Here is an 85,383-nt window from a genome sequence, read left to right on the forward strand (position 1 = left end):
GCTCGACCTGCCGACCAGCGACTACGGCGCCTGGGAGGCCGTCCCGGACGTCCCGGACCTGGACACCCCCGGCGCCCGCGCCCAGCTGATCACCGACGACGGTTCCGCCGACCTCTACGGCGACGCCACCGCCGCCAAGGACCTCACCCACCCGGAGTGGAAGAAGTCCCGGAGCACCTGGTTCACCCTGAACTGACCGCACGCCGGGGCCCCTCGACGAACCCGCCGAGGGGCCCCGCCCCGGCTCAGAGCTCGACCAGCACCTTCCCCCGGCTGGCCGCACGGTCCAGGTAGAGGCCGCGGTAGGCCGCCGGGATGCTGTCGAACCCCTGGTGCACGGTCTGCCGGTACGTCAGCTCCCCGCCGCGGACCAGGGCCCCGACGTCCCGCCGCAGCGCGGCCCAGTTCTCCTCGGTGAACCACTCCAGCGAGAAGATGCCGCGGATCGTGGTGCGCGGGAACATGATCAAGGGCAGCAGCCGCGGCCCCACCCAGTCCCCGCCGACCTGGCTCGCCCACTGCCAGCAGACGGCCACCCGGCTCTCCACCGCGAGCATGCCGAAGACCACGTCGGTCAGCACCCCGCCGAGGCTGTCGAAGTAGCGGTCGATGCCCTCCGGCGCCAGCTCGGCCAGCTCCTTCTCCAACCGCTCCGGCGCGTCGCCGTCGCGGTACAGCAGCACCCCGTCGAAGCCCAGCTCCCACAGCCACGCCGCCTTCTCCGGCGCCGCCGTGGTGCCGATCACCCGTGCGCCCCGGTGCTTGGCCAGCTGCCCCACCAGCGAGCCGACAGCCCCGGAGGCTCCGCTGACCAGCACCGTCGAGCCGGGGCGGACGTCCAGGAACTTCTCGACCGTCCCCCAGGCCGTCATCCCGGGCCCGCCCAGGATGCCGAGAGCGGTGGAGAGCGGCAGGGCCTCGTCGTGGTCGGCGGGGTCCAGCCGGCGGAAGGCCGGGAAGACCATCGGGAAGGTCCCGGTCTGCCAGAGCCTGGGCGCACCGTTGCTCACCAGGTGGCTGCGCCAGCCGGCGAAGCCCTGCACCAGGTCACCGACCGCGAAGCGCGCGTCCGGCCCGGCCTCCATCACCTCCATGATCGCGTCCGCGCCCATGTGGTCGCCGATCGGGGTGTCCAGTGCGATGCCCTGGAGGTACGGGTCGACCGAGACGTACCGGGTGCGCAGCAGCATCTCGTCCGCGGCGAGCCGGACGTCCAGCTCCTCCACGACCTTCCGGTACATCCGTTCCACGTCCGGCACGCCGTCCGCGTGCTCCTGGACGACCCACTTCTCGATCCTCACGAGGTGACTCCAAACTGCCGGCCGGCGGGGCCGACCGGTTCGATGAGCAGGGTGGGCAGCGGCGCGCTGTCGTCCACCTCGGCAGTGAAGGGCTTGCCGTCGTCCCGGCAGATGAACTGGACGACGTGTCGGCCGGCCGCCGCCGCCCTGATCAGCCCGCCGGTGGTCGCCCAGACCCCGGAGAGGTAGAAGTTCGCCAGGCCGGGCAGCCCCGGGCCGTTGCGCTTGATCTCCTCCTCCAGGGTCTCGCCGCTCTCCACGAAGGGCTGCCAGCCCAGCACCGTGCCGTCGTAGTTGCCGGTGTAGCGGACCTGGGTGAGCGGAGTGGAGACGTCCTTGACGGCCACCGCCGCCCTGAGCCCAGGGTGGTGGCCGTCCAGGAACTCGACGATGGTGTCGCGCACCCGGCGCTTCGCCCGCTGGTACTCCCGCCCCCGGCCGACCGGCAGGGTGTGCAGTTCCTCGCCGCGCCGCACCCGGGGTTCCTGCTCCGGCCCGGTGCTCAGCTCCCGCCAGGGCTCGATGTCGCAGAAGTAGCTGGCGTACACCACGGTGGTGTCGGCGGGCGACAGCTCCGGGTAGTGGCGGCTGCGGAACTGGACGTTGATGCTCGGGTGCCGGATGCCGGTGAGCCGCTCGGCGACCTCGTCCTCCAGCAGGTAGGTGGTGCACGGATCACCGGCCGGGAAGGGCCGGCGCAGGCCGAGGAAGACGGTCACGTAGCCGGGGAACACCATGCCCGGCTCGGTGATGGTCTGGGTGTACAGCCGGCGGTAGGTGTCGCTCAGGTAGCGGCCCTTGAGCAGGTCCATCATGGTGGTCCGGCCGTCGCAGGCGGCCACCACGATGTCGGCCCGCACCTCCTGGCCGTCGCTCAGCCGCACCCCCACCGCCCGGTCGTTCTCGACCAGGATCTCGGTCACCTTGGTGTTGTACGTGATCTCGCCGCCCAGCCGCAGGTAGCGCTGCTCGATCGAGTGGGCCAGCCCCAGCGAGCCGCCCTCCGGCACCCCGGCCGACTGTCCGGCGTGCGAGGCGAGCTGGAAGTACGTCGGCAGCACCGGGAAGTTGGGGTGTTTCTCGTACAGGACGAAGTTGAACGCCTCGCGCAGCAGCGGGCTCCTGAACCGCGCCGAGTAGTCGCTCATCAGCACCGTGATCGAGCGGCGGATCACGTTGAAGTACGGCAGGAAGGAGGCGAGCATCCGCATCCGCTCCCACCCGCCCATCAGCCCGACCGGCTTGAGGAAGGGGTAACGGGCCAGTGCCAGGCGGAACTTGCGCAGCCCGCCGCAGAACTGCCGGATCTGCCGGGCGTCCTCCGGGGCGAGCTCCAGCAGGTGGGCCTCCAGCCGGTCCGGGTCGGAGTAGAAGTACACCGCCCGGCCGTCCCGGGTGCGCACCACGTTGAAGACGTCGAAGTTGCGCATCCGCTTGCCCTGCAGCGCACCGAGTTCGAGCCAGATCTGGTGCATCTCGTTGCCCGGCCCGCTGCCCAGCAGCCAGCTGATGCAGCAGTCGAAGGTGAACTCGCCCCGGTCCCAACCGGTGCAGCAGCCGCCTGGAATCTCGTGCATCTCCAGGATCCGGGTGCGGTAGCCGTTCATCCGGGCGAAGCAGCCGGTGGACAGGCCGCCGAGCCCTCCGCCGATGATGACCATGCTCTGCCTGCTGCTGGTGGTCGTCCCGCTCACTCCGCCACTCCCACTTCCGGCAGTCCGACGGTGGCCCGGTCGAGTTGCGGCAGGCGGCCCCACTTGCCCGCGTGCCAGGGTTCCCGGTTGTCGCTGGGCCAGGCCCGGAACGGCCGGCCGAGCTCCCGGCAGAGGTACTGCGCGGCGAACCGTCCGCTGGTGGCGGCCCGGATCAGCCCGCCGAGCGCGGTCCACTGCCCCGCCATGGAGAAGCCGCTCAGCCCGGGCAGCCGCATCCGGTCCCGGTTGACCAGCCGGTTGGCGGCGTCCTCGGCCTCGGAGAAGGCCTGCCAGGCGAGGATGCTGCCGTAGGTGTTGCCGGTGAACCGCTCGGTGGTCACCGGCGAGGCCACGTCCACGAGTTCGATCCGCCGGCCGAGGCCGGGGTAGGTCCGTTCCAGGAACTCCCGGACGAACGCGGCGACTTCCTGCTTGCGCGCCCGGTAGGCCCGGCGGTCACCGGTCCGCAGGTCCTTCCAGGAGCGGTAGTCGCTGAAGTAGGTGCAGTGCAGCACCGACTTGCCCGGCGGCGCGAACCCGTCCGCGTAGGACGAGCGCAGCTGTACCACCAGGCTGCGCTGGAGCGAGCCGGGCAGCCGCTCGCCGTCCTCGGGCGACAGCAGGTAGGTGGTGCTGTGCGGCTCGCCCTCGGGCAGCGGGCCGTCGATGCCGACGAAGGCGGAGACCACGGCCGGGTACAGGTTGCCCGGCTTGTCGAGGAGTTCGCCGTACAGGCGCTCGGTGGCGGGGCTGGAGTAGCGGCCCTCCAGGAGCCGGTCGAGCACCGTCGGGCCGTCGCAGGCGGCCACCACGTGGTCGGCGAAGTGCCGTGATCCGTCCCGGAGTTCCACCCCGACCGCGCGCCCGTCCTCGACCAGGATGCGCTCCACCCGGCAGCGGTAGCCGATCACCCCGCCGAGCGAGGTGTAGCGCTCCTCCACCGAGCGGGCCAGCCCGAGCGAACCGCCCTGCGGGAAGCCCGCGTTGCCGTTGTGCGCGGCCGCCAGGGTGTACAGGTACGGCAGCAGGGGGAAGCCCGCGGGCTCCTGGAGGAACATGTTGGGGAAGGCCCGCCGCAGCAGCGGGTCCTGGAAGCGCTCGGCGAAGCCGCTCATCGGGGTGGTCGCGGTGCGCCAGAACAGCCGGAACGCGGGCAGGACGGTGCGCAGGGTGCGCAGCCGTTCCGCCGTGGTGCGCAGCGGCGGCGGGGTGAGGTCCCAGGGAAGTTCGATCGCGGCGAAGCGGCGCAGGTCCCGGCAGAAGTCCCGGATCGGCTTGGCATCGCCGGGTGCGAGGGCCAGCAGGTGGGCCTCCAGACGGTCCGGGTCGCCGAAGAAGGTGACGGCCCGGCCGTGCTCGTCGACCACCCGGTTGAAGGTGTCGAAGCGGGTCACCGACTTGCCGTCCAGCGCGCCGAGCTCGCTCCAGACCTGGTGCGCTCCGGTGCCCTCGGCGGTGCCGATCAGCCAGTCGATGCAGTAGTCGAACAGGTAGCCGTGCCGGGACCACGCGGTGCAGCAGCCGCCGGGCAGCACGTGCTTCTCGAAGATCCGGGTCTCCAGGCCGCTCATCTGCGCGTAGCAGCCGGTGGCGAGCCCGGCCAGGCCCGCGCCGATCACGATGACCCGGGGCGGGCCGCCGGGGGCCCGCTCCCTCGTGGACCAGTCCGGCCCGCGGTCAGCCGCGGCCATCGGCGGCGCCTCCGGCCAGGATGGCGCCCGCCAGTTCGGCGTTGCGGGCGGCGAAGTCCCCGTCGAGCATCTCGGCGTGGGCGCCGTGCCCGACGTACACCGCGGTGCCCGTGGTGGAGGAGCCGTGCCAGGAGCCCGGCTCTCCGCCCACGTGCACGGAGAGCCGGTCGCGCTCGCAGACCACGTCCACCTGGGCCTTCAACGTGCCGCTGTTGGGCGTCCGGCTGCTGAACTCCAGGTAGTCCCGGGCCTGTTCGATGGTCCGCTGGGCGACGATCCGAGAGCCCGTGTGGCGGTGCAGGTGCTCGTGGAGTTCGCGTTCGAAGACGGCCAGGTGCTCCTCGCCGAGGTCGAAGGCATCGGTGACCCGGTAGGCGTCCACCAGCAGCACCGAGCCGACCGTGCGCCCGCGCCGTTCCAGCTCCTTGGCCACCTCGAAGGCGAGGTTGCCGCCGAGCGAGTAGCCGAGCAGGACGTACGGCCCGGCGGCGTGCAGTTCCTCGACCAGGTCCGCGTAGCGGACGGTCTTGTCTTCGCCGGTCAGGTAGTTGAAGGAGGCGATCCGGTGCTCCGGCAGGTGCGCGGCGAGCTGCCGGTAGACCAGCCCGTGGCCGCCGGCCGGCGGGAAGCAGAAGACCGTACGGTCCTCGGGCGCCTCGGCGTTGAACCAGAGGTAGGCCTCGCCGCCGGCCACCTCACCGGTGATGATCTGCTCGACGGTACGGGCCATGCCGTGCAGGGTGGTGACCTTGAACAGCAGGCCGACCGGGATGCTGATGTTGAACTCGCTCTGGAGGTGGTGGATCAGCTCGATGAGCCGGATCGAGCTGCCGCCGAGTTCGAAGAAGTCGTGCTGGAGGCCGACTTCGTCCAGGCCGAGCAGGTTTCGCCAGTGCTCGGCGACCCTCGTCTCGTAGAGCGTGACGGGTGGTTCGTGCTGGGCGCCTTCGGTGTCGGCCTTCGGCTCGGGCAGGGCGGCGAGGTCCACCTTGCCGTTCGGGGTGAGCGGCAGGGCGGGCAGTTCGGCGAGGTAGGAGGGGATCATCACGGTGGGCAGGTGCTCGGCGAGGTGGCGGCGCAGTTCGCGGCGGTCCAGCACGGTGCCCTCGGCGGGCACCACGTAGGCGGCGAGGACGGCCTCGCCCCGGGCGTCCTGGCGGACCGCGACGCAGGCCTGGGCGAGTTCCGGGCGGGCGGTGAGGTGGGCCTCGATCTCCCCCGGCTCGATCCGGTGGCCGCGGACCTTGACCTGGTTGTCGATCCGGCCGAGCAGGTGCACGGTGCCGGCGGTGTCCCAGTGACCGAGGTCGCCGGTGCGGTAGAGCCGCACGGGCGTTCCGTCGAGCTCCAGGGTGACGAAGCGCCGGGCGGTCTGCTCCGGGTCGTTGGGGTAGCCGGCCGCGACGCCCGCGCCGCCGATCCACAGCTCGCCGGGCACGCCCACCGGGACGGGCTCGCCGTAGGGGTCGAGGACGTACACGGCGCTGTTCGGGAACGGCCGGCCGATCGGCACCATCCGGCCGGGTTCCAGCTGGTCGGTCGGGCCCTCGTAGTAGGTGCTGTCGACGCTGGCCTCGGTCAGCCCGTAGGAGTTGACCAGCCGGGTCCGCGGGCCGCACAGGGCGCGCACCCGCTGGTGCTCGGCGGCCTTCCAGGAGTCGGAGCCGACGATCAGCAGCCGCAGGAAGTCCAGCGTGAGGCCCTCGCGCTCGCAGTGGGCCAGCAGCGCGCGGGCCACGGCGGGCACGAACTCGCCGCCGTCCACGGCCTCCTCGCGCATCACCCGGTACAGCCGGGCGGTGTCGAAGAGCAGCTCTCGGTCGACCAGGACGAGGGTGCCTCCGGTGCTGAGCGCCCGGGCGAGGTCGCCGGAGAAGACGTCGAAGGCGGTGCCGGCCATCTGGAGGTGCACCCGCACCTCGGTGTCCAGCCGGTACTCGGCGCACCAGCCGGCGGTGACGGCGGCAAGGTTGCGGTGGTCGACCCGGACCCCCTTCGGGCGGCCGGTGGAGCCCGAGGTGTGGATCAGGTAGGCGGCCCGGTCCGGGTCGGCGGCCGGCAGTGGCACGGCGGCCCCGGCGGGCCGGTCCAGCTCCTCCAGGGTGACCGGCGCGGCGGGCAGTCCGGCCGCGAGCGGGCGCCGCTGGTCGACCACCACCAGCGCCGCTCCGGCGTCCGCCACCTGGTGGGCGAGCCGGTCGGCCGGGTGCCCGGGGTCGAGCGGCAGGTAGGCGGCGCCGGCCCGCCAGATCGCCAGCAGCGTGGTGATCAGCTCGGGTGACTTCTCCAGGCAGACCGCGACCACCGAACCCTCGCCGACGCCGAGTTCACGCAGTCGTCCGGCGGCGCGCTGCGCCTTCCGGTCCAGTTCTCCGTAGGTCAGTCGGCGGACGCCGTCCCGGCCGGGCGCGACCACCGCGACGGCCTCCGGTCGCTCGGCGGCGGCCTTGGCGATCAGCTCCGGCACCGGGGTGTCGTGCTCGATCCGGCGCTCGGCGCCGCTGAAGCCGGTGAGGATCTCCCGCCGCTCGGCCTCGCCCAGCATCCGCAGCCGCCCGACCGGCTCGCCCTCGGCGGCGCGGGTCATGGCGTCCAGCAGGTTGCGGTAGTGCGCGGCCAGCCGCTGGACGGTGGCGGGCTCGAAGAGGTCGGAGTTGTACTTGAAGACGCAGTGGAAGCAGCCGTCCGCACGGTCCTCGTAGGCAGACAGCGTGAGGTCGAACTGGCCTTCCTCCTCCGGGAGTTCGATGTACTCCAGGCGGTATCCGAAGCGCTCCACGGCGACCTTGTGGGTGAGCAGGATGAACATCGCCTGGAACACCGCGGAGCGGCTCGGGTCGTGCTGGAGCCCCAGCTGCTCGACCAGCAGCGGGAAGGGGTACTCCTGGTTGTCCAGGCCGCCGAGCACGCTCTCCCGCACCCGGGCCAGCAGTTCGGCCACGGTCGGCTCCCCGGCCAGGCTCACGTGCAACGGCAGCGGGTTGACGAAGTAGCCGTAGACGGAGGCGAACTCCTCCTGGGTGCGGCCGGTGACCGGGCTGCCGACCACGATGTCCGGCTGCCCGGACCAGCGGTTCAGCAGCAGGTAGTAGGCGCCGAGCAGCACCATGAACGGGGTGGCCCCGTTGGCACGGGCCAACTCGTGGACCCGGGCCGCGAGTTCGGCGTCCAGCCGGAAGAACTCGGAGGCGCCGTTGTGGGTCTGCACGGCCGGGCGCGGCCTGTCGGTGGGCAGTGAGAGCACCGGCACCTCGGCCGGCAGGTGGCCGCGCCAGTAGTCGAGCATCCGCCGGGCCTCGGGCCCGGCCAGGAAGCGGTTCTGGCGGTTGAGGAAGTCCAGGTAGCGGGCGGGCACCGGGGGCAGTTCCGGGGTACGGCCCTGGCGCAGCGCCTCGTAGACCTCGAACAGCTCCTCGATGAAGGTGAAGGTGGAGATCGCGTCCGAGACGATGTGGTGGACGGCCTTCATCAGCACCCAGCGGTCCGGCCCGCGCCGGAACAGCCGCAGCCGTACCAGCGGATCCCCGGCGAGGTCGTACGGCCGCCGGTACTCGCGGACGATCAGGTCGTGGATCTCCTCCCAGGGCCGGCCCTCGACGTCGAACAGCCCGGTGTCGGCCTCGGCCTCCTCCCGGATGCGCTGGACCGGGCGGCCGTCCTCGGCGGTGAAGTTGGCGCGCAGTTCGGGGTGCCGGGCGATCAGGAGGCGGAAGGCCGCGAACATCAGCTCCGGGTCGAGCTCCGCGCGGACCTCGACGGCGCCGCCGATGTTGTACGCGAACCCGTCCGGGTGCAGCAGGCGCAGGAACCAGAGCGCCTGCTGGTTGTGGGTGAGCGGGAAGCGGGACTCGTCGGTGTACAGCTCCACCTCGGCCTCGGCCGGGCCGCCGTCGGCGGCGAGCCGCTCGGCCAGGCCCTCGGTGAGCAGGTCGACCAGGTCACCGACGGTGCCGTTGCTGAGCAGGGCCACCACCGGCAGGGCGACGCCCAGTTCGCCGTGCACCCGGGCACGCAGCTCCATCGCCAGCAGCGAGTCCAGGCCGTGCGCGCCGAGCCTGGTCTCCGCGTCGATCCGCTCGGCGCCGATCCGCAGCACGGCCGCAGCGGCGGCGGTGAACCGCTCGGTGGCCAGGTCCCGGCGGGCCTGCGGGTCGGCTGCGCGGTAGGCGTCCAGGAAGCCGCCGGTCTCGGCCGGGGCCTGCTCGGCGGCGCTCGCCGCCAGGTCGGCGACCAGTGGCGGCGGCGCCGGGTACCAGGAGAGGAAGGTCGGCCAGTCGACCACGGTGGCGACCAGCAGCTGGGCGCGGTCCTGGCCGAGGACGCGCTCCAGGACCGCCGTTCCGGCGTCCGGCGGCAGCGAGCTCATGCCGCGGGCGTCGCGGTAGTGGGCGACCAGGCCCAGCTCCTCGATCATGCCGGTGGCCCAGGGGCCCCAGTCCAGACTGAGCCCGGGCAGCCCCTCGGCCCGGCGGTGGTGGGCGAGGGCGTCCAGGAAGGCGTTGCCGGCCGCGTAGTTGGTCTGCCCGGCGGTGGTGAGCAGCGAGGCGACGGAGGCGAACAGCACGAAGTGGTCGAGCGGTTCGTCGCGCAGCAGCCGGTGCAGCAGGTGGCCGCCGGTCACCTTGGGGGCGTAGCCGGCATCGAAGGCCGGGCGGTCCATCTGGGCCAGCAGGGTGTCCTTGACCTGCCCGGCGAGGTGGAACACGCCCCGGATCGGCGGGCTCTGGCGCTGCCGGTAGTCGGCGAGCCAGTCCGTGAGGGCGGTCTCGTCGGTGACGTCCACCGGGGCGAGCAGCGGTTCGGCGCCGAGCGCCTGGAGTTCGCGCAGGAAGGCGATCCGCTCGCCGACGGGGGTGTCCGGGTCGGTGTGCGCCCACTGGGAGCGCTCGGGCAGGACGGTGCGGCCGACCAGGATCAGGCGCCGGGCGCCGCGCCGGACGAGGGTGCGGCAGAGCAGCCGGCCGAGGGCCCCGAAGGCCCCGGTGACCAGGTAGCTGCCGTCGGGGCGCAGGACCGGGGGCAGCGGGCGGGTGAGGCCCTCGGCCTGCCGCAGCCGGCTGGTGAGCCGGCCGCCGGACCGCAGGGCGATCTCCTGCTCGCCCGGGGCGGCGAGTTCGGCGAGCAGTGCCTCGGCCTGGCCGACGACGTCGACGGCCGGGTCGAGGTCGACCAGGGTGCCGCGCTGGGCGACCAGTTCCTGCTGCCACAGCACCCGGCCGACACCCCAGGCGGGGGCACCGAGCGGTTCGACCCGGTCGCCGGGGGCGGCGGCCTGGGCGCCCCGGGTCACGATGTGCAGCCGGCCGTCCGGGCGGGCGGCGGGCAGGGCCTGGGCGAGGGTGATCAGGGAGTAGGCGCCGAGGGTCGCGAGCGGGCCGAGCAGGTCGGCAGCGGTGGCGGCCAGGGCGGGCTGGTCGAGGTTCCAGAGGTGGACGACGGTGCCGAAGCCTGGGTCGAGGTCGGCGAACAGCCGCTGGACGTCCTCGGCGGAGTCGGGCCGCACGGTCGAGTGTCCTTCGCCGTGCCGGTACTCGGTGCCGGGCCGGACCAGGTGGCAGCGGGCGCCGCGCCCGGCGGCCAGTGCGGCCAGCCGCTCGGCGAGGCCGTTCCGGTCGGCGAACAGCAGCAGGTCGCCGGGGGCCTCGTCGACGGCCGGCTCGGGGGCGGGCACCCAGGCGACCTCGGTGAGCCAGCCGTCGATGGTGGCCAGTCCGACGGAGCCCGGGGCCTGGGCGACGTCGGTGACCCGGAAGCCGGTGACCTTTCCGACCGGGGTTCCGTCCTCGGTGTGGAGCGCGAGGTCGCCGACGAGTTCCTCGCCGCTGTCCCGGGTGACGGTGGCGTGCACCCACAGCGGGCGGTCGCCGATCTCGTCGAGCCGGACCTCCTCGATCGAGACGGGGAGCCGGACGCTGCCGCCCTCCGGCGCGTCCAGCCGGGTGGTGAGCAGGGTCTGGAAGCAGCCGTCCAGCAGCACCGGGTGCAGGTGGTGGTTCGCCGCGTCCGGGCCGAGCCGCCCGGTCGGCCGGATCCGGGCCAGTGCCTCACCGGGCCCCACCCACACCTCGGCGATGGCCTGGAAGGCGGGCCCGTAGTCGTAGCCGCGCTCGGCCAGCTGCCGGTAGCAGTCCGGGCCGTTGAGGTGCCGCCCCCGGGCGCGGAGTGCGTCCGCGTCCAGTGCGGGCCCGTAGGAGCGGCGCTGGCCGGTGCGGACCCGGCCGCTCGCGTGCACGCCCGGCTCGCCGCCGGCCGGGGTCGAGGCGATGGTGAAGCGGGCGTCCTCCGGCGCGTAGCCGAGCTGGACGGGAACGGGCTCGGTCTCGGAGAGGAACAGCGCCCGGTTCAGCTCGACCTCGGCCAGCGTCACCTCGGTGCCGCCGGTCAGGGCGCGGACGGCCTGGGCGGCCATCTCCAGGTACCCGGCGGCCGGGAAGACCACCTGGCCCTCGATCCGGTGGTCGGTCAGGTAGGGCAGCCGCTCCGGGTCGAGCGCGCTGGTCCAGCCGGGCTGGGCACTCGCGGTGCGGCGGCCGAGCAGCGGGTGGTCGAGCCGGCCGAGCCGGACCTGCTCGACCGGCTCGGGCTCGACCCAGTACCGGTCCCGCCGCCACGGGTAGGCCGGCAGCGGCACCGGGCGGCCGCCCGGGTGCAGCGCTTCCCAGCTCAACTCGACGCCGAGGGTGTGCAGTTCGGCGAGGCTTCGGGCGAACCGCTCGGGCTCGTCCTGCTGCCGGCGGATCGACGGCAGGGTGTGCGCCTGCTCGGCGCACTCGCGGATCGCGTGGCCGAGCACCGGGTGCGGGCCGAGCTCCAGGAACAGCCCGTGCCCGTCCTCGGCCATCCGTTCGACGGCGGCCCGGAAGCGCACCGGGTTGCGGACGTTCTGCCACCAGTACTCGCCGTCCAGCTCCGGCCCGCGGGCGAGCCCCTCGCGGCCGGTCAGGTAGAGCGGCAGCCGCGTCTCCTGCGGCTTGATGGCGGTGAGCCCGGCCACCAGCTCGTCCCGGATCGGGTCCATCCGCACGCTGTGGTACGGGACCTCGACGTCCAGCGGGCGGGCGAAGACACCCTGTTGCCGCAGGTCCTCGGCCAGCTCGCGCAGCGCCTCGGCGTCCCCGGCCAGGGTCACCGCGGAGGGGCTGTTGACCGCGCCGAGCGACACCTGCGAGCGGTACGGGCGGATCCGGCGCTCGGCCTCGGCCTCCGGCAGGCCGACCGCGAGCATGGTGCCGGTGCCGGCCAGGCGCTGCTGGAGCGTGCTGCGGGTGAGCACCACCCGCACGGCGTCGGCCAGGTCGTACACCCCGGCCTCGTGGAAGGCTGCGACCTCGCCGGTGCTGTGGCCGACCACCGCGTCGGGGATCAGGCCGTGGCTCCGCCAGAGCGCCGAAAGCCCGACCTGCACGGCGAAGTTGGCAGGCTGGGCCAGCCAGGTCTCGGCCATCCGGGAGTCCGCCTCGTCCCGGCCCAGCTCGGTCAGCAGCGACCAGCCGGCCTGCGCGCGGATCTCCCGGTCGACGGCCTGCACGGCCTCCCGGTAGACCGGCTCGTGCTCGTACAGCCCCCGGCCCATCCCCCACCACTGCGGGCCCATGCCGGTGAACACCCAGGCCAGCCGGCGCTGCCGGCGTTCCCGCGCACGGCCCTGGACCACCCGCGGGTGCTCCTCGCCGCGCTCGCACGCGGCCAGCGCCTCGTCCAGGTCCTCCCGGGTGGAGTAGACCACTCCGAGCCGCTCGGGCAGGTGCTGGCGGCGGTGCGCCAGGGTGTGGCCGAGGTCGGCCAGGGACGTCCCGCCGGCGATCTCCTGCCGTACGGCGGCGGCCAGTTCGGGCAGTCCGGCGGTGTCCTTGGTGCTCAGCGGCAGCACCGTGCGGGCCGGCTCGGCCACCGGTGCGGCGGGCCCGGGCTGCGGCGGTTCCTCCAGCAGGACGTGGGCGTTGGTGCCGCCGAAGCCGAAGGAGTTGACGCCGGCACGGGCCGGGCCCCGGTGCTCGGGCCAGTCCGCCGGTTCGGTCGGGATCTCGAACGGCAGCGCGTCCAGGTCGATGCCGGGGTTGGGCTGCTCCAGGTTGAGGTGCGGCGGGATGCGGCGGTGCTTGATCGCGAGCGCGGTCTTGATCAGCCCGGCGACGCCGGCCGCCGCCTCGGTGTGCCCGATGTTGGTCTTGACCGAGCCGACGTAGCAGCGCTCCCCGGCGCGGCGGCCGATGCCGAGCACCCGGCCGAGGGCGGCGGCCTCGATCGGGTCGCCGACCGGGGTTGAGGTGCCGTGCGCCTCGACGTACTGGAGACTGCCGGGCAGCACCCCGGCCTCGGCACAGACCCGCTCGATCAGGGTGACCTGGGCGTCCGCGCTGGGGACGGTGATGCCGTTGGTGCGGCCGTCCTGGTTGACGCCGGTGCCGAGGATGACGGCGTGCACCGGGTCCCCGTCGCGCAGCGCGTCGGAGAGCCGCTTGAGCACGACCACGCCGACGCCCTCGGCCCGGACGTAGCCGTCGGCAGAGGCGTCGAAGGCGCGCGAGCGGCCGTCCGCGGAGAGGAAGCCGCCCTTGGTCTCGGCGATCGTGTACTGGGGCGCCATGTGCAGCAACGCGCCACCGGCCAGGGCGAGTTCGGTCTCGCCGCGGAGCAGGCTCTGGCAGGCGAGGTGGACCGCGACCAACGACGAGCTGCACGCGGTGTCGATCGAGACGCTGGGCCCGCGGAAGTCGAAGCAGTGCGAGATCCGGTTGGACACCATCGTCATCATGGTGCCGGTGGCGGTGTGCGCCGCGATGGTGCCGAAGTCGAGGTCGGCGAACTGGAGGATCTTCCAGTCGAGGGTGAAGGCGCCCATGTAGACGCCGACCTCCCGGCCGGCCAGCTCGCCGGGGCGCAGGCCGCCGTCCTCCAGCGCCTCCCAGCTGACCTCCAGGAGCTTGCGCTGTTGCGGGTCCATGTGTTCGGCCTCGCGCGGGCTGATCCCGAAGAAGTCCGGGTCGAAGGTGTCGAAGCCGTCGATGTAGCCGCCCCTGCCGCCGATCAGCCGCCCCGGCTTGGCCCGGTCCCTGCTGCCCAGGGTGCCGATGTCGTAGCGGTCGGCGGGCGTCTCGGTGAGACAGTCCCGGCCCTCGATCAGGTTGCGCCAGTAGGTCCGGTGGTCGTTGGCGTGTCCCGGCAGACGGCAGCCGATACCGGTGATCGCGATGCGCTCGCGGGGCACGGCGAAGGGCGAGAAAGTCATGATCCAATCCGAGGGTGATGGCATGGCGCCGCGGTCACGGGGAGAGTGGGGCGGCCTCGCGGGCCGGGGTTCAGACGGACTGCTCGGTCGCTTTCACCCGGCGCCAGGGGTGCAGCAGGGTGGCGCCGAGTTCCCCCGTGGCGGGGAACGCGGCCGGGTCGGTGAGGCCGACGGCCTTCGGCGCTCTGCCGGGCCGCCAGGTGAAGCTCCCGAACACGTGGTCCCAGAGCGAGAGATCGGAGGCGTAGTGGCCGGCTTCGGCGAGGTCGGTGCTGTGGTGCAGGCGGTGGAGTTCCGGTCCGGCCAGGACATGGCCGAGCGGGCCGATTCGGACGTCGATGTTGGCGTGGACGAAATACCCCTGGGCCAGGACGAATATTCCGACCACGAACACTGAATCCGGTGAGAATCCGATGAGAGCCAACGACAGTTGGACAACGGACTGCGCCACGAGCACATCCAGGAAATGATTCACACCGTTGTTCGCGACGTTCACCTTGTCCGGGACGTGGTGCACCCCGTGCAGCCGCCAGAGCCACCGGTTGCGATGGGACCAGCGGTGCACGAGGTAGTCGCCGAGCGAACCGACCAGCAGCGCGAGCGGGATCTCCACCGCGAACGGCAGCGCCGGGTGGGCCGGGCCGAGCAGTTCCACCAGCGTCGACACCAGCCCCTGAGCCAGTCCTCCGCCGACCATGCTCAGCACGAAGTAGACGCTGTACCAGCCGAGTTCACGTCGACTCGGATGCCAGTCGGTCCGGTACGGGATCACCCGTTCCAGGATCGCCAGATATCCGATGGCGGCGACCAGGAAGAGCGGGGAGACCCGATCCGGCGCCCAGTGGAAGTGCAGGGTCGCGACGGCCGTGCACAGCACACCCAGGAGCAGCAGCGGATGGGCGAGCCGGCGGGCAATGGCTGACAGCACGTGCCCCCCGTTCTTCGCGGACTAATGACTGGAAACGTCAGAGACTCTAGCGGCAGACGCGTGCCGCGACAGTCATTCGACGTTTTAACTCCATGAATGACCCGATCGGCGGACTATACGCGCACGAAGTTGACGCCAGAATGGTGTGAAGGGGGCGCATTTTCGAGAAAGCACCGGAGTTGACGGTGCGTGATCGTGGCCGTTCAGGACGGTGGGCTCTGTTGTGCGCCCCTTCTACGCTGCCCCGCGCGGCTACCGATCCGGCCAAACCCGGCGGCAGTCGCCGCCCCTCTCACACCACCGCCGGGTCAGGAGCGGGCCGGCTCCGCCAGTCGGCGTGCGGCACGGGGCGCATGCGCTGTGAGACGGTCGCGCAGACCGCGCAGCTCGTACTCGACCAGCGCGGGCAGGGCGGTGGCGCCGGTCGCCTCCAGAGCGGGGCCGAGCAGTTCGACGGCCGCCGACGGGTCGTGCGCGCAGACGAGGCAGTCGGCCGCGCGGACGATGAAGAGCAGACGACTGGACGGCAGCTGGTCCGGACCGAGCTGGCCGAGGGCGGTCTCGGTGGCGCTCAGCGCCCGGCGGGCCAGCCGGGGATCGTCGGTGGCCGCGGCGAGGTCGCGCAGCGCGGCGGCCGCGGCGGACTCGACCCGCATCCGCATCGAGGCGATGGACAGCCAGGGCACGTCCACCTCGTCCTCCGCGCCGATGTGGTCCAGGTGCGCCCGGGCCAGGCCGACCTGCCGGACGGTCGCCCGCACGTCGCCGGTGAGTGCGTACGCCCGGGCCCGGCTGATCCGGCCCATCGCGCCGGCCCAGTGCCGGTCCGGGGCGACCCGTTCGATCTCGCGGGCGTAACCGAGGGCGGCGACCGGGTCGCCGTCCAGCCGGGCCAGGATGCTCATGTCGCTGAGCGTGCCGACCTGGGTGGCCTGGTCCGCGGCCAGCCCGGCCCAGGTGAGGGCGCGGTCGTAGCAGGCCATCGCGGTGGCGTTGCGGCCGTCCTGCATCCGGAGCGCGCCGGCCGCGTGGGCGTGCTCGGCGGCCAGCCGGGCCAGCGGACCGCGCTGCGTGGCGGGGGCGGCGGCGAGCCGGGCGAGCACGGCGTGCAGGGTGCGCTCGACGGCGCCGGCCAGGCCCGGCCGGTCGCCGGTCTCACCGGAGCGCAGGTGGGCGGCGAGCAGGCCGGTCAGGGCGTGCGCGGTGACGGCGTCCAGCGGGGGCGCGGCAACCGGGTCGGCGAGCGCCGCGGGGGCACAGAACTCGGCGTGCAGGGCGGCGAGTTCCCCGGGTTCGGGGACCACACAGCCCTCGGCGCCGTGCAGCGGGCAGAGCAGGCCGTAGTCGGGCAGCCGCAGCGGAGCGGGGGCCGGGACCGAGGTGGGCGGCGCACCGAACGGCGCCCCACCGGGCAGCGGGGGCCGGAACAGGGCGGGCGAGACGGCGTCCAGGACGCACAGTTCGGCGCTCTCGGCGCGCTGGCAGGCGGCGCTCAACTCGCCGCCCGCACCGAGGAGGTCGTCGATCCGGTCGGCGATCCGGGGGGTGACCCGGCGAGCGCCGTGCTCGATCTTGCTGACCGCGGTGTGGTCGTAGCCGATCCCGGTGCCGAGCTGCGCCTGGGTGAGGCCGGCCCGGCGCCGCCATTGCCGCAGCCGGGCGCCGAACTCCCGCCAGGCGTCCCGTTCCCGGCCGGTCGGCGGTGCCGGCACCGCCGCCGCGGGGGCCACACGGTTCCGCTGCACGGCTGCCTCCCGGGCGCGTCGTCCCCGACCGGCCACAGGGCCTGTCGACGATTCCAGTGATTCCGACGACTCCGATGACGAGGACGGTACTCGATCGCCACCCGCGCCGTACATGATGTGGTCTCAACCACTTGAGGGAAACGCCAGCTTGGCGCGGAGTCGCTCCGGTCGGCTTGACGGAATTTGCCAATCCCTTGCATCCGGCGCACCGGCCATTGACCCGGGCATGACGCCGTGTGAGGGTTCGGGCACCCGAGCGCGGACGGCCCGCACGGCCGTCCCCCCCATACGGCCCTGCGGTGCGCCACCAGCCCCTGCCGTCCGCGGTCGAGGACCCCCACATGCGAGGAGCCTCGATGCAACGCAGAGTTTCCGCAGGCCGGTTGCTGACCACGGCGACCACCCTGACCGTGCTGGCCGGCATGATCGCCGCCACCGCGGGGCCGGCCACCGCCGCACCCGCCCCCTCCCCGGCCCCGCCCAGCGCCCTGGCCGCGGCGGTGAACGCGGCCGACGCCGCCACCGCGGCCGGCCTGGACGCCCTGGCCAAGGGCCCCGACGAGACCTACGAACGCAAGACCGTCACCCCCTGGATCGGCGGACTCTACTCCGTCGCCTACGAACGCAGCTACCACGGCCTGCCGGTGGTCGGCGGCGACGCGGTGGTCCTCGCCGACGCCCAGGGCCGCGTCCGCGCCCTGCAGTCCGCGGCCACCGGTCCCGTCGGCGGCTCCATCACACCGCAGGTCAGCGCGGCGAACGCGGAGAAGACCGCCCGCACCAAGCTGACCGCGGTGGACTCCGTGGACTCCCGCCGCCTGGTCGTCCGGGTCAAGGACGGCACCGGCCGCCTGGCCTGGGAGACCGTCCTCAAGGGCCGCACCGACTCGGCGCCCAGCACACTGCACGTCTTCGTCGATGCCGCCACCGGCGAGGTCATCGACAGCTACGACGACGTGCGCGCGGGCACCATCAACAGCGAGTGGAACGGCCCCGCCCCGGTCACCATCAGCACCACCAACTCCGGCGGCTCCTACTCGCTGCGCGACCCCAACCGGCCGGGCCTGTCCTGTTCCGACTACAGCACCGGCCAGGTCTTCTCCAAGAGCAGTGACTCCTGGGGCACCGGCAGCGCCTCCAGCAAGGAGACCGGCTGCGGGGACGCGATGTTCGCCGCCCAGAAGGAATGGGACATGCTGCGCGACTGGCTGGGTCGCAACGGGCACAACGGCAACGGCGGCAGCTGGCCCGTCAAGGTCGGGCTCAGTGATGTCAACGCCTACTGGGACGGCAGCACGATATCCATCGGCCACAGCCAGGCGAACAAGTGGATCGCCTCGATCGACGTCGTCGGCCACGAGTTCGGCCACGGCATCGACCAGTACACCCCGGGCGGTGCGAACAACGAGTCCGGCCTGGGCGAGGCCACAGGCGACATCATGGGCGCGCTCACCGAGGCCTACGCCAACCAGCCCGCACCCTACGACTCCCCGGACTACACCGTCGGAGAGATGATCAACCTGGTCGGCAGCGGGCCGATCCGCAACATGTACAACCCCTCACTGGTCAGCAACAACCCCAACTGCTACTCGGCGTCGATCCCGCAGACCGAGGAGCACGCGGCGGCCGGTCCGCTGAACCACTGGTTCTACCTCCTCGCCGAGGGCTCCAACCCGGGCGGCGGCAAGCCCACCAGCCCGACCTGCAACAACTCCACCGTCACCGGCATCGGCATCAAGGACGCCGGCAGGGTCTTCTACGGCGGCATGCTCCTCAAGACCAGCGGCATGACCTACAAGCGCTACCGCACCGCCACCCTGACCGCCGCGAAGAACCTCGACGCGAGCTGCACGTTCTTCAACCGGGCCAAGGCCGCCTGGGACGCCGTCAGCGTCCCCGCGCAGAGCGGCGACCCGACCTGCACGCCGTCCGGCAACAGCGACTTCTCGCTCTCCCTCGGCCCGGCCTCCGGCTCCGTCCAGCCCGGCGCCTCGGCCTCGTCGACGGTGAGCACCGCCGTCACCTCCGGCACCGCCCAGACCGTCGCCCTCACCGCCTCCGGCCTGCCCTCGGGCGTCACCGCGAGCTTCAACCCCTCCTCGGTGCAGGCCGGTTCCTCCTCCACCCTGACCCTCACCGCCTCCGCGGCGGCCGTGGCCGGGACGTACCAGATCACCGTCACCGGCACCGCCGGCTCCACCAACCACACCGCCCAGTACAGCCTGACCGTCGGCGGCGGGGGCAACCCCGGCGGGCCCGCGCCCGACATCGACGTCGCCAAGGTCCAGGCCCACCTGTCCCAGCTGAACAGCATCGCCAACCAGAACGGCGGCCACCGCCGGGCGGGCAGCGCCGGACACAGCCAGTCGCTGGCGTACATCAAGGGCAAGCTCCAGGCGGCCGGTTACAGCGTCACCGAGCAGACCTGTACCTCCTGCACCTACCAGTCCAACAACCTGATCGCCGACTGGCCCGGCGGCCCGTCCGACCAGGTCACCATGTTCGGCGCACACCTGGACAGCGTCTCGGCCGGCCCCGGCATCAACGACAACGGCTCCGGCTCGGCCACCCTGCTGGAGAACGCGCTCGTGCTCGCCCAGCAGAACCCCAGCCTGACCCGGCACGTCCGGTTCGCCTGGTGGACCGGTGAGGAGCAGGGCCTCCAGGGCTCGCAGTCCTACGTCGGCCAGCTGGGCTCCGCCCAGCGCTCCGCGATCAAGGCGTACTACAACTTCGACATGGTCGGCTCGACCAACGCCGGCTACTTCATCAACAACATCAACTCCTCGGCCTCCGCACCGATGAAGGCCTACTGGGACTCGCTGAACCTCAAGCCGGAGGAGAACGTCGAGGGCCAGGGCCGCTCGGACGACTACTCCTTCCAGCAGGCGGGCATCCCGACCTCGGGCTACGCGGCCGGCGCCAGCGACACCAAGACGTCGGCGCAGGCGGCCAAGTGGGGCGGCACGGCGGGCCGTTCCTACGACTCCTGCTACCACTCGTCCTGCGACACCACCAACAACGTCGACGCGACGGTGCTGAACCGCAGCGCCGACGGCGTGGCGTACACCATCTGGAAAACCTCGGTCGGCGGCACCGCGCCCGCCAACGACTTCTCCCTCTCGGTGAACCCGACCACCGCCACCGTCTCGCCCGGTGGCACCGCCACCGCGACGGTCGCCACCACCACCACCTCCGGCTCGGCCCAGACGGTCAACCTGACCGCCTCGGGCGCCCCGGCGGGCGTGACGGTCTCCTTCAGCCCCTCCTCGGTGCAGTCCGGCGGCTCGGCGACGGTCACCCTCGCCACCTCCGCCTCGACCGCGACCGGCACCTACAACATCACCCTGACCGGGACCGGCTCGGCCGCGCACAGCACCAGCTTCTCGCTGGTCGTGGGCAACGGCTCGCCGAACCCCGGTGGCACCTGGACGCCCGGCACCACCTACCAGGCGGGCGACGTCGTGACCTACAACGGAGTCAGCTACCGCTGCCTCCAGGGGCACACCGCCCAGGTCGGCTGGGAGCCGCCGGTCGTCCCGGCGCTCTGGCAGCCGGTGTGACCGGGGCGCGCTGACGCCCGGTGAAGCCGCTGCGCCGCGGTCCGTCGAGGGGACGGACCGCGGCGCAGCCGTGTACCCGGACCACGGGGGCCTCAGCCGGGGTGGAAGGCGACCCGGACGTTGTCGTCGAAGGGGACGATCAGCCCGTTGCCCGTCTCCCAGGTCCAGTCGTGCGGGACCAGGAACATCCGGCCGTCGGCGTAGGCCAGCAGCCGCAGGCCCTCGTAGCGGTAGCGGAACCGCGCCCCCTGCTCCACGTCGGGCAGCACCGTCTCGCGCACCCCGGGCCACCCCAGGTGGAGGCGCTCCGGGGTGTCGAGGACGACCGCCGGACGCCGGTAGAGGTGCTGGGCCAGCTGCTCGGCGTCGGCCGTGCCCTTGTGCTGGGCGTAGCCGCCGACCGCCCAGAACGAGCAGAGCACGATGATCGCCACGCTGATGCCCAGCGCGGCGCGCTCCCCGGTCAGCGGGTACGGCGCGCCGGTGCTGCGCACGTACATCATCCGGGCCAGGACCCCGAGCAGCAGCGCGCCGCCGATCAGGAGCGGGGTGCCCATCGGGCCGGCGTCGAACGCCTCGAAGCCGGCCAGGAAGCCGAGCACCAGCAGCGGAACGGCCGCCACGGTGACGGCCAGACAGGCCCACCGCACCGTCCGGGCGCCGCCCCCGCCTCCCCCGGCCGCCCTGGTCGCGAGGTGGTAGACCAGCGCGCCGACCAGCGCGCCGACCAGGGCGACCCCGGCCGGGGCGTAGAGCGCGGGGGAACTGCGGAGCAGCAGGTCCTGGGTGGCGAAGCCCATCGTGCCGGCGTCGATGCCGAAGTAGCCGTAGAGCGAACTGGTGTAGGCGTAGCCGAAGAAGAAGAGCAGCCCGGCGAGGAGGGTGGTCGGGGCGGCCCAGGTCGCGAGCTTGGCGATCCACTCGCCCCAGGAGCGTGCCTCCGGCTGCGTCGGCCCTCCCGGGGGTTCCTCCTCGGCTGGGCTCAGGGGTTGCTCCCGGCGCCGGTGGAAGCGCCGCCGTTCGGGCTGGACCCACCGCCGGGGGTCCCTCCGTTGCCGGACGTCGAACCCTTGCCGGGGGTGGATCCGTTGCCGGACGTCGAGCCGCTGCCGGGGGTGGACCCGTTGTCCGGGCTGATGACGTCCACCGAACCCACGGCCTCGATCCGCTTGGTGGAGTCGTCGGCCGTCACCGTGAGGCACACGGTCCGGCTCGTGGTCCCGGGCTTCCACTGCGGGAGCTGGAACTCGACCTGATCGGTCGTGCCGTCGGTCACCTGGACCTGCTTCGAGGCAGGGGTGGCGTACGCCGAGCTGCCGCAGTCGGCGACCTTGCTGATCGTGGCCGGGAAGCTGGTCTTCGACGGGAAGGACAGGCTGATCAAGGCGGTGTTGTCGCCGCCCTGGACGTTCGCCGAGGGCTCGCCGGCGTTCCGGAATCCGCCCTCGTTGCCCTCGTCCTTGGTCCGCTGGTCGTCCGGCCGGCCCGAACCGCTGTTCTGACCGTTCTGCCCGGCCTGGGTGGCGCCGGCCGACCCGGAGTCGCCGCCACCGCCGCCACCGCCGCCGCAGGCCGCGAGGGCCGGGACGAGCAGGACGGCCACCAGCCACCGGGCCACTCGGCGGTTCCTGCCGCCTCCGAAGTGCCGGGTCCCGGGCATGCGTTCTCCCATCCGTGCAGCGAGCAGGAGCCGGTCGGCCCCGCCGCACGGTAGCCGTGCGCCCCCGGCCCGGCGCGCCGCCGCGCCGCCCCCGGGCCGGGCCGGCCACCCGTTCGGGGCCAACCCGGACGGGAGCCTCCCTGGCATAGAGTCGGACCGGAACGGACGAACCGTCAGCAGACCGGAAGGACCAGACCCGTGAGCACGGACACCCGCCCGGTACCGGAGCTGGCCGCCGAGGTCGTCGAGCAGTGGCGGGCCGAGGAGGCCGAGCTCGTCGACCTGCTGGCCCGGACGCAGCGCGGCGTCGGCGGCGTCGCCGCCTTCCGCCTCGGCCCGACGCCGACCGTCCTGGTCACCGACCCGGCCGCCGTGCAGCACGTCCTGGGCCGCCACCCGGACCGGTACGTCAAGCGCTCGCACCGCGCCCGGATGCTGGTCGGGGACGGCGTGCTGTCCGCCACGGGCGACGCCTGGAAGCGTCAACGGCGGCTGCTGCAGTCGCAGTTCACCGGCACCGGGATGCGCCGCTACGAGCAGCGGATCGCCGCGGCGGCGCGCCGCACCGCCGAGCGCTGGGAGGGGTACCGGCGCAGCGGGGAGACCTTCGACGTCGGCGAGGAGATGCGCGGCTTCGCCCTGGACACCGTCTGGCGGGCACTCACCGGGCTGCCGATGGACGACCGGACGGATCGCGAACTCCGCTCGGTGGAAAGGGTGGTGGCCGCGATGCCGACGCTTCCGACCAACGCGGCCGACGCCCGGGACGCGGTCGCCGGGGACCTGGCCCGGATCGACGCGGTGGCGCACGCGGCGATCGACGCGGCGCGCTCGGCCGGCCCGAGCGAGGAGCCCGGCGTGCTCCGGGTGCTGATCGAGGCGGGCGAGCAGTACCCCGAGTACACCGACCGGCTGATCCGCGACGAGCTGGTCACCCTGCTCGTCGCCGGCCACGAGACCACGGCCACCACGCTCACCTGGCTCTTCCTGCTGCTCGACCGCCACCCCGAGGCCCGGACGGCCGATCCGCAGGCGCTGGTGAGCGAGACGCTGCGGCTCTACCCCTCCGCCTGGCTGCTCCCCCGGCACGCCGTCGAGGACGACGTCATCGCGGGGCACCGCATCGTCGCCGGGACGGACGTGCTGGTCTGCCCGTACCTCACCCACCGCGACCCGGCGCTGTGGCCCGACCCGGAACGCTTCGACCCCGCCCGCTTCGCCCCCGGCGCGGACCGCCCCGGGCAGCTCGGCGCCTACTTCCCGTTCGGCCTCGGCGCCCGCGCCTGCCTGGGCACCCAGTTCGCGCTGCGCGAGACCACGGCGCTGCTGGAACTCCTTCTGCCGATGGGGCCGTTGGCGTTCCGGTCGCGACCGGCGGGGGCGGCGTACAGCATCACCGTGCGGCCGGACGGGCCGACGCCGGCGGTGCTGGGCTGAGGCCTGTCACGGTGCGGCGCGTGGCGCAGTGCCGTCCGCTTGCGGGCCGTTCCACTGTCGACCGATCACTCGCCTCGGCATAGGCTGATCCGCGCCCGAACGGACTTTCGTCCGGTCGTCGGGCCGGCGGGCCGGCATGCCGGAGGGGGCGAGCCCGCCGCACACGATGGATCGCAGGGGGGACGGAGCCATGTCCGGAGAACGGAAGAACGACAGGTACGACGAGTACGACCAGCACGAGGCGGGCCGCGGACACGACGGGCAGGACGGGCTCCTCCAGCAGAACGGACTCCCCGGGCACGACGACTACGGCGCCCACCAGGAGTACGACGAACTCGCCGACGAAGACAGCACGTACGACGCCTACGACGAGGACGACGACGACGAGGCCCCACGCGGCTCGACCAAGCGCCGGGTCGTGATGGTGGCGGTCGGCGGGGTGTTCGCCGCCCTGCTGGCGGTCGGCGGCTACGGCGCCTACAACGTGATGAACGCCGTGACGGACAACGGCCCCTCCGGCGGCCACCAGGGCTCCGGCACCGTGGCGAAGGAACCGCAGGACCCGCCGACCGCCGAGCAGGCCGAGTCGGCGGCCAAGGAGTTCCTGGCGGCCTGGAGCCGCGGCGACATCACGGCCGCGGCCGGCCTGACGGACCGCCCGGAGTCCGCCCGCGCCGCGCTGACCGCGTTCCACGAGCAGGTGGGCGCCCGCTCGCTCGCCCTGACCGGGACGGGCCGCGCGCCCGCCGACAGCCCGAGCGAGCCGGCCCTCGGCTTCCGGGTGAAGGCGGAGTTCGAAGGCACCCCGGACGCCTGGGAGTACGACAGCGTGCTGAGTTTCGTCCGCTCCCAGGACGGGCGGCCCGTGGTGCGCTGGAAGCCGTCCGTGATCCATCCCCAGCTCACCCCGGGCAGGACCATCGGGGTGAAGGCGATGCCCAACCCGGTGTCCAAGCCCACCGACCGCAAGGGCCGGCCGCTCGACACCTTCCCGTCGCTGCGCGCCGTCCTGCCCCAGATCGCCCCGCCGGACGGCGCCGCCGCCGTCACCGGCCGGGCCGTGGTGCTCTCGGGCGGCAGCGGTGGCGAGCCGGAGCAGCTGTTCGTGCTGACCCCGTCGAGCGCACCGTCGGTCAAGCTCACCCTGGACGCCGACCTCCAGCAGGTCGCCGAGGATGCGGTCAAGCAGCAGTCGGCGAACGGCAATCCGGCTTCGCTGGTGGCCATCCAGCCGAGCACCGGCAACATCCTGGCGATCGCGAACGCCCCGCAGGGCGGGTTCAACCGCGCGGTCGCGGGCGGCCAGCCGCCCGGCTCGACGATGAAGGTGATCACCTCGGCCGCCCTGCTGGAGGCCGGGGTGAGCCCGGACACCGTGGTGCCCTGCAAGGACACCACCTACTCCCCGCGCGCCTGGCACAACGACGAGCGCGGCGACTTCCCGTCCTACACGCTCACCGACGACTTCACCCACTCCTGCAACACCGGCTTCATCGACAAGGGCCTGGAGAAGCTCCAGCCCGGCGCCCTCGGCCGGGTGGCCCGGGAGCAGTTCGGCCTCGGCCTGGAGTGGCACATCGGCATCCCGAGCCGGGACGGCACCATCCCGGCGCCCGGGAACAAGGACGAGGCCGCGGCCCAGTACATCGGCCAGGGGCAGATCCAGGTCAACTCGCTGCTGATGGCCTCGGTCGCCGCCACCGTGCAGAACGGGACGTTCCGTCAGCCCGTGCTGCGCGAGGACGCCAAGCGTGTGACGGCACCCGGCAAGCTCCCCGCCGACGTCGCCCGGGACCTGCGCGCCATGATGGCCAAGACCGCCACCCAGGGCACCGCCCGTACCCCGATGGCCGGCCTGTCCGGCCAGATCGGCGCCAAGACCGGCACCGTCGAGGCGGGCAGCCAGGCCAACAACAGCTGGTTCATCGCCTACCGCGGCGACCTCGCCGTCGCCGCCGAGGTCGAGGGCGGCGGGCACGGATTCAGCGCGGCGGGCGTGGCCGCGGCCCAGGTGCTGAAGGCGGGCGGCAAGGGCTGAGCCGACGGCCGCCGGCGCGACGGGTGCGGGCGCGGGCTTCAGGAGCCGCCTTCGCCGTGGATCAGGCGGAGGTTCGGCAGGCCGGGGAAGGGCGGGGTGTGCTCCGCCTCCCGGTCGGCGATCAGGTCGGCCAACTGCCGGGCGCCCATGGCGCGGAACCCGGCCTTGCGCTCCTCGTCGGCCTCCTCCTCGCCCGGGTAGAGGACGATGTGGACGGCGTCGCCCTCGCCCTCCCAGGTGTAGCTGCGGTACGGGGGGATCTGGGGCCCGTCCGTCGCCTCGGGATCGTCGGCCATGGGGAACCTCCGGTGGTTGTCCGCGGGTGATCTGCCGCCATGGGCAACGAGTCGGGAGCAAGAAGGGCCCGGCGCTGCGGCGCGATTCCCCCGTCCGGTACGGATGCTCAGCTGCCCGTGATGCGGAAGACGGGGTAGCCGGGGGCGACCCGGAGCAGGTCCTCGGCCGGGGCGTCCGGGGCCGCGAGATCAAGCAGGAGGCCCGCCGCCAACTCGCCTCCGCGGGCGCCCAGCAGCTGTCGCTGCGCGCCGTCGCCCGCGAGCTGGGCATGGCCTCCTCCGCGCTGTACCGCTACTTCACCAGCCGCGACGAGCTGCTGACCGCGCTGATCATCGACGCCTACAACGAACTCGGCGACGCCGCGGACCGCGCCCTCGCCGCCACCGGAGCGGGTACGTCACGAGACCGCTGGCGGGCCCTGTGGACCGCCACCCGCGACTGGGCCCGGGCCAACCCGCACGAGTTCTCGCTGGTCTTCGGCACCCCCGTACCGGGCTACGCGGCACCCCGGACCACCGTCGAGCCCGCCGCCCGGCTGCCGCTCGCCCTGCTCGGCGTGGTCCGCGACGCCGAGCTCCGGCCCACCCCGCCCGGCCCGCCGCCGCAGGGCGCCCTGCCCGAGCAGCTCACCCGGCTCACCGCGGACTTCGCCCTCGGCCCGCCGCCGCACGTCCTCGCCCCGAGCATCGGGGCCTGGGTGCAGTTGATCGGCCTGATCGGCTTCGAACTGCACGGCCACCTGGTCGGGTCGATCGACCCGGCGGACGACTTCTTCGCCTGGACCGTCGAGCAGACGGCCGACGCGGTCGGGCTCTGAGCACGATCGGACGCCGAGGAGCGGGACCGGGCTGCGGCGAACAGGACCGGGCTCCGAGAGCCCGGAGGCGGGGAGCAGCCTCACCGGGCCGGACGCACCCGGCCCGCCCGTGCCTCCAGGTACCGGCGCTCCGCGAGGCTCGCGGTGGCCCGGGCGGCGCGCCGGTAGCACTCGTACGCACCGGCCGTGTCGCCGGCCCGCTCCAGCAGGTGCGCCCGGACGGACAGCAGCCGGTGGTGGCCGGCCATCCGGGTGTCGGTGTCCAGGGTGGCGAGGAGGGCCAGGCCCGCCTCCGGGCCCTCGGTCTCGGCCAGGGCGACGGCCCGGTTGAGGGTGGCCATCGGGTTGGGCGCGATCCGCTCCAGGATCAGGTACAGCGCGTACACCTGCCGCCAGTCGGTGTCCTCGGCGGTGACCGCGTCGGCGTGGGTGGCGGCGATCGCGGCCTGGAGCCGGTACGGGCCGAGCTCCGGGTTGGCCAGCGCCTCCTTGACCAGCGCCGTTCCCTCCTCGATCAGCGCGCGGTCCCACACCGTGCGGTCCTGCTCGGCCAGCGGGACCAGGTCACCGGAGGCCGTCGTCCTGGCCGCGCGGCGGGCATGGGTCAGCAGCATCAACGCGAGCAGCCCGGCCACCTCGCCGTCCTCCGGCAGCCGTGCCCGCACCATCCGGGTGAGCCGGATCGCCTCGCAGGCGAGGTCGAGGCGGTGCAGCTCGCCGCCCGAGGAGGCGGTGTAGCCCTCGTTGAAGATCAGATAGAGCACGTGCAGGACGACCCGCAGCCGTTCCTCGCGCTCGTCCGTCGGCATCCCGCCCTCCGGCAGGGACCCTCCGGGCAGCTCGAACGAACCACCGGCGGCCCTGATCCGCTGCTTGGCCCGGCTGATCCGGGCCGCCATCGTCGCCTCCGGCACCAGGAACGCGCGGGCGATCTCGGCCGTGGTCAGCCCGCCGACCGCGCGCAGCGTCAGGGCCGTCTGCGAGGCGGCGGTCAGCGCCGGGTGGCAGCACAGGAACAGCAGGAGCAGCGTGTCGTCGGTGTCCGGCACCTCCTCCGGCACCACGTCGGCGGCCGCCGTCGCCCGCTCCCGCTCGCGCCGCGCGCTGTCGCCGCGCACCTGGTCGATCAGTCGCCGCGAGGCGACCGTCACCAGCCAGCCGCGCGGATTGTCCGGCACCCCCTCGGAGGGCCACTGCACGGCGGCGGCGAGGACGGCCTCCTGCACCGCGTCCTCGCAGCCCTCGAAGCGGCCGTACCGTCGTACCAACGTGCCGAGGACCTGCGGCGTGAGCCCACGCAGCAGGTCCTCGAAGTCCGGTGCTGTCATGCCTCCAAGTGTCCGTCGGAGAACATCACCTGTCGCACTTCGACGCCCAGGCCCTCGATCGCGGTGTCCGGGATGCGGGCGGCCAGTTCGATCGCGCGCTGCTTGTCCTCGCAGTCGATCAGGTAGAAGCCGCCCAGGAACTCCTTGGCCTCCAGGAACGGCCCGTCGGTCACCACCGGCTGGCCGTTGCGCACGGTCACCACGGCGGCCTGCGACGGGTCGACCAGCGCCTGGGTGAGGATCAGCTCGCCGGACTCCTTCAGATCCTCGATGAACCGGCCGTGTCCGGCGCCGATCGCCGCCTTCTCCTCGTCGGTCAGTGCGTCCAGCACGGCCGGGTTGATGTGCAGGCTGATCAGGAACTTCATCTCGTCCTCCTCGGGTGCGCGGCCCCGGCGGGGCCGCCTTCGTCCGGGTGTCGGTGCGGGCGCCGCGGTCTTGACGTCCTTCCGACGGAGAATCTCCCACGGATTTCCCGCGCCGCTCCGTCGCGCCACCCGCCGCCCGGGCGGCCGGCGGCCGGGCGAGCGACGGCCGGAACCCGGGGGTGCGACGTCGAGAAACCGTGCGCCGTACCGGAGTTCGAGATGGCCGGCCCGTGGCCGACAGGCGCAACCGGACGGCTGCCGGGAGGCCGGTTTCCGTACGCCGGCCGTCCACTTAACGGGACGCCGGTCCCTGATAGCGTCGACCGTGACACCGCGTCACCACGGCGCTGCACCACCGACGAAACGAGAGAGGGTCACATGGCCCCCAGGACGATCCGCCGAGCCGTCATCCCCGCCGCCGGGCTCGGCTCCCGCCTCCTGCCGCTGACCAAGGCCACGCCGAAGGAGATGCTGCCGGTCGGCGACAAGCCGGTGATCGAGCACACCGTGCGTGAGCTGATCGAGAGCGGCATCACCGACATCACCATCGTCGTGAACGGCGACAAGGGCCTGATCCAGGAGCACTTCCGCCCCAACCCCGTCCTGGTCGAGCAGCTGCGCCGGGACGGCAAGGCGGCGTTCGCGGACGCGGTCGAGGAGGTCGGGGAACTGTCCCGCAAGGGCCACATCAGCTACCTCTACCAGCACGGCCCGTACGGCAACGGCACCCCGGTGCTCAACGCCGCCCGCCACTTCGGGGACGAGCCCTGCCTGGTGCTCTGGCCGGACGACGTCTTCGTGGCGGAGGTCCCCCGCGCGCAGCAGCTGATCCGGGCGTACGAGCAGACCAACGCGCCGGTGCTCGCGCTGATGCCGATGGCGCCCGAGGACTCCTACCGCTACGGCGTGCCGGTGGTGAAGGAGGACCTCGGCGGCGGCTCGCTGCGGATCACCGGCCTGGTCGAGAAGCCGAAGCCGGTCGACGCGCCCTCCGCGTACGCGGCGATCGGCGGCTACGTCATCACTCCCGGCATCGTCGACGAGCTGCGCGAACTGACCCTCCGGTGGCACGAGAAGCCCGAGGACGAGGTCTACCTGACCGACGCCATCAACGCCTACGCGGCCCGGCGCGCGGTGTACGGGCAGGTCATCGACGGCACCTGGTACGACACCGGCAACCCCGCCGCCTACCTGCGTGCCCAGTTCGCCGCCGCGCTCGCCAACCCCGAGTACGGCCCCGAGCTGCGCCGGCTCGCCGCGGAGCTCTCCCCGGCCGCCGCCCGGTAGAGCGGCACGGGACGGCCCGTACCCGGTCGCCCGGGCACGGGCCGGCACCAGGCGCCCCCCGGTCAGTAGTCCGGCAGGTCGAAGGCGAGGGCCGCCTGGAAGGCCGCCTCCAGTTTCGGGTCGGTCTGTCCGAGGTTCGCGACGGTCTCGGACCGGGCCCTCCGGTCCCCGGTCAGCTCAAGGATCGCCTGGTTGGCGGCCACGTGGTCGCGCAGCCGCCGCTCGTAGGCGGGGTAGGCCGTGCGGTGGTCGCCGTCGGCCGCGTGCAGTTCACCCGCCAGGACGTAGGCGGCGGTCAGGGCCACGCTGGTGCCCTGACCGGTGGCCGGGGAACAGCAGTAGCCGGCGTCGCCGAGCAGGACGACACGGTCCTTGGACCAGCGATCCATCCGGATCTGGGCGATGACGTCGTAGTGGAAGGCGTCGGTCTCCCACATCGCCCGGAGGAAGCGCGGCACCTCCCAGCGCGCATGGGCGGAGCGCTCGGCCACCAACCGGCGCTGCCGGGCGGGGTCGCGCGGGAGCATGCGGTCGAGCGGCTCGTCGGTGTGGAAGCCGACGAAGACGCGCAGTTCGCTGTTGTCGCGGACGGTCATCGCCATGCAGAACCAGTCGGGGTCGTCGTCTGCCTGGTGGGCGACCTCCCAACGGTCGAGGCCGAGGTGGTTGGGCGCGCTCCAGACGGCGAGGTAGGTGCCGATGGGGTTCAGGTAGTCCGTTTCGGGGCCGAAGACCAGGCGGCGGGTGTTCGAGTGCAGGCCGTCGGCGCCGACGACCAGGTCGAAGGACCGCTCGGTGCCGCTGCGGAACCTGGCCTCCACGCCCTGCGGGTGCTGCACCAGGGTGTCGATCGCGTCGTCGAAGCAGTACTCGACGCCGGGCCCGGCGGGTGTGCCGTTCTTCTCCGCTCCGGCGATCAGCTCGGCGAGCTCGTCGCGCAGGATCTCCACGTCCGGGCCGCCGACCGGCCCGCCGCTGGCCGTCCACTCGGTGGTGCGGTGCAGGTCGTGGCCGTCCGCGTCGACCACCGACATCCCGCGCAGACCGGTCCGGCGGGCTCGGACCTCCTCCAGCAGACCCATCCGCTCGACCACTGTCAGCGCGGTGCCGCGGATGTCCACGGCCTGCCCGCCGTCGCGCAGCGAGGGGGCCCGCTCCACGACCGTGACGCGGAAGCCGTAGCGGTTCAGCCAGTGGGCGAGGGCGGTGCCGGCTATCCCCGCGCCGGAAACCAGGACGGAGGTGGTGCGGGTGCCGGAGTGCGGTCGGATGCTGTTCGACATGGTGACCTCCCACGAGTTTCTCTCTTTCAACACCAGCGTGGGGCAGGCCACTTGCAGGACGCGGACAGGACGCAGGCACGGCACTGTCACCGCCGGCAGGACACCGGCGCCGCGCTGACCGGCCGGTGGCGTCCCGCTCTCCGAGCGGGGAACCCCGGCGCACGGCGCCCGCCGGCCACTCCCTAAGGTCGGTGCCATGCCGAGAACCACACCCCCGCGCCCGCTCGACGTCGAGGCGCTCTTCCCCGAGCTGGCCCGGCATCGGGGCACCACCACCCGGCTCCACCCGCGCCCGGGACGGCCGAACGCCTCGGCCAGCTCCGTCGGCGGCCCGCTGCTGTGGCCCGCGGACGAGCCCTGGCCGGTCTGCACCGACCCCCACCCGCATGCCCGCGGCCGGCGCCCTGCGGACATCCACCGCTCCCGGGAGGTCCTGGCGGCTGCCTGGAACCGCGAGCAGGACCCCGGTCCGACGGACGGGGAACGGAAGCTGCTCGACGAGCTCCACCGCCGCCACCGCGTCGAAGGCGCGTCCGCGGACGACCCGTTGCCGCTGATCGGCCTCGCGCAGTTCTACCGGCGGGACATCCCCGACCTTCCGGCCGGGCCGGACGACTGCGACCTGCTCCAGGTGTTCTGGTGCCCCTTCGACGCCCACGGCCCGGGCCGCACGGGCATGCTGCTCGACCTCCGCTGGCGCCGCTCGTGGGAGGTCACCGAGGTCCTGGCATCGCCCCCACGGCCGGAGGTGGTCGGCTTCGACGGGTACGTGCCCGAGCCCTGCGTGCTGCACCCCGAGCAGGTGACCACCTACCCGTTCGCCGGCCTCCTCCCGGAGGACCTGTGCGCCCGCATCGGCGCCTGGGAGGAGGCCCGGGAAGAGGCCGAGGAGGACGAGGAGGACGCCGGCCCGCCGCTCTACCAGTACGACCTGTCCATCCCTCCCGGCTGGCGCGTCGGCGGCTTCGCCTCCTGGCACAGCACCGACCCGGCCCCGATGGACTGCCACAGCTGCGCGACCCCGATGCAGCTGCTGCTGACCATCGACAGCTCGGAGTGGGACGGCGGCAGCGGCAGTTGGCGGCCGTTGGAGGACCAGGCGTCGGCGGACCTCCACAGCACCTCCACGCCGACCGAGGTCACCGTCGGCCGCTGGGGCGAACTCAACGTCTTCGCCTGCCCCGCCGACCCTCGCCACCCGCACCGCCGGAGCATCCAGTAGCCGGGAGCACGGCCGTCACCCAGGTCGTCGACCCGCCGGAGAGTGTCGACTCGCCGGAAAGACCCGATCCCGCGGACGGACCGGACGTCCCCGCCGTCGGATTCCCGGGGCACCGGCGTCCCGCCGTCACCGTGCGGTGGACGGTGTGTCATGAGTCTGCAACAACGCTCCTACCAGGCGCGACGGGAATTGCCCAGGCATAGGAGCGCCCGTATGGTGCTCGGACGCCGTCGCGCGGACGGCTCGGGGGACGCACGAGGGGTGAACCATGGCGCAGGGGTCGGGGTACGCGATCCAGGCCGGCGGGGCCGAGGGACAGGCGAAGGCGCTGGACAAGGCGTCCGGGGACGAGGGGACGATCGGGACAGCGATCAGCGATCCGGTGTGCTACGCCCCGGACGTGTTCGGGGGCGAGGACGTCGATCCGGCGTACCAGAACTTCAGCAGCGCCTGGCAGGCGGAGACCGCGACGATCAAGAGCGCGCTGAGCGAGCTGGCGGGCAAGGTGCGGGGTTCCTCCGCCGGCTACCAGTCGGCGGACGGCTCCGTGGTGAAGGATCTCGCGGCGGCCTCGCGCAGCGGCGAGTACCGCCCCTTCGGCTGAGGCCCGGCAGGCGGCAGCCGGGCAGACGAAAGTCCCGGCAGGCGGGAGCAGGGCAGGCGAAGTCCCGGCAGGCGAGCAGCCTCACGGATGAGCAGCCGGGCAGCTGACGAGCGGCCGGCGAGCAGCAGGAACGACACCACGGGCAACGGGAACAGGGGGCGAACGAGCCGCCATGGCAGGCGAATCCACCACGCAGCGCTGCAAGGCGCTGAGCAACCGGCTGAAGGACGTCCGCGAGGCGGACAGCAAGAACGAGCTGATCTCCGCGATCAGGGGCGCCCTCGCGGTCCACGCACCGGTCGGGGACCCAGGCACCATCGAGGCCACCGGCAACCGCTACAAGAACGCGGCCGCCGACTCCAACCATCTCCACCAGGACGTCCTGGCGGTCGCCACCTCCGGGCTGCCGGACGTCTGGACCGGTTCGACGGGTGCCAAGGCCGCCGAGGTGGTGGCCGCCGCCGCCCGCGCCGTCGACCAGCAGACCACGGCGCTCCACAACGGCGGGATAGCCCTGCTCCACCTCGCGGACGCGCTGCGCACCGCCCAGGACCAGGACGGCGCCGCGAGGTCCGCGCTCCAGCAGGTGCTGAACTCGCTGGGCAGCGAGGACGGCTGGTTCGACGACTGGTTCGAGGACGACGACGAGGAGGCGGCGCGCAAGAAGGCGCAGCAGGCAGCCGTGCCCCAGGTCGACGCGATGCTGAACGCCGCCAAGCACGCCGACGAGGCGGCCCGGGCGGCGGCCCGGGACCTGAACAAGCTGGCCTCCGAGGCCCGTGCGGGCAAGATGAAGACCAACGGGGTCACCGCCGCCGACAAGCTCGTGCTGGCCGAGACCTCCGGTCCGGACGGTCCGACCGAACTGAACGAGCTGTTGACCGCCAACGACATGAAGCGGTCCGGCGAGTACCTGGACAAGATGAACGACAAGGACCGCGCGGACTTCGAGAAGCTGCTCGCCGACTCCAAGTCCCCGCAGGAGCGGGCCTATCTGATGAAGGCGCTGGCGGCCGGTCACAACCTGGACGAGATCCGCGCCTTCCAGGGCAAGATCCACGGCAAGGACCCGGAGTGGCTCCGGACGCACCTGACGCCCGTCCACACCGAGGACGAGGACACCTCCAGCGGCGGGGTCAACGACGACGGCTCCAACAGGAACACCGACCCGGTGACCTTCGACGGCGCCCGCTGGCAGCAGGCGAACACCGAGGGCACCTGCGTCGCCTCCTCCACCGTCACCGCCCGGGCGATGGTCGACCCGCTCTACGCGCTGGACCTGACGGGCGGCCCGTCCGGCCAGGAGGACGACCCGGCGGCGTTCCAGCAGCGGCTGCTGGCCGAGCAGCACCGGGTGCACCAGGAGGGCGACGGCGGCAAGAACTGGGACGGCATGGGAGCGGACGGCAAGGAGAAGGTGCTGGAGAAGGAGGTCAGCCCGCACACCGGCGCCGACTTCGACTACAAGAAGCTGCCGGACTCCGACGCCCGGCGCGAGCTCCTGCCGGACATCGAGAAGGCGGTCGCCGACGGCAAGCCGGTGCCGGTCGGGGTGGAAGGCTACGACAAGGACGGCAAGCGGTCGGGCCACGCCATGATGATCGTCGGCCAGGAGGGCAACATGCTGCAGATCTACAACCCGTGGGGCACCACCACCTGGGTCAGCGAGGACGACTTCGTCAACGGCCACATGGACGGGGCCTCGGACAACCAGCTGCCCACCGCCTACGCCGTCCACCTGCCGAAGTGACCGAGGTGGTACGGATGTTCACGAGAAGTCCGGTCCGGGCGGTGGCGCTGGCGGCCGTCCTGACGGCCGGCCTGACGGCCTGCGGGCAGGACGGACCCGACCGCGGCCGGGTGCTCGGCGCGGAGGAGCGCTCGGTCAGCCTCGCCGTCGGCGAGCGGTTCACGATCGCCGTCCGGGACAACACCTCGGCCGGCGACCGCTGGAGCGTCGTGGACCCGAAACCGGACGCCGCGGTCGCGGCCGCGGCCGACGAGAAACTGGAGCTCCCGGAGGAGTCGAAGACCTCGGACGGTGTCGGCGGCACCCGCTTCTACACCTTCGAGGCCAAGGGCCGCGGGACCACCGCCGTGACCCTCCTCAACTGCTTCCGCGGCTACTGCAACCTCCCCACCCCCAGCGACGAGAACAGGAAAGCGGTCGTGCGCAACACCTACACGGTGACGGTCCGATGAGCCCGGAGGACCGCTTCCGCCCCAAGACCGACGACGAGCTGCGGCAGCTCGACGTGTCCGCCATGCTCCGTTACGGTCTGGCCTTCGCCGGCCCGCACCGGGCCGCGCTGTTCGGCGAGGGTGCCGTCGCGGCGGCCCTGGCCGCCGACCGCCTCGGGGTGCTCCCCCGGTCGCTCGCCTTCCTCGCCGAGGTGGTGCGCAGCGGCGGCGCCCGCTACGCCGCGGACCTCGCCGAACCGCTGCCCGGCACGGAGCCGGCCCGGCTCGCCCGCGACTGGCTGAGCTCGGCGGCCACCACCGTCACCACCGTGGACGGCGACCAGCTGCTCGCCCGCTGGCTGGACGCCGTCGCGGAGATCCTCGGCCTGCGCCGGGACGTCCGTGGTGGAGCGGGCGGCTGAGGAGCGGCGCCGCGATCTGGACTCGGCCGTGGCGGCGCTGCGGACGCTGAAGTCGGACGTGATCGTCGGCCTCGACGCCGCCGCCGTCGCCCGGCTCGACGGCACCGGGACGCCGTGGCGCACCGACGGACGGCACGCCGTCGTCCAGGTCGACCCACGCGCATAGGGCCCGCACTCCCGCAAGACGTTACTGCTTGACAGGGTGCGTAATACTGTAACGCTCTGGTACGCCCACGGACCCCGGCCTCGCGGGCCCGCCGGGCCTCCCTCTCCCCGCAGCTCGGAGCACCACATGCACCCCTTCCTCGACCATCCCGGGCCGCTCGCCTTCGCGCACCGGGGCGGTGCCCTCGGGCGCCCCGAGAACTCGCTCGCCGCCTTCGAGGCCGCCGTCGCGCTCGGCTACCGCTACCTGGAGACGGACGTGCACGCGACCGCCGACGGCGTGCTGGTGGCCTTCCACGACTCGCGCCTCGACCGGGTCACCGACCGCACCGGGGCGGTGGCGGAGCTGCCCTGGGAGGCCGTCAGGCGGGCCCGGATCGGCGGGACGGAGCCCGTGCCGCTGCTGGAGGACCTGCTCGGCGCGTTCCCCGGGGCCCGCTTCAACATCGACGTCAAGGCCGCGCCGGCCGTCGGGCCGCTGGTCGAGGCGATCCGCCGGACCGACGCCTGGGACCGGGTCTGCGTCGGCGGCTTCTCCGACACCCGGCTCGCCGCCGTCCGCGCCGCCGCCGGCCCGCGGCTGGCCACCTCGCTCGGCCCGCGCGAGGTGGCCCGGCTGCGGCTGCGCTCGCTGGCCGAATCGTTCCTGCCGACGTCCGCTCCGGGGCCGCTGTCCCGGCGCCCGGGAACGCCGTTCGCCGGGCTGTGCGCGCAGGTGCCGGAGCGGCACCGGGGCGTCCGGGTCGTCGACCTGGCCTTCGTCCGCACCGCCCACCGGCTCGGTCTCCAGGTGCACGTCTGGACTGTGGACGATCCCACACGGATCAGGACTCTCCTCGACCTGGGTGTGGATGGCATCATGGCCGATCGCATCGACGTCCTGCGGGACGTCCTCGGCGAGCGCGGCTGCTGGACGGACGGCAGCAACGGCTCCAGCACGGTGATGGGAACCCCATGAGCACCACGAACTCGGCGACGCACCTGCCGGACGACCCACCGACCGACCCCACGACCGCCGACGACGGACGGTCCCTGCGCCGGATGCAGTTCGGCTGGTACATCAACGACTGGGCCAACGCCGCCTTCTCGGCCACCGTCCTGACGGTGTTCCTCGGTCCGTACCTGACCAGCGTCGCCAAGGACGCCGCCGACGCGGCCGGTGACGTGCACCCGCTCGGCCTGTCGATCCGCGCAGGATCGTTCTTCCCGTACACGGTCTCCTTCTCCGTGCTGCTCTCGGTGGCGGTGATGCTGCTGACCGGCACCGTCGCCGACCGCACCGGCCGGCACAAGGAGCTGATGTGCGGCTTCGCGTACGTCGGCTCGCTCGCCACCATGGGGATGTTCTTCCTCGACGGCGACCGCTACCTGCTCGGCGGCGCGCTGCTGGTGGTCGCCAACATCTCGTACGCGGTCTCGGTCGCGCTCTCCTACGCCTACCTACCCGGCCTGGCCTCCCCCGACGAGCGCGACAAGGTGTCCTCCAAGGGCTGGGCCTACGGCTACGCGGGCGGCGGACTGCTGCTGATCGCCAACCTGGCGCTGTTCCAGGGCCACGACGCGTTCGGCCTGGACTCCGGCACCGCCGTACGGATCTGCCTGGCCTCGGCCGGGCTGTGGTGGGCGCTGTTCACCATCGTCCCCATGCTGCGGCTGCCCTCCCGGGCCGGCATCGCCCCCAGCCGCACCGCGGACCGGACCAAGGACGGCGAGCCCGCCGCCGGCAGCCTGCGCGAACTCGCCCGCACCCTGCGCGGCATGCGCGAGCACCCGCTCACCCTGCTCTACCTCGCCGCCTTCCTCTGCTACAACGACGGCATCCAGACCGTCGTCTCCCAGGCCTCGCTCTACGGCAGCGAGGAACTCGGCATGGACCAGACCTCGCTGGTCACCGCCGTGCTCCTGGTCCAGGTCGTGGCGATCGGCGGCGCCCTGCTGCTCGGCCGGATAGCCCACCGGTACGGCGCCAAGCGGACCATCCTCGGCTCCCTGGTCGGCTGGGTCGTCACCCTGGCCCTCGGCTACTTCATGCCCGCCCACCAGCCCGCCTGGTTCTACGTCCTGGCCTGCATGATCGGCCTGGTGCTCGGCGGCAGCCAGGCACTCTCCCGCTCCCTCTTCTCCCACCTCATCCCGCCCGGCCGGGAGGCCGAGTACTTCAGCTTCTACAAGGTCAGCGACCGCGGCACCAGCTGGATGGGCCCGCTCGTCTTCGGCCTCGCCTACCAGATCACCGGCAGCTACCGCTCGGCGATCATCTCGCTGCTGGTCTTCTTCGTCATCGGCTTCGCCGTGCTGCTGAAGGTCCCGGTCCGCCGCGCCATCGAGGCCGTCGGCAACCCGGTGCCCGAACGGCTCTGACGGTCCTGACGACCCGTGGAACCAGCCGGGCCCAGGCGGCGCGTCGGCACGACCGGCCGATTCGGCCTCCACCTCCGCGGGTGGAGGCCGAATCGGTTTGGGGCAGCGGACGGCGGCTACCCGCCCGCCGTCGGCGTCAGCAGCCGATGTAGCGCATGGAGACGCTGGTGAAGTGGGTGTTCGAGGGGGCGTAGAGGGTGATGGCGCGGGACTTGCCCTTGCCGCCGGCCCAGTCGCTGTCGACGTGGCCGCCGTTGGAGAGGTTGCCGCGCACGTAGGGACAGCGCCCGTCCGCCTTGGTGTCGTGCACCGTGCCGACGAGCTTGGTGTGGTAGTTGCACGACTTGCCGTTCGCGTAGCCCTCGCCGGAGCTGATGCTCCAGTTCTGGGTGCACGAGTCGGCGGGCGGCGCGGCGTGGGCGCCGGTGACCGGGAGGAGCAGGGCGGCGAGGGTCAGAGCGGCGACGGCGGCTCCGGGGACGGCGAGACGGCGCTTGGACATGGCGGTACCTCCACACGGGGTGCACGGTGGACATCCGGGCCGGGGCATCGGGCGGCGCGCGACATGCGACACGCGCGGCACGTTCGACCGCCCGCCTTCGGCCGTCCGTCGAGCGTGACGTATTCGAACGACCGCCGTCAACGGAGGAGTCGGGCGCGGGCGGTGGGCGCCGCCCCTTGGGTACCGGGGCGGCCCGGGCGGCCCAAGGGGTACGTCTCGCACCATGGGGGTGGGGTCGGCAAGCCGGATCGGTGTACGAACTCCGCGCTGGGATTCGGCTGTTGAGGTTCGGAGGAGGACCGACGGGGACGACGACCGGCACGCGGCGCCGTACGAGGCGACGAGCCCGCCGGCGGTGCCCTGCCCCCCCTCCGCGGGGCTCAGGTCCGTTCCCCCTTCTGCGCCCGGTGGGCGGCGACGCGCACGCGGGTGGCGCAGCGCGGGGTGCAGAAGCGCTGCGGGGTGCGGCGGCCGGTGTCGATGAAGAAGCGTTCGCAGCCCGGGGCGGCGCAGCGGCCCCAGGCGCAGCCGCTGTCCGTCCTGCTGTCCGGCCACGGCGTGCCGCACCTGCTCGTCGAGGCGCACCCGGGCACCTCGCGCCACCCCAAGGCCCGTGGGGTGTCGGCGCGTTCGATGGAGGCCTTCCGGCGGTGCGGCCTGGAGACGGAGGTCCGGCGGGCCGGGCTCCCGGCCTCGCAGGTGTTCTTCTACCGGGGCCGCGACCTGGTCGACCCGGACTTCGTCCGCACCGGTGTCGCGGCCGACCAGGCGGAGGGCGCCGAGCGCACCCCCTAGCCCGGGCTGATCTGCTCGCAGGACGCCCTGGAGGCCGTCCTGCTCCGACGCGCCCGCCAACTCGCCCCGGACGGCGTCCGGTTCGCCACCCGACTGCTCTCCTTCAGCCAGCAGGACGGACACGTCCGGGCCCTGCTGGAGGACCGGAACACCGGCGAACGCCACACCGTGCGCGCCGACTGGCTGGTCGGCTGCGACGGCGCATCGAGCACCGTCCGCGAGACGGCCGGAATCGCGATGGCGGGGCCGACCGGCCTCGGCCACTTCCTCAGCATCCGCTTCGAGGCACCGCTCGGCGAGGTGGTGGCCGATCGCGCCAGCGCCTCGTACTTCCTCACCGAGCCGGGCCGCGGCGGCTTCCTGGCCGTCGACAACGACCGGCAGTGGATCTACCAGCACCCGTACGACCCCGAAGACGCGGACACCGCAGCCCTGTCGGCCGACCACCGGGCGCTCGGCCGACTGGTCCGGGAGGCCGCCGGGCTCCCCGGGCTGTCGGTCACCGTCCGGGACACCATGACCTGGCGGATGGACGCCCGCCTCGGCGAGACCTACCGCCGCACCCGGGTGCTGCTCGCGGGCGACGCCGCCCACGTGGTGCCGCCGACCGGCGGGCACGGCATGAACAACGGCATCGGCGACGCGGACAACCTGGCCTGGAAGCTCGCGGCAGTCACCGCCGGGACGGCCGGCGAAGCACTGCTGGACACCTACGAGGCCGAACGCCGCCCGGTGGCCCGGCAGGTCATCGACGTCTCGCTCGCCAACTCCCGCGCCCGCACCGGCTACCGGATCGACGACGAGCTGCTGCTCACCGCCGCCTACCGCTCGACGGCGGTCCTCGCCGACCCGGCCGACCCCGAACGGCCGCAGCTGGACCCCGAGCACGAGCACCCCGACGGCGCTCCCGGCACCCGACTCCCCCACCTGCGGCTCGCCGGCCCGCCCGGGGCCGCGTCCACCCTGGACCTGGTCGGGCCCGGTTTCACCCTGTTCACGGCCCGGGAGGACGCCGGCTGGCAGCGACAGGCGGACACGGCGACGGCGGCACGACTGCCCGTCACCGTGCACAGCCTGTCGGCTCCCGGTTGGTCCGAGGCCAGCGGCCTCCCGGCGGCCACCGGCGCCCTCCTCGTCCGCCCGGACGGCCACATCGCCTGGCGCTCAGCGCAACCTCCCACCGGCGACGGGCAGTTGCTCGCCGCCCTGCGGCGGGTGCTGTCGGCGGAGCAGGGGGCGGTCCGTACGGCCCAGGTCCCGTTCGCGGGCCGGTTCGGCTCCAGGGCGTCGTGATCCGCCGGCCGAGCGCCGGTGCGGTGGGCGCACGGACCCCGCCGGGGCGGTCGTGGCGGCCGGAGTGGTTCACCCGGCCTGGGCGAGCCGGAGCGCGTCGGGGCCGGCCGGGAAGGACAGCCGCCCGGTGGTGTCGTGCACGGCGCGCCACACCGCTTCGGCGACGTCGGTCTCGGTGGTGAACAGGTCCTGGTGCGTGAGGCCGGCCAGGGCCTCGCCCGCCCACGGCGCGTAGGGCGCCGGGACCAGCTCGTCCGGAAGGGCGCCGTTCGTGGCCTTCCGGGCGAAGTTCGTCGTCAGGCAGGCGCCCGGCTGGACGGTCCTGGCCCGTACGCCGAAGGGCGCGAGTTCGACGGCGACCCCGGCGCCCGATAATGCACCTCAGCTCCGGGCGTGACGGATCCTCAGTCGGCCGAAGCCGGTGGTTCCGGTGATCCGGATCGTCGGGTTGCCCACCGAGGGGCGGCGGGGAGGGGTGTAGCGCACGTCCTTCCAGCCTCCCTGGAGGCCGTCGATGTCGACGACGGCGTCGCGGGGGACGGTGATCTTGGCGCTGCCGGTGCCGAGTCCCAAATCGATGTCGATCACCGGATGTTCGATGAGCGCCTTCGACAGGTCCAGGTGCACCCGGCCGAACGCCGACACCACCTTGAAGGTGCGGGGCACCCGCCAGGGGCCGCGGCGCACGAGGCGCCCGCTGACGGCGGCGATGGTGGGGGTGGCTTCCGGGTTCGGCTCGGGGAGCGAGGCCAGGGACGGTACGAGGTCGGCGTGCGTCTTGGCGGTGAGCACCCGGTGGAGGCGGTCGTCCATCTCCTCGTGCGAGATGTGCCCTTCGGCGAACGCCTCTTGCAAGCGCTGCACGGCCTTGTCGCGTTCGGCATCGCTGATCGCCGGATTATCGGGGAGAGCGGTCATCGTCCTACTCTAACTGCCCTTCCGCGGAAGGATCATGGCGCCTGTAAGCCTGCCGGATGGGGCCAGCCCGGCTCGACCAGTCCCAGGGTGGACACCGCGCGACACTTCCGATGGATGCCCCGGCGGGAACCACACCGGCAGGCTCGATTCCAGGGCGGCGATGCGCGCCTGCCCCGGGAGGGAAGCAGCCCATGTCCGACGTCGGCCGGGTGGTCAGCGGCCGGTGGTGACGACCATGCGGAAGCGGGCCCGGCCGCCGGCCATCTTGGCCACCGCGGCGGCGGTCTCCTCCAACGGCACCTGCTCGATCCACGCCCGCACCCCGGTGCGGGCCGCGAAGCGCAGGGTGTCCTCGATGTCGACGGCGGTGCCCGAGGAGTGGCCGTAGACCTTGCGGTCGCCGCTGATCAGCTGCAGCGGGCTGATCGCGAGCCGATCGGGTGAGACGCCGACGATGACCAGCTCGCCCCGCCGGCCGAGTCCGTCGACGGTGGCGGACATGGCGTCGGCGTTGGTGACGGTGGCCAGGACGACCTTCGCGCCGCCGAGCGACCGCAGGGCCTGGGCGACGTCACCGGCGGTGCTGTCGATGTAGTGCTCGGCGCCGAGCTCGTGCGCCAGGGGCTCCTTCTCCGCACCGCGGGCGATGGCGACGGTGCGCAAACCCATCGCGCGGGCGAACTGGACGCCCAGGTGGCCCAGCCCTCCCAGGCCCAGGACGGCGACGGTGTCACCGGGCCGGGTGTCGGAGTGGCGCAGGGCGTTGAAGACGGTGATCCCGGCGCAGGCCAGCGGCGCGGCCTCGGCGGCGGTCAGCTCGCCGGGGATCGCGGCCAGGGCCATGGCCGGAACGACGACACTGTCGGCGTAACCGCCGGGGTAGGCCGCGCCGGGGACCTGCAGCTGGGGGCAGTGGATGCCGTCGCCCGATCGGCAGGCGTCACAGCGTCCACAGCTGCCGCCGTACCAGCCCACGGCGACCCGGTCGCCGACCTTCCAGCCCTCCACCCCCTCGCCGAGGGCGTCGATGCGGCCGGCGATCTCGTGACCGGGGGTGACCGGGAAGGTCGTGCCGGGCAGGGCACCGGAGGCGATCAGCAGGTCGGAGTGGCAGACGCCGCACGCCTCGACGGCGATCCGCACCGCCCCGGGCCCCGGCTCGCGGACCGGGACCTCGGACAGCTCGGGCGCCGCACCCGGGGCGGCGACCCGCACGGCGCGCTGCAGGCCGTCGGAGGAGGGGGACGAGGTGGCAGCCATGGTGGAGAACCCTTCTGTACGGGAGTCGAGGCGGCGCGGTGCCCGCACCCGCCGCTCCCACCAGCTTCGTACGTCCGCCACCGTTTGTCCCCGCACGGCCGGTCCGAGGGCTGCTCGGCTCTGCTCACGAGAGCGGGTTCCGGCCGGGGCCTCCAACCCCAATGGCGGGTGCACCGTCGTGCAGCGCGGTCCCGTTCGTCTGTGGGATCGGGTCGAGCAGGCGGTGCAACGCTGGCAGGCCGCCGCCGACCCCGTGCGTGGGGCACAGCGCCTCGCGGGATTCCAGGAACTCGAACCACACGACCTTGCCCGCCTCGGCCGGATGCCAGCCCCAGGTATGAGCCAATGCCTCTACGAGCAGCAGCCCGCGGCCGCTGGTCGATTCCTGTTCCAATCCACCGCGTTCGAACGCCGGGTTGGGATCCGCGACCTCGACGCGCAGCCGCTCACCCACGCGACGAACGGTCACTGTGCAGCGGGCCTTCGCATGCTCCATCGCATTCGCGATCACCTCGCTCGCACAGAGTTCCAGCTCTTGTAGCGCTTCCATGGAGAGCGGCACCTCCCAGAAGCGGACGATATCCATCACCAGCCTCCGCCCCGACGGAACCGCCGCACCGTCCGGCGGGACACCCCACTCCAGGGGCACCGGAAATCGAGCGGTCTTCAGCGGGCTGACGACAAGCCCCGGGCCTGCCAGGTCAGGCATGCGATCCCCACAGTCAGTAGCCGTTCCGTGCCAAGCGGTGACGTAGGAAATCGTCGACACGAGAGAGGGCAGCCTGAACCCCCTACATGGGACGTTCAAGAGACTTCTTAAGGTCTTTTGCGTGGTCCGGTTCGGGCAAGAGGCCTGGAAGTGTCCCCACCGGTCCTATGGTTGATGCAGCATCCGACGCTTGGAGGACACTGTGTCCGTATCCAACGGCAACACCGCGCTCAAAGCCGCCCGACAGGCTCGCGGCCTCTCCAGCCAGCAAGCACTCGCGGCCGCGCTACGCGACGCAGCCCGCCAACTCGGCCTGGGGGAAATCGTCGTCAGTCGCAAGCAGATCGGGCGGTGGGAGTCTTCCAACCCACCATGGCCTCGAAGCGATCACCAGCAGATTCTCACCTACGTCCTGCGATTGCCGATCGAGGACCTCGGATTCCGCGCACCGTGGGACAACAGCATCCGACCAGCGCCGGAAAAGGCCGCGCCCATGGGCCGTCGCCCTTCAACCGCCCCTGCGTTGCCGAGGCCGATGGTGGTCCGGGCATCGCGAGGATGCCGCCGAGCGGATGCGGGCAGCCCGCGCGTATGCCCGCCGGGGGCCTGTCTCAGCGGAGTTGCTGGCGTGGCTCGACGCCGTGGAGGCGGAGTGCCTGACCCGTTGCGGCGACCACCGGCAGGCCCTCGCAATCCTGCGCCAGGCCGAGGAGACGCTGACCGATGACAGCGAGCACCACAGCCCGGAGTGGTTCACCTGGTTCTCGGCCACCCGGCTCGCCGCGTTCAAGGGCAACACCGAACTGGCAGCCGGCCTGATTCCCCAGGCCCGAAGCACCCTTGAGGCAGTACTCGCCGATCTCCCCGAAACCGACGGAAAACAGCGAGTCGTCGTTCTTGGCGACCTCGCGGCCGTCGAGGCCGCCGCTCGACGGCCTGACGCGGCGTGCGCCCTTCTGGAACAGGCGCTCGATCAGCTAAGTGTGACCTGGTACGCCACCGGCATGGATCGCGTCCGAGAGGCCCGCCGGGCGCTCGCGGCTTGGCAGGACTCGGAGGCCGTCCGGCGTGTCGACGACCGCCTCTATTCGTGGTCGGCAACGCTCAGTTCGCTCCAGCGTTAGCCTTCGCGATCAGCTCCGGCAGCTCGTTGAGCGAGTCGATCCGGAAGGTCGCTCGATCGGCTGCGGGGTCGTGCTGCTGAATCCAGCCCCACGGCCCCCGGCGGATCAGAGCGGTGCACATCCCGGCTCGCGCAGCGGGGAGTACGTCGTTGTCGAGGCGGTCGCCGACGTAGAGAATCTCGTCCGGTTCGACCGGAACCACTTCTGCCACACGCTCGAAGAACACCTGGTCAGGTTTGTTCGCGCCCCAGTCATCGGAGGTTCCGATCAGGTCAACGTCGTCCGTGAACAACCGGCGAAGAATCACCCCGGCCCGCACGGTTTGGTTGCCCGCGATCGCAAGCCAGAGGCCGTCCGCCCTCAGCCGGGCGAGAGCCGGACGGACGTCGGGATACAGATCGTCCTCGCCGAACGTCTCAGGCTGACCGGCCGCCGCCCGTTTCTCCCGTTCCGCGTACAGATCGAAGCCAGGCTGGAAGACCTGGAACGTCTCCCGGTAGTCGCGGCCCTCCGCGATTACGGCACCGAACTGCGCCACGAAGGTGTGCCGGGGCACGCCCAGCCAGTCCGCCCAGGTGCCGTACTCGCGGGTCTCGTCCACCAGGCACTCGCCGACATCGAACACCACTGCACGAATCATGGCTGCAGCCTAACGAAGCCACTATCCGCCGCGCTCGGGCCGAGCGCGGCGGGCGTGGCCAGGCGTCCTCAGTGGCGGTGGTGGTTGTCGGGCTGGGCGGGGTCGCCTGGGTGCTCCAATCCCTCGACCAGGGTGAGGCGCCGGGCGCGTTCGTGGTCGAGCCAGCGGACAAAGGCGGCGCGGCGTGCGGCGGCCTGTAGGGCTGGGGTGGGGTCAGGGGCCTCCGGGGTCCTGGTGCTGGAGAGGAGGGCGGCCGTCCACGGGCCTGCGGTGACCCACTCGCCGGGTGGGGCAGTGCGGAGGGCTTCGGCGAGGGCGGTCGGGAGGGTGTCGGGGTCTGCCTCCAACTCCCCATCGGGGAGGGCGAGGTACCAGCGGGTGGCCGGTGGGCGGGCGGTCATGGTGCGATAGTGGGCGATGTCCTCGGGTGAGGGCTCGACCTTGTCCGTCACGGAGTCATAGACGGCGCGGACGGCTGCGCTGCCCTCGTAGGCGGCCGCCGTGATGGAGCCGAGTTCGACGGCGGCTTGCTGGTCAAGGCGTGCGGGGCCGACGGAAGCAATGGGCAGGTTGCGCTCGGCGGCCACCGCCTCGCAGAGGGCCTCGGTCAGCAGTACCTGGGCGACCCACCGGGTCAGCTGTCGGTCCTCCGAACTTCCCGGCTGCGGCAGCGCGGTGGCGCGCGGGCCGTTCCGCAGGGCGGTCAGGCGGTGGTCGAGGGCGGTGCGCAGGAGGGGGCGCCCGTCGAGCAGGCCGAGGGTCATGCCTCCACCACCAGGGCGACGGTCGGGGCGTACTGGCAGCGGCCGAACCACATGACCTTGGCGAGGGCCCAGTACGAACCCGGATCGGTGGACTCGGGGACGGTGATGGCGAATTCGGCTACCGCAGTGGAGCCGGCCGGGACGGTGAAGCCGCGTACGGGCTCCGCGATCGCCTCCCAGGTGCCCCACGGCGAGACCAGTTGCAGCTCGCCGCGAATCCCGCCCTGGGTGCGGTTGGTGAGGGTGAGCGTGAGGGCGGCGCGTCCGCCGGGGGCGACCCGCAGGGTCTCGTGCGAGACCTCGATGTCCAGGCCGGTGTCCCGTCCGGTGGCCGCCTTGGTGCCCTGGGCGGCCGTCCAGTCCTCGGGGGCGTCGCCGGGGACGGGCAGCAGGTCGGGCAGGTCGCCGACGGCGATGGTCACCACGTCCTCGATCTGCTGGCCGTCGTGCTCGATCCGGACGGCTGCGAAGTACAGCCCGGGCTCAGACCCGGCGGGCGGGGTGAGGGTGACCGGGAAGCGCAGGTGCCCGTCCGCCTCCAGCCGGTACGGGCGACCGCCGAGGCTGGTCGTCCAGCCCTCGGGCGGCAGCACGACGGCCGTACCCTCGACCGCCGCGTCCCGCAGCTGCGAGGAGAGCGCGACCGAGAGCGTCACCGGCTCCCCCGCCGTCCGCAGCAGTCCGGGCGAGGCGCCGACGGACACCGGCAGGTAGCCGAGCGGTGCCGGGCCCCGGTTGTGGAGCCAGTAGCGGGCGTGGACGGGCTGGGCGGGTTCCGCCGTCGGGCCGAGGTCCGTTTCGGCTGCCGGAGCGGTGACGGCCGGGGTCGCGAGCAGGGTGGCGATCTGCGAGCCGGCGAGGCCGAGAGCGCAGGCACCGGAAGGAAGCGGCCGTTCCAGCAGGTCGGCGGCCCGGACGTCGCCCAGGCCGAGCGCGCCGCCGAGCTGTGCCGTCCGCCCCAGGCCGGTCGACTCCACCAGCCGAACCGCCAGTTCGGGACCGGCCTGCGCCGCCGAGCCCTGCGCGATGGGGTTCCCGGCCGGCTTGAGCGCACCGAGCAGCACCTCGCGCTGCGGCTCGACCCGCAGCCAGGACAGGGTGGCCGGCAGCGGCCCCTCCTGCGCCGGTGCGATCCGGGCGTACAGCGGGTGGTTGAACTCCTGGCCCTGGGCGGGCAGTGTCTGCGCCCGCCAGTCGCCCTCCCCGCCCACCAACGCGTAGCTGAACTCGTGCGTCCAGTGCTGGAGTTGGAAGGAGGCACCGTCGGGCAGGGTGCGCCGCGGCGGGTCGATCCAGACGCCGGAGGGCCAGCCGGTGCAGGAGCGCATCAGGGACAGGTGTAGTGCGCCGGTCGTGTCGACGGCGAAGCCGGGCAAGCCGAAGCTGAGCAACGCCACGGTGTGGTCGGCGAGTTGCTCCGTGACGGCCGACGGGCAGACGGCGGCGATCCGGGCGTCGGCCAGGTCCTCGACCAGCGCCGCCACGTCCGCGACGACGAGCGCCGGCAGCGCCCGCAGGTCGCGCAGGTCGGCGTCCGGACGCCAGACCTCGGCGAGCGGCGTCAGGGCAGGCACCCACACCGCGCCGTGCGCCTTCAGGGCGGTCGCGTACTCCTCCCCCGCCCGCGAGATCACCTCCCGCGCCGCCTCGTTGACGTCCGGCCCGCCGACCACGATCCGGAAGTCCGGAAGGTTGGAGTCCACGTCCAGCCACCCGTACCGCGCCCAGTCCGCCCCCGAGGTGGTGGCGGTGACCCCGACCCGGGCGAGCGCGACCACCAGCGGACGGGCGTCGGCCGCGTCGTCCAGCGTGGGGACGACGACCTCCGCCACTCCGAGGGCGCGCGAGCCGACAACCGCACCCGCCGGGTCGGTGAGGTCGACGCGCGCGGTGGCGCCGAGTCCGAACCAGGTGTTGGCCGGGTTGTCCAGGGTCCATGGCGCCTCCGCCGAGTCCACGTCCGGCATCGCGAAGCCGCGTCCGACGACCGCGCCCGCGACCTCGCTCACCGGCAGGCCGCCGGGGACGTCCACCGGGAAGCGCAGCCGCAGCAGCCGGTCGGCGCCGGAGTAGTCCACCACCCGGGTGCGGCAGTCCACCCGGTCCAGGCCGCGCCAGAGCGTGACGGTCTGCTCGTAGCGGACGCCGTCGACGACGCCCTCGATCACCAGGCGCTCGCCGAGCGGCCCGGTCTCCCGGCGGACCGACGCCTCGCCGTCCCCGGAGCCCAGCACCGGCCCGCTGGGCACCAGGTGCCAGGGGCCCTCGCCGAAGTCGGGGTGCTGCGGGTACTCCTCGTACACCCGCAGCTCGTTGCCGATCCGGCCGTCCTGGATCAACTCCCGTTCGTGCCGCAGGTCCCACACCGAGGTGAGGCCGCCGCCGCGCGCCGGGTCGGCGGCCACCCGGTACCGGCCGTTCCCGATCGTCACGCCCGGGGCCGCCGTCCACGGCGTCTGCGCGTCCCCCTCCACCAGCCGCCAGGTGCGCCAGCCGAGCGCGGGCACATCGGTGGCCAGGAACCGCAGCGTTCCCCGGTCCACGGCGCTCGGCACGGCCTCGCCCCGGTCGTCCAGCACTCGCACCGACCGTACGCCGTCGGGCAGTTCGACCGTCACGAGGTCGGTCCGGTCGAAGGAGAGCGTGTTGGTCACCACCACCGCCGACCCGACCCCCGCCGTGGAGATCCGCGCCGTGAGCGCGTCCAGTGCCGCGTCCCGCACGCCGGACGCCAGGTCGTAAGCCTCCCGCCAGCCGCCGAGCAGGTCCAGGTACACCTGGTCGGACTCGGAGCCGGTGATCGCGTCGTGGTGTGCGCCGTAGGCGAGTTGGCGCCAGACCTTGTCGAGGGCGGCGGCCGGGTAGCGGCCGAGGCCGTGGACGGCGGCGAGCGTGGCGAGCTTCTCCGCGTCGACGGCCGCGACCTCGCCGGCCCGTTGGGCCTGCTTGGTGTCGATGTAGGAGACGTCCTTGCCGGTGTACACCGGGTTCATGTCGCGGGTCTGCGGGCTGGGACGCCGTCCGGTGGCGGCGAGTTCGGCCCGGACGGCGTCGAGGAAGTCACGCGGGGTGGCGCAGACGAACCGCGGCCAGAGGTACTTGGCGGCCCAGGAGCGGTGGATCTCGGTGACCCACTTGTTCGGCGGGGTGTAGTCCGTCCCCACCGGCAGCAGCAGGTTCTTCGTCGCTCCCACGGGCTTGAGCTTCCGGTACAGCTCGTAGACGGCCTGCTCGGCGGTGGCGAGGTCGGCCGAGGAGTCCATCCACCAGCCGGCCGAGTAGTGGTGCGGCATGTAGTGGGTGAGCACGCCCTCGCCACCGGGGGCGATCCACTCGAACTCGCTCGGGAACTGCATCACCCGGGCGTCGTCCTTGGCCTCGCGGAAGTTCTTCTGGATCGGGCCCCACTGGTGGAACGGGCCGCGCGCCCAGGCGCTGCCGGTGAGGCCGGCCGCGGCGAGGTGGCCGGGGAACTGCGGGTCGTGCCCGAACACGTCGAGCTGCCAGGCGGTTTGGGGGTCGCCGCCGAGGATGTCGCACTGGTAGCCGATGCCGTGGACGATGTTGCGGATGGTGGTCTCGGCGCCGGTCAGGTTGGTGTTCGGCTCGTTGTAGGTGCCGCCGACGAGTTCGGCCTGGCCGCGTTCCAGCAGCTGTCGCAGCGTCTCGCGGCGCTCCGGGTGCTGGTCGAAGTACGGCTTGAGGTAGTCGACTTCGGCGAGCACGAACTTGTACACCGGGTCCCGCAGGGCGAGGTCCATGTGTGCGTCGACGAGCGCGAAGCCGTTGCGCTCCCACAGGGGCCGGGTGGTGGCGTCGGCGGAGAGCAGCTCCCACGGGGAGGTGTAGGCGGCCTGGGTGTTCCACCAGACCGGGTCGTAGTGGAAGTGTGAGACCAGGAACATCGTCCAGCCGGGCTCGGCGACGTCCACGCTCGCCTCCACCACGGCATCCGGCGCCATGACGGTGACGGGCAGTCGGTCACCGGGCGTGGCGTCGGTGATCTCCAGTGGGACCTCGACCAGCCCCGTGCCGGTCGCCTCGCCGCGGACGCCCGGCCCGGTGACGGTGATCCGGGCGGCCGGGCCCTCCAGGGTGACCCGCAGCACTTGGCGCGGGGCGTCCTCGGGGCCGACGAACAGGTCGGTGCTCTCGACGGCGGTGATGGTGACCGGCACGGGAGTGCTTCCTTTCCGATGGGGGCTACGCGCCCCAGGCCTCGAACTCGTAGATGCGGGCGGCCGGGTCGGTGGTCTGGGTGGGGGCGGTGATCACCAGCCGGACGTAGCGGGCGGTGGTGTTCACCGGGTGGGTGGTGGTGCCGGCCGTGTTGCCGGTGACGTCCGCGACGGTCGTCCAGGGGTCGCTCGCGCCCGACCGGACCTGGACGGCGAAGTCGCGGGTGTTGTAGGAGGCGCTCTCGCCCCCCGCCGAGGCGTGCTTGACCACGAACTTGGACAGCTGCTTCGCCGAACCGAGGTCCACCTCCAGCCACTTGGCGGAGGTGAGGGTGCACCACTTGTCGCTGGTCCCGCCGCCGACACTGCCGTTGACGGCCTTGGCCGGGCCCTCGTTCGCGTTGCACTGGCCGGAGGCGGTGGCCGGGCGGTTCAGCGCGAGGTTCGTGGAGGTCGGCGGGGTGCCGTTCCAGCTCACCGTGGTGGAGGCGGCGGTCGACCGCCCGTAGGTGGTGGACACCGCCTCGACGTCGAGCGTGGTGGCGTTCTCGCCGCCGGCCCGGTCGAGCCGCCCGGCGAAGTACGCGTCGTTGGGCGTGGCGCCGAGGAAGGTGCGGCTGCCGTCCGCGTTGCGCCGGTACACCTCGTAGTGGTGCACGTTGCCGCCCGGCGCCGCCGTCCAGGACAGCCGCAGGGACTGGCTGGAGCCGGGCGTGACGTCGCTCGCGCCGAGGACGGTGAGGCCGGCCGGTGCCGCCGGGATCTCCACCGAGCCGTCGTAGAGGGCTACTTGGCCGACCCTCAGGTCGTACGCCGGGTCGCTGCCCTCGGCCCGCAGGGCGATCTGGGCGACGGTGCGGCCCGCGTACGGGGAGAGGTCGAGGGTGTGCCGCTCCCAGCCGGTACCGGAGTTGGCGCCGACATCGATCGTGGTGAAGCTGCTCGGCGCGTCGGCGAAGGAGACCGCGGCCTTGAGCTTGGTGGGCCCGGCGGCCGGGGTCTTGAGCACCAGGTCCAGCTTGGTGTTCGCGGCGACCGGCAGCGCGGTCTGGTACAGCCGTACGGTGTTGGCGGCGTCGAGCTTTCCGCTCAGCCGCAGCGAGGAGCCGCCCTGGTAGGCGTCGGTGAAGTCGACGGACGGGGTGATCCTGCTGCCGCTCGACTCCACCACCCAGCGGTAGGTGGGCGGGACGTCCTGGAGCGAGAGGTTGTTCCAGCCGCCGGTGGCGACCCGGGTGCCGGCCGCGTTGTAGAAGTCGCCCTGCCCGGTGTCGAAGTTGGTGACGAAGGGCTTGGCGGTGATCGGCGAGGACTCGGCGACGTAGCCGGCCAGGCCGGGCCAGCTCGCCGAGAGGTCGATCCGGGACGGGTCGTTGGCGGCGCCGACCCAGTAGCGGGCGTCCTTGGCGTAGAAGTCGGCGCGGTCGGTGGCGGACTTCCAGGTCCACTCCGGGCGGTAGAGGCCGAGCGAGGTGGTGTGCGGTTTGCCGGCCGGGAAGAGGGTGTTCCAGTCCACGCCGGTGTTGTAGCCGTTGGCCTCGGTGTCGATGCCGGAGTAGAGGTCGTACTCGCTGCGGCCGAGCTGCCGGGCCAGTGCCCGGGAGGAGTTCAGGCCGCTCGCCGACCAGTTGAAGTTCAGGAACATCGAGTCCGCGGTGCGCTTCGAACCATCCTGCAGGAAGGGTGAGTTGGCCGAGGTGAGGGCGTTCTGCCAGTTGACCGGGCCGGAGGTGGTCATCGCGTCGTACCACATGAACTCGGTGCCGCTCTGCGCCTTGGTGTACTGCATCAGGTTGCGCAGTTCGCCCGCCAGGGCCGAATCGCCGCCGCCGGTCTCCTGGTTGATGAACCAGCCGTCGAAGCCGTAGTACTGCGCGGCCTGGACGAGCTTGTCGGCGACGGGGTAGCGGCTGCCGGACTTCTGGACGAAGTCGCGCACCCACTGGAGCTGGCCGCCGTACGCGCCGGGCGGGAAGAAGACCGTGCCGTAGACCTTGACGCCGTTGCGGTGGGCGGCGTCGATCACGGTCGGGTTGGGGGCGAGGATCAGGCCCTCGCCGGCCGAACCGCCCCAGAACACCAGCGTGTCGACGTACTGCCAGTAGCCGAAGGCGTAGTAGTTCGGGTCGGCGGAGCCCTGCGAGGGGTTGTTGGAGGTGGGGCCGAAGGAGACCAGCGAGGCGATCCTGCCCTCACCGGTGCGGGCGTTGGGGTTGGCCCGCAGCGCCGGGTCGCTGGTGCGCGGCTGGAGTGGCACGCGGGAGCGGTTGAAGCGGGCGTCCGGGTCGGTGGCCGGGTCCCAGTTCAGGATGCTGTTGGGGTACCAGTACGAGGCGAAGGGCTGGCTGCCCGAGCCGACGGTGGCGGCGGGTGCCGCGGCCGGTATCGGGTCGGCCCAGGCCGCGGGGGTGACGGTCAGCGCGGCCGTCGCGAGGGCGGCGCCGAGCAGCAGGGGGAGGCGTCGTGACATGCGGTGGCTCCGATCGAGGCGGAGGAGGGTGGGGGCGGGCCCGCCGTCGCGGACGGGGGCCCGGCTGCATGCGGGCGTGCCGGTGCTGGATCGGGTGGAGGTCGTACCGCTGCCGGGCTTCCTCGCCGGACGGGACGCGTCGGGGATCGGGACGGGCAGCGGGTGACGGGAGCCGGACGAAATGCGGCGGAGCGCGCCGAGCCGGGGGCCCGCTCGGCGCTGCGAGGCTAAACCGGTTCAGAACAGCTGTCAACGATGCGCGCAGCATCCACCCCTGCGGGGGAACCGGCGGGCGAATCGACGGCGGAACCCGTGGGGGAGCCGGCCGGCGTGCCTCTCGGCGGCGAGGTGGACTCCCGCACCGTCAGCCGCGGCGTGGGCATCTGGAGGTCCCGCCCGGGCCCGGCCTCGTCCAGCTCCGCCAGCAGACTGCGCGCCACCTGCTCGCCGAGCGCGAAGGTGTCCCGGCTGAGCGCGGTCAGCGGCGGGTGGACGATCCGGGCGAGCACCGAGTCGTCGAAGGAGACGATCGACAGCTCGCCGGGCACCGCGACGCCCATCTCCCCCGCCACGCCCAGCCCGGCGACGGCCATCACGTCGCTGTCGTAGACGATGGCGGTGGGCCGCTTGGCCCGGGACAGCAGGGTCCGGGTGGCGGCCGCGCCCTCGGCGTCGCTGAAGTCGGTGGGCACCGACACCGCTTCCTCCAGCCCGAGCCGGCGCGAGGCGTCGCGCAGCGCGCGGATCCGCCGTTGGGTGTGCTGGAAGTGCGGCAGCCCGGCGAGGTGGGCGATCCGGCGGTGCCCGATGGCGGCCAGGTAGTCGACGATCGAGAGCATCGCCTCCCGGTCGTCGGCCCAGATCCGCAGCTGGTTGCCGCCCTTGCCGGGCCCGCCCAGCACCACGGCGGGCAGCCCGAGTTCGTCCAGCACCGGCAGCCGCGGGTCCTTGACCTGGAGGTCGACCACGATGAAGCCGTCCACCCGGTGCTCGGAGGCCCAGCCGCGGTAGACCTCGATCTCGGCGGCGGTGTCCTCGACCACCATCAGGTGCAGCGCGATCGAGCTGGCCGAGAGCACGGCCTGGAGCCCGGACAGCAGTTGGCTGAAGAACGGCTCGACGCCGATGGTGCGGGCCGGCCGGGCGATCACCAGGCCGACGGCGTCGGCCCGGGCTCCGCCGAGGGCGCGCGCGGCGCTGTGCGGGCGCCAGTTCATCTCCTCGGCGACCCGCAGGATCCGGGCCCTGGTCGCCTCGCTCACGCCCGGCCGGCCGTTGAGCGCGAAGGACACCGCACCCTTGGAGACACCGGCCTGGCGGGCGATGTCGGCGATCGTCGGTCTGCCCACGGAACCCGACCCTTCTCTTGACATCCAAGTTTAGGCGGGAGCATAGTCCCTGGCATAGCTAGACCGGTTTAGTTGGTCAGGTTCCGGAATCCGGCGCGGCCCCCGTCGCGTCCTCGTTGCATCACCCCGTTGACAGAACCCCCGGGGAACAGCCCCGGGAAACCCCGAGCTCAGCACGATCCCCCACCCACCCCCAGGACCGGGAGACCCTCATGCGAAGAATCTGGGCGGCACTGACCACGACGGCGCTCGCCACCGCCGCACTCACCGGCTGCGGACTCGGCTCCGGCGACACCAAGAGCAGCGACGCGGTGGCGAGTGCGGCCGCCACCGGCGAGGTCAAGGGCAGGGTCTCGCTCCAGACCTGGGCGCTCAAGCCGAAGTTCACCGACTACATGCAGGGCGTGATCGACGGCTTCAAGAAGAAGTACCCCGGCGTCGAGGTCGAGTGGCTCGACCAGCCCGGCGAGGGCTACTCCGACAAGGTGCTCAGCCAGGCCGCCGCCGGCACCCTGCCCGACGTGGTCAACCTCCCGCCCGACTTCGCCTTCCCGCTGGCGAAGAAGGACGTCCTGCTGGACGTCGCCAAGGCCGACCCGAAGCTCGCCGAGGAGTACGTCGCCGGCGGCGTGGGCGCCTACCGGTTCAACGGGCAGCAGGGCACCTTCGGCTACCCGTGGTACCTCAACACCGATGTGAACTACTGGAGTTCGGAACTCCTCACGAAGAACGGCCTGGACCCGCAGAAGCCCCCGGCCAGCCTGGACGAACTGATCGCCCAGGCCCGGGTGATGAAGGAGAAGTCCGGCGGCCAGACCTACCTGATGAGCCGCAAGCCGGGCATCGGCGACCTGTACAACATCGGCGTGAAGATCATGTCCGACGACGGCAAGGCCTTCACCTTCAACACCCCCGAGGCCGCAGCGCTGCTCGACAGGTACCGCGACGCGTTCAAGGAGGGCCTGATGCCGAACGGGGTGCTGACCGACACCTACGCCGGCAACTCCAAGCTCTTCAGCTCCGGCACCGCGGCCTGGACCACCGGCGGCGGCAACTTCATCACCAGCCTCGCCACCGACAACCCGACCCTCGCCCCGAAGGTCGTCCCCTCCACCGCGATGGGCACCCCGCCGCTGTACGTCCAGGGCCTGTCCATCCCGAAGAACACCAAGAACCCGGCCGCCGCCGTGGCCCTCGCCCGTTGGGTGACCAGCCCCGAGAACCAGGCCGCCTTCGCCCACCTGACCAGCGTCTTCCCGTCCACCAAGGCCTCCGCGAACGACCCGTTCTTCAGCAAGAGCGACGGCACCAACGCGGGCGACGCCAAGGTCATCGCCTTCAACTCGCTCGCCAAGGCCGAGCTGATCCAGCCCGTCGAGGTGGACGACGCGATGGGCACCGTCATCAAGCAGCAGTTCGCGCTGGCCATCAGCGGCGAGACCAGCTCCAAGCAGGCGCTGGACACCGCCGTCGAGCAGTGCAACAAGCTGCTCAAGGGCTGACCCCCGGCACACGCACGGGCTGCCCCCGCGGCACGGCACCACGCCCCGCCGCACCGCGCCCCGCGACGTCCCCACCCCGTACCGGCGAAGCGGCGGGCTCCCCCACACCCGCCGCTCCCCGGGAGTCACCCGCACCACCCCCAGGCCCCAGGAAGGCGATCGCATGACCCACCGGCGCTGGTTCACCCCCTGGCTGCTCGCCGGGCCCGCGATAGTCTGGCTGGCCGTCTTCAACCTCTGGCCGGCCGTCAACACGGTGATCCTGTCCTTCACCAGCGCCAAGCCGCTGGGCGGCGGGCAGTTCACCGGCCTGGAGAACTACGGGCGGCTGCTGGACGACGAACAGCTCGCCGACGCCCTGCTCAACAGCATCGTGTTCATGCTGGTCTGCCTGCCCCTGCTGACCGTCCTGCCGCTGCTGCTCGCGCTGCTCGTCCAGCGCAGGATCCCCGGCATCACCTTCTTCCGCACCGCCTTCTACACCCCGGTGATCGCCTCCGCCGTCGTGGTGGCGCTGATCTGGGGCTGGGCGCTGGACGACCGCGGCCTGGTCAACGGCCTGCTGCGGCAGACCGGGCTGGCCGACTCGCCGGTCTCCTTCCTGACCGACCGCTGGCTGCTGCTGTTCAGCGCGATCGCCCTGACCGTCTGGAAGGGCCTCGGCTACTACATGGTCATCTACCTGTCCGCCCTCGCCAACGTCCCGCGCGAGCTGCACGAGGCGGCGGCCGTGGACGGCGCCGGCCCGATCGGCCGGTTCTGGCACGTCACCCTGCCCGGGGTGCGCCCGACCATGATCCTGATCTCCGCGCTGATCTCGGTGAGCTCGCTGCGCGTCTTCTCCGAGCTGTACGTGCTCTCCAACGGCCTGGGCGGCCCCGGCGGGCGGGACATGTCCGTGGTGATGCTGATCCAGATGTACAGCCGCGGGTTCAACGGCCACCTGGGCTACGCTTCGGCGCTCAGCCTGCTGCTGTTCGTCATCACCCTCGGCCCGATGCTGTTCCTGATGCGGCTGAACCGGAAGGCGGCCTGACCCCATGACCACCGTCCGCACGAAGGCCACCGAGCCTGCCACCGCGACCGGGCCCGCCAGGCCCGGCAGGTCCGCCAGGGGCTTCAACACCCCTTCCTCCGCCCAGACCGCCGCCCGCTACCTGCTCCTGGTGCTGGTCCTGCTGCTGGTCATCGGCCCGTTCCTGTGGCAGCTGTCCACCTCCCTCAAGGGCCCCGCCGAGGACGTCTACACCCGTACACCGAGCTTCCTGCCCGACCAGCCCACCCTGGGCAACTACGGCAAGGTCGCCGACGTCATCCCGGTGTGGACCTACGCACTCAACTCGGTGATCGTCGCCGTGGTCTGCATCACCGGCAACGTGGTCGGCTGCACGCTGGCCGGCTACGCGCTCGCCCGGCTGCGCTTCCGCGGCGCCAAGCTCGTCCTCGGCCTCTTCCTCGCCACCCTGATCCTGCCCGGCGAGGTCACCATCGTCTCCCAGTACGTGCTGGTGCGCAGCCTCGGCCTGGCCGACAGCCTGGCCGGCGTCGCGCTGCCCGGCTCGATCGCGATGCTCAACGTGCTGCTGATGCGCACCGCGTTCGCCGCCGTCCCGGCCGAGCTCGACCAGGCCGCCCTGGTGGACGGCGCCACCGTCTGGCAGCGGCTGTGGCACATCGGTCTGCCGAACGTGCGCGGCATGCTCAGCGTGATCGTGATCTTCACCTTCATCGGTGCCTGGGACGACTTCCTGTGGCCGCTGATCGTGCTCAACGACCCGCAGAAGTACACCCTCACCGTCGGGCTCCAGTACCTCAACGGCACCTTCTCCGCCAACCCCCGGCTGATCGCGGCCGGCACCATGATCGCCTTCCTGCCGATCGTCGTGGTGTTCGGCGTCTGCCAGCGCTTCTTCTTCAAGGGCGTCGAGGAGGGAGCCGTCAAGGGATAGCCCACCGTCCGTACGCCCCACACCCGTTGAGGAAGCCCCCGCACATGACTGCCACCCCGCAGGCCCCGCGCTTCGGCGTCAACTACACCCCCAGCGCCGGCTGGTTCCACCACTGGCTCGACTTCGACCTGGACGCCGTGCGCGCCGACTTCGACTCCATCGCCGCCCTCGGGCTGGACCACGTACGGGTGTTCCCGCTCTGGCCGGTCTTCCAGCCCAACCGCACCCTGATCCGCCCGCGCGCCGTCGAACAGCTGACGGCCCTGGTGGACGCGGCCGGCGAGCGCGGGCTGGACGTCGCGGTGGACGGCCTGCAGGGCCACCTGTCCAGCTTCGACTTCCTCCCGTCCTGGACCCGGACCTGGCACCGGCGCAACATCTTCACCGACCCCGAGGTGGTCGACGCCCAGGCCGCCTACCTGCGCACTCTCGCCGGGGCGCTGCGCGGGCGGCCCAACTTCCTCGGAATGACGCTCGGCAACGAGATCAACCAGTTCTCCGGCGCCCCTCACCCCGACCCGGACCGGGCCACCTCCGCCGAGGCCGAGGCCTGGCTGCGCCGGATGCTCGACGCCTGCGAGCAGGGCGCCCCCGGCCGGCTGCACCTGCACGCCTCGTACGACGCGGCCTGGTACCTGGACGAGCACCCGTTCACCCCCTGGCACTCGGCCCGGATCGGCGCCGCGACCGCCGTGCACTCCTGGGTGTTCAACGGCACCGCCCAGCGCTACGGCGCGCACTCCACCGCCACCGCGCAGCACGCCGCGTACCTGGTCGAGCTGTCCAAGGCCTGGGCGGACGACCCGGCCCGTCCGGTCTGGCTGCAGGAGGTCGGCGCGCCCGCCCCGCACATCGCCCCGCAGGACGCCGCGCGCTTCACCGGCGCCACCGTGGAGGCCGCACTGGACTGCCCGGACCTGTGGGGCGTGACCTGGTGGTGCTCCCACGACGTGGACCGCTCACTCGCCGACTTCCCCGAACTGGAATACAGCCTGGGCCTGTTGACCACCGACCGGACGGTCAAGCCGGCCGGTGCCCGGCTCGCCGAGGCCGCCGCCGAGGCCCGCCGCTCCTGGCAGCCGCCCAAGCCGCGCAGCACCGCCGTGGTGGTCGCCACCGGCGACGAGGTCACCTCGCCGCGGCGCTCGGTCTGCGGCCCCGGCGGTGCGGTGTACGAGACGTTCATGCGCCTCGCCGAGGAGGGTGTGCGCCCGACCGCGGTGCTCGCCGAGCGCGCCGAGGACCGTGCGCACCTCGCGGCGCGCGGCATCACCGAGGTGGTCCACCCCGCGGGCGTACCTTCTCCCTAGCCCGTCCGTCTCCCCCTCGGCCCCGCAACCCCGGCCCCGCAATCTCAGCCGAGAACCAAGAACCGCAGCCACGCCCCCTCAGCCACGCAACGGAGCCCGCTGACATGCACGATGACCGCACCCTGGTCGAGTCCCGCCTCAAGCGCGTCCTGGACGAGCGCATCCGCCCGGCCGTCTACCCCGAGTCCGTCCCGCTGGAGGTCGGCATCTGGACGGCGCCCGGCGAGCCCGTCCCGGTCGCCGAGGGCCTGGCCGCCCCGCCCACCCCGATCGCGGTGGGCGACGCCTGGGGCGCGCCCTGGGGCACCAGCTGGATCACCGTGACCGGCACCGTGCCGCAGGCCTGGGCCGGGCGCACCGTCGAGGCGCTGATCGACCTGGGCTTCGACGCCAACATGCCCGGCTTCCAGTGCGAGGGCCTGGTCTACCGCCCGGACGGCTCCCCGGTGAAGGGCCTCAACCCGCAGAACCAGTGGGTGCGGATCGCCGCCCCGGCCGCCGGCGGCGAGCAGGTGCTGCTGCACGTCGAGGCCGCCTCCAACCCGGTCATCCTGGACTACCACCCGTTCCTGCCCACCGAGCTGGGCGACAAGGAGACGGCCGGCGACCAGCCGCAGTACAAGCTGGCCCGGATGGACCTGGCGGTCTTCGACGAGACGGTCTGGCAGCTCGTGATGGACCTGGAGGTGCTCGGCGAGCTGATGGCCGAGCTGCCGGTGGAGAGCGCCCGCCGGTGGGAGATCCTGCGCGCGGTCGAGCGCTGCCTCGACGCAGTCGACCTCCAGGACGTCAACGCCACGGCGGCGAAGGCCCGTTCGGAGCTGGCCGGGGTGCTGGCCGCGCCCGCCGTGCCGTCCGCGCACCGGATCAGCGCGATCGGCCACGCCCACATCGACTCGGCCTGGCTCTGGCCGCTGCGCGAGACCGTCCGCAAGGTGGCCCGCACCACCGCCAACATGACCGCGCTGCTGGAGGACGAGCCGGACTTCCGCTACACCATGTCCCAGGCCCAGCAGTTCGCCTGGATCAAGGAGCACCGTCCCGAGGTGTACGCCCGGGTGCGGAAGGCGGTGGCGGAGGGCCGGTTCGTCCCGGCCGGCGGCATGTGGGTCGAGTCCGACACCAACATGCCGAGCTCGGAGGCGATGGCCCGGCAGTTCGTCCACGGCAAGCGGTTCTTCCTGGACGAGTTCGGGGTGGAGAACCACGAGGCCTGGCTGCCGGACACCTTCGGCTTCACCGGCGGCCTGCCGCAGATCATCCGCAACGCGGGCTCCAAGTGGCTGCTGACCCAGAAGATCTCGTGGAGCCAGGTGAACCGGTTCCCGCACCACACCTTCCTCTGGGAGGGCATCGACGGGACCCGGATCTTCACCCACTTCCCGCCGGTCGACACCTACAACTGCTCGATGAAGGGCAGCGAGATCGCCCACGCGGCGAAGAACTTCAAGGACAAGGGCGTCGCCCGGCACTCGCTCGCCCCGACCGGCTGGGGTGACGGCGGCGGCGGCACCACCCGCGAGATGGTCGCCAAGGCAGCCCGGATGAAGGACCTGGAGGGCTCGGCCACCGTCCGCTGGGAGAACCCCGCCGAGTTCTTCGCCAAGGCCGAGGCCGAGTACCCGAACCCGCCGGTGTGGGTCGGCGAGCTCTACCTGGAGCTGCACCGCGCCACCCTGACCAGCCAGGCCAGGACCAAGCAGGGCAACCGGCGCAGCGAGAACCTGCTACGCGAGGCCGAACTCTGGTGCACCACCGCCGCGTTGCGCACCGGCGCGGCCTACCCGTACGAGCAGCTGGACCGGATCTGGAAGACCGTCCTGCTGCACCAGTTCCACGACATCCTGCCCGGCTCGTCCATCGCCTGGGTGCACCGCGAGGCCGAGGCGACGTACGCGGCGCTGGCCGGGGAGCTGGAGGGGCTGATCGACGCGGCCCAGCAGGCGCTGGCCGGGGCGGCCTCCGGCGGGCGCGAGCTGGTGTTCAACGCGGCGCCGCACACCCGCTCGGCGGTGCCGGCCGGCGGGGCCGCGGTCGCCGCCGTGACCGGCCCGGAGTGCGCGGTGGCGGAGCGGCCGGAGGGCGGCTTCACACTGCGCAACGGCCTGCTGGAGGTCGTCGTGGACGCGGACGGCCTGATCGCCTCGGTGGTCGAGCTCGCGACCGGCCGGGAGACCGTCGCGCCCGGCAGCCGGGCCAACCTGCTCCAGCTGCACCCCGACTTCCCCAACATGTGGGACGCCTGGGACGTGGACCAGTTCTACCGCAACACCGTCACCGACCTGACCGGTGTGGACTCGCTCACCGCCGACCGCACCGCCGAACTGGCCTCCGTGCGGATCGCCCGCTCCTTCGGCTCCTCCACCGTGGTGCAGACCCTCACCCTGCGGGCCGGCGAGCAGCGGCTGGACATCGACACCGTGGTCGACTGGCACGAGACCGAGAAGTTCCTCAAGGCCGCCTTCCCGCTGGATATCCACACCGAGCGCTACGCCGCCGAGACCCAGTTCGGCCACCTCTACCGGCCCACCCACACCAACACCAGCTGGGACGCCGCCAAGTTCGAGGCCTGCAACCACCGCTTCGTCCACCTCGACGAACCCGGCTGGGGCGTCGCCCTGGTCACCGCCTCCACCTACGGCCACGACGTCACCCGCACGGTGCGCTCCGGCGACGGCGGGACCACCACCACGGTCCGCTTCTCGCTGCTGCGCGCCCCGCGCTTCCCCGACCCGAAGACCGACCAGGGCCTGCACCGCTTCCGGCACGCCCTGGTGCCGGGCGCGGCGATCGGCGACGCCGTCCGCGAGGGCTACCGGATCGGCCTGCCGGAGCGGCGGGTCACCGGCAGCGCCGAGCAGGTCGCTCCGCTGGTGCGGCTGGACAACGACGCCCTGGTGGTGAGCGCCGTCAAGCTCGCCGACGACCGGAGCGGGGACCTGATCGTCCGGGTCTACGAGGCGGGCGGCGGCCGCGCCCGGGGCCGGCTCACCACCTCCTTCCCGCTGGCCGGCGCCGTCCCCTGCGACCTGCTGGAGCGGCCCTGGGACGGCACCCGCGGCGAGGTGGCGGTCGAGGACGGCGCGGTGCGCCTCGCGCTGCGCCCGTTCGAGCTGGTCACCCTGCGGCTCAGCGCGGCGGGCTGACGGGCAGCCGACCGCCCGTCTGTTCTACGCTGTTCGGCGCCTCGGCCCCCGCGGCCGGGGCGCCGACCCCATCGACCGCTCTGGAGCCCCCCGTGCCCGTCACCCCGCTGTTCGCCGCCCTCGACATCGGCGGCACCAAGATCGCCGGGGCGCTGGTCGACGGCGACGGCCGGCTGCGGCACCGGCTCCAACTGCCCACCCCGGCCGCCGAGCCGGGCGCGGCCGTGCTCGCCGTGGTGCACCAGGTGCTGGCACAGCTCGCCGGGACGGCGGACTGGGCCGCCGTGACGGCCGTCGGGATCGGCAGCGCCGGCCCGGTCGACCTCGCCGGCGGCACCGTCAGCCCCGTCAACATCCCCGGCTGGCGGAGCTTCCCGCTGGTCGCCGCGGTCGCCGCACACCCGGCTGTGGCAGCCCGCGCGCTGCCCGTCCACCTCGCCGGGGACGGCGTGGCGATGGCCGCCGCCGAGCACTGGCAGGGCGCGGCCCGAGGCGCCGACAACGCGCTCTGCCTGGTGGTGTCGACCGGCGTCGGCGCCGGGCTGGTGCTCGACGGCACGGTACGCCCCGGCCCCAGCGGCAACGCCGGCCATCTCGGCCACATCACCGTCGAACTGGACGGGGAGCCCTGCCCCTGCGGCTCGCGCGGCTGCCTGGAGGGCCTCGCCAGCGGCACCGCGATCGCCCGCCGGGCCCTCGCCGCGGGCTGGCAGCCCGCGGACGGCGATCGGACGGCACGCGCCGTCGCCGCCTCCGCCGCCGAGGGCGACCCGGTTGCCCTCGCCTCCTTCGACCGCGCCGCCCAGGCGCTGGCCGCCGGGATCGCCGCCACGGCCGCCCTGGTGGACCTCTCCCGGGTCGTCATAGGCGGCGGCGTGGCCGCTGCCGGGGACCTGCTGTTCGCCCCGCTCGCCCGCCACCTGGACCGCTACGCCGCCCTCTCGTACATCCGCGGCCTGGACGTGCGCCGCGCCGAACTCGGCACCGACGCCGGGCTGATCGGCGCGGCCGCGCTCTGCCGCTGAGCATCCCCGGAGCCGCCCGCATGCCGCCGCTCAGCCCCCTGCCGTTCGCCCTCCTGCAGAACCCGGTCCGCCGCTACGCCTGGGGCTCGCCCACCGCCATCCCCGCGCTCACCGGCACCGCCCCCGACGGCACTCCGCAGGCCGAACTCTGGCTGGGCGCCCACCCGTCGGCGCCGTCCCTGCTGTCCGGCGACGCCGGCCCGCAGCCGCTGGACCGGCTGATCGACGCCGACCCGGACGGCATGCTCGGACCGGACACCGTACGGCGGTTCGGCCCGGCGCTGCCGTTCCTGTTCAAGGTGCTGGCCGCCGACCGGGCGCTCTCCCTCCAGGTCCACCCCACCCGCGCCCAGGCCGAGGCCGGGTACGCGGCGGAGCAGGCCCGGGGCGTTCCGCCGGACGCGCCGGAGCGGGTGTTCAAGGACCGTGGGCACAAGCCCGAACTCATCTGCTCGCTCGGCGACTTCGAGGCCCTGTGCGGCTTCCGGCCGGCCGCCGCCACCGCCCGGCTGCTGGACGCCCTCGGCGTGCTCACCCCCTGGGCCACCGCGCTGCGCACCCGGCCCGTCGAGGCCGTGCTGCCCGAGCTGCTGCGCTCCGGCCTTCACGCCGACGCCGCCGAACTCGCGGCCGTCACCGACTCCCTGCACCGGGCGGCGGCGGCCGGCGGACCGTACGCCGCGAGCTGTGCCGCATACGCCCGCCTCGCCGCGGAGTACCCCGGCGACCGGGGCCTGCTCGCCGCGCTGCTGCTCAACCACGTCCGGCTCACCGCCGGGCAGGCGCTGTACCTGGACGCCGGGGTGCCGCACGCCTACCTCCGGGGCGTGGGTGTGGAGTTGATGGCCAACTCCGACAACGTGCTGCGCTGCGGGCTCACCCCCAAGCACGTCGACGTGGACGGTCTGCTGGCGGTCACGTCCTTCCGTACCGGGGAACCCGAGGTGCTGGTGCCGCGGCCGCTCGGGGACGGCGCCGGCTCCGGCACCGGTATCGGCGCCGGAATCGGCGTCGAGATGGAATTCCCGTCGCCCGCAGAGGAGTTCAGACTCTCGCGGCTACGTCCCGGCGCCGCCTCCGTCCGGGTCGACCTCCCCACCCCGCAGATCCTGCTCTGCGTCGCCGGGCAGGCCTGGCTGCGGGCGCCCGGCGGCGCCGGACTCCCGCTTCCGGCGGGCGCGTCGGCCTACCTGCGCCCGGGCGCCGGGCCGGTCGCACTGACCGGCCCGGGCGCGGAGCTGTTCCGGGCCACCACCGGGTAGCGGCGCCCGACGGCCGCTCGGACGTGCTCAGGCCCGTGCAGGGTGTCCGAACAGCAGGTCGTAGCCGTCCGGGAGCTGCTCGATCACCCGGTCCAGCAACTCCCCCGGGACCAGGTCGGCGACCGTGCTGAGCACGGCCCCGATGTCCCACTGCGCCGTAGCCGGGGTCGCCCCGTCGATCCAGCCCACCACGGCCTGCACGAAGCGCTCGGCAGTCAGCGGCTCGGCCGCGGGCCCGGCGTCGCGCAGCAGCGAGGCGTAGGTGACGGGCAACGCGTCGGCGAGTTCGCCCCGCTCGGCCCCCACCAGGTGTTCGCCGAGCAGGGCCAGCACGACCCTGGCGGCATGATCCGCCTCAGCCTCACCCCGGTACTCGCCGCGCTCGACGACGCGGGCGAGGAAGTCCTCCCAGGAGATGGTCATCGCGTCCTCCTTCCGGTCGGCGGGCTCCGGCCGGACCGGCGGCGGCCTGCTCGTCCTGGGCCTGGAGGGAGGTCGCAGCCTGTGACCACCGTGGGGCGTACCGGTGCCCATGCTGCTCAGCGTAGCTCGCCACGGCGCCTTCGGAACCGGCCTTCTTCCTCAGTACGGCGGGACCGTCGGGACCGGGGAGGCCGAGGAGCCCTGGAACTCCACGGAGGCCGGGGAGCCCTGGAACGCCGGGGACGCAGGTGAGGCCAGGGAGGCCGGGGACGCAGGCCGGGCGGACCGACACCCTTGTCGATCACGCCACCGGCCCGGGACGGCGGTTCACCCCGCCGAGGCGTGGCACCGCCGGCGCGGCCGCCGGGACGGCGTCACCATGCCGGCGGCCGCACCGGCCGGTACGCGCTGCGCCGGGGCCGTCGCGCTCACCGCTGCCGCCGGGGCCACCGCCGTGGCGGCCCCCACCGCCGTCGCGGTCGGCACGGTCGTCGCCGCGGTCACCGTCGTGGCCGCCAGGAGCGCCTGGGCGCGGGCCGCATCCGCCATAAACGCCGAGAGAAAGATCCGCTCGGCCGGGCTCAGCGCCCGCGAGCGGCCCGATTCGCGGTCCCGCGCGACCACCACGGTCCGCGCCCGCATAAAGGTGATCCGATCCCGGCAGACATTCACCTCGACCTGCGCGGAACTCCGTCCGAGCCGTTCCACGACGAGCCGCACCGACAACGGCTCGGGCCGGTGGTGCAACTGTTCCAGGTAGTCGATCTCGTGCCTCGCGATAATGAACCCGAAGGGGAACAGTGATTCCCGCACAGCGATTTCGTGATGACGGAACAGGTCGTAAATCCCCTCCTGGACGTAGCCGACCAGGCGAGCGTTGTTGATGTGCCCGTTCTCGTCGACGTCACTCCACCGGGTGGGACAGGACAGCACGTGCACGCCCGGTCGCTCCGCGCTCACTGCCGGGTCAGCCCGGCAGCGGCGGGGAGCAGCGCGCGCTGCAACCTGGCGTAGTAGCCGGAGTGTTCGGCCGCCATGCGGGCCGCGGTCCACCCCTCCTCGGCGGCCTCGGCGGCCGCCTGGACGACCAGACTGTCCAGCACCGCGTCGACCGCACGGCACAGATCGTGAACGGCCGCGAGCCGCTCGGTCACATCCGCTCCGCTCCCGGCGTTCCGGGACGGGAAGGCTGCCAGTGATTCCATCGCGAGCTGAAGGTCGTCGACTCCATCCGGCCGGTTTTCCGCACGGAAATTCCGCATGTTTTTCTCCATGACTCATTCGGCCGTTACGGCCCAGTAGCTAGCGTTCGATTACACCGGATCGGCGTCGACCCCCCGACCCCACGACGCTATCCCAGCCGACCGGGGTCGACGGATGGTTTGCCGACCGCGACGGGAAACTGACCTCCATCGGAGTAGTTTGTCGGTGTACACAATATGCCCCATCAGCCGAATGCCGTCCGCAATTCGGGTGGTATCTCCGACGCGCGCGCCCAGATCGGCCCCCTGGGGTCCAGAATCTGCTACCAGCCACTCCACCACCTCGCCTTGTACAGGTGCGCGCCGCGCAGCGACCGCGTTCCCTCCGGCCGGTGCAGGGTGATCACCGAGGTGCACCAGTCGCACGGTGCCGCATGCTCGGGCGCCACCGTGAGCAGCCGGCCGGTGCCCGGCTCGTCGCCGACGCTCTTGAGGTCCCGCTCGGCGGCCGGATCTGTCAGTCGCACGGCGGCGAAGCGGTCGGTGGCAGGGTCGTAGCGCCACAGGCCGGTCAGCGCGGTCACCCAGAACCGCCCCGGAGCCGCCAGTACGGCGGCCAGGTCGTGCCCGCCACGGCCGGGCAACGGGCTGCTCCGCACCGCGGCGAGAGTCGGCGCGGCCTGGGTCCCGCCGACCCGCAGCGCGGTCAGCGCCGTGTCCCCGAGCACCCAGAGCAGGCCGCTCCGCCCGTCCCAGTGCACCCCGTGCGCACCCGGCAGCGGGAACTCCGCGTACGCCGCGGCCCGCGGGCCCTGCGACGCCGCGTACAGCCGCACCCAGCCGCCCGTGCTCGCCGCCACGGCCACGTTGCCGTCCGGCAGCAGCTCGATGCTGTGCGGGTTGACCGCCGCCCCCAGGTCCGCCGCCCAGTGGATGCGGTTCGTGGTGGTCTCCACGACGGCCGCCAGCCCACCGGAGGCGGTCGTCAGCAGGTACCGGCGCCCCTGCCGGACCCGGGACTTCACCTCGTCCGGGTTCGTCCAGCTGCGCGCGGGCTCCAGATCCGCCAACTCCGGCGCCCGGTCCGCACTCCAGCCCCAGACCACCGGCAGCCGGCCCGGGCCGCGACAGGCCATCAGCTCCTCGGCACTCTGCAACACCAGCACACTGCGCGAGGCCTGGTCCACAACCGCGACCTGCCGGCCGGGCGACCTGGCCCACGCACCGCTCCCGGGCACGCAGAGCAACAGGGCGACCGCAAGGGCAGGCAGTGTTCTCCTCAGCACGCCTTCACCGTCCGTGCTGCGGGCCCACTCCGCTCGGCGGCGCGTCCGAACGGCCGATCGACGCGGCGGCCGCTCCGGCCGGCCCCGGTCGTCGGGTTCGCCGCCGACGGCGGCAGATCCGCCTCGTTCACCGTCATCCGCACATCGTGGCGCGACGCTTGCACCGACGGCCGTCGCAACACGGCCCGGCACAGCGGCCTGACCGCCGGCCGCGCTCGTTCCGCGTCCGGGGACTCGGCGCGCGGCGATCGGCGATTCAGTACCCGGCGGCTCAGCGCCCGGCGACGAGGTCCGCGACCCGGGCGATCGGCGAGGTGGTGGCCCGGCCGGCCGACTCCTGCCGGTCGGCGGCGTGGTACGCGGCGTACATCGCGTGCACCCCCAGCCAGCGCAGCGGCTCCGGCTCCCAGCGCCGCACGGTGTGACCCACCCAGGGCAGCCGGGTCAGCTCGGTGTCCCGGCCGAGCACCAGGTCCCGCAGGGTGCGGCCGGCCAGGTTGGTGGTGGTCACCCCGCTGCCGACGTACCCGCCCGCCCAGCCGAGCCCGCTCACCCGGTCCAGTTCGACGGTCGCGCACCAGTCCCGGGGCACGCCGAGCACGCCCGCCCAGCCGTGGTCGATCCGGGCGTGTGCGGCAGCCGGGAAGAACCGGTCGAGAATCGCCCGGAGCTGGCGCACCGTCTCCACCTGGGTGCTGCCGTCCGAGTCCGTCCGCGAGCCGAACCGGTACGGCACACCCCGCCCGCCCAGCGCGATCCGGTCGTCGGCGGTGCGCTGCGCGTACATGTAGGCGTGCGCGAAGTCGCCCAGCACCTCCCGGCCGTGCCAGCCGGTCTCCGCCCAGAACTCGGCGGGCAGCGGCTCGGTCGCGACCATCGCGGAGTTCATCGGCAGCCAGGTCCGCTTCTCGCCGCGCAGCCCGGCGGTGAACCCCTCGGTGGCGCGCAGCACATGGTCGGCGGTGACGGTGCCGTACGGGGTGACGGCGCGGGGCTTGCGGTAGCCGGAGCCGGGCAGGATCGCGGTGACCGCCGTCCCCTCGTACACCTCGACGCCCAACCCGCGCACGGTGCGCGCGAGGCCACGGGCGAGCTTGGCGGGCTGGATGCGGGCCCCGTACGGGCTCCAGCAGCCACCGAGGGCACCGGCGACGTCGATCCGCTCCCTTGCTTCCTTCCCGCCGAGCAGCTCGACGCGTCCCTCCCCGTAGGCCCGCTCACTCTCGACGTGGGCGCGCAGGCGCTCCAACTGCGGCTTGCTGCGGGCCACTTCGAGCACGCCGCCGCGGACGATGTCCGCCTCGATCCCCTCGGTGGCGGCAATGTCGACGACCTCCCCGACCGCCTCGTCCATCATCCGCTGCATCGCGGCAGCCCGCTGCTGCCCGTACCGCCTGGCGAACGCACCGCGCCCCGCGAAGCCGTTGTACAGCCAGCCGCCGTTGCGGCCGGAGGCGCCGTAGCCGCAGAAGCGCCGTTCGAGGACGGCGATCCGGAGGGAGGGGGCGGCCTTCTTCAGGTAGTACGCCGTCCAGAGCCCGGTGTACCCACCGCCGACGATGCACACGTCGACGTCCCGGTCCCCCGGTAGCCCGGGCCCCGGCTCGGGCACCCCGTCCGCCGCGTACCAGAACGACACCTCGCCGTTGACCGCCGCCACCGGAAACCTCCCACACCCTCGCTGACCTGCCCGGACGCTACCTCCGGAGCTTCGGCCCCAACCACCCCTCACACTGCAAGGATCGCCGTCCCGGATCAGCCACTCTGTCAGTCCCGCAGCAGCTCCAGGGCCCGCGTCCAGCTGTACGAGCCGGGCACGAAGTCCGCGATCCGCACCCCCATCCGCCGCAGCTTCGCCAGGCTCTCCTCGTAGGCCGGGTGCGCCGCCTGCGCCGCGCTCAGACACGGCTGCACGGCCACCGGGACGCCCCAGCCGTACGACTCGCAGAGGATGCCGAGGGCGAGGGTGTCCGAGATCCCCAGGGCCCACTTGTTGACCGTGTTGAAGGTGGCCGGCGAGACGACGATGGCGTCCGGGTCCGGCAGCGGCCGAGGCTCCCCGGGCTTCCGCCAGGCCGAGCGGATCGGATACCCCGTCTGCGCGCTGATCGCGTCCGCGTTGATGAGCGCCATCGCGTTCGGAGTCGCCACCACCCCGACGTCCCACCCCTGCTGCTGAGCTGCGGCGATCAACTCTCCTACCCCGCCCGCGACTCCCGCCGCACACACCACGACGTACAACACCGGCTTCCTGGCCTCGGACACCCTTGGAATCCCCACTCTCGAACCACCAGCGAACCCCAGAACAGTAAGCTGCCCGCACGGTCCGCTCCGTGGTGTCCGACATCGGTGAGAGCCTCGTCTCCGACACCCGCCACTGGGCCGGCTGGGCCCGCCGGCCCGAGGCGGATTGGCGGTCGGCTGATTGACCGCCCTCGCGGATCTTCTCACCGCCGGATAGCGCGGCCACAGGCCGTCGTTCAGGCCTTGGCCACCACCAAGTCGGCATGCACCACCTTCCCGAACTGCTCCCCCACCGCACCCCAACGCCCCCGTGTCAGGTGATGCACGGACGGGATCCGGCTACATCGTGAAGAAGCTCGACGGAGTCGAGCCCCATCTTGTACCCCTGATGAAGGACGATCGAATCGTGGACCTGCACAACCACATCTCGGTGCTCCAGCACGCCGCGTAACGAAAAGGAACTCCACATGACCGAGGACGGCCGGATCTTCCGTGAGGCGTGGATCGCCGGGGTGCGCAAGCACTTCCCCGGCGATCCGAAGCCCGGCTACATCGCGCCCTGGGAGGACACTCCCCCGTGGGAACGGGCTTCCGCGGCGGCAAAGTGGCAGCAGGAGACCGGCGCCGACATCTTCGAAGCGATCGAACGCCGCGTCTGAACCGGATCACTGTGCGCGCCTCTGCGAGGTCGCGGAGGCGCGCACGATCCTCGTGAGCCTCAGGTCCGGATCCGGGCCGGTGGGGCGATGGAGGGTGGGGAGCAGCGGGGGGTGGTGGCGCAGACGGTGAGCGGTCTCGGGTTCGGGCCGTCAAGGATCTGGACGGACCAGAGCACGGGGTAGGTGCCGCCGCAGATGCCGCAGTTCGGCCGGGGCGGGACGGCCGGCATCGGGGGCGCAACGGGCGGCGGCGGGGTCGGCGGGGCAAGCGGGGTCGGCGGGGCGAGCGGGGGTGGGGGTGCGGTGTGCCAGACGGGGAGGTCCGCGGCGAGTGCCTCGAAGTCGTGGCCGCACTCGGAGCAGGTGTCCAGGACTGACTCGGTGCGCATGTCGCCGCAGCGCGGGCAGAAGGTCACCGGCTGCTCGTCGGCGACGGTGCTCTCGCAGCGTGCGCAGACGAAGTCGGGGTCAATCTTGGACGCTTGGAAGATCGACCCGAAGACCAGGAACGGGTTGGGCTCGCCGTCCTTCTCGTACGTCGTCTGCACGACGGAGGCGATCGTCCTGAGCCGGTTCTTCCGCTGCCGCAGCCGTTTGAGGTCCAGGTTCACCACCTTGGTCTGCCGGCAGTCCCGGCAGGTGCAGAGTGTGCGGACGGGCAGGCGCGAGCGGATGCCGAACTGGCGGTGCAGGAACTCGAAGGCCGGGCGGTCCTCCTCGGCGACCGCCACCTCCACGGAGCCGTAGCCTCCCGCGCTCAGCCGGCACTCCACCGCCGCCGCCAACCGTGCGACGTCGGAGGACAGTTGGGCCGGCACGCCGTCCGGACGGCTGCCGATCATCACCGGGATCGCCAGCAGGGAGCGGGCGGTGACCATGTCCATCGCGAGGAAGCCGGCCGGGGAGCGGAAGACGATGCGCTCGATGCCCTCCCACAGGGACGGGCCGGTGGAGCAGCGCCCGCCGGAGAGCCGCTCGTTGACGCGGGCGGCGACGCCGCCGACGAGGCGCTGGCCGGTCTCGTGGTGCCGGGCCAGTGTGTCGGCCCGGGGTGCGCGGGCCCACCACCGGGGCTGGGGGAAGCCGGCCGCTCCGGCCGCCGGGTCGAGGCCGGTGAGTGCGCGGTCGAGGGCGAGCAGCGCCGTCCGGAAGGCGGCCACGTAGGGGTCCTGCACGCCCAGCGCGATCACCGAGACCGCTCGGTCCGTCAGGTGCAGGGAGACCGAGGTGCGGTCGTCGTCGGCGGACGCGAGGTGGAGGCGGGCCGCCAGCGGCACCTGGTCGGGCAGGAGCATCGCCGAGCGGACGGCGGAGCCGCGCCGGGCCTCCACCACGGTGGCCATCTCCGAGGTGATCTGGAAGCCGAGCGAGCGCAGCACGTCCACGGCGGCGACCCGGACGCGTCCGGTGTCGGCGTGGACACGGCGCTCGGCATCGAGCGTGATCGAGGCCAAGGTTCCTCCGGAGGAACGAAATTGGGGAGCGGGAACGGGACGGTCTCAGCGCGCAACCGTAGCGAAAGCAACGCGCCGCCGTGGCCGGAACGGGCCGCCGGACACGTCGGGCCGCGGGTGCTCCGACCGCGTTCGTTCGCCGGGGTGGGCGGGTGACCTCCCGGTCACCCCACCAGTTCGGCGGCGGCGTCGGCGCAGCCCCAACTGAGGGTGACCCCGGCGCCGCCGTGGCCGTAGTTGTGGACGATCCGGCCGGCCGGGTCCGCTTCGAGGCGGGGGCCGCCGTGGCGGGCGGGGCGCAGGCCGACGGTGTGGCCGATGACGCGGGCACCGCGGAGTTCGGGGATGCGGGCCGTGCAGCGGGCGAGGATGGCCTCGGCGATGGCCGGGTCGGGTGTGGTGTTCCAGTCGTCCGGTTCGAAGGTGCCGCCGAGGACGACGTCGGCGCTGCGGGGGTGGATGTAGGTGTAGCCGGCCGGGTCGTCCTGGATGCGGGTCGAGCTGGGCAGTCCGGGGTTGCGGACCAGGACGAGCTGGCCGCGCACCGGGTGCACGGCCGGGTCGTCGCAGAGCTGTCGGGCGGCGAGTCCGGTGGCGTTGACCACCACGGGCGCCCAGGCCAGGGCCTGGTCGAGGGCGTCGAGGCGGCGGTGGACGATCTCGCCGCCGTTGTCGATGAACCGGCCGAGCAGCCAGGGCAGGTAGAGCGGCATCTCGACGGCGGGGGCCGTGAAGGACCAGCCGTCCGCGCAGTCCAGTCCGCGTTCGGCAGCCGTCAGCCGGCGCAGGTCGGGGACGGCGTCGCCCCACCAGGGCAGGCCCGACGACTGCTGCTGGTGTTCCAGCATGCGGGTGCTGCGCATCGAGACGCCGGGTACGCCCTGCGCGGCCTGGCGGGCGAACTCGGCGAAGGCGGTCGCGGACCAGTCCGCCACCCGGCCGCTGGTGCCCGTGGCGACGGGGAACCAGACGGCCGCGGCCACGGCGGAGGTCGTCGACAGCAGGCCGTCGGCCGTCACCACGACGACGCGAAGTCCCTTCTCCTGCAAGCGGATCGCCGTGGTGAGCCCGATGATCCCGCTTCCGACCACGACGACGTCCGTCGCCCCACCCACTGCATCGCCCATCGCGAACTCCTCCTCCCGAGGGCCGCCCACCGGGTGTCGGCGGCCGTCTCCAGGAAATCCGGCCGCACCGACGGCCGTCCAAGACCAGTTCTGTCCCGCGGCGATAAGCCGCGCTTATCATCGCCGGATGGATCTGCGTCGGATGCGTTACTTCTCGGTGCTGGCCGAGGAGTTGAACTTCACCCGCGCCGCGCGCCGACTGCACGTGGCGCAGCCTGCGCTCAGCCAGCAGGTCATGGCGCTGGAGCGGCAGCTGGGCGCACAGCTGGTCGAGCGGACCAGCAAGGGCTGCGCGTTGACCCCGGTCGGGCGTGCGGTCGCCGAGGAGGCCCGGCGGGTGCTGCGGGAGGTGGCGGAGGCCGAGGAGCGGGTCGCGGCGGTGGTCCAGGGGCGGGAGGGCCGGCTGCGGGTGGCGTACACCCGCTCCGCCCGCGGCGGGGCCTGCGACGTCCTGGTGACGGAGTTCCGCAACCGCTACCCCCGGCTGGACGTCGCCCTGCAGACCGGCTGGACCTCGCACAACGTCGCCGAGCTGCTCGCCGGCCGGCTGGACGCGGCGTTCGTCCGGCCGCCGCTGGACGTCCCCGGGCTCGCCTGCCGGATCATCGCCGAGGAGGAGCTGCTGCTGGCCGTGCCGGCCGGCCATCCGCTCGCCCGTACCCGGGCCCGGATCGGCCGGCACCGGATCGCGGACGAGCCGGTGGTGCTGTGGCCGCGGGAGAACGGGCCGGGGATGCACGCGCTGATCACCGGGCAGCTGTGGCCGGGCCGGTCGCCGCGGATCGTGCGGGAGGAGCCGGACGACGAACAGCTCCTGCTGGCCGTGGCGGCGGGCTACGGCATAGCGCCGATACCCGAGGGCCGGGCCCGGGTGTTCCGCATCCCCGGCGTCCGCCTGCGCCGGCTCACCGCCCCGGTCCCGACCGTCACGCTGGGGCTCGCCCACGATCCGCGGACCGCTCCCCCGGCCGTCCAGCTGCTTCTCGCGATGGCCCCGCCGCTCGTGGAGGCGCAAGCGCCGCCCGGACGCGGTCGGCCGTGATCCCGGCCTCCGACCCGCGGCCCGCCCCCGTCCTGCCGCGGGGGCGGGCACGGTCGTCAGGGGCGGGCTCAGCCGATGGTGGAGCCGGTGATCGGGGCGGAGAGCTCGACGGTCTTGCCGTTCAGGGCGGTCTTGACGAACTGCCAGGTCAGGCCGGTGATGACGCCCTTGTCCAGCGGGGCCAGCCTGGCGAAGGCGGGCTGGCTGAGGTCGATGTGGGTGGAGTCGCAGGAGGGACACTGGTCCTTCACCGGGACGGTGATGGTCTTGCCCTGGTAGGTGACCTTGACCGAAATGCCCTTGCAGACCGGGTCGTTGTTCGGGTTGGCGGTGGTCCACCAGGTGTGCGAGACGGCAACAAGCATCTGGGTGGCGGCATTGATCTGGGTGCCGCAGGCGCCGTAGCCGGCGTCGTTGTAGTAGGTGGCCTTGCCGGTCATGGGCTGGTTGATCGGTATCGCGGCGCTGGCGGAGCCGGCCGTGAGGGCGATGAGGGCGGCTGCGGCGAGCGGGGCGCCCGCGAGGATCCTGAGGTTCTTGCCGATGGCGCGCATGGTTCGTTCCCTCCTGCTGCGGTGAAGGTCATGAGCATGACAGGCGGAACTCGACGCATTCGTACGACAGTTCGCCAATCGAATGTCCGCCCTCGTGGAGAAAACGTATGCGCCCGCCGCAGGGTGGTCCAGACCTCCGCGATGTTGACATGAACACAAGGCAGGGATCTTTACCAATGCGTCCGAAGGGGCGAAGATGCGCGACAGACCCGCCACGGAGGGTATTGACGGGCCGTCACCCGAGTCCCGCCGGAGCCCCCGGCCGGGTTACCCTCGTCCCGCGCGGCGACCACCTGCGCGGCCGACCGAGGGGGGAACGGATGATCGGGGACCTGCTGCCGGACGTCGTGGTGACCGAGGTGGCCTACGACGACCCGCCGGAGGCCCGGCTGGAGCCCGAGGAGGAGCCCCCCGTCGCCCGGGCCGTCGACAAGCGGCGCCGCGAGTTCACCACCGTCCGGCACTGCGCCCGGGCCGCCCTCGCCCGGCTCGGCGTCCCGTACCGCCCGCTCGTCCCGGGTCTGCGCGGCGCACCGAGCTGGCCGGACGGCGTGGTCGGCAGCCTCACCCACTGCGACGGCTTCCGCGCGGCGGCCGTGGCCCGGGCCGGCACCCTCGCCTCCGTGGGCATCGACGCCGAGCCCGCGCTGCCGCTGCCGGAGGGCGTCCAGGAGGCCGTCGCGCTGCCGGTGGAGCAGCAGCGGCTCGCCAAGCTGGCGGCCGAGCACCCGGACGTCCCGTGGGACCGCATCCTGTTCAGCGCCAAGGAGTCGGTGTACAAGGCCTGGTTCCCGCTGACCCTGCTCTTCCTGGACTTCGACGAGGCCGAACTGGACCTCTCCCCCGACGGCACCTTCACCGCCCGGCTGCTGGTCCCGGGCCCGGTGGTCAACGGCCGCCGGATCGACGGCTTCGACGGCCGCTGGGTGGTCCGGGACGGGCTGCTCGCCACCGCGATCGCCGTCTTTCCCTGAACCGTCCGCCCCGGCCGGTTCACCCCGGCCGGTTCACCCCGGCCTGTTCACCGCCGCGGCATATCCTCGACCCCGTGACGGTGACCTATGTGATCGACGGCAACGAGATCAAGACCCTGGAGGACTTCTGGGCCGTGGTCGGGCGGGCCATCGGGGTGGACGGCTACTTCGGCCGCAACCTCGACGCCTTCGCCGACTGCCTGCGCGGCGGCTACGGCACGCCCGAGAACGGGGACTGGGTCATCGAGTGGCGCCATCACGAGGTCTCCCGCCGCAACCTCGGCCACCCGGAGACGGTCCGTCAGCTGGAGCTGCGGCTGGCCCGTGCCCACCCCACCAACCGCGCGCGCGTCACCGCCGAGCTGGACGCCGCCCGGGCGGGCCGGGGGCCGACGGTCTTCGACTGGCTGGTCCGGGTCATCGAGGAGGAGCACCCGGGCGGCCTGCGCCTGGTCTGAGCCGCCCCGCTACAGCACGTCCGAGAGCCGGACGAAGCGCCGCCCCGCCGCCAGCAGCCCCGGCACCGCCGCCGCCACCCCGGGGGCGGTGCCGCCGCCCGGGTGGTTCAGGTGGCCGATCACGATCGCGCCGGGCGGGGCGGAGGCGACCTCCTGCCGCACCTCGGAGGCCGGGAGCGTCGCCCCGCCGTCCGCGTTCACGGTGAAGCCGGCCACCAGCCGGCCCAGGTCGGCGACCACCCGGGTGGCGACGTCGTCGTAGTGCGCGGTGCCGGAGCGGAAGAACCGGGGCGGGTGCCCGAGCAGCTCGGCGAGCTTGTGGGCGCTGCCCACCACCTCGTCGTACACCTCGCCGACGTCGCGCGTGCCGGCGATGCCGTAGGCGGAGCGGCCGGAGACCGAGAGCGGACGGTGGACGGTGCCGTGGTTGCCGATCTCGAACAGCGGGTCGGCGGCGAGCCGATCGAACTCCTCCGGGTTGGCGTCGATCCAACGGGCGTTCAGGAAGAGCGTGGCCGGCACGTCCTGCGCCCGCAGGAAGTCGATCAGGTCCGCGTCATAGCCGTCGCCTCCGGGGCCGCCGCAGGCGTCGAAGGTGAGCGCCATGGCGCCCTCGCCCTCCGGCAGCGCGGTGATCACCCCGTCGACCTCCAGCCCCCATTGGCTCGGAGCCAGTGCGCCGTACCGCTCGACCACCTCGGCCCGGGTCGGCTCGTGCGTCGATCCCCGCGCGGGGTCCGGCGTCGGTTCCTGCGCGGGGATCGACGCGGCGGCGGCCGCGGTGGGCGCTCCGGACGACGTCGCGAACGGTGGGTCGGGCGGCGCCGCGGACGATGTCACCGAATCCGCCGAGGCGCCGCCCACCGCCGAGGCCGAGCCGGTGCCCGCCGCTCTCGTCCGACATCCCGCCAGTGCTCCTCCGGCCACCGCCACGAGCAGCATCCGCCGACTCACCGACACACCCGTCTCCCATTCGCGCCATTTCGCATATGAACCGATTTCATGACTATGAACCGACCATTCGTCACTCACCGCAACTCGACCCCGACCCCGACCGCCCCTCTTCACCGGCCCGCCCCACCGCCGTGGGCCCCGACTCACCCCCGGTTCACTCGCCCGGGTAGGCACGCGGGCGACCCGCCCTCCTCGATCCGGAGACCTCGATGCCGACCGAGCCCAGCACCCCACGCTCCGACCAGCCGACTGACCAGCCGACCGACCAGCCGACTCCGCAGCCGGCGGCCCGGCCCGCCCGCCGTGACCTGCTCCGCACCGGCCTCGCCACCGGCGCCGCCACCACCCTCGGCCTCGCCGCCGCCCCCGGCGCCACTCCCGCCGACCGCACCCTCACCCTCACCGGCCACCTGCCCACCGGCGCCCCCGACTTCCTCCACCTCCCGGTGGAAGTGCCCGAGGGCGTCCGCGAGATAGCCGTCTCCTACGGCTACGACAAGCCGCCGGTCCCGGCCGGCACCCCCGGCAACTCCTGTGACATCGGCATCTTCGACGAGCGCGGCACCGACCTCGGCGGCTCCGGCTTCCGCGGCTGGTCCGGCGGCTTCCGCACCGAGTTCAGCCTCTCCCGTAGCGCCGCGACCCCCGGCTACCTCCCCGGCCCGATCAACCCCGGCACCTGGCACGTGGTCCTCGGCCCCTACCAGATCGCCCCGCAGGGCCTGGCGTACCACGTCGAGGTCACCTTCCGGTTCGGTGCGCCCGGGCCGCAGTTCACTCCGCACTACCCGGCGGAGCGGGCCCGCGGCCGCGGCCGGGCCTGGTACCGGGGCGACTGCCACCTGCACACCGTGCACTCGGACGGGCGGCGCAAGCCCGAGGAGGTGGCGGCCGGGGCGCGCGCGGCCGGCCTGGACTTCATCGTCTCCACCGACCACAACACCAGTTCCTCGCACGCCGCCTGGGGCCCGCTGGCCGGCCCCGACCTGCTGATCCTGCCGGGCGAGGAGATCACCACCCGCAACGGCCACTGGCTGGCCCTCGGCCTGAAGCCCGGCCAGTTCGTCGACTGGCGCTACCGCTCGCGCGACGAGGAGTACCCGCGCTTCGCCCGCCAGGTCCACCGCTCCGGCGGCCTGGTGGTGCCCGCGCACCCGTACTGCCCGTACGTCGCCTGCCAGTGGAAGTTCGGCTACGAGCAGGCCGACGCCGTCGAGGTGTGGAACGGCCCCTGGACGTACGACGACGAGTCGGCGGTGGACACCTGGGACGGCCGGCTCGCCGTCGCCCTGCGCGAGGGCCGCTCCTGGCTGCCCGCCCTGGGCAACAGCGACGCGCACAGCGAGCCGCAGGTCATCGGCTCCCCGCACACCGTGGTGCTGGCCGAGGACCTCACCCGGGACGCGATCCTCGACGGGCTGCGCGCCGGGCGCAGCTGGCTGGCCGAGTCCTCCGCCGTCACGCTGGACCTCACCGTCACCGGGCACGGCCGCCAGGCGGGCATCGGCGAGGAGCTGACCGTCCCGGCCGATGCCCCACTGGACGTCCGGCTCACCGTCTCCGGGGTGCCCGGCGGGACGGTCCGCCTCCTCACCGACGAGGGGCAGATGCACCAGGAGTCGCTGTCCGCCGACGGCTCCGGCACCGTGATCTGGCGCACCACCGCCTCGCTCGCCGCCTACGTCCGGGCCGAGGTCCGCCACCCGAAGGCGGACGGCACCCCGGGCAGGGGCAACTCGATGGGCCCTGACCTGCCCTGGGGCCCGATGGCGGCGCTCACCAACCCGATCGTGCTGCGCACCGGCGACCGGTAGGGGCCGGCGGCGGTCCCCTGACGGGCCGCCGACCGGTCCCGGGTCTGCCCTCCGACCCGCCCAGGAACCGGGTGGGGGACGACTCGGACCACCCGTTTGGACTAGGTTGATCTCCGAAACGCATCAGTCGTAGGGACGAGGCGGTCGGTTGTCCGGATATGGGCCGACCAGCTCCTTCGCACTCCGACCGCCCCGCCCCGGCTACCCGACCGTCCCCGGCCCGCGAAGGGATCAGCAGCTGTGAACCGTACGACCGTAGGTGGGCCGGAGCTCGGGGGCGGCCGGGGCGCCGGGGGCGTCCTCGTCCTCGTCGACCCGGGCGGGGCCGGGAACAGCCCGGTCGCGGAGCTGCTCGCCCGGGAGCTGAACCCGAGCGTCCACCTGCGGACGGACGACTTCCTGCGGGTCATCCGCAGCGGCCAGCTCCCGCCCCACCTGCCCGAGGCCGGTCACCAGAACGCCACCGCCCTGGCCGCCACCGCCCAGGCCGCCTTCGCCTACGCCACCCGCGGCTACCAGGTCGTGGTGGAGGCCCCCGCCGTCCCGGCCGCCCTCGACACCTTCCGCCGCGAGAGCCGCACCACCGGCGCCGCCCTCCACTACGTCGTCCTCCACCCCGGCCCGGCCCCCGACGACGCCACCCACACCCTCGACACCACCGCCCTCACCCCCGAGACCACCGTCGGCGCCGTCCTCACCGCCCTCATCCACCGCACCCACCTCCTCGGCTGGTAGGCCGGCCCGGGGCGCCCGGGCCCCGCCGCGCCGTCGACCGCCTCCTCGTCCTCCTCACACCCGCACCCCGCCGGCACCCGGCCCACCCGGCTACGCCCCCACCGCGCCGTCGATCGCCTCCCGCAGGAAGTCCGCGTGCCCGTTGTGCCGGGCGTACTCGTGGATCAGGTGGAGCATCACCAGCCGCAGCGACACCTCGGCGTCCCACCGGGCCTGGTAGCCGGTGACGTCGAGGGAGTCCGCGGCGAGCTCGATGCGGCGGGAGTGCTCGACCTCGGTCCGCCAGGCGGTGAAGGCCTCGGCCCGGGTGGCGCCGGCGGGGTCGTACGCGGCCTGGTAGTCGCCGTCCTCGGACCAGACCAGCGGCAGGTCCTCGCCGTTGATGACCCGGCGGAACCAGGTGCGTTCGACCTCCGCCAGGTGCCGGACCAGCCCGAGCAGGCTGAGCGTGGAGGGCGGGCTGGAGCGCCGGCGCAGCTGCTCGTCGGTCAGGCCCTCGCACTTCAGGGCGAGGGTCGCCCGGTGGAAGTCGAGGAAGCCGCGCAGCATCTCGCGCTCGCCGCCGGTCAGCGGCGGGGCGGGGCGGTCGTCGGGGACGTTCACGTGTCGTTCTCCTCGCGGTGGTCGGCAGTCCCCGCGGACTGTAGCGAACCGACCGGCCGGTCCGAAGGTCGTTTTCCCCGGCCGTCCCGTCCGGCTGTCACATCCGTGCGCCCTCCGGTGTCTTCATGTCCGGCAACCCGCCGCACCACCGCACCGGGAGGACACCATGGCACTGCGACTGCCGAAGGCCCAGCTGCCCGCCGAGCTGAGCGAGAACATGATCAAGGGTTTCGGGAGCACCCTCGAACCCGTCGAGGCGATCTGGCACAACCCCGGCGTCGCCACCGCGAACCTGGACTTCTCCCGCCGGGTCGCCGAGTGGGACGCGCTCGACGAGGGCCTCAAGTCCTTCGCGCACATGGCGGTGGCCGCACAGGTCGGCTGCAGCTGGTGCCTGGACATCGGCTACTTCCAGGCGCAGAACCAGGGCCTGGACCTGGCCAAGGCGAGCCAGGTGCCGAACTGGCGGGCGTCGGAGGTGTTCACGGCGCTGGAGCGGGAGGTGATGGAGTACGCCGAGGCCATGACGGTGACCCCGCCGGCCGTCACCGACGAGCTCTACGACCACCTGCTGGACCAGCTCGGCGCGGCGGCCATGGTCGAACTCACCGCCTACGTCGCCTTCGTCAACATGGCCACCAGGAACAACACCGCGAACGGCGTCCGCTCCCAGGGCTTCTCCGACTCCTGCGAGATCCCGCTGGCCAGGCGCACCCCCGCCGCCGACGCCCCGGCCGGAGCGTCGCCGGCATGACCGAGGACCCCTTCGTCACCCACCGCAGCCTGCTCTTCACCGTCGCCTACGAGCTGCTCGGCTCCGCCGCCGACGCCGAGGACGTGCTGCAGGAGTCCTGGCTGCGGTGGGCCGAGGTCGACCACGGGCAGGTGCACGACCCGCGCTCGTACCTCATCCGGATCGTCACCCGCCAGGGCCTCAACCGGCTGCGGACGCTGTCCCGCCGGCGCGAGCAGTACGTCGGCGAGTGGCTGCCGGAGCCGCTGCTCACCAGCCCCGACGTCGCCGAGGACGTCGAGCTCGCGGAGAGCGTCTCGTTCGCGATGCTGACCGTGCTGGAGACGCTCGGGCCGACCGAGCGGGCGGTGTTCGTGCTGCGCGAGGTCTTCGAGCTGCCGTACGGGGAGATCGCCGAGGCCCTCGGCAAGACCTCGGCCGCCGTACGGCAGGTCGCCCGGCGGGCCCGCGGGCACGTGGCGGCCCGCCGGCCCCGGGTGCGGGTGAGCCGCTCCGAGCAGCAGCAGGTGGTGGAGCGGTTCCTGGAGACCCTGCGCACCGGACGGTTGCAGGACCTGATGGAAGTGCTGGCGCCGGACGTCGTCCTGATCGCCGACGGCGGTGGGATCGCGGCGGCCGTGCCCGCCCCGGTGCACGGGGCCGAGGCGGTGGCGGCGCTGCTCGCGCGCACCGGGCGCCTGCCGGTCGCGTTCGACACCACCACGGTGTGGCTCAACGGCGCACCGGCCGGCCGGATCGACATCGGCGGCGAGCCCTCGGTGGTGAGCCTCGCGGTGGAGGACGGCCGGATCACCCGGATCTACGTCGTGCGCAACCCGCAGAAGCTGACCCGGCTCGACGCACCGGCCGACCTCGCCCGGTAGCCGCCCCCCCGGTCGCGTGGTGGTGCTCCCAGCCCCCTCGGAGCACCACCACGCTCCCACTGCTCCCCGGACACTCCACCATCACGTACCGTGTTCGGACCACCACAGGTTTGGGTACGTACCTCGGCGCGCCCGACGGCCGGGCGCCCACCGAGCAGGAGACCCAGCGGCCCATGGACCACAACCGCATCCCCCCGACCGTGCGCCGGACGTACGGTGCCGACGACCTCAGCACCGCCCCGTCGTTGGGCGGCGGGACACCCTTGCACCATAGCTGACCTGCGCTCATGGCAGCACCATCAGCACGGAACCCGTTCCACTCCGACCCCCAAAGCCCCCAACCACACGCCGTCCCGAGGAACCGAAGACCATGAACCAGGACCGCATCCCCCCGACCGTGCGCCGGACTTACGGCACCAACGATCTGGCCCAGGCGGCCAGCTTCGCAGGCGGATTCATCAACTTCGGCTACTGGCAGGGCATCGATCTCGCCGCCCCGACCCCAGAGGACCGGGTGCGCAGCCAGGAACAGCTGTACCGGCGGGTGTTGCGGGAGTTCGCCGAACCGCGCGAGCGGCTTCGGCTGGCGGAAGTGGGTTGCGGCCGTGGCCTCGGGAGCGCTCTCGCCCTGCGGGAGTTCCGCTTCGCGGCGGTGACCGGGGTGGACATCCACCCCGACCAGATCGAGCGGGCCCGCGCCGTCAACGCGAGAGCCCTGGCCACGTACCCCGATCGGCTGGCGTACACTCTCGGCTCGGCGGACGAACTCCCGTTCTCCGACGGCTACCTGGACGGCGTCTTCTCCGTCGAGGCGGCCCAGCACTTCCGCGAACTCAACGGCTTCGCCCGCGAGTCCGCCCGCGTCCTGCGCCCAGGCGGCCGGCTCGTCGTGACCACCTTCTTCACCGCCCCCGGCCCCGACGCCGCCGAACGCCTCAAGATCATGCTCGCCAGCTTCGCCGACGGCCTCGACGTCCCCCACCCCCTCGACACCTTCACCACCGACCTCACCCGCCACGGCTTCACCGACATCACCACCGAATCCATCGGCACCCACGTCTGGCCAGGCCTCGACCGCTACCTCACCGACACCGTCCCACCCGCCCACTGGACCCGCCACTTCCTCACCGCCTGGCGCGACGCCCTCCTCGACTACCACGTCATCACCGCGACCCGCATCTGACCCCGAGCCCGACCCCTCGACACCCGGGCCCCTCCACACCGCCGACAGGCGGGCCCGGAACATGCCTCAGCCGCGACTTCAGGACCCCTTGACCCCCAGTCGCCCGGGCGTAGCCATCGCTGCACGTCAGCCGGTAGACAGCCCGCGCTGTTCGTTCACCGAAAGGCACCTCAGAGACGGTGGTGAACGACGCGTGGTCCCCGGCAAGTCCCCCAATCTCGCTCCTCCCGACCAGCGCCGTTCCATCGCAGCAATTCGTCAAGACCGCTTCAGGCCGCTGATGCCTCCGCTGCTCCGCGCCTCGGGCACGCCGGAGGGAGGCCGCCACCCAGGCGGCACGGCCGGGAGGCCAGTGCGTGCTTCAGTTGCGACCATCAGCCGACCCGGAGGACAACCGCCACCGCCCACCAGATCGTCGGCGGCCTGTCCCTGACGGCGTTGCGGTCCTCGGCCGCCCCGGAGGATGACCGCCACAGGCCAGACCGCCCGCACCATCGATACCCTGCTGTACTACTCTGCCAGCGTCGGCAAGGACGCGGCGGACAAGTCCGGCAAGGGCGTCGTCATCATGAGCCGTACAACATCACACCCACGCCCAGTCGTCCGGCGTGGCTCACCTCGTCGACGTCCTACATCTCTTGAAGCGGCGGCGATCTGACATCGAGGCACCAGCCGATGCGCCAGTCCCCCTGGCCCTGTTCAACCGCTCTGCTGGCGTCCTCGGACGCGTCCGGCGAGTGCAGTAGTTCGCCACGGGGTCGCCGCCATTGCGCACACAGCAATCAGCATGCTCGCCCCCGCCAGTGCCCAGCACGGCCGGCGGCGCCACCGAGTCAGGGACGGTGGTCCGCTTCCGGCGGGGAAGGTGGCGGCCGACGATACCGTGCTCGCGCATCAGCCGCGCCACCCGCTTGCGGTTCACGTGGTGTCCGGATCCTTGCAGGTCGGCGTACACGCGCAGGAATCCGTAGGTCTCGCCGGAGGCGGCGTGGATCTCGCGGATCTCTGCCGCCAGGGCCTGATCGGCTGCCTGCCGAATGTCACGGGCCTCCGCACCGGCCAGCCACCGGTAGTAGCCCGAGCGGGAGACCTGCAGCACCCGGCACAGCCGCTGGACGCCGAACTCGCCGGCGTACTCGGAGACGAAGTCCCAGCGGCGGGACGTCACTTCATCTCCTTGGCAAAATACTGGGCCGCCCGGCGGAGGATCTCCCGCTCCAGCTGCCACTCCTTCTCCGCCTTCAACAGCCGGGCGTTCTCCGCCCGCAACCGGGCCAGCTCCTCCTGGTGGTCTTCTGCCCCGGCCCCGCCGGCTGGAGCTTGCCTGCCGCCGTCGGCCGCACGAACCCACAACCGCAGCGTCTCCCGGGTGATCCCCAGGTCAGCCGCGACGTCCTTCATCGTCCGCTGCCCCGCCAAGGCCCGCCACAACGCCACCGCATCCACCCGGAACTCCAGGGTGTACTTCCGCCCTGCCATATGAACCATCTTCCCGGACCATCAAGATCCACCATCAGAGTGTCCACATCACAGGGGTCACCTCACCCCAACAACCAGGAACGAAACGCCCTCTCAGTGCCGCCTGGGCACCATCCGCGCCGGCCAGTCCGGCTCGCGGACCACGCTCCGACTCGTCCGGGACGGTGCCAGCATGCACCGTCGGGCCCGAGCGGACGACAGGGCCCGACTACTGCCTTGCTCCCGACGCGCGGGCAGGGTCCTGCGGCTCGTCGGCCACACCACCGTGATCGCCCGCGGCGGCCAGCGGGCCGTCAACCGGGTGGAGCCTTTCCAGTGCCGAACTCACGCATTGGGGGCCAGGTCGGTGCCGGCGCCCCGGCGGCGCACGGCGACGAGGTCGGTACGGTCCTGCTCGGGCGTGGCGGCGGGGGCGGGCTCCTCGGAGGAGCACACCGCCCCCGAACCGCAGCCGCCGCCGGTCCCGCAGGAGGCGGCGTCCGAGCGGTGCCCGGGCAGCGTGGTGGTGTCCGTGCCCTCCACCTCGAACCCGGCGTCCGCGATCATCTCCAGGTCGGCCTTGCCGGCCTGGCCCTCACTGGTCAGGTAGTCGCCCAGGAAGATCGAGTTGGCCAGGTGCAACGCCAGCGGCTGGAGCGACCGCAGGTGCACCTCGCGCCCGCCCGCGAGGCGGACCTCCACGTCCGAACAGACGAACCGGACCATCGCCAGGATCCGCAGTGCCCGCCGCGGCGTCAGGTTCCACTCCTTGGCCAGCGGCGTGCCCTCGAACGGGATGAGGAAGTTCACCGGCACCGAGTCCGGGTCAAGCTCCCTCAGCGCGAAGACCACGTCGACCAGGTCCTCGTCGCTCTCGCCCATACCCGCGATCAGCCCCGAACAGGCCGACAGCCCCGCCGCGTGCGCCTTCTGCACGGTGTCGACCCGGTCCGCGTACGTGTGCGTGGTCGTGATGTCCCCATACGTCCCCTCCGACGTATTGAGGTTGTGGTTGTACGCGTCAGCCCCCGCCGACCGCAGCCGCTCCGCTTGGCCGTCCGAGAGCAGCCCGAGACACGCGCACACCTCGACGCCCTCGTTCTGCTCCTTGATCGCCTTGATGGTCTTGCCCACGCGCTCGACGTCACGGTCGGTCGGACCGCGGCCGCTGGCCACCAAGCAGACCCGCTTGGCGCCGCCCGCGACACCCGCCGCGGCCGCCTTCGAGGCCTCCTCCGGCTTCAGCCACGTGTACTTGAGGATCTCCGCCTTCGAGCCCAGCCGCTGCGAACAGTACGAGCAGTCCTCGGGGCACAGACCGGACTTGAGGTTGACCAGGTAGTTGAGTTTCACCCGCCGCCCGAACCACTGACGGCGCACCCTCCCAGCCGCGGCCACCACATCCAGCAGCTCGTCGTCGGAGGTAGCCAGCACGGCGAGCGCTTCTTCGCGGGTCGGCAGCTCGCGCCGAAGCCCCTTCTCCACCAGCATGTTCAGCAGGTCCATGGCGCTGATCCTCGCTCATGAGGCCCTGCTCGGCCAAGGGTAACCAGTCGAATCGTCGTGACGGGAGCGTGACTCTCACAACAGCCCGAATCACTTTACCAGCAGCGGGAGTTGTGATGGGCTGATCATCACCATCAGGACTCAGGCGGACCGGCGCGGCGGGCCCGCGTGCACCCGGGGGCGCCCCGCCGGGGGCGGGGGTCGAGCGCGCCCGCCCGCCCGGGGGCCGCCCGCCCCGGGGCACAAGCCGGCGCCCCGCCGGGGGGGGCGGAC

68 protein-coding genes and 1 pseudogene (1 of these 69 only partly in view) are annotated in these 85,383 nt (G+C 72.9%); 33 read left to right on the forward strand and 36 right to left on the reverse strand.

The features are described from left to right. Nucleotides 1-196, forward strand: partial view of a hypothetical protein gene (locus ACIRRH_RS11505; RefSeq protein WP_403065203.1) — the final stretch only. The gene continues 1,190 nt to the left of window position 1, outside the view; only the last 196 of its 1,386 coding nucleotides appear in the window; the start codon falls outside the window, past its left edge; the stop codon is at nucleotides 194-196. A gap of 49 nt (nucleotides 197-245) precedes the next feature. Here the strand turns inward: ACIRRH_RS11505 and ACIRRH_RS11510 are convergent, their stop codons facing one another. The 6 genes from ACIRRH_RS11510 to ACIRRH_RS11535 all read right to left on the reverse strand — a co-directional run bounded on the left by ACIRRH_RS11510 (nucleotide 246) and on the right by ACIRRH_RS11535 (nucleotide 16,588). Continuing rightward, nucleotides 246-1,301 carry a zinc-binding dehydrogenase gene (locus tag ACIRRH_RS11510; protein WP_403065206.1) on the reverse strand — a complete coding sequence of 352 codons (1,056 nt, stop codon included), beginning with the start codon at nucleotides 1,299-1,301 and terminating at the stop codon, nucleotides 246-248. Beyond that, nucleotides 1,298-2,962 (reverse strand): phytoene desaturase family protein, encoded by a 1,665-nt coding sequence (locus ACIRRH_RS11515; protein ID WP_403065537.1) that lies wholly within the window; start codon nucleotides 2,960-2,962, stop codon nucleotides 1,298-1,300. Before ACIRRH_RS11515 ends, ACIRRH_RS11510 begins: the two co-directional genes overlap by 4 nt. Before the next feature lie 29 nt (nucleotides 2,963-2,991). After that, the gene (locus ACIRRH_RS11520; protein ID WP_403065209.1) at nucleotides 2,992-4,686 is read right to left on the reverse strand and encodes a phytoene desaturase family protein; all 1,695 of its coding nucleotides are present in this window, start codon (nucleotides 4,684-4,686) and stop codon (nucleotides 2,992-2,994) included. Continuing rightward, nucleotides 4,673-13,915, reverse strand: coding sequence for an amino acid adenylation domain-containing protein (locus tag ACIRRH_RS11525; RefSeq protein WP_403065212.1), 9,243 nt, complete (start codon nucleotides 13,913-13,915; stop codon nucleotides 4,673-4,675). The genes ACIRRH_RS11520 and ACIRRH_RS11525 overlap by 14 nt, the downstream gene beginning before the upstream one ends. A gap of 70 nt (nucleotides 13,916-13,985) precedes the next feature. After that, nucleotides 13,986-14,843: a sterol desaturase family protein gene (locus ACIRRH_RS11530; protein ID WP_403065215.1), complete on the reverse strand. Its 858-nt coding sequence runs from the start codon at nucleotides 14,841-14,843 to the stop codon at nucleotides 13,986-13,988. Nucleotides 14,844-15,151: 308 nt separating this feature from the next. Next, entirely contained in the window at nucleotides 15,152-16,588 is a 1,437-nt protein-coding gene (locus ACIRRH_RS11535; protein WP_403065218.1) for a helix-turn-helix domain-containing protein, read from the reverse strand. Between the two features lie 356 nt (nucleotides 16,589-16,944). On the opposite strand from ACIRRH_RS11535, the gene ACIRRH_RS11540 reads away from it, so the two are divergent. Beyond that, nucleotides 16,945-20,151, forward strand: a complete 3,207-nt coding sequence (locus tag ACIRRH_RS11540) for a M28 family peptidase (RefSeq protein WP_403065221.1) — start codon at nucleotides 16,945-16,947, stop codon at nucleotides 20,149-20,151. A 92-nt stretch (nucleotides 20,152-20,243) separates the two neighbouring features. On the opposite strand, the gene ACIRRH_RS11545 is transcribed toward ACIRRH_RS11540, so the two are convergent. Further along, nucleotides 20,244-20,951 (reverse strand): hypothetical protein, encoded by a 708-nt coding sequence (locus tag ACIRRH_RS11545; protein ID WP_403065224.1) that lies wholly within the window; start codon nucleotides 20,949-20,951, stop codon nucleotides 20,244-20,246. A gap of 182 nt (nucleotides 20,952-21,133) precedes the next feature. Beyond that, nucleotides 21,134-21,769, reverse strand: coding sequence for a hypothetical protein (locus tag ACIRRH_RS11550; protein WP_403065227.1), 636 nt, complete (start codon nucleotides 21,767-21,769; stop codon nucleotides 21,134-21,136). A 240-nt stretch (nucleotides 21,770-22,009) separates the two neighbouring features. On the opposite strand from ACIRRH_RS11550, the gene ACIRRH_RS11555 reads away from it, so the two are divergent. Continuing rightward, nucleotides 22,010-23,248 (forward strand): cytochrome P450, encoded by a 1,239-nt coding sequence (locus tag ACIRRH_RS11555; protein WP_403065230.1) that lies wholly within the window; start codon nucleotides 22,010-22,012, stop codon nucleotides 23,246-23,248. Nucleotides 23,249-23,438: 190 nt separating this feature from the next. After that, nucleotides 23,439-25,286: a penicillin-binding transpeptidase domain-containing protein gene (locus ACIRRH_RS11560; protein WP_403065233.1), complete on the forward strand. Its 1,848-nt coding sequence runs from the start codon at nucleotides 23,439-23,441 to the stop codon at nucleotides 25,284-25,286. Nucleotides 25,287-25,324: 38 nt separating this feature from the next. Here ACIRRH_RS11560 and ACIRRH_RS11565 read toward each other — a convergent pair whose 3' ends face one another. Continuing rightward, entirely contained in the window at nucleotides 25,325-25,582 is a 258-nt protein-coding gene (locus ACIRRH_RS11565; RefSeq protein ID WP_403065236.1) for a hypothetical protein, read from the reverse strand. A 26-nt stretch (nucleotides 25,583-25,608) separates the two neighbouring features. Here ACIRRH_RS11565 and ACIRRH_RS11570 point away from each other — a divergent pair, with 26 nt between their 5' ends. Further along, nucleotides 25,609-26,400, forward strand: a complete 792-nt coding sequence (locus ACIRRH_RS11570; RefSeq protein WP_403065239.1) for a TetR/AcrR family transcriptional regulator — start codon at nucleotides 25,609-25,611, stop codon at nucleotides 26,398-26,400. A gap of 80 nt (nucleotides 26,401-26,480) precedes the next feature. Here the strand turns inward: ACIRRH_RS11570 and ACIRRH_RS11575 are convergent, their stop codons facing one another. Both ACIRRH_RS11575 and ACIRRH_RS11580 read right to left on the reverse strand, forming a co-directional pair. Next, a complete protein-coding gene (locus tag ACIRRH_RS11575; protein ID WP_403065242.1) occupies nucleotides 26,481-27,728 on the reverse strand; it encodes an RNA polymerase sigma factor in 1,248 nt (415 codons plus the stop codon). After that, nucleotides 27,725-28,096: a YciI family protein gene (locus ACIRRH_RS11580; protein ID WP_363383147.1), complete on the reverse strand. Its 372-nt coding sequence runs from the start codon at nucleotides 28,094-28,096 to the stop codon at nucleotides 27,725-27,727. The genes ACIRRH_RS11575 and ACIRRH_RS11580 overlap by 4 nt, the downstream gene beginning before the upstream one ends. Before the next feature lie 378 nt (nucleotides 28,097-28,474). Between ACIRRH_RS11580 and ACIRRH_RS11585 the strand changes: the two genes are divergently transcribed. After that, complete coding sequence (locus ACIRRH_RS11585) at nucleotides 28,475-29,383, forward strand: UTP--glucose-1-phosphate uridylyltransferase (protein ID WP_403065245.1); 909 nt, start codon at nucleotides 28,475-28,477, stop codon at nucleotides 29,381-29,383. Between the two features lie 62 nt (nucleotides 29,384-29,445). On the opposite strand, the gene ACIRRH_RS11590 is transcribed toward ACIRRH_RS11585, so the two are convergent. Further along, nucleotides 29,446-30,666, reverse strand: coding sequence for an FAD-dependent monooxygenase (locus ACIRRH_RS11590; protein WP_403065248.1), 1,221 nt, complete (start codon nucleotides 30,664-30,666; stop codon nucleotides 29,446-29,448). A 196-nt stretch (nucleotides 30,667-30,862) separates the two neighbouring features. Here ACIRRH_RS11590 and ACIRRH_RS11595 point away from each other — a divergent pair, with 196 nt between their 5' ends. The 8 genes from ACIRRH_RS11595 (at nucleotide 30,863) to ACIRRH_RS11630 (ending at nucleotide 37,621) form a co-directional block, all read left to right on the forward strand. Continuing rightward, nucleotides 30,863-31,888 (forward strand): hypothetical protein, encoded by a 1,026-nt coding sequence (locus tag ACIRRH_RS11595; RefSeq protein ID WP_403065251.1) that lies wholly within the window; start codon nucleotides 30,863-30,865, stop codon nucleotides 31,886-31,888. 268 nt (nucleotides 31,889-32,156) lie between these two features. Next, on the forward strand, nucleotides 32,157-32,492 hold the full coding sequence (locus ACIRRH_RS11600; RefSeq protein WP_403065254.1) for a hypothetical protein: 336 nt from the start codon (nucleotides 32,157-32,159) through the stop codon (nucleotides 32,490-32,492). 172 nt (nucleotides 32,493-32,664) lie between these two features. After that, nucleotides 32,665-34,242 (forward strand): peptidoglycan-binding protein, encoded by a 1,578-nt coding sequence (locus tag ACIRRH_RS11605; RefSeq protein WP_403065257.1) that lies wholly within the window; start codon nucleotides 32,665-32,667, stop codon nucleotides 34,240-34,242. Between the two features lie 14 nt (nucleotides 34,243-34,256). Then, the gene (locus tag ACIRRH_RS11610) at nucleotides 34,257-34,694 is read left to right on the forward strand and encodes a protease inhibitor I42 family protein (protein WP_403065260.1); all 438 of its coding nucleotides are present in this window, start codon (nucleotides 34,257-34,259) and stop codon (nucleotides 34,692-34,694) included. Beyond that, on the forward strand, nucleotides 34,691-35,095 hold the full coding sequence (locus tag ACIRRH_RS11615) for a hypothetical protein (protein WP_403065263.1): 405 nt from the start codon (nucleotides 34,691-34,693) through the stop codon (nucleotides 35,093-35,095). Before ACIRRH_RS11610 ends, ACIRRH_RS11615 begins: the two co-directional genes overlap by 4 nt. Then, a complete protein-coding gene (locus ACIRRH_RS11620; protein WP_403065266.1) occupies nucleotides 35,079-35,261 on the forward strand; it encodes a hypothetical protein in 183 nt (60 codons plus the stop codon). The genes ACIRRH_RS11615 and ACIRRH_RS11620 overlap by 17 nt, the downstream gene beginning before the upstream one ends. Nucleotides 35,262-35,387: 126 nt before the next feature. Next, a complete protein-coding gene (locus tag ACIRRH_RS11625) occupies nucleotides 35,388-36,218 on the forward strand; it encodes a glycerophosphodiester phosphodiesterase (protein ID WP_403065269.1) in 831 nt (276 codons plus the stop codon). Next, nucleotides 36,215-37,621, forward strand: coding sequence for an MFS transporter (locus ACIRRH_RS11630; protein ID WP_403065272.1), 1,407 nt, complete (start codon nucleotides 36,215-36,217; stop codon nucleotides 37,619-37,621). Before ACIRRH_RS11625 ends, ACIRRH_RS11630 begins: the two co-directional genes overlap by 4 nt. Nucleotides 37,622-37,757: 136 nt before the next feature. Here the strand turns inward: ACIRRH_RS11630 and ACIRRH_RS11635 are convergent, their stop codons facing one another. Both ACIRRH_RS11635 and ACIRRH_RS11640 read right to left on the reverse strand, forming a co-directional pair. Further along, the gene (locus tag ACIRRH_RS11635) at nucleotides 37,758-38,123 is read right to left on the reverse strand and encodes a hypothetical protein (RefSeq protein ID WP_403065275.1); all 366 of its coding nucleotides are present in this window, start codon (nucleotides 38,121-38,123) and stop codon (nucleotides 37,758-37,760) included. 380 nt (nucleotides 38,124-38,503) lie between these two features. Next, a complete protein-coding gene (locus ACIRRH_RS11640) occupies nucleotides 38,504-38,605 on the reverse strand; it encodes a CGNR zinc finger domain-containing protein (protein WP_403065540.1) in 102 nt (33 codons plus the stop codon). On the opposite strand from ACIRRH_RS11640, the pseudogene ACIRRH_RS11645 reads away from it, so the two are divergent. Together ACIRRH_RS11645 and ACIRRH_RS11650 are read left to right on the forward strand one after the other, a co-directional pair. Then, a pseudogene (locus ACIRRH_RS11645) lies at nucleotides 38,604-39,662 on the forward strand (FAD-dependent monooxygenase); the annotation flags it as partial. The gene ACIRRH_RS11640 and the pseudogene ACIRRH_RS11645 sit on opposite strands and share 2 nt — an antisense overlap. After that, nucleotides 39,651-40,211, forward strand: a complete 561-nt coding sequence (locus tag ACIRRH_RS11650; RefSeq protein ID WP_403065543.1) for a hypothetical protein — start codon at nucleotides 39,651-39,653, stop codon at nucleotides 40,209-40,211. The pseudogene ACIRRH_RS11645 and the gene ACIRRH_RS11650, both read left to right, overlap by 12 nt. A 381-nt stretch (nucleotides 40,212-40,592) precedes the next feature. On the opposite strand, the gene ACIRRH_RS11655 is transcribed toward ACIRRH_RS11650, so the two are convergent. From ACIRRH_RS11655 to ACIRRH_RS11665, 3 genes are all read right to left on the reverse strand, one after another. Then, a complete protein-coding gene (locus ACIRRH_RS11655; RefSeq protein WP_403065277.1) occupies nucleotides 40,593-41,129 on the reverse strand; it encodes a DUF1707 domain-containing protein in 537 nt (178 codons plus the stop codon). Between the two features lie 213 nt (nucleotides 41,130-41,342). Next, nucleotides 41,343-42,389, reverse strand: a complete 1,047-nt coding sequence (locus ACIRRH_RS11660) for an alcohol dehydrogenase catalytic domain-containing protein (RefSeq protein ID WP_403065280.1) — start codon at nucleotides 42,387-42,389, stop codon at nucleotides 41,343-41,345. A 124-nt stretch (nucleotides 42,390-42,513) separates the two neighbouring features. Next, nucleotides 42,514-42,975 carry an ATP-binding protein gene (locus tag ACIRRH_RS11665; RefSeq protein ID WP_403065283.1) on the reverse strand — a complete coding sequence of 154 codons (462 nt, stop codon included), beginning with the start codon at nucleotides 42,973-42,975 and terminating at the stop codon, nucleotides 42,514-42,516. A gap of 743 nt (nucleotides 42,976-43,718) precedes the next feature. Here ACIRRH_RS11665 and ACIRRH_RS11670 point away from each other — a divergent pair. Next, nucleotides 43,719-44,222, forward strand: a complete 504-nt coding sequence (locus tag ACIRRH_RS11670) for a hypothetical protein (RefSeq protein ID WP_403065286.1) — start codon at nucleotides 43,719-43,721, stop codon at nucleotides 44,220-44,222. Here ACIRRH_RS11670 and ACIRRH_RS11675 read toward each other — a convergent pair. The 5 genes from ACIRRH_RS11675 to ACIRRH_RS11695 all read right to left on the reverse strand — a co-directional run bounded on the left by ACIRRH_RS11675 (nucleotide 44,203) and on the right by ACIRRH_RS11695 (nucleotide 53,623). Further along, entirely contained in the window at nucleotides 44,203-44,862 is a 660-nt protein-coding gene (locus tag ACIRRH_RS11675; protein ID WP_403065289.1) for an HAD family hydrolase, read from the reverse strand. The genes ACIRRH_RS11670 and ACIRRH_RS11675 overlap by 20 nt on opposite strands. A gap of 68 nt (nucleotides 44,863-44,930) precedes the next feature. After that, the gene (locus ACIRRH_RS11680) at nucleotides 44,931-45,626 is read right to left on the reverse strand and encodes a hypothetical protein (protein ID WP_403065292.1); all 696 of its coding nucleotides are present in this window, start codon (nucleotides 45,624-45,626) and stop codon (nucleotides 44,931-44,933) included. Further along, complete coding sequence (locus tag ACIRRH_RS11685; RefSeq protein ID WP_403065295.1) at nucleotides 45,623-49,804, reverse strand: NEW3 domain-containing protein; 4,182 nt, start codon at nucleotides 49,802-49,804, stop codon at nucleotides 45,623-45,625. Before ACIRRH_RS11685 ends, ACIRRH_RS11680 begins: the two co-directional genes overlap by 4 nt. A gap of 25 nt (nucleotides 49,805-49,829) precedes the next feature. Beyond that, a complete protein-coding gene (locus ACIRRH_RS11690) occupies nucleotides 49,830-52,274 on the reverse strand; it encodes a discoidin domain-containing protein (protein WP_403065298.1) in 2,445 nt (814 codons plus the stop codon). 227 nt (nucleotides 52,275-52,501) lie between these two features. Continuing rightward, entirely contained in the window at nucleotides 52,502-53,623 is a 1,122-nt protein-coding gene (locus ACIRRH_RS11695) for a LacI family DNA-binding transcriptional regulator (protein ID WP_403065301.1), read from the reverse strand. A 212-nt stretch (nucleotides 53,624-53,835) separates the two neighbouring features. Between ACIRRH_RS11695 and ACIRRH_RS11700 the strand changes: the two genes are divergently transcribed. The 7 genes from ACIRRH_RS11700 to manA all read left to right on the forward strand — a co-directional run bounded on the left by ACIRRH_RS11700 (nucleotide 53,836) and on the right by manA (nucleotide 63,817). Further along, complete coding sequence (locus tag ACIRRH_RS11700; RefSeq protein ID WP_403065304.1) at nucleotides 53,836-55,125, forward strand: ABC transporter substrate-binding protein; 1,290 nt, start codon at nucleotides 53,836-53,838, stop codon at nucleotides 55,123-55,125. Between the two features lie 163 nt (nucleotides 55,126-55,288). Next, the gene (locus ACIRRH_RS11705) at nucleotides 55,289-56,161 is read left to right on the forward strand and encodes a carbohydrate ABC transporter permease (protein ID WP_403065307.1); all 873 of its coding nucleotides are present in this window, start codon (nucleotides 55,289-55,291) and stop codon (nucleotides 56,159-56,161) included. Between the two features lie 4 nt (nucleotides 56,162-56,165). Then, complete coding sequence (locus ACIRRH_RS11710; RefSeq protein ID WP_403065310.1) at nucleotides 56,166-57,074, forward strand: carbohydrate ABC transporter permease; 909 nt, start codon at nucleotides 56,166-56,168, stop codon at nucleotides 57,072-57,074. Nucleotides 57,075-57,118: 44 nt separating this feature from the next. Beyond that, nucleotides 57,119-58,384 (forward strand): glycosyl hydrolase, encoded by a 1,266-nt coding sequence (locus ACIRRH_RS11715; protein ID WP_403065313.1) that lies wholly within the window; start codon nucleotides 57,119-57,121, stop codon nucleotides 58,382-58,384. Nucleotides 58,385-58,488: 104 nt separating this feature from the next. After that, nucleotides 58,489-61,530: an alpha-mannosidase gene (locus ACIRRH_RS11720; protein ID WP_403065316.1), complete on the forward strand. Its 3,042-nt coding sequence runs from the start codon at nucleotides 58,489-58,491 to the stop codon at nucleotides 61,528-61,530. Nucleotides 61,531-61,622: 92 nt separating this feature from the next. Further along, the gene (locus ACIRRH_RS11725) at nucleotides 61,623-62,555 is read left to right on the forward strand and encodes an ROK family protein (RefSeq protein WP_403065319.1); all 933 of its coding nucleotides are present in this window, start codon (nucleotides 61,623-61,625) and stop codon (nucleotides 62,553-62,555) included. A gap of 20 nt (nucleotides 62,556-62,575) precedes the next feature. Beyond that, nucleotides 62,576-63,817: a mannose-6-phosphate isomerase, class I gene (manA, locus tag ACIRRH_RS11730; protein ID WP_403065322.1), complete on the forward strand. Its 1,242-nt coding sequence runs from the start codon at nucleotides 62,576-62,578 to the stop codon at nucleotides 63,815-63,817. A gap of 27 nt (nucleotides 63,818-63,844) precedes the next feature. On the opposite strand, the gene ACIRRH_RS11735 is transcribed toward manA, so the two are convergent. The 6 genes from ACIRRH_RS11735 to ACIRRH_RS11760 form a co-directional block, all read right to left on the reverse strand. Beyond that, a complete protein-coding gene (locus ACIRRH_RS11735; RefSeq protein WP_403065325.1) occupies nucleotides 63,845-64,240 on the reverse strand; it encodes a DUF2267 domain-containing protein in 396 nt (131 codons plus the stop codon). A gap of 327 nt (nucleotides 64,241-64,567) precedes the next feature. Continuing rightward, nucleotides 64,568-65,179, reverse strand: coding sequence for an acyl-CoA thioesterase (locus ACIRRH_RS11740; RefSeq protein WP_403065327.1), 612 nt, complete (start codon nucleotides 65,177-65,179; stop codon nucleotides 64,568-64,570). 17 nt (nucleotides 65,180-65,196) lie between these two features. After that, nucleotides 65,197-65,514, reverse strand: a complete 318-nt coding sequence (locus ACIRRH_RS11745; protein WP_403065330.1) for a hypothetical protein — start codon at nucleotides 65,512-65,514, stop codon at nucleotides 65,197-65,199. 251 nt (nucleotides 65,515-65,765) lie between these two features. Next, nucleotides 65,766-66,629, reverse strand: a complete 864-nt coding sequence (locus ACIRRH_RS11750) for a DUF6528 family protein (protein WP_403065333.1) — start codon at nucleotides 66,627-66,629, stop codon at nucleotides 65,766-65,768. Nucleotides 66,630-66,999: 370 nt separating this feature from the next. Next, entirely contained in the window at nucleotides 67,000-68,388 is a 1,389-nt protein-coding gene (locus ACIRRH_RS11755) for an NAD(P)/FAD-dependent oxidoreductase (RefSeq protein WP_403065336.1), read from the reverse strand. 107 nt (nucleotides 68,389-68,495) lie between these two features. Next, a complete protein-coding gene (locus tag ACIRRH_RS11760; protein WP_403065339.1) occupies nucleotides 68,496-68,993 on the reverse strand; it encodes a flavoprotein in 498 nt (165 codons plus the stop codon). A 446-nt stretch (nucleotides 68,994-69,439) separates the two neighbouring features. On the opposite strand from ACIRRH_RS11760, the gene ACIRRH_RS11765 reads away from it, so the two are divergent. Then, nucleotides 69,440-69,631, forward strand: coding sequence for a hypothetical protein (locus ACIRRH_RS11765; protein ID WP_403065552.1), 192 nt, complete (start codon nucleotides 69,440-69,442; stop codon nucleotides 69,629-69,631). A 59-nt stretch (nucleotides 69,632-69,690) separates the two neighbouring features. Here the strand turns inward: ACIRRH_RS11765 and ACIRRH_RS11770 are convergent, their stop codons facing one another. Together ACIRRH_RS11770 and ACIRRH_RS11775 are read right to left on the reverse strand one after the other, a co-directional pair. Then, nucleotides 69,691-71,085, reverse strand: coding sequence for a hypothetical protein (locus ACIRRH_RS11770; RefSeq protein ID WP_403065342.1), 1,395 nt, complete (start codon nucleotides 71,083-71,085; stop codon nucleotides 69,691-69,693). A 164-nt stretch (nucleotides 71,086-71,249) separates the two neighbouring features. Then, nucleotides 71,250-72,212, reverse strand: coding sequence for an FAD-dependent oxidoreductase (locus ACIRRH_RS11775; RefSeq protein ID WP_403065345.1), 963 nt, complete (start codon nucleotides 72,210-72,212; stop codon nucleotides 71,250-71,252). A gap of 127 nt (nucleotides 72,213-72,339) precedes the next feature. On the opposite strand from ACIRRH_RS11775, the gene ACIRRH_RS11780 reads away from it, so the two are divergent. After that, entirely contained in the window at nucleotides 72,340-73,254 is a 915-nt protein-coding gene (locus ACIRRH_RS11780; protein WP_403065348.1) for a LysR family transcriptional regulator, read from the forward strand. A 68-nt stretch (nucleotides 73,255-73,322) separates the two neighbouring features. On the opposite strand, the gene ACIRRH_RS11785 is transcribed toward ACIRRH_RS11780, so the two are convergent. After that, on the reverse strand, nucleotides 73,323-73,808 hold the full coding sequence (locus ACIRRH_RS11785; protein WP_403065351.1) for a cysteine/serine endopeptidase inhibitor: 486 nt from the start codon (nucleotides 73,806-73,808) through the stop codon (nucleotides 73,323-73,325). 320 nt (nucleotides 73,809-74,128) lie between these two features. On the opposite strand from ACIRRH_RS11785, the gene ACIRRH_RS11790 reads away from it, so the two are divergent. Next, nucleotides 74,129-74,782: a 4'-phosphopantetheinyl transferase gene (locus tag ACIRRH_RS11790; protein WP_403065354.1), complete on the forward strand. Its 654-nt coding sequence runs from the start codon at nucleotides 74,129-74,131 to the stop codon at nucleotides 74,780-74,782. Between the two features lie 74 nt (nucleotides 74,783-74,856). Beyond that, a complete protein-coding gene (locus ACIRRH_RS11795; protein ID WP_403065357.1) occupies nucleotides 74,857-75,240 on the forward strand; it encodes a barstar family protein in 384 nt (127 codons plus the stop codon). A 9-nt stretch (nucleotides 75,241-75,249) separates the two neighbouring features. Here the strand turns inward: ACIRRH_RS11795 and ACIRRH_RS11800 are convergent, their stop codons facing one another. Beyond that, complete coding sequence (locus ACIRRH_RS11800; RefSeq protein ID WP_403065360.1) at nucleotides 75,250-76,080, reverse strand: polysaccharide deacetylase family protein; 831 nt, start codon at nucleotides 76,078-76,080, stop codon at nucleotides 75,250-75,252. A 323-nt stretch (nucleotides 76,081-76,403) separates the two neighbouring features. On the opposite strand from ACIRRH_RS11800, the gene ACIRRH_RS11805 reads away from it, so the two are divergent. Both ACIRRH_RS11805 and ACIRRH_RS11810 read left to right on the forward strand, forming a co-directional pair. Continuing rightward, the gene (locus ACIRRH_RS11805; protein WP_403065362.1) at nucleotides 76,404-78,008 is read left to right on the forward strand and encodes a CehA/McbA family metallohydrolase; all 1,605 of its coding nucleotides are present in this window, start codon (nucleotides 76,404-76,406) and stop codon (nucleotides 78,006-78,008) included. 240 nt (nucleotides 78,009-78,248) lie between these two features. After that, nucleotides 78,249-78,743 (forward strand): hypothetical protein, encoded by a 495-nt coding sequence (locus ACIRRH_RS11810; RefSeq protein ID WP_403065365.1) that lies wholly within the window; start codon nucleotides 78,249-78,251, stop codon nucleotides 78,741-78,743. A gap of 90 nt (nucleotides 78,744-78,833) precedes the next feature. On the opposite strand, the gene ACIRRH_RS11815 is transcribed toward ACIRRH_RS11810, so the two are convergent. Then, nucleotides 78,834-79,292 (reverse strand): DinB family protein, encoded by a 459-nt coding sequence (locus tag ACIRRH_RS11815; protein ID WP_224279528.1) that lies wholly within the window; start codon nucleotides 79,290-79,292, stop codon nucleotides 78,834-78,836. Nucleotides 79,293-79,512: 220 nt separating this feature from the next. Here ACIRRH_RS11815 and ACIRRH_RS11820 point away from each other — a divergent pair, with 220 nt between their 5' ends. The 3 genes from ACIRRH_RS11820 (at nucleotide 79,513) to ACIRRH_RS11830 (ending at nucleotide 82,146) form a co-directional block, all read left to right on the forward strand. Further along, on the forward strand, nucleotides 79,513-80,100 hold the full coding sequence (locus tag ACIRRH_RS11820; RefSeq protein ID WP_403065368.1) for a carboxymuconolactone decarboxylase family protein: 588 nt from the start codon (nucleotides 79,513-79,515) through the stop codon (nucleotides 80,098-80,100). After that, complete coding sequence (locus tag ACIRRH_RS11825; protein WP_403065371.1) at nucleotides 80,097-80,963, forward strand: RNA polymerase sigma-70 factor; 867 nt, start codon at nucleotides 80,097-80,099, stop codon at nucleotides 80,961-80,963. The genes ACIRRH_RS11820 and ACIRRH_RS11825 overlap by 4 nt, the downstream gene beginning before the upstream one ends. A 370-nt stretch (nucleotides 80,964-81,333) precedes the next feature. Continuing rightward, on the forward strand, nucleotides 81,334-82,146 hold the full coding sequence (locus tag ACIRRH_RS11830; RefSeq protein WP_403065374.1) for a class I SAM-dependent methyltransferase: 813 nt from the start codon (nucleotides 81,334-81,336) through the stop codon (nucleotides 82,144-82,146). A 613-nt stretch (nucleotides 82,147-82,759) separates the two neighbouring features. On the opposite strand, the gene ACIRRH_RS11835 is transcribed toward ACIRRH_RS11830, so the two are convergent. The 3 genes from ACIRRH_RS11835 to bioB form a co-directional block, all read right to left on the reverse strand. After that, entirely contained in the window at nucleotides 82,760-83,314 is a 555-nt protein-coding gene (locus tag ACIRRH_RS11835) for an IS3 family transposase (protein ID WP_403065377.1), read from the reverse strand. Then, the gene (locus tag ACIRRH_RS11840) at nucleotides 83,311-83,625 is read right to left on the reverse strand and encodes a transposase (protein WP_403065380.1); all 315 of its coding nucleotides are present in this window, start codon (nucleotides 83,623-83,625) and stop codon (nucleotides 83,311-83,313) included. Before ACIRRH_RS11840 ends, ACIRRH_RS11835 begins: the two co-directional genes overlap by 4 nt. A gap of 324 nt (nucleotides 83,626-83,949) precedes the next feature. Beyond that, nucleotides 83,950-85,110: a biotin synthase BioB gene (gene bioB, locus ACIRRH_RS11845; protein WP_403065383.1), complete on the reverse strand. Its 1,161-nt coding sequence runs from the start codon at nucleotides 85,108-85,110 to the stop codon at nucleotides 83,950-83,952. Nucleotides 85,111-85,383 lie beyond the last annotated feature (273 nt).

It is taken from the genome of Kitasatospora sp. NPDC101235 (assembly GCF_044767505.1).
Lineage (GTDB): Bacteria > Actinomycetota > Actinomycetes > Streptomycetales > Streptomycetaceae > Kitasatospora.

What these genes read in the sequence shown, in the direction of transcription:
- ACIRRH_RS11775 (WP_403065345.1), bottom strand. Translation starts at nt 72,212, where the DNA reads ATGGGCGATGCAGTGGGTGGGGCGACGGACGTCGTCGTGGTCGGAAGC.
- ACIRRH_RS11625 (WP_403065269.1), top strand. Translation starts at nt 35,388, where the DNA reads ATGCACCCCTTCCTCGACCATCCCGGGCCGCTCGCCTTCGCGCACCGG.
- ACIRRH_RS11820 (WP_403065368.1), top strand. Translation starts at nt 79,513, where the DNA reads ATGGCACTGCGACTGCCGAAGGCCCAGCTGCCCGCCGAGCTGAGCGAG.
- ACIRRH_RS11680 (WP_403065292.1), bottom strand. Translation starts at nt 45,626, where the DNA reads ATGACCCTCGGCCTGCTCGACGGGCGCCCCCTCCTGCGCACCGCCCTC.
- ACIRRH_RS11575 (WP_403065242.1), bottom strand. Translation starts at nt 27,728, where the DNA reads ATGACAGCACCGGACTTCGAGGACCTGCTGCGTGGGCTCACGCCGCAG.
- bioB (WP_403065383.1), bottom strand. Translation starts at nt 85,110, where the DNA reads ATGGACCTGCTGAACATGCTGGTGGAGAAGGGGCTTCGGCGCGAGCTG.
- ACIRRH_RS11805 (WP_403065362.1), top strand. Translation starts at nt 76,404, where the DNA reads ATGCCGACCGAGCCCAGCACCCCACGCTCCGACCAGCCGACTGACCAG.
- ACIRRH_RS11590 (WP_403065248.1), bottom strand. Translation starts at nt 30,666, where the DNA reads ATGTCGAACAGCATCCGACCGCACTCCGGCACCCGCACCACCTCCGTC.
- ACIRRH_RS11580 (WP_363383147.1), bottom strand. Translation starts at nt 28,096, where the DNA reads ATGAAGTTCCTGATCAGCCTGCACATCAACCCGGCCGTGCTGGACGCA.
- ACIRRH_RS11605 (WP_403065257.1), top strand. Translation starts at nt 32,665, where the DNA reads ATGGCAGGCGAATCCACCACGCAGCGCTGCAAGGCGCTGAGCAACCGG.
- ACIRRH_RS11585 (WP_403065245.1), top strand. Translation starts at nt 28,475, where the DNA reads ATGGCCCCCAGGACGATCCGCCGAGCCGTCATCCCCGCCGCCGGGCTC.
- ACIRRH_RS11560 (WP_403065233.1), top strand. Translation starts at nt 23,439, where the DNA reads ATGTCCGGAGAACGGAAGAACGACAGGTACGACGAGTACGACCAGCAC.
- ACIRRH_RS11655 (WP_403065277.1), bottom strand. Translation starts at nt 41,129, where the DNA reads ATGACCGCTCTCCCCGATAATCCGGCGATCAGCGATGCCGAACGCGAC.
- ACIRRH_RS11825 (WP_403065371.1), top strand. Translation starts at nt 80,097, where the DNA reads ATGACCGAGGACCCCTTCGTCACCCACCGCAGCCTGCTCTTCACCGTC.
- ACIRRH_RS11660 (WP_403065280.1), bottom strand. Translation starts at nt 42,389, where the DNA reads ATGGCTGCCACCTCGTCCCCCTCCTCCGACGGCCTGCAGCGCGCCGTG.
- ACIRRH_RS11700 (WP_403065304.1), top strand. Translation starts at nt 53,836, where the DNA reads ATGCGAAGAATCTGGGCGGCACTGACCACGACGGCGCTCGCCACCGCC.
- ACIRRH_RS11630 (WP_403065272.1), top strand. Translation starts at nt 36,215, where the DNA reads ATGAGCACCACGAACTCGGCGACGCACCTGCCGGACGACCCACCGACC.
- ACIRRH_RS11525 (WP_403065212.1), bottom strand. Translation starts at nt 13,915, where the DNA reads ATGACTTTCTCGCCCTTCGCCGTGCCCCGCGAGCGCATCGCGATCACC.
- ACIRRH_RS11635 (WP_403065275.1), bottom strand. Translation starts at nt 38,123, where the DNA reads ATGTCCAAGCGCCGTCTCGCCGTCCCCGGAGCCGCCGTCGCCGCTCTG.
- ACIRRH_RS11790 (WP_403065354.1), top strand. Translation starts at nt 74,129, where the DNA reads ATGATCGGGGACCTGCTGCCGGACGTCGTGGTGACCGAGGTGGCCTAC.
- ACIRRH_RS11815 (WP_224279528.1), bottom strand. Translation starts at nt 79,292, where the DNA reads ATGCTGCGCGGCTTCCTCGACTTCCACCGGGCGACCCTCGCCCTGAAG.
- ACIRRH_RS11785 (WP_403065351.1), bottom strand. Translation starts at nt 73,808, where the DNA reads ATGCGCGCCATCGGCAAGAACCTCAGGATCCTCGCGGGCGCCCCGCTC.
- ACIRRH_RS11615 (WP_403065263.1), top strand. Translation starts at nt 34,691, where the DNA reads ATGAGCCCGGAGGACCGCTTCCGCCCCAAGACCGACGACGAGCTGCGG.
- ACIRRH_RS11595 (WP_403065251.1), top strand. Translation starts at nt 30,863, where the DNA reads ATGCCGAGAACCACACCCCCGCGCCCGCTCGACGTCGAGGCGCTCTTC.
- ACIRRH_RS11545 (WP_403065224.1), bottom strand. Translation starts at nt 20,951, where the DNA reads ATGGGCTTCGCCACCCAGGACCTGCTGCTCCGCAGTTCCCCCGCGCTC.
- ACIRRH_RS11690 (WP_403065298.1), bottom strand. Translation starts at nt 52,274, where the DNA reads ATGTCACGACGCCTCCCCCTGCTGCTCGGCGCCGCCCTCGCGACGGCC.
- ACIRRH_RS11600 (WP_403065254.1), top strand. Translation starts at nt 32,157, where the DNA reads ATGGCGCAGGGGTCGGGGTACGCGATCCAGGCCGGCGGGGCCGAGGGA.
- ACIRRH_RS11565 (WP_403065236.1), bottom strand. Translation starts at nt 25,582, where the DNA reads ATGGCCGACGATCCCGAGGCGACGGACGGGCCCCAGATCCCCCCGTAC.
- ACIRRH_RS11610 (WP_403065260.1), top strand. Translation starts at nt 34,257, where the DNA reads ATGTTCACGAGAAGTCCGGTCCGGGCGGTGGCGCTGGCGGCCGTCCTG.
- ACIRRH_RS11735 (WP_403065325.1), bottom strand. Translation starts at nt 64,240, where the DNA reads ATGACCATCTCCTGGGAGGACTTCCTCGCCCGCGTCGTCGAGCGCGGC.
- ACIRRH_RS11840 (WP_403065380.1), bottom strand. Translation starts at nt 83,625, where the DNA reads ATGGCAGGGCGGAAGTACACCCTGGAGTTCCGGGTGGATGCGGTGGCG.
- ACIRRH_RS11745 (WP_403065330.1), bottom strand. Translation starts at nt 65,514, where the DNA reads ATGGAGAAAAACATGCGGAATTTCCGTGCGGAAAACCGGCCGGATGGA.
- ACIRRH_RS11515 (WP_403065537.1), bottom strand. Translation starts at nt 2,962, where the DNA reads ATGGTCATCATCGGCGGAGGGCTCGGCGGCCTGTCCACCGGCTGCTTC.
- ACIRRH_RS11705 (WP_403065307.1), top strand. Translation starts at nt 55,289, where the DNA reads ATGACCCACCGGCGCTGGTTCACCCCCTGGCTGCTCGCCGGGCCCGCG.
- manA (WP_403065322.1), top strand. Translation starts at nt 62,576, where the DNA reads ATGCCGCCGCTCAGCCCCCTGCCGTTCGCCCTCCTGCAGAACCCGGTC.
- ACIRRH_RS11540 (WP_403065221.1), top strand. Translation starts at nt 16,945, where the DNA reads ATGCAACGCAGAGTTTCCGCAGGCCGGTTGCTGACCACGGCGACCACC.
- ACIRRH_RS11720 (WP_403065316.1), top strand. Translation starts at nt 58,489, where the DNA reads ATGCACGATGACCGCACCCTGGTCGAGTCCCGCCTCAAGCGCGTCCTG.
- ACIRRH_RS11780 (WP_403065348.1), top strand. Translation starts at nt 72,340, where the DNA reads ATGGATCTGCGTCGGATGCGTTACTTCTCGGTGCTGGCCGAGGAGTTG.
- ACIRRH_RS11665 (WP_403065283.1), bottom strand. Translation starts at nt 42,975, where the DNA reads ATGGATATCGTCCGCTTCTGGGAGGTGCCGCTCTCCATGGAAGCGCTA.
- ACIRRH_RS11765 (WP_403065552.1), top strand. Translation starts at nt 69,440, where the DNA reads ATGACCGAGGACGGCCGGATCTTCCGTGAGGCGTGGATCGCCGGGGTG.
- ACIRRH_RS11675 (WP_403065289.1), bottom strand. Translation starts at nt 44,862, where the DNA reads ATGATTCGTGCAGTGGTGTTCGATGTCGGCGAGTGCCTGGTGGACGAG.
- ACIRRH_RS11715 (WP_403065313.1), top strand. Translation starts at nt 57,119, where the DNA reads ATGACTGCCACCCCGCAGGCCCCGCGCTTCGGCGTCAACTACACCCCC.
- ACIRRH_RS11710 (WP_403065310.1), top strand. Translation starts at nt 56,166, where the DNA reads ATGACCACCGTCCGCACGAAGGCCACCGAGCCTGCCACCGCGACCGGG.
- ACIRRH_RS11830 (WP_403065374.1), top strand. Translation starts at nt 81,334, where the DNA reads ATGAACCAGGACCGCATCCCCCCGACCGTGCGCCGGACTTACGGCACC.
- ACIRRH_RS11520 (WP_403065209.1), bottom strand. Translation starts at nt 4,686, where the DNA reads ATGGCCGCGGCTGACCGCGGGCCGGACTGGTCCACGAGGGAGCGGGCC.